Annotated in this window: 104 protein-coding genes, 1 tRNA gene and 1 pseudogene (1 of these 106 cut by a window edge); 71 read left to right on the top strand and 35 right to left on the bottom strand. The window is 62.9% G+C overall.

Annotated features, from left to right (window positions below; translation table 11 throughout):
* Positions 1–2,307, bottom strand: the 5' portion of a protein-coding gene (locus tag JNC62_RS11160; protein ID WP_374838730.1) for an ice nucleation-like protein. The gene continues 1,062 nt to the left of window position 1, outside the view; the window shows 2,307 of its 3,369 coding nt (coding positions 1–2,307); its start codon is at positions 2,305–2,307; its stop codon lies off the left edge, out of view.
* A 646-nt stretch (positions 2,308–2,953) separates the two neighbouring features.
* On the opposite strand from JNC62_RS11160, the gene JNC62_RS11165 reads away from it, so the two are divergent.
* From JNC62_RS11165 to JNC62_RS11260, 20 genes are all read left to right on the top strand, one after another.
* A complete protein-coding gene (locus tag JNC62_RS11165) occupies positions 2,954–3,925 on the top strand; it encodes a flagellin N-terminal helical domain-containing protein (protein WP_374838732.1) in 972 nt (323 codons plus the stop codon).
* 355 nt (positions 3,926–4,280) lie between these two features.
* Positions 4,281–4,934, top strand: a complete 654-nt coding sequence (locus tag JNC62_RS11170) for a hypothetical protein (RefSeq protein WP_374838734.1) — start codon at positions 4,281–4,283, stop codon at positions 4,932–4,934.
* On the top strand, positions 4,931–6,091 hold the full coding sequence (locus tag JNC62_RS11175) for a flagellar motor protein MotB (RefSeq protein WP_374838735.1): 1,161 nt from the start codon (positions 4,931–4,933) through the stop codon (positions 6,089–6,091). Before JNC62_RS11170 ends, JNC62_RS11175 begins: the two co-directional genes overlap by 4 nt.
* A gap of 4 nt (positions 6,092–6,095) precedes the next feature.
* Positions 6,096–7,406: a chemotaxis protein MotC gene (gene motC, locus JNC62_RS11180; RefSeq protein ID WP_374838737.1), complete on the top strand. Its 1,311-nt coding sequence runs from the start codon at positions 6,096–6,098 to the stop codon at positions 7,404–7,406.
* Positions 7,403–8,818, top strand: a complete 1,416-nt coding sequence (gene fliK, locus JNC62_RS11185; RefSeq protein ID WP_374838739.1) for a flagellar hook-length control protein FliK — start codon at positions 7,403–7,405, stop codon at positions 8,816–8,818. Before motC ends, fliK begins: the two co-directional genes overlap by 4 nt.
* Positions 8,757–9,320 (top strand): transglycosylase SLT domain-containing protein, encoded by a 564-nt coding sequence (locus tag JNC62_RS11190; RefSeq protein WP_374838927.1) that lies wholly within the window; start codon positions 8,757–8,759, stop codon positions 9,318–9,320. The genes fliK and JNC62_RS11190 overlap by 62 nt, the downstream gene beginning before the upstream one ends.
* 269 nt (positions 9,321–9,589) lie before the next feature.
* Positions 9,590–10,261, top strand: coding sequence for a transcriptional activator Rem (rem, locus tag JNC62_RS11195; RefSeq protein WP_374838741.1), 672 nt, complete (start codon positions 9,590–9,592; stop codon positions 10,259–10,261).
* A 115-nt stretch (positions 10,262–10,376) separates the two neighbouring features.
* Positions 10,377–11,936 (top strand): flagellar hook-basal body complex protein, encoded by a 1,560-nt coding sequence (locus tag JNC62_RS11200; RefSeq protein ID WP_374838743.1) that lies wholly within the window; start codon positions 10,377–10,379, stop codon positions 11,934–11,936.
* A 36-nt stretch (positions 11,937–11,972) separates the two neighbouring features.
* Positions 11,973–13,403: a flagellar hook-associated protein FlgK gene (gene flgK, locus JNC62_RS11205; protein WP_374838745.1), complete on the top strand. Its 1,431-nt coding sequence runs from the start codon at positions 11,973–11,975 to the stop codon at positions 13,401–13,403.
* Between the two features lie 4 nt (positions 13,404–13,407).
* Positions 13,408–14,475, top strand: a complete 1,068-nt coding sequence (locus JNC62_RS11210) for a flagellar hook-associated family protein (protein ID WP_374838747.1) — start codon at positions 13,408–13,410, stop codon at positions 14,473–14,475.
* Positions 14,476–14,510: 35 nt separating this feature from the next.
* Complete coding sequence (flaF, locus tag JNC62_RS11215) at positions 14,511–14,858, top strand: flagellar biosynthesis regulator FlaF (protein ID WP_374838749.1); 348 nt, start codon at positions 14,511–14,513, stop codon at positions 14,856–14,858.
* Positions 14,855–15,301: a flagellar biosynthesis repressor FlbT gene (gene flbT / locus JNC62_RS11220; RefSeq protein ID WP_374838751.1), complete on the top strand. Its 447-nt coding sequence runs from the start codon at positions 14,855–14,857 to the stop codon at positions 15,299–15,301. The genes flaF and flbT overlap by 4 nt, the downstream gene beginning before the upstream one ends.
* Positions 15,295–15,708 (top strand): flagellar hook assembly protein FlgD, encoded by a 414-nt coding sequence (gene flgD, locus JNC62_RS11225; protein WP_374838753.1) that lies wholly within the window; start codon positions 15,295–15,297, stop codon positions 15,706–15,708. Before flbT ends, flgD begins: the two co-directional genes overlap by 7 nt.
* Before the next feature lie 5 nt (positions 15,709–15,713).
* Complete coding sequence (gene fliQ / locus JNC62_RS11230) at positions 15,714–15,980, top strand: flagellar biosynthesis protein FliQ (protein WP_374838754.1); 267 nt, start codon at positions 15,714–15,716, stop codon at positions 15,978–15,980.
* 109 nt (positions 15,981–16,089) lie between these two features.
* A complete protein-coding gene (gene flhA, locus JNC62_RS11235) occupies positions 16,090–18,177 on the top strand; it encodes a flagellar biosynthesis protein FlhA (protein ID WP_374838756.1) in 2,088 nt (695 codons plus the stop codon).
* Positions 18,174–18,923, top strand: a complete 750-nt coding sequence (gene fliR / locus JNC62_RS11240) for a flagellar biosynthetic protein FliR (protein ID WP_374838758.1) — start codon at positions 18,174–18,176, stop codon at positions 18,921–18,923. The genes flhA and fliR overlap by 4 nt, the downstream gene beginning before the upstream one ends.
* A gap of 10 nt (positions 18,924–18,933) precedes the next feature.
* The gene (locus JNC62_RS11245; RefSeq protein ID WP_374838760.1) at positions 18,934–19,332 is read left to right on the top strand and encodes a hypothetical protein; all 399 of its coding nucleotides are present in this window, start codon (positions 18,934–18,936) and stop codon (positions 19,330–19,332) included.
* Between the two features lie 215 nt (positions 19,333–19,547).
* Positions 19,548–20,111 (top strand): rod-binding protein, encoded by a 564-nt coding sequence (locus JNC62_RS11250; RefSeq protein WP_374838762.1) that lies wholly within the window; start codon positions 19,548–19,550, stop codon positions 20,109–20,111.
* Between the two features lie 15 nt (positions 20,112–20,126).
* Positions 20,127–20,495 carry a hypothetical protein gene (locus JNC62_RS11255; RefSeq protein ID WP_374838764.1) on the top strand — a complete coding sequence of 123 codons (369 nt, stop codon included), beginning with the start codon at positions 20,127–20,129 and terminating at the stop codon, positions 20,493–20,495.
* On the top strand, positions 20,492–21,013 hold the full coding sequence (locus JNC62_RS11260; RefSeq protein ID WP_374838766.1) for a hypothetical protein: 522 nt from the start codon (positions 20,492–20,494) through the stop codon (positions 21,011–21,013). Before JNC62_RS11255 ends, JNC62_RS11260 begins: the two co-directional genes overlap by 4 nt.
* Positions 21,014–21,079: 66 nt before the next feature.
* Here JNC62_RS11260 and JNC62_RS11265 read toward each other — a convergent pair whose 3' ends face one another.
* Entirely contained in the window at positions 21,080–21,970 is an 891-nt protein-coding gene (locus JNC62_RS11265) for a WecB/TagA/CpsF family glycosyltransferase (protein WP_374838768.1), read from the bottom strand.
* 295 nt (positions 21,971–22,265) lie between these two features.
* Here JNC62_RS11265 and folD point away from each other — a divergent pair, with 295 nt between their 5' ends.
* Positions 22,266–23,165, top strand: a complete 900-nt coding sequence (gene folD / locus JNC62_RS11270; RefSeq protein ID WP_374838770.1) for a bifunctional methylenetetrahydrofolate dehydrogenase/methenyltetrahydrofolate cyclohydrolase FolD — start codon at positions 22,266–22,268, stop codon at positions 23,163–23,165.
* Positions 23,166–23,370: 205 nt separating this feature from the next.
* Positions 23,371–23,784: a hypothetical protein gene (locus tag JNC62_RS11275; protein WP_374838772.1), complete on the top strand. Its 414-nt coding sequence runs from the start codon at positions 23,371–23,373 to the stop codon at positions 23,782–23,784.
* Positions 23,785–23,808: 24 nt separating this feature from the next.
* Here JNC62_RS11275 and edd read toward each other — a convergent pair whose 3' ends face one another.
* The 5 genes from edd to JNC62_RS11300 all read right to left on the bottom strand — a co-directional run bounded on the left by edd (position 23,809) and on the right by JNC62_RS11300 (position 30,897).
* Entirely contained in the window at positions 23,809–25,629 is a 1,821-nt protein-coding gene (edd, locus tag JNC62_RS11280; protein ID WP_374838774.1) for a phosphogluconate dehydratase, read from the bottom strand.
* A 160-nt stretch (positions 25,630–25,789) separates the two neighbouring features.
* Positions 25,790–26,488: a 6-phosphogluconolactonase gene (pgl, locus tag JNC62_RS11285; RefSeq protein ID WP_374838776.1), complete on the bottom strand. Its 699-nt coding sequence runs from the start codon at positions 26,486–26,488 to the stop codon at positions 25,790–25,792.
* 8 nt (positions 26,489–26,496) lie between these two features.
* Positions 26,497–27,969: a glucose-6-phosphate dehydrogenase gene (zwf, locus tag JNC62_RS11290; protein WP_374838778.1), complete on the bottom strand. Its 1,473-nt coding sequence runs from the start codon at positions 27,967–27,969 to the stop codon at positions 26,497–26,499.
* 94 nt (positions 27,970–28,063) lie between these two features.
* Positions 28,064–29,350, bottom strand: a complete 1,287-nt coding sequence (locus JNC62_RS11295) for an NAD(P)/FAD-dependent oxidoreductase (protein WP_374838780.1) — start codon at positions 29,348–29,350, stop codon at positions 28,064–28,066.
* Between the two features lie 110 nt (positions 29,351–29,460).
* Positions 29,461–30,897 carry a glutamine synthetase family protein gene (locus JNC62_RS11300; RefSeq protein WP_374838782.1) on the bottom strand — a complete coding sequence of 479 codons (1,437 nt, stop codon included), beginning with the start codon at positions 30,895–30,897 and terminating at the stop codon, positions 29,461–29,463.
* Positions 30,898–31,082: 185 nt separating this feature from the next.
* Between JNC62_RS11300 and JNC62_RS11305 the strand changes: the two genes are divergently transcribed.
* Positions 31,083–32,261 carry a BaiN/RdsA family NAD(P)/FAD-dependent oxidoreductase gene (locus JNC62_RS11305; RefSeq protein WP_374838784.1) on the top strand — a complete coding sequence of 393 codons (1,179 nt, stop codon included), beginning with the start codon at positions 31,083–31,085 and terminating at the stop codon, positions 32,259–32,261.
* 219 nt (positions 32,262–32,480) lie between these two features.
* Positions 32,481–32,624, top strand: coding sequence for a hypothetical protein (locus JNC62_RS11310; protein WP_374838786.1), 144 nt, complete (start codon positions 32,481–32,483; stop codon positions 32,622–32,624).
* A 44-nt stretch (positions 32,625–32,668) separates the two neighbouring features.
* On the opposite strand, the gene JNC62_RS11315 is transcribed toward JNC62_RS11310, so the two are convergent.
* From JNC62_RS11315 to aceA, 3 genes are all read right to left on the bottom strand, one after another.
* Positions 32,669–33,745 (bottom strand): helix-turn-helix transcriptional regulator, encoded by a 1,077-nt coding sequence (locus JNC62_RS11315; protein WP_374838788.1) that lies wholly within the window; start codon positions 33,743–33,745, stop codon positions 32,669–32,671.
* Positions 33,746–33,918: 173 nt separating this feature from the next.
* Positions 33,919–34,158: an SMc00767 family acetate metabolism repressor gene (locus JNC62_RS11320; RefSeq protein WP_374838789.1), complete on the bottom strand. Its 240-nt coding sequence runs from the start codon at positions 34,156–34,158 to the stop codon at positions 33,919–33,921.
* Between the two features lie 127 nt (positions 34,159–34,285).
* Positions 34,286–35,575, bottom strand: a complete 1,290-nt coding sequence (gene aceA / locus JNC62_RS11325) for an isocitrate lyase (RefSeq protein WP_374838791.1) — start codon at positions 35,573–35,575, stop codon at positions 34,286–34,288.
* A gap of 241 nt (positions 35,576–35,816) precedes the next feature.
* On the opposite strand from aceA, the gene JNC62_RS11330 reads away from it, so the two are divergent.
* From JNC62_RS11330 to JNC62_RS11350, 5 genes are all read left to right on the top strand, one after another.
* Complete coding sequence (locus JNC62_RS11330; protein ID WP_374838793.1) at positions 35,817–37,232, top strand: helix-turn-helix domain-containing protein; 1,416 nt, start codon at positions 35,817–35,819, stop codon at positions 37,230–37,232.
* A 179-nt stretch (positions 37,233–37,411) separates the two neighbouring features.
* Complete coding sequence (locus JNC62_RS11335) at positions 37,412–38,518, top strand: polyamine ABC transporter substrate-binding protein (protein WP_374838795.1); 1,107 nt, start codon at positions 37,412–37,414, stop codon at positions 38,516–38,518.
* 93 nt (positions 38,519–38,611) lie between these two features.
* Positions 38,612–39,751: an ABC transporter ATP-binding protein gene (locus tag JNC62_RS11340; protein ID WP_374838796.1), complete on the top strand. Its 1,140-nt coding sequence runs from the start codon at positions 38,612–38,614 to the stop codon at positions 39,749–39,751.
* A gap of 3 nt (positions 39,752–39,754) precedes the next feature.
* Positions 39,755–40,666 (top strand): ABC transporter permease subunit, encoded by a 912-nt coding sequence (locus JNC62_RS11345; RefSeq protein WP_374838798.1) that lies wholly within the window; start codon positions 39,755–39,757, stop codon positions 40,664–40,666.
* Between the two features lie 2 nt (positions 40,667–40,668).
* On the top strand, positions 40,669–41,487 hold the full coding sequence (locus tag JNC62_RS11350) for an ABC transporter permease subunit (RefSeq protein ID WP_374838800.1): 819 nt from the start codon (positions 40,669–40,671) through the stop codon (positions 41,485–41,487).
* 147 nt (positions 41,488–41,634) lie between these two features.
* On the opposite strand, the gene JNC62_RS11355 is transcribed toward JNC62_RS11350, so the two are convergent.
* Positions 41,635–43,470 carry an AsmA family protein gene (locus tag JNC62_RS11355; RefSeq protein ID WP_374838802.1) on the bottom strand — a complete coding sequence of 612 codons (1,836 nt, stop codon included), beginning with the start codon at positions 43,468–43,470 and terminating at the stop codon, positions 41,635–41,637.
* A gap of 166 nt (positions 43,471–43,636) precedes the next feature.
* Between JNC62_RS11355 and JNC62_RS11360 the strand changes: the two genes are divergently transcribed.
* Positions 43,637–45,589 carry an acetoacetate--CoA ligase gene (locus JNC62_RS11360; RefSeq protein WP_374838804.1) on the top strand — a complete coding sequence of 651 codons (1,953 nt, stop codon included), beginning with the start codon at positions 43,637–43,639 and terminating at the stop codon, positions 45,587–45,589.
* Between the two features lie 275 nt (positions 45,590–45,864).
* On the opposite strand, the gene JNC62_RS11365 is transcribed toward JNC62_RS11360, so the two are convergent.
* A complete protein-coding gene (locus tag JNC62_RS11365; protein ID WP_374838928.1) occupies positions 45,865–47,439 on the bottom strand; it encodes an ABC transporter permease in 1,575 nt (524 codons plus the stop codon).
* A gap of 260 nt (positions 47,440–47,699) precedes the next feature.
* Entirely contained in the window at positions 47,700–51,287 is a 3,588-nt protein-coding gene (locus tag JNC62_RS11370; protein WP_374838806.1) for an ATP-binding protein, read from the bottom strand.
* Positions 51,288–51,522: 235 nt separating this feature from the next.
* Here JNC62_RS11370 and JNC62_RS11375 point away from each other — a divergent pair, with 235 nt between their 5' ends.
* From JNC62_RS11375 to JNC62_RS11410, 8 genes are all read left to right on the top strand, one after another.
* Positions 51,523–51,972 carry a phasin gene (locus JNC62_RS11375; protein WP_374838808.1) on the top strand — a complete coding sequence of 150 codons (450 nt, stop codon included), beginning with the start codon at positions 51,523–51,525 and terminating at the stop codon, positions 51,970–51,972.
* Positions 51,973–52,137: 165 nt separating this feature from the next.
* Positions 52,138–52,214 (top strand) — tRNA-His (locus JNC62_RS11380).
* Positions 52,215–52,572: 358 nt separating this feature from the next.
* The gene (locus tag JNC62_RS11385; RefSeq protein ID WP_374838809.1) at positions 52,573–53,199 is read left to right on the top strand and encodes a helix-turn-helix domain-containing protein; all 627 of its coding nucleotides are present in this window, start codon (positions 52,573–52,575) and stop codon (positions 53,197–53,199) included.
* A 186-nt stretch (positions 53,200–53,385) separates the two neighbouring features.
* Positions 53,386–55,050: a PAS domain S-box protein gene (locus tag JNC62_RS11390; protein WP_374838811.1), complete on the top strand. Its 1,665-nt coding sequence runs from the start codon at positions 53,386–53,388 to the stop codon at positions 55,048–55,050.
* Positions 55,051–55,083: 33 nt separating this feature from the next.
* A complete protein-coding gene (locus JNC62_RS11395) occupies positions 55,084–56,010 on the top strand; it encodes an ATP-binding protein (RefSeq protein ID WP_374838813.1) in 927 nt (308 codons plus the stop codon).
* 141 nt (positions 56,011–56,151) lie between these two features.
* Positions 56,152–57,246, top strand: coding sequence for a lysylphosphatidylglycerol synthase transmembrane domain-containing protein (locus JNC62_RS11400; RefSeq protein ID WP_374838815.1), 1,095 nt, complete (start codon positions 56,152–56,154; stop codon positions 57,244–57,246).
* Between the two features lie 202 nt (positions 57,247–57,448).
* Entirely contained in the window at positions 57,449–57,988 is a 540-nt protein-coding gene (locus tag JNC62_RS11405) for an Hsp20/alpha crystallin family protein (RefSeq protein WP_374838816.1), read from the top strand.
* A gap of 227 nt (positions 57,989–58,215) precedes the next feature.
* Positions 58,216–58,947 (top strand): response regulator, encoded by a 732-nt coding sequence (locus JNC62_RS11410; RefSeq protein ID WP_374838818.1) that lies wholly within the window; start codon positions 58,216–58,218, stop codon positions 58,945–58,947.
* A 103-nt stretch (positions 58,948–59,050) separates the two neighbouring features.
* Here the strand turns inward: JNC62_RS11410 and scpA are convergent, their stop codons facing one another.
* From scpA to JNC62_RS11435, 5 genes and pseudogenes are all read right to left on the bottom strand, one after another.
* The gene (gene scpA / locus JNC62_RS11415) at positions 59,051–61,189 is read right to left on the bottom strand and encodes a methylmalonyl-CoA mutase (RefSeq protein WP_374838820.1); all 2,139 of its coding nucleotides are present in this window, start codon (positions 61,187–61,189) and stop codon (positions 59,051–59,053) included.
* 146 nt (positions 61,190–61,335) lie between these two features.
* On the bottom strand, positions 61,336–61,575 hold the full coding sequence (locus JNC62_RS11420; protein WP_374838930.1) for a biotin/lipoyl-containing protein: 240 nt from the start codon (positions 61,573–61,575) through the stop codon (positions 61,336–61,338).
* A gap of 48 nt (positions 61,576–61,623) precedes the next feature.
* A pseudogene (locus JNC62_RS11425) lies at positions 61,624–63,345 on the bottom strand (acetyl-CoA carboxylase biotin carboxylase subunit); the annotation flags it as partial.
* A 2-nt stretch (positions 63,346–63,347) separates the two neighbouring features.
* Positions 63,348–63,725, bottom strand: a complete 378-nt coding sequence (locus JNC62_RS11430; RefSeq protein ID WP_374838822.1) for a hypothetical protein — start codon at positions 63,723–63,725, stop codon at positions 63,348–63,350.
* Positions 63,726–63,741: 16 nt separating this feature from the next.
* The gene (locus JNC62_RS11435) at positions 63,742–65,274 is read right to left on the bottom strand and encodes an acyl-CoA carboxylase subunit beta (RefSeq protein ID WP_374838824.1); all 1,533 of its coding nucleotides are present in this window, start codon (positions 65,272–65,274) and stop codon (positions 63,742–63,744) included.
* A 136-nt stretch (positions 65,275–65,410) separates the two neighbouring features.
* Here JNC62_RS11435 and JNC62_RS11440 point away from each other — a divergent pair, with 136 nt between their 5' ends.
* Positions 65,411–66,826 carry a helix-turn-helix domain-containing protein gene (locus JNC62_RS11440; RefSeq protein WP_374838826.1) on the top strand — a complete coding sequence of 472 codons (1,416 nt, stop codon included), beginning with the start codon at positions 65,411–65,413 and terminating at the stop codon, positions 66,824–66,826.
* Between the two features lie 97 nt (positions 66,827–66,923).
* On the opposite strand, the gene JNC62_RS11445 is transcribed toward JNC62_RS11440, so the two are convergent.
* Positions 66,924–67,367 carry a hypothetical protein gene (locus tag JNC62_RS11445; RefSeq protein WP_374838828.1) on the bottom strand — a complete coding sequence of 148 codons (444 nt, stop codon included), beginning with the start codon at positions 67,365–67,367 and terminating at the stop codon, positions 66,924–66,926.
* Between the two features lie 197 nt (positions 67,368–67,564).
* Between JNC62_RS11445 and JNC62_RS11450 the strand changes: the two genes are divergently transcribed.
* The gene (locus tag JNC62_RS11450; RefSeq protein WP_374838830.1) at positions 67,565–69,157 is read left to right on the top strand and encodes an MBL fold metallo-hydrolase; all 1,593 of its coding nucleotides are present in this window, start codon (positions 67,565–67,567) and stop codon (positions 69,155–69,157) included.
* 24 nt (positions 69,158–69,181) lie between these two features.
* Here the strand turns inward: JNC62_RS11450 and JNC62_RS11455 are convergent, their stop codons facing one another.
* The 6 genes from JNC62_RS11455 to JNC62_RS11480 form a co-directional block, all read right to left on the bottom strand.
* Entirely contained in the window at positions 69,182–69,631 is a 450-nt protein-coding gene (locus JNC62_RS11455; protein ID WP_374838832.1) for a pyridoxamine 5'-phosphate oxidase family protein, read from the bottom strand.
* Positions 69,632–69,675: 44 nt separating this feature from the next.
* On the bottom strand, positions 69,676–70,389 hold the full coding sequence (locus JNC62_RS11460; RefSeq protein WP_374838834.1) for an ABC transporter ATP-binding protein: 714 nt from the start codon (positions 70,387–70,389) through the stop codon (positions 69,676–69,678).
* Positions 70,382–71,608 carry an ABC transporter permease gene (locus tag JNC62_RS11465; protein WP_374838836.1) on the bottom strand — a complete coding sequence of 409 codons (1,227 nt, stop codon included), beginning with the start codon at positions 71,606–71,608 and terminating at the stop codon, positions 70,382–70,384. Before JNC62_RS11465 ends, JNC62_RS11460 begins: the two co-directional genes overlap by 8 nt.
* Complete coding sequence (locus JNC62_RS11470) at positions 71,605–72,780, bottom strand: efflux RND transporter periplasmic adaptor subunit (RefSeq protein WP_374838838.1); 1,176 nt, start codon at positions 72,778–72,780, stop codon at positions 71,605–71,607. Before JNC62_RS11470 ends, JNC62_RS11465 begins: the two co-directional genes overlap by 4 nt.
* A 122-nt stretch (positions 72,781–72,902) precedes the next feature.
* Complete coding sequence (locus tag JNC62_RS11475; RefSeq protein ID WP_374838840.1) at positions 72,903–73,379, bottom strand: host attachment protein; 477 nt, start codon at positions 73,377–73,379, stop codon at positions 72,903–72,905.
* Between the two features lie 36 nt (positions 73,380–73,415).
* A complete protein-coding gene (locus JNC62_RS11480) occupies positions 73,416–74,246 on the bottom strand; it encodes a universal stress protein (RefSeq protein WP_374838842.1) in 831 nt (276 codons plus the stop codon).
* Positions 74,247–74,527: 281 nt separating this feature from the next.
* On the opposite strand from JNC62_RS11480, the gene JNC62_RS11485 reads away from it, so the two are divergent.
* Positions 74,528–75,505 carry a ribose-phosphate diphosphokinase gene (locus JNC62_RS11485; RefSeq protein WP_374838844.1) on the top strand — a complete coding sequence of 326 codons (978 nt, stop codon included), beginning with the start codon at positions 74,528–74,530 and terminating at the stop codon, positions 75,503–75,505.
* On the opposite strand, the gene JNC62_RS11490 is transcribed toward JNC62_RS11485, so the two are convergent.
* Together JNC62_RS11490 and JNC62_RS11495 are read right to left on the bottom strand one after the other, a co-directional pair.
* Positions 75,450–76,406 carry a hypothetical protein gene (locus tag JNC62_RS11490; RefSeq protein ID WP_374838846.1) on the bottom strand — a complete coding sequence of 319 codons (957 nt, stop codon included), beginning with the start codon at positions 76,404–76,406 and terminating at the stop codon, positions 75,450–75,452. The two genes, JNC62_RS11485 and JNC62_RS11490, sit on opposite strands and share 56 nt — an antisense overlap.
* Positions 76,407–76,599: 193 nt before the next feature.
* A complete protein-coding gene (locus JNC62_RS11495) occupies positions 76,600–77,313 on the bottom strand; it encodes a CBS domain-containing protein (RefSeq protein WP_374838848.1) in 714 nt (237 codons plus the stop codon).
* 140 nt (positions 77,314–77,453) lie between these two features.
* On the opposite strand from JNC62_RS11495, the gene JNC62_RS11500 reads away from it, so the two are divergent.
* The 3 genes from JNC62_RS11500 to JNC62_RS11510 all read left to right on the top strand — a co-directional run bounded on the left by JNC62_RS11500 (position 77,454) and on the right by JNC62_RS11510 (position 79,110).
* Positions 77,454–77,666 (top strand): ChaB family protein, encoded by a 213-nt coding sequence (locus JNC62_RS11500; protein WP_374838850.1) that lies wholly within the window; start codon positions 77,454–77,456, stop codon positions 77,664–77,666.
* Positions 77,667–77,764: 98 nt separating this feature from the next.
* The gene (locus JNC62_RS11505; RefSeq protein WP_374838852.1) at positions 77,765–78,208 is read left to right on the top strand and encodes a DUF2267 domain-containing protein; all 444 of its coding nucleotides are present in this window, start codon (positions 77,765–77,767) and stop codon (positions 78,206–78,208) included.
* 62 nt (positions 78,209–78,270) lie between these two features.
* Positions 78,271–79,110: a universal stress protein gene (locus JNC62_RS11510; RefSeq protein ID WP_374838854.1), complete on the top strand. Its 840-nt coding sequence runs from the start codon at positions 78,271–78,273 to the stop codon at positions 79,108–79,110.
* Positions 79,111–79,168: 58 nt separating this feature from the next.
* On the opposite strand, the gene JNC62_RS11515 is transcribed toward JNC62_RS11510, so the two are convergent.
* Positions 79,169–80,050, bottom strand: coding sequence for a LysR family transcriptional regulator (locus JNC62_RS11515; RefSeq protein WP_374838856.1), 882 nt, complete (start codon positions 80,048–80,050; stop codon positions 79,169–79,171).
* Between the two features lie 120 nt (positions 80,051–80,170).
* Here JNC62_RS11515 and JNC62_RS11520 point away from each other — a divergent pair, with 120 nt between their 5' ends.
* Positions 80,171–81,667: a CoA-acylating methylmalonate-semialdehyde dehydrogenase gene (locus tag JNC62_RS11520; protein ID WP_374838858.1), complete on the top strand. Its 1,497-nt coding sequence runs from the start codon at positions 80,171–80,173 to the stop codon at positions 81,665–81,667.
* Between the two features lie 97 nt (positions 81,668–81,764).
* Here JNC62_RS11520 and JNC62_RS11525 read toward each other — a convergent pair whose 3' ends face one another.
* Positions 81,765–82,799, bottom strand: coding sequence for a Fe(3+) ABC transporter substrate-binding protein (locus tag JNC62_RS11525; RefSeq protein ID WP_374838860.1), 1,035 nt, complete (start codon positions 82,797–82,799; stop codon positions 81,765–81,767).
* Positions 82,800–82,968: 169 nt separating this feature from the next.
* Here JNC62_RS11525 and rirA point away from each other — a divergent pair, with 169 nt between their 5' ends.
* Positions 82,969–83,433: an iron-responsive transcriptional regulator RirA gene (gene rirA / locus JNC62_RS11530; protein ID WP_374838862.1), complete on the top strand. Its 465-nt coding sequence runs from the start codon at positions 82,969–82,971 to the stop codon at positions 83,431–83,433.
* Positions 83,434–83,514: 81 nt separating this feature from the next.
* Here rirA and JNC62_RS11535 read toward each other — a convergent pair whose 3' ends face one another.
* Together JNC62_RS11535 and JNC62_RS11540 are read right to left on the bottom strand one after the other, a co-directional pair.
* Positions 83,515–83,922, bottom strand: coding sequence for a response regulator (locus JNC62_RS11535; protein WP_374838864.1), 408 nt, complete (start codon positions 83,920–83,922; stop codon positions 83,515–83,517).
* A gap of 122 nt (positions 83,923–84,044) precedes the next feature.
* Positions 84,045–84,758, bottom strand: coding sequence for a helix-turn-helix transcriptional regulator (locus tag JNC62_RS11540; RefSeq protein WP_374838866.1), 714 nt, complete (start codon positions 84,756–84,758; stop codon positions 84,045–84,047).
* 514 nt (positions 84,759–85,272) lie between these two features.
* On the opposite strand from JNC62_RS11540, the gene JNC62_RS11545 reads away from it, so the two are divergent.
* The 7 genes from JNC62_RS11545 to JNC62_RS11575 all read left to right on the top strand — a co-directional run bounded on the left by JNC62_RS11545 (position 85,273) and on the right by JNC62_RS11575 (position 91,952).
* Positions 85,273–86,868, top strand: a complete 1,596-nt coding sequence (locus JNC62_RS11545) for an ABC transporter substrate-binding protein (RefSeq protein ID WP_374838868.1) — start codon at positions 85,273–85,275, stop codon at positions 86,866–86,868.
* Positions 86,869–86,962: 94 nt separating this feature from the next.
* Complete coding sequence (locus JNC62_RS11550) at positions 86,963–87,967, top strand: ABC transporter permease subunit (RefSeq protein ID WP_374838870.1); 1,005 nt, start codon at positions 86,963–86,965, stop codon at positions 87,965–87,967.
* An 11-nt stretch (positions 87,968–87,978) separates the two neighbouring features.
* Positions 87,979–88,896 carry an ABC transporter permease subunit gene (locus JNC62_RS11555; RefSeq protein WP_374838872.1) on the top strand — a complete coding sequence of 306 codons (918 nt, stop codon included), beginning with the start codon at positions 87,979–87,981 and terminating at the stop codon, positions 88,894–88,896.
* Positions 88,897–88,901: 5 nt separating this feature from the next.
* Positions 88,902–89,915, top strand: a complete 1,014-nt coding sequence (locus JNC62_RS11560) for an ABC transporter ATP-binding protein (protein ID WP_374838874.1) — start codon at positions 88,902–88,904, stop codon at positions 89,913–89,915.
* Positions 89,915–90,865 (top strand): peptide ABC transporter ATP-binding protein, encoded by a 951-nt coding sequence (locus JNC62_RS11565; protein WP_374838876.1) that lies wholly within the window; start codon positions 89,915–89,917, stop codon positions 90,863–90,865. Before JNC62_RS11560 ends, JNC62_RS11565 begins: the two co-directional genes overlap by 1 nt.
* Before the next feature lie 66 nt (positions 90,866–90,931).
* Positions 90,932–91,426: a gluconokinase gene (locus JNC62_RS11570; protein WP_374838878.1), complete on the top strand. Its 495-nt coding sequence runs from the start codon at positions 90,932–90,934 to the stop codon at positions 91,424–91,426.
* Between the two features lie 178 nt (positions 91,427–91,604).
* Entirely contained in the window at positions 91,605–91,952 is a 348-nt protein-coding gene (locus JNC62_RS11575; protein WP_374838880.1) for a RidA family protein, read from the top strand.
* Between the two features lie 63 nt (positions 91,953–92,015).
* Here the strand turns inward: JNC62_RS11575 and JNC62_RS11580 are convergent, their stop codons facing one another.
* Entirely contained in the window at positions 92,016–92,819 is an 804-nt protein-coding gene (locus JNC62_RS11580) for a response regulator (RefSeq protein ID WP_374838882.1), read from the bottom strand.
* A 149-nt stretch (positions 92,820–92,968) separates the two neighbouring features.
* Here JNC62_RS11580 and JNC62_RS11585 point away from each other — a divergent pair, with 149 nt between their 5' ends.
* Positions 92,969–93,157, top strand: coding sequence for a NepR family anti-sigma factor (locus JNC62_RS11585; protein WP_374838884.1), 189 nt, complete (start codon positions 92,969–92,971; stop codon positions 93,155–93,157).
* An 85-nt stretch (positions 93,158–93,242) separates the two neighbouring features.
* On the opposite strand, the gene JNC62_RS11590 is transcribed toward JNC62_RS11585, so the two are convergent.
* A complete protein-coding gene (locus JNC62_RS11590) occupies positions 93,243–93,503 on the bottom strand; it encodes a YMGG-like glycine zipper-containing protein (protein ID WP_374838886.1) in 261 nt (86 codons plus the stop codon).
* Positions 93,504–93,535: 32 nt separating this feature from the next.
* Positions 93,536–93,691: a DUF3309 family protein gene (locus tag JNC62_RS11595; RefSeq protein ID WP_374838888.1), complete on the bottom strand. Its 156-nt coding sequence runs from the start codon at positions 93,689–93,691 to the stop codon at positions 93,536–93,538.
* A 148-nt stretch (positions 93,692–93,839) separates the two neighbouring features.
* Here JNC62_RS11595 and JNC62_RS11600 point away from each other — a divergent pair, with 148 nt between their 5' ends.
* Entirely contained in the window at positions 93,840–94,037 is a 198-nt protein-coding gene (locus JNC62_RS11600; protein WP_374838890.1) for a CsbD family protein, read from the top strand.
* A 140-nt stretch (positions 94,038–94,177) separates the two neighbouring features.
* Positions 94,178–94,342, top strand: coding sequence for a DUF1328 domain-containing protein (locus JNC62_RS11605; protein WP_310410858.1), 165 nt, complete (start codon positions 94,178–94,180; stop codon positions 94,340–94,342).
* A gap of 40 nt (positions 94,343–94,382) precedes the next feature.
* Here JNC62_RS11605 and phnF read toward each other — a convergent pair whose 3' ends face one another.
* Complete coding sequence (gene phnF / locus JNC62_RS11610) at positions 94,383–95,114, bottom strand: phosphonate metabolism transcriptional regulator PhnF (protein ID WP_374838892.1); 732 nt, start codon at positions 95,112–95,114, stop codon at positions 94,383–94,385.
* A 94-nt stretch (positions 95,115–95,208) separates the two neighbouring features.
* On the opposite strand from phnF, the gene phnG reads away from it, so the two are divergent.
* From phnG to JNC62_RS11685, 15 genes are all read left to right on the top strand, one after another.
* Positions 95,209–95,682, top strand: coding sequence for a phosphonate C-P lyase system protein PhnG (gene phnG / locus JNC62_RS11615; RefSeq protein ID WP_374838894.1), 474 nt, complete (start codon positions 95,209–95,211; stop codon positions 95,680–95,682).
* On the top strand, positions 95,682–96,287 hold the full coding sequence (gene phnH / locus JNC62_RS11620; protein ID WP_374838896.1) for a phosphonate C-P lyase system protein PhnH: 606 nt from the start codon (positions 95,682–95,684) through the stop codon (positions 96,285–96,287). The genes phnG and phnH overlap by 1 nt, the downstream gene beginning before the upstream one ends.
* A gap of 3 nt (positions 96,288–96,290) precedes the next feature.
* The gene (locus JNC62_RS11625) at positions 96,291–97,397 is read left to right on the top strand and encodes a carbon-phosphorus lyase complex subunit (RefSeq protein ID WP_374838898.1); all 1,107 of its coding nucleotides are present in this window, start codon (positions 96,291–96,293) and stop codon (positions 97,395–97,397) included.
* Positions 97,394–98,281: an alpha-D-ribose 1-methylphosphonate 5-phosphate C-P-lyase PhnJ gene (locus JNC62_RS11630; RefSeq protein WP_374838900.1), complete on the top strand. Its 888-nt coding sequence runs from the start codon at positions 97,394–97,396 to the stop codon at positions 98,279–98,281. The genes JNC62_RS11625 and JNC62_RS11630 overlap by 4 nt, the downstream gene beginning before the upstream one ends.
* The gene (gene phnK, locus JNC62_RS11635) at positions 98,278–99,054 is read left to right on the top strand and encodes a phosphonate C-P lyase system protein PhnK (RefSeq protein ID WP_374838902.1); all 777 of its coding nucleotides are present in this window, start codon (positions 98,278–98,280) and stop codon (positions 99,052–99,054) included. The genes JNC62_RS11630 and phnK overlap by 4 nt, the downstream gene beginning before the upstream one ends.
* A gap of 60 nt (positions 99,055–99,114) precedes the next feature.
* Positions 99,115–99,822: a phosphonate C-P lyase system protein PhnL gene (gene phnL / locus JNC62_RS11640; RefSeq protein WP_374838904.1), complete on the top strand. Its 708-nt coding sequence runs from the start codon at positions 99,115–99,117 to the stop codon at positions 99,820–99,822.
* Positions 99,819–100,433 carry a DapH/DapD/GlmU-related protein gene (locus tag JNC62_RS11645; RefSeq protein ID WP_374838906.1) on the top strand — a complete coding sequence of 205 codons (615 nt, stop codon included), beginning with the start codon at positions 99,819–99,821 and terminating at the stop codon, positions 100,431–100,433. The genes phnL and JNC62_RS11645 overlap by 4 nt, the downstream gene beginning before the upstream one ends.
* Positions 100,434–100,564: 131 nt before the next feature.
* Positions 100,565–101,422: a phosphonate ABC transporter ATP-binding protein gene (gene phnC / locus JNC62_RS11650; RefSeq protein WP_374838908.1), complete on the top strand. Its 858-nt coding sequence runs from the start codon at positions 100,565–100,567 to the stop codon at positions 101,420–101,422.
* An 83-nt stretch (positions 101,423–101,505) separates the two neighbouring features.
* Complete coding sequence (phnD, locus tag JNC62_RS11655) at positions 101,506–102,411, top strand: phosphonate ABC transporter substrate-binding protein (RefSeq protein WP_374838910.1); 906 nt, start codon at positions 101,506–101,508, stop codon at positions 102,409–102,411.
* Between the two features lie 104 nt (positions 102,412–102,515).
* Positions 102,516–103,478 (top strand): phosphonate ABC transporter, permease protein PhnE, encoded by a 963-nt coding sequence (phnE, locus tag JNC62_RS11660; RefSeq protein WP_374838912.1) that lies wholly within the window; start codon positions 102,516–102,518, stop codon positions 103,476–103,478.
* A 10-nt stretch (positions 103,479–103,488) separates the two neighbouring features.
* Positions 103,489–105,003 (top strand): phosphonate ABC transporter, permease protein PhnE, encoded by a 1,515-nt coding sequence (phnE, locus tag JNC62_RS11665; protein WP_374838914.1) that lies wholly within the window; start codon positions 103,489–103,491, stop codon positions 105,001–105,003.
* Between the two features lie 119 nt (positions 105,004–105,122).
* Positions 105,123–105,830 (top strand): DUF1045 domain-containing protein, encoded by a 708-nt coding sequence (locus JNC62_RS11670; RefSeq protein ID WP_374838916.1) that lies wholly within the window; start codon positions 105,123–105,125, stop codon positions 105,828–105,830.
* Between the two features lies 1 nt (position 105,831).
* Positions 105,832–106,971, top strand: a complete 1,140-nt coding sequence (locus JNC62_RS11675) for an alpha-D-ribose 1-methylphosphonate 5-triphosphate diphosphatase (protein WP_374838917.1) — start codon at positions 105,832–105,834, stop codon at positions 106,969–106,971.
* 14 nt (positions 106,972–106,985) lie between these two features.
* On the top strand, positions 106,986–107,573 hold the full coding sequence (gene phnN / locus JNC62_RS11680) for a phosphonate metabolism protein/1,5-bisphosphokinase (PRPP-forming) PhnN (RefSeq protein WP_374838919.1): 588 nt from the start codon (positions 106,986–106,988) through the stop codon (positions 107,571–107,573).
* 85 nt (positions 107,574–107,658) lie between these two features.
* On the top strand, positions 107,659–108,165 hold the full coding sequence (locus JNC62_RS11685) for a TIGR00645 family protein (protein ID WP_374838921.1): 507 nt from the start codon (positions 107,659–107,661) through the stop codon (positions 108,163–108,165).
* Positions 108,166–108,452: the final 287 nt, after the last annotated feature.

Genomic DNA, 108,452 nt, shown 5'->3' on the forward strand with positions numbered 1-108,452 from the left:
GAGGTCCTGCATCTGGTCGGTCGTCAGGGTGACGATCTGCTTTGCCGTCAGAACGGCGACCTGGTCGGTAGCCAGCTTGGTGACATCAAGACCGGCGAGCTGCTTGGCAGTCAGGGCCATGATCTGGTCGCTCTTCAGAGCCTGGATCTGGGTGGAGTCCAGTTCGGCAATGTGCTGCGAGGACAGAGCCGCGAGCTGCTTTGCCGTCAGCGCCTTGATCTGATCGGAGTCGAGCTTCGTCAGCGCGTCAGAGGCGAGGCTTGCGATTGCCTTGTCGCCGATGGCGGCGATCTCGTCGGAGGAGAACAGCTTCAGCTCTTCGGCGTCGATGGTGCCGAGCGCGGCCGCTCCGAGCGCCTTGACCTGCGTGCTGGTCAGCGCCTTGACTTGGTCGCTGCTGAGAGCCTGCATCTGGTCGGTGGTCAGGGCGACGATCTGCCGTGCCGTGAGAACGGCAACCTGGTCGGTGCCCAGCTTGGTGACATCAAGACCGGACAGCTGCTTGGTGGTCAGCGCCATGATCTGGTCGCTCTTCAGAGCCTGGATCTGGGCGGACTGCAGTTCGGCGATGTGCTGCGAAGACAGAGCCGTGATCTGCTTTGCCGTCAGCGCCTTGATCTGATCGGAGTCGAGCTTCGTCAGGGCGTCCGAGGCGAGGCTTGCGATGGCCTTGTCGCTGATGGCGGCGATCTCGTCGGAGGAGAACAGCTTCAGCTCTTCGGCGTCGATGGTGCCGAGGGCAGCCGCGCCGAGCGCCTTGACCTGGGTGCTGGTCAGCGCCTTGATCTGGTCGCTGCTGAGGTCCTGCATCTGGTCGGTGGTCAGGGCGACGATCTGCTTTGCAGTCAGAACGGCGACCTGGTCGGTAGCCAGCTTGGTGACATCAAGACCGGACAGCTGCTTGGCGGTCAGGGCCATGATCTGGTCGCTCTTCAGAGCCTGGATCTGGGTGGAGTCCAGTTCGGCAATGTGCTGCGAGGACAGGGCTGCGAGCTGCTTTGCCGTCAGCGCCTTGATCTGATCGGAGTCGAGCTTCGTCAGGGCGTCGGAGGCGAGGCTTGCGATGGCCTTGTCGCTGATGGCGGCGATCTCGTCGGAGGAGAACAGCTTCAGTTCGTCGGCGTCGATGGTGCCGAAGGCGGCCGCTCCGAGCGCCTTGACCTGGGTGCTGGTCAGCGCCTTGATCTGGTCGCTGCTGAGGTCCTGCATCTGGTCGGTGGTCAGGGCGACGATCTGCTTTGCCGTCAGAACGGCGACCTGGTCGGTGCTCAGCTTGGTGACATCAAGACCGGACAGCTGCTTGGTGGTCAGCGCCATGATCTGGTCGCTCTTCAGAGCCTGGATCTGGGCGGACTGCAGTTCGGCGATGTGCTGCGAGGACAGAGCTCCGAGCTGCTTTGCCGTCAGCGCCTTGATCTGGTCGGAGTCGAGCTTCGTCAGGGCGTCCGAGGCGAGGCTTGCGATGGCCTTGTCGCTGATGGCGGCGATCTCGTCGGAGGAGAACAGCTTCAGCTCGTCGGCGTCGATGGTGCCGAGGGCGGCCGCGCCGAGCGCCTTGATCTGGGTGCTGGTCAGCGCCTTGATCTGGTCACTGCTGAGCGCCTGCATCTGGTCAGAGGTCAGGGCAACGATCTGCTTTGCCGTCAGGACGGCGACCTGGTCGGTGCTCAGTTTGGTGACGTCGAGGCCGGTCAGCTGCTTGGCAGTGAGGGCGACGATCTGCTCACTCTTCAGAGCCTGGAACTGGCTGCTGTCCAGGCCGGCAAGATGGCCGGAGGACAGGGCTGCAATCTGCTTGGCGTTGAAGGCCTTGATTTGGTTGGAGTCGAGACCCTCCAGGGCGTCTGTGGCGAGACCGCCGAGGGCTTTGACGCTGATCGCGGCGATTTCGTCGGTGCTGAAGAGCTTCAGTTCATCCGCATCGATGGTCATGAAGGCGTCGAAGCCGAGAGCTGCGATTTGCGAGCTGGTCAGCGCGCCGATCTGGGCGGTGCTGAGGTTGGCGACCTGGTCGGAGCCAAGCACGCTGACCTGCTTTGCGGTCAGGCCGGCGATTCGGCCCGAATCCACGGCAGCCAGCAAGGTCGGGTCCAGGCCCGCCAGAGCGGTGACCGACAGCGCGCCGAGCTGGTCGGAGCCCAGCGTCGCAATGTTCTGGGACGAGAAGGCATTGAGCTGCGAGGAACTGAAGGCAGCGAGCTGGGACTTGCTCAGCGCAGCCATGTCCTCGGTATTCAGCGCCTGGATCGCAGCGGTCGATAGGTTTCGGATCTGGGTAACGGTGAAATTCGTAACGATTGAAGTCATGGATGCGCCCTTGATGGTTGACTATCGGCCGACGCCTGGGTCATTGCGACCTGCGCTTGCTTCCGTGTTCGACATCCGTTCAGGCCCGGCATCGATTGCGCAATTCGGGCGTCCAGACGGACGATAACAATGATTTAATGGAACATGGCTCGAACGAGCCGGCGCATCGGAGGGCATCATGCTTCGGGAGCCGTAATCTCGGATCCGATTCCTACGCCAGTAGTCGCAAGAGCCCGCAAGGGTCCTACGACGACTGAAACTTGTAAGCAGCAAGTTCTAAGAATGCGTTAACGGGATGCAACACACCGTTGTAATATTCGGCACTTAGCCTGCGTGCCACGCGAGTCTGCCGGGTCGCCACGGCCTGCCGCTTCCGGCGGGTCCAGGAGGCGAAGACGAGATCCAAAGGCTGAAACCGGGGCTTTGGAGGCGAAACTGGCCGCGAGGACGGTAACCCTTTCTTCATATTTCTTGCTGAAGCGTTAATGCCGTTAACCATTTGTTAACCATTTGCTCGTTAAGCCTTCGTTAAGAATGATGGACTGTCGCCCAGGGCAAACGGTTGGTGACAGCGCGCATGACGCGGGACCGTCATTGCCGGTCCTTGACTCCGGCCTGCGACACACCCCCAGACAAGGCAACAACGATGGCCAGCATCTTGACCAACGCCGCCGCCATGGCGGCCCTGCAGACCCTGCGCGCGATCGACCGGGATCTCGAAACCACGCAGGCGCGCGTTTCCTCCGGTATGCGGGTCGAGACCGCAGCGGACAACGCGGCATACTGGTCGATTGCGACCACCATGCGCTCGGACAACCGCGCACTCTCCACCGTGCAGGATGCGCTCGGGCTAGGCGCGGCGAAGGTCGATACCGCCTACGCCGCCATGGAAAGCGCCATCGAGGTGGTCAAGGAGATCAAGGCGAAGCTCGTCGCCGCCTATGGCGTCACAGCCGACCGAACCAAGATCCAGGAAGAAATCGGCCAGTTGCAGGAGCAGCTCCGGAGCATTGCCGAGTCCGCATCATTTTCCGGCGAGAACTGGCTGCAGGAAGACATCAGCGACGGAGGCGCCCCGCCGGCTTCACTCACCGTCAAAAAGCAGGTCGTCGCATCTTTCATCCGCAATTCGTCGGGCACCGTCGCGGTGACGACCGTGGACTACCCGCTCAATGGCAGTACCGTTCTGTTCGATCTGAGCGGGGACAATCTCGGCATCCTCGACAAGGAGGCGGAGAACGGTGGAACGCCGCTTGGCTTCTCCGTCTCGACGCTGGACATCAACGATCTTGCCTCCGTCGCGGCAACCCTCGGGGTAGGCAAGACCGATATCGATGCCCTCGACGCCATGACGCAGTTCGTCGATACGCAGCTGGAAGCGATGACCAGCGCGGCCTCGAGCCTCGGATCGATCCAGAGCCGCATCAAGATGCAGGAAGACTTCGTTGCCGGTCTGATCGACGTCATCGACAAGGGCGTCGGCCGCCTTGTCGATGCCGACATGAACGAGGAATCGACGCGCCTGAAGGCGCTGCAGACCCAGCAACAGCTGGGCATCCAGTCGCTGTCGATCGCCAACACCAATTCGGAGAACATCCTGCAGCTCTTCCGTCAGTAAGCCTTCGACCGGACGCAGCGCTCCACCCTCAACGGTCCGCCGACCGGGGGGCGTGGGTGAGAACACCGGCGTGCCATGGCCATCGGCACACCGGCATGCTTGGGCCGCGCAATTTGCCCTGGCGCGGCCCAAGACCTTCATCCTCGCACAAGTTTGAACTCCTAGTCTTGCAAGCTGCGGTCAGGAAGATTGTGCGTCGTGCCGGTCAACACCGGCGAGACGATCAGGTCCGAGGAGACAGGGCGACAGTGTCGAAGTGTAAGAAGGTATCGATGCGCGAACGACGGCGAAATGACGTGCGATGCGTTCGCGCGGCATCGGAGCGGGCGGACGGCCACGCGACCGGAGCAACGTCATGAGCGCCCATCTTGCCAGATACCTGAAGGATTTCAGCACCCCGCGGCAGTCGCCATCGGCTTTCCTGCGTGACGGTGCGTTCGAACCGGCGAGCAGTGCGACCGATCAGGTTGTCTTCGAGGCTCCCGAGCCGGAGCCGCAGGTCGACATCGAAGCGGAGCGCGCTCAGGCGTTCGCCAGCGGTCGCGCCGAGGCGCAGGCCGAACTCGAAAGCCGCCACCAGGCCGAAATCGAGGCGTTGCGCAAAGCACACGCTGAGGAACTGGAGGCTCTGCGCGCCGGACACGAGCAGAAGGCCGCAGCCCTGGTCGCCGAACGCTTTGGGGAAATGGCCGATGCTGTCGCCGACCTTGTTGCCGGCCAGGCAGCGAATGTCCTGGCGCCAGTGCTTGATGAAGCGCTGTCACGCAAGGCCATCGCCGACATGGCGACGATGATCCGGGCCGCCCTTTCGGAGGGCGAGGGAATTGCCGTGACGGTCAAGGGGCCGTCGCATCTGTTTGAACAGTTGAAGTCGCATTTCGAGGGCGAGGTTCCAATGTTCCGGCATCAGCAGGCCGACGATCTCGATCTTGCGGTGGAATTTGACGAAACGGTCCTGGTCACCCGCATGACGGCCTGGGCTGATACGGTCCGTAAGGTGCTGGCATGAGCGACGGCGACAACAATCATCACGGCAAGAACGAAGTCATCATCATCAAACGTCACGTCAGCCAGGAAGGCGAGCACCACGGCTCCGCCTGGAAGATCGCCTACGCCGACTTCATGACCGCGATGATGGCCTTCTTCCTCGTGATGTGGTTGGTCAACGCCGCCAACGAAGAGACGAAGGCGTCCGTCGCGTCTTACTTCAATCCGATCAAGCTGACCGACGACAAGCCGGCCGACAAATCGCTGAAGAAGCCTGGAAAGCAGGCCGAGGGCGAGGATACGCAGGAGAAATCGAACAGCGAGGGCGAAAAGCCGTCGCAATCCAACGGCGCTGAGAAGGGCAAGGACCAGAGCACGACTGCGGGTGACGAAGCGCAGTACTCGCAGGCCGATTTTTTCGAGAATCCCTACTCCGTTCTGTCGGAGATCGCCCAGGAAGTCGGCCAGCAGGCGAATGTCAGCGCCAAGGGCGACGGCGGTGCGGCGGATTCGGGCCCGGCGACGGGCGCTGCCGGTGGCGAGGCCTATCGCGACCCGTTCGATCCCGATTTCTGGACCCAGCAGGTCGAAATCAGCCAGGCCACCAGTGCCGGCAGCGAGAACGTATCCAAGCCCGGTCCGAACAAGGAAGCCGACATCGCCGCCCAGAAGCCCGAAGACGGAGCGAAGAAGGACGACGAGGCTGCCGCGGCCAAGGAGGCCAGCGAAGCGGAGAAGCTGCGGAAGGAAATCGCCGAGAACATTGGCGCGCTTGGCAAGCTTGCGGACGGCCTGACCGTTACCCCGGCAGAAGGCGGCCTGCTCGTCAGCCTGACGGACCATTTGAATTCGGCAATGTTCAATGTCGGTTCGGCCCTTCCGAAGAAGGACCTCGTGATCGCCATGGAGAAGATCGGCAAGATCCTTGCGGATCGGAAAGGGGCGATCACCATTCGCGGCCACACCGATGCGCGCCCCTACAAGGGCAATGGCGACAACTGGCAGCTCTCCACGGCGCGCGCGCAGAGCGCCTACTATATGCTGGTGCGTGGCGGACTGGATGAGAAGCGCGTCAGCCAGGTGAGCGGCTTTGCCGATCGGCGGCCGAAGGTGCCCGAAGATCCGTTGGCAGACGCCAATCGCCGCATCGAAATCCTGATCCAGGCGACCGAGGGCTAGCACTATGCCGGCAAGGCTGCGGGTGGCATCAATGGGAATGGCGCTTGCTGCGGGTCTCGGGCTCGCAGCCTCGGCGCATGCGCAGGGGCAGGAGAATCTTGCGCCCTACAAGATGATCCGCTCCCTGCAATACGTGCAGGATTCGGTCGTTCTGGGCGATCATTCCGCCATGGAGATGCAACGCTTCCTGCTGTCGACGATCGACGAGCGGTTGCGCACGGCCGACTCCTCTCTCTTCAGAGACCCGCGCAATGTCGACGCGGCGCTCATCTATGCCATGAGCGGGGGGAACCCGGAAACGCTCGAACTTTTGACCAGACAGGACGTGGCCGGTCACTTCGATCCGCGCATCACCGATGCCGTCCGCAACTATCTCGACGGTCGCGGCGCGGCCAATACCAAAGCGTTGGCCGAGATATTTCCCGAATACAAGGGCCTTCAGATCGGGCCGTACCTGGCGCTGGTTTCGGCCAACTCCGTTCTGCGCAAGGACCCGAAGCTCGCGCTCAGCTATTTCGATTGGGCGCGGTTGACCGCGCCGGGCACGATCGTGGAGGAGGCCGCGCTGCGGCGATCAATCTACATCGCCGAACAGAACGGCATGGTTGCAAGGGGCGTCGCCTATTCCAGCCGCTATGCCCGACGCTTCCTGCATTCACCCTACGCCAGCCAGTTCGCAGACCTGTTCGTGAAGCTGGCTACCGACAATTTCGAGGACGTCGGCGAAGAGAACATCCAGGAAATCCTGTCTTTCATGGATACGCCGCGTCAGCGAGAGGTCTACCTGCGCATGGCGCGTCTTGCCGCGATCTCCGGCAAGGATCGTCTGGCGACAATGGCCGCGGACCGGGCGCAGGCCTTGTCCGGCGAGGGGGAGCAGGTGCCCAAGACACTTGCCGACCTTTACTCCGGACTTGCATCGATCTCGTCCGCCGACGTCAGCCAGGCGGTAGAGCGGCTGACCGCCATCCCCGATGCAGATCTCTCGGCAAAGGATCGTGCGCTCAAGGAGGCTGCGCGCGTCCTGGCGGAGGAGGTGCTGCGCCCGCCCGTGATGACCGACATGCCATCAACCGCAGCCGACACACCGACCGCAGAGGCCAGCGACGTTGACAGCGTGAGCCCAGATGTGACCGCGCCCGGGGCGCAAGCTTCACGCGCCGCTGCGGAGGAGCCGGGGGCAACGGAGAAACCTTCGCAGAACCAGACCAGCGAACAGGACGGCGCAAGCGATCCTGCGTTCGACAGCTACGTCGCGACGGGTCGTGAAAAACTGGACGAGATCGACAAACTCCTGGAGGGAGAGGGCAGTTGACCACTATCGACACCAGCGCACTGAACCAGGTCGCCCCCAAGCAGGGTCCGGGGAAGGACAAAGCGCAGACCGATGGCGACGGCAAGGGCCACGGCAAATTTGCGGACGCATTCGCAAACCTTGCGAACACGGTGGCAGGCTCCGGTGCGGCGAACCTCGAAGCGGTCGCAAACAGGGCGTCGGGCGTCGAGGCGGCTGCCGCCGACGGGGGGCGCTCGCCCAAGTCGATCGGGCAAAAACTGCCATCCTCACACCGCTCCGGCGGCTTTCCTGCATTGACCGATGCGTCAAGGTTGCTCGACGATGCCGCCGGCGCCGACGCAGCCGACGGGCAGGCACACCCGACCGAGGGCCTCGGCATCGGAGCACGTCGGATCGGTGCGCAATCGCGCGCGGACGGTGTCGACGACGCCGAACCTGCCGAGCCGACGACCCCCGAAAGCTCCGGAGAGGATGCGGAACTTGGCAGTTTGCTTTCGATGCTGGCCGGCGCAGCCTCTACCGAGGTCGATCCGTCCCACGGTGCGCAATCCAGCCCATCGCTCGGTGCCGCGGTGGCCGTCCTGACACAGCGCAATCACGGCGGAAAGGATGCAAATGGAGGCCGTTCGGACGACTTTGCAGGGCGGAATTCGGGCATGGTCATCAGCAGCAGTGCCGATGCGGGACCGGCAGCGGACGGTCTGGCCGACGCGAGTGGCCTTCCAGACGGACACTCCGATGCGGATCAGGTCTTCCGGCTGGTCCGTGCCGATGGCAGGGGCAAGGCGGTCGAAATTGCGATTTCCGGCAATGGCGAGGCTTCGGCAATGAAGGATCAGGGTGGCGCCAAGGTCGAGGCCGTCACCATCCTCGACTCACGCCGGTACCTCGGACTGGCACAGACAGGCAATTCGGCGGCGGTGACAGCGGCGATCGCGCAGGATCGCTCCTGGGCTGCCGCCCTGGCGGATACGGCCGACAAGGCACCCGATCCGACCGGAAAGGTCGTCAACACCTTGAAGATCCAGTTGCATCCGATCGATCTTGGCACCGTCACGGCGACACTTCGCCTGCAGGGCGACGCCCTTGTGGTCGATCTGAAGGTCGAGACCGGCAAGGCTTACCGGAATCTCAGCGAGGATCAGGATGCGATCGTGAAGGCGTTGCGCGGGCACGGTTTCAGCGTCGACCAGATCAGCGTTCAGCTCACGTCATCGTCCGATCGCAGCGGCGGAGCCGGGCAGGGGGATGCGCAGGCGCAGTTTTCCGGTCAGCAGCAGGCACGCGAGGGTGGCGGCGGTCGCCAGGGCGAAGGGGAGGCACGCTTTGCGAGCTCTATGGATCCAAACGAGGGGTCAGCACATGAGTATGGGCAAGCGGACGTTGTTGCCGCTGATCAGCTTCGCAGCGTTGGCGGCGTCTATCTGTAATGCCAATGCTTCCGCGGGGAGCTGTGAGCGCGAGATCCTGGCCGCGGCCTCGAAGTACCGCGTCCCTGCCGGAATACTGTACTCCGTCGGTCTGACGGAGACCGGCCGCAAAGGATCGCTGCAGCCCTATGCGCTGAATATCGAAGGCAAGGCGTATTTCGCAGCCGACCAGCGCGAGGCGCTCATGCGCTTCCAGCAGGCGCGGGCGAGCGGCGCCAAGCTGATCGATCTGGGGTGCATGCAGATCAATCACCATTTCCATGGCGCGGCGTTCTCCTCTCCGGCCGAAATGCTCGATCCACGTCGCAACGTCGAGTATGCCGCGCGGTTCTTGGCGGAACTGCACGCGCGGCACGAGACCTGGACGATGGCTGTCGCGCGCTACCATGCGGGCCCCAACAACGATCCGGCGCAGAAGCGATATGTCTGCCGCGTCATCGCCAACCTCGTGGCGACCGGCTATGGCAGCTGGACGGACAACGCCCGCGCCTTCTGTCAGTAATGCAATTATAAATTGAAAGGCGGACCAGCCTTGAATTATGGCGTCAATGCGCGCGCTTTGTGGCCGGCAAGCAATCGTTAATATCCTGTTAACCTTTTCCACCGGAAAATAGTCGCGCTCGTGCCGAGTGCCACTAGATGTAGATCAAATCAGTACAAAATGGTTAATCAATTATTAAAAAATTCAGATGATTTTATCTAGTTGCCGCTGAATCCGCCGATTCGTACCACTCTTCCAACGAGGTACCACACTGATTCGGAGGCGGACGAATGATCGTAGTGGTTGATGAGCGCGAGCTCGTTAAGGACGGCTATACTTCTTTATTTGGGCGCGAGGGCGTGCCCTCGACAGGCTTTGATCCGAAGGAATTCGGCGAGTGGGTCAGTTCGGCGGCAGACACCGATCTCGATGCGGTCGAGGCCTTCCTGATCGGGCAGGGCCAGCAGATGCTGGACCTGCCGCGGGCAATCCGTGACCGTTCCCAGGCGCCGGTCATCGCCGTCAGCGACAGCCCCTCGCTGGAAACGACGTTGGCCTTCTTCGACTGCGGTGTCGACGATGTCGTTCGCAAACCGGTCCATCCCCGTGAAATCCTGGCCCGCGCAGCGGCAATCCGGCGGCGGCTGAAAGCCATCGCGAACTACACCGACATCGGCCCGATCCGTGTTTTTTCGGACGGTCGCGATCCGGAGATCAACGGGGCGGTATTTCCGCTGCCGCGCCGCGAGCGCCGCATCCTCGAATACCTGGTCGCAAACCGGGGCCGACGCCTGTCCAAGACACAGATCTTCAACGCCATCTACGGGATCTTCGACGAGGACGTCGAGGAAAACGTCGTGGAAAGCCATATCAGCAAACTGCGCAAGAAACTGCGCAAGAAGCTCGGCTTCGATCCGATCGATTCGAAGCGGTTCCTCGGCTATTGCATCGACTGGAACTGATTTTGGCCGGGCCGGCTTCGGCCCGGTTCGTGATTTTCATCACGACGGGACAGACAGCCTCACGCAAGGCCCGCTCCCTACTCTCAGCGCATAATTCGAATTGCGAGGAATCAGAATGAGCCTCTACGGAACGATGAGAACCGGTGTGTCCGGCATGAACGCCCAGGCAAATCGCCTGAGCACGGTCGCCGACAACATCGCCAACGCCAACACCACGGGCTACAAGAAGGCCTCGACGCAGTTCTCCTCGCTGATCCTGCCCAGCACCGGCGGCGCCTACAACTCCGGCGGCGTCACCACGGACGTGCGCTACTCGATCTCGCAGCAGGGAACCTTCACCTACACGACCTCGGCCACCGACCTTGCCATCAACGGCCAGGGGTTCTTCATCGTCACCGGCGCCGACGGCGTCGAATACCTGACCCGTGCCGGTGCCTTCACCGTCATGGATGACGGCACGATGGTCAATTCGGCCGGCTTCAAGCTGATGGGTTACGAGTACTCCTCCACCGACGATCCGACGATCGTCGTCAACGGATTCGACGGGCTGAAGGAGATCAATCTTGCCTCCGGCTCGCTGACCGCGACGGGATCCACCGCCGGCGCCCTCGACGCCAACCTGCCGTCGAACGAGCCCGTCGGCTACAAGAAAACCACCTCGCTCGTCGCCTACGACAGTCAGGGCAACACGCGTCTGCTCGATTACATCTACACCAAGACGGCCGACAACACGTGGACGGTGGACGTCCAGTACAACGGCGTCTCGATCATGAACCAGCCGTTCCACGCCTCGACGAAATCGGCTGCGTCCGGCAATCTGGACCCGGCGGCCCTGGTCGGAGACGTCGTCACCAACACGGCGACCGCTTACGACAGCACGGGTGCCGCCCGGACGCTGACGTACAACTACACCAAGACGGCAACGGGCTGGGACGTCGAAGTCCTGGACGGGGTAACCTCCCTCGGTACCTCCAGCCTGACATTCGACGCGTCTGGAAAGTTGACGTCCGGCGGGGCGATGCTCACGGCGGCATCCGGTACGCTCGACCCGCTGAGGATCGATTTCAATGCGATCACCCAGGAACCCGGGGCGTCGTCTACGTCCGCGATGGTCGACGGCAACGCCACGGCCGCCGGCGGTCCGATCACGCTGACCTTCGATTCGAAGGGCAAGCTGTTCAATCCCGCCTCGCTGCGGACGCAGGGGCTGACGATCAACGGGGCGACGCTGGCGCCGCTGGACATCAGCATCGCCGGCAGCACACAGCTCAACTCCGACTTCAACGTCTCCAACGGCAAGATCAACGGCAACTCGGCCAGCAAGGTGATCGGCTACGAGATCAGCGCCGACGGCGTGGTCTCGCTGAAGTACAACAACGGCGAACTGGAGCCGAAGTACCGCATCGCCATGGCGAACGTTCAGAGCCCCGACAACCTCAAGCCGCTGCCCGGCAACATCTACTCGCAGAGCAACGACTCGGGCGTCATCGTCATGGGTTATGCCGGCAACAGCAGCTACGGCTCGATCCTCTCCGGCGCCCTGGAAGACTCCAACGTCGACATCGCCGAGGAGTTGACCAGCATGATCGAGGCGCAGCGGAACTACACCGCGAACTCGAAGGTCTTCCAGACCGGTTCCGAATTGATGGATGTTCTCGTCAACCTCAAGCGTTGACGGGATCGAATGGCACAATGACGGTAGGTTGATACGATGTCGCTTTCATCGGCAATTAAGATTGCCCAGTCCAGTTTTTCGAACACCGCGCTGCAAACCGCCGTGGCGTCGAAGAATGTTGCGAACGCAAGCAACGCCGCCTACAACCGCCGTGCCGCGATCCTCGCCTCGTCGGCCAACGGGGCGACGGTCGTACAGACCTTCCGTGCACAGAATGAGGCGCTGCAGAAGCAGAACCTGCTGAGCATTTCCAAGTCCGCCGCGCAGGATACGACGCTGGCCGGTCTTGAGCGCATGAAGACGATGCTTGGCGGGGACTACGAGCTGTCGACCGCCAACATGATGTCGGTCCTGCGCAACAATCTTCAGGCATTCGCGGACAAGCCGAGCGAGCGGTCCCTGGCGGAAACGGTGGTCGCCAACGCCATCGATGTCGCCAATTCGCTGAATTCGTCCAGCCAGGCCATCCAGAAGATGCGCGCGGAGGCGGATGCGGATATCGGGACCGCCGTCAACGAGCTCAATCGCCTGCTTGCCGAGTTCAAGACCTATAACGACCAGGTCAAGGCGGGTACGGCCGCCGGTGCCGACGTGAACGACGCGCTCGATCAGCGCGACAAGCTGCTGACGCAGATATCCGAGATCGTTGGGATCAGCACGCTGGTCCGCACCAACAACGACATGGCCCTTTATACCAGCGATGGAACAGTTCTGTTCGAGACGTATCCACGCTCGGTTACGTTCGCCCCGACGGCCACGTTCACGGCCGGGCTGACGGGCAATCAGGTCTACATCGAAGGTGTGGCGGTGCAGCCAGGCAAAGGTGGCAACACCAGCGCCCAGGGCACACTGGCCGCGCTGCTGCAACTGCGCGACGACATCGCCCCAACCTTCCAGACGCAGCTCGACGAGACGGCGCGCGGTCTCATTTCGATGTTCCAGGACGATGGCGCGCCTGGCCTGTTCACCTGGATGAACGGTGCCACGCAGTCGACCGTCGTTCCGGGTTCGCTCCAGCATGGACTGGCGGCTTCGATCATCGTCAATCCCGCATTGATTACGGCGAAGGGCGGCAACCCGCTGGCGCTTCGCGACGGCGTGAACCTGAACCAGAACGCCGCCAACGATGCGAGTTTCTCGATCCTGCTGGAGGGCTACGCCGCCGCCTTCGAGACGACCATGACGTTTGACGTCTCGACCGGCATCGACCCGACGGCGAACATCCTGAACTTCTCGACCGCTTCGATCGGCTGGGTGGAGCAGTTGCGCAGTGCGGCTGTCACGGCCAACAACGACAAGACCGCACTTCTGTCGCGGACCCAGGATGCTCTGAAGAGCGTGACCGCCGTCAGCCTCGACGAGGAACTGGCGCTGCTGCTCGATCTCGAACAGTCCTACAAGGCTTCGGCGAAGCTGGTCGCGGCAGTCGACGAGATGATGACCGCGCTCCTCCAGGCAGCAGGCTAAGCAGATGAAGACGTCGTTCGTATCCAACATGACCATGCAGAGCACGCTGCTTCGGACCATCGCCGAGGCGCAGACCGAGCTCATGCAGAAGCAGAAAGAGACGGTCACCGGCCGGCATGCCGACGTCGGCGCCGTTCTGGGCGCCAAGACCGCCCGTACGCTCAATCTCCACCGCGACCTGCAGCGCCTGGAGTCGCTGCTGAGCACGAATTCGCTGACGACGCAGCGTCTCAGTGCCTCGCAGCTGGCGCTGAAAGACATTTCGGAATCGGCAAAGCAGGTGCAGGAAACGCTGATCACGTTTGCCGGCACGGAGACGCAGACCCAGCTCGACCAGACCAAGGCGAGCTTCGCCGGTGCACTGACGCTCTTCACCAACGCGGCCAACACCTCCTTCAGCGGCGAGTACCTGTTTTCCGGCATCAACACCGACGTCATGCCGATGAACAACTACCTTGCCACTGGTTCGGCGGCGAAAGCCACATTCGATGGTATGTTCGCGCTCCACTTCGGCTTTCCACAGTCGGACACGGCTCAGGTCGCCAACATTACTGCTGCGGATATGGATGCCTTTATTGGAGTGGTGGAGGCGAGCTACATGGGCGCGCCCCCTCCGGGAAGCTGGAACACCGACTGGTCGAATGCGTCCAGCCAGAACATGACAAGCCGGATCAGCACGTCCGAGGTCGTCCAGAGTTCGACCAACGCCAATACCGACGGGATGCGCAAGTTCGCGCTCGGTGCGGTGATCGGCTATGAACTGTTGAACCTGAATCTCAGTGCGGCGGTCCGCAAAACGGTGGGCGACAAATCGCTGGAATACATCGGTTCCGCCATCACCGGCATCGACAGCGAGCGGACGACGCTTGGCGTTTCGGAGGCCCGTGTCAAGCAAGCGAACATATCGCTCGAAGCGCAAACCAAGATCATGACGACCAGCATCAACAATCTCGAGAAGGTCGATACCAACGAGACCGCAACCCGTATCACGACTCTCGAGAACCAGCTGTCGCTGGCCTACACGCTGACAGGCCGGCTGCAGAACATGAGCTTGGTCAATTACCTCCGATGATCGGAGGTGCGACGACAAACATGAGGGATGTCTGAATGTACCAGTTCTCATATGTTGAGATCATGGAGGATGGCGTCGAAACCTCCAAGAGCCGGGAGCGGCAGGTTCTCGATCGTTCGATCGAGCTCTTGCGGAAGGCGCAGGAAAGCGAACGTTACGGCAGGGACGCCATCGAGGCAGTCTATTTTACGCGGCGCGTCTGGATCCGCTTCGTCGAGGATCTCGGCAACCCCGAGAACCAGCTCGACCAGGAGCTGCGAGCCAATCTGATTTCAATAGCCCTCTGGATCTTGGGGGAAGTCGAACGCATCCGCAAACGCGAGTCGACCAACTTCCAGGGGATCATCGACATAACAACCATCATCAGGGATGGCATTAAATGAAAAGCACACTGCGGATCTCACTGAAGTCGGGCGAGCGCATCTTCGTGAACGGGGCGGTTCTGCGGGTCGACCGCAAGGTTGCGCTCGAGTTCCTGAACGATGTTACCTTCCTGTTGGAGAACCACGTCCTTCAGCCCGAGCAGGCGACGACGCCGCTGCGCCAGCTTTACTTCATCGCCCAGATGATCCTGATCAACCCGGAAGGCGCCGAGCAGTCGACGACAATCTTCCGCAAGTCGGTCATCATGCTGCTCAACTGCTTCAAGAACGAAGAAGTGCTGGCGGAACTGAAGCGCATCGACGGTCTGGTCACGCAGGGGCGCGCCTTTGAAGCGCTGAAGGCGATCCGCGCCCTCTATGCGATCGAGGACCGCATCCTCAACAACCACGAGATGACGCCGGCGACGGTGGAGCACATCCGCAAGGAGATCGCCATATGGTGACGCCCGTCGGAGCCGCCGGAACCGGCTACACGCCGACCGTTTCGGGCACGGAGTCGGGGTCGGACGCGTCCAAGGCCACGCTCAATTACGAGAGCTTCTTGAAGCTGCTCGTCGCGCAGTTGAAGAACCAGGATCCGACGGAGCCGATGGATCCGACACAGCAGATGGCCCAGCTCGCGACATTCTCACAGGTGGAGCAGACGATCAAGACAAACAAGAACCTGGAGAGCCTGCTGCAGCGCACGTCCCTTCAGGAGGCCAATGCCGTGATCGGGCGGACCGTGACCAGCGACGACGGCAAAATTTCCGGTGTCGTCAAGGAAGTCACGCTGTATACAGACGGTATCGTTGCGACGCTTGAGTCGGGCAAGAAGCTTGTCATCGGCCCCGGCGTGAAAGTGAGCTGACCGAAATGAATGAGGCCGACGCCCTCGATATCGCCCAAGCCGCCATTTGGACCGTCATCGTCGCGTCCGGACCTGCGGTGCTTGCGGCCATGGTCGTCGGCGTCAGCATTGCCTTCATCCAGGCCTTGACGCAGGTTCAGGAAGTGACCCTGACCTTCGTGCCGAAGATTCTCGCGGTCTTCGTCACCGTTGCGATTTCGGCGCCCTTCATCGGGGCGCAGATTTCCATCTTCAGCGACGTCATCTTTTCCCGGATCGAATCCGGCTTCTAGCGAACCTTACATTTCGTCCCCGCTGCCACCCTCGCGCAAGTTTCGCGCGATACCAATGCGGGCAGCATGGCAGCTCCTGCTGCGCCTCTCATGACGAGACGGGACGAACATGGCACAGGTACCAGTACTCTCCATCCCCAAAGTGAATCCGAGTGGTCGGGACATCGCGTTTGCGATGGGCATCGTCGCCATTCTGTCGATCCTGTTCCTGCCGATCCCGGCATTTTTGATCGATATGGGACTGGCGTTTTCGATCGCCTTCTCCGTGTTGATCCTGATGGTTTCGCTCTGGATCCAGCGGCCGCTCGACTTCTCGTCCTTTCCGACGATCCTGCTGATCGCGACAATGATCCGGCTGGCGCTCAACATTGCCACGACCCGCGTGATCCTCTCGCACGGCCACCAGGGTCACGACGCGGCCGGCAACGTCATCGCCGGCTTTGCCAACCTCGTCATGTCCGGCGATTTCGTGATCGGGCTGATCGTCTTTTTGATCCTGATCACGGTGAACTTCATCGTCATTACCAAGGGTGCGACCCGCATCGCCGAAGTCGGCGCCCGCTTCACCCTCGATGCCATCCCCGGCAAACAGATGTCGATCGACGCGGACCTGTCCGCCGGCCTGATCGATGAGAAACAGGCACAGCATCGCCGGCGCGAACTGGAGGACGAAAGCTCCTTCTTCGGCGCGATGGACGGTGCCTCCAAGTTCGTACGCGGCGATGCGATCGCGGGCCTTATCATCACGGCCATCAACATCTTCGGCGGGATCGTCATCGGCTATTTCCGCCACGGCATGGAGATCGGCGAGGCGGCCGACGTTTTCGTCAAGCTGTCGGTCGGCGACGGTGTCGTGTCGCAGATCCCCGCCCTGATCGTGTCGCTCGCGGCGGGCCTGCTGGTGTCGCGCGGAAGCGCACCGGGTTCGACGGACAAGGCCGTTATCGACCAACTGAGCGGCTATCCGCGCGCCTTGCTCGTTGCCGCCGGTCTGATGGTGCTTCTGGCCGTCATGCCGGGTCTGCCGTTCTTTCCGTTCGTGATCCTCGGCGGTGTCATGGCGCTCGGTGGCTGGATGATTCCGCGCCGGCAGGAAGAGGAGAACAGACTAAAGCGCGAGCAGGAGGCAAAAAACGCCCTGCAGGCGAAGGATGCCGACAAGGACTCGGTCAAGTCCGCGCTGAAGACCGCCGAGATCGAACTGCTGCTCGGCAAGCAGGTCTCCACGCGCCTGCTCGGGGCCCACCAGGAATTGGCGTTCCGCGTCGGAAAGATGCGCAAGAAGTTCGCCACGCAATACGGGTTCGTGGTTCCGGAGATCAAGGTCTCCGACGACATCTCGATTGCCGACAAATCGTATCACATCCGGATCCACGGCACGACCGTTGCCTCCAATATCGTGCGTGTCGGCGAGGTCCTGGTCGTGACCGGTGGTGGCCGCAAGCCGAGTGTTCCAGGCGACGATATCCGCGAACCGGCCTTCGGCATGCCAGCGGTTTCGGTTCTGGAGACCTTTGTCGAGGATCTCCGCCGCGAGGGCTTCCATCCGATCGACAACGTGTCGGTGGTGCTGACCCATCTTTCCGAGGTCATCCGCAACAATCTGCCCCAACTTCTGTCCTACAAGGACGTCAAGATCCTGATCGAGCGGCTCGATCCCGAATACCGCAAGCTGGCCGACGAGATCTGCTCGTCGCACATGTCCTATTCCGGCCTGCAGGCGGTGTTGAAGCTCCTGCTTGCCGAACGCGTGTCCATCCGCAACCTGCACCTCATCCTCGAAGCCGTTGCGGAACTGGCGCCGCACGTTCGCAAGACCGAGCAGATTGTCGAGCACGTCCGCATCCGCATGGCGCAGCAGATTTGCGGCGACCTGGCGGAGAACGGCGTCCTGCCGGTGCTGCGCCTCGGCAACCGCTGGGACATGGTGTTTCATCAAGCCCTCAAGCGCGATGCCAAGGGGGAAGTCGTGGAGTTCGACATCGACCCCCGCCTGCTGGAGGAATTCAGCGAGCAGGCCACGAAAGTTATCCGTGAATTCCTTGATCGCGGCACGCCGTTCGTACTGGTCACATCGCCCGAATCCCGGTCTTATGTGCGCATGATCATCGAGCGCCTGTTTGCCACATTGCCGGTCCTCTCGCACGTCGAGCTCGCCAAGGGCATCGAGATCAAGATTCTCGGCTCGATTTCATGATCACCGATCCGCAGGGCACGGTGCTGGCGCTGTTCGCCGCCTTCTGCCGTGTCGGCGGGTGTTTCATGCTGCTTCCGGGCTTCTCCTCGGCCCGCGTCGCCATGCAGATCCGGCTGTTCCTGGCGGTCGCCGTTTCGATGGCGGTCCTGCCGCTCCTCTGGGACTCGATCTATCCGAAGACCCAAGGGGCGACGCTCGCCTACGTTCAGGTGATCCTGTTCGAGACGCTGACCGGCGTCGTGATCGGACTAATAACCCGCTATTACGTGCTGGGCCTCCAGTTCGCCGGAACGTCACTGACGATGATGATCGGGTTCAACGCACCGCCGTCGCCCGACATCATCGAGGAGGCGGCGGAGAACCAGCTCACCAACCTCATCAGCTTCGCCGGGCTGATGGTGCTGTTCACGTTGAATTTTCACCACGTCGTCTTCCGGGCACTGGTCGATTCCTACACGACGATTCCGATGGGGGGCTTCAACCCGCAAAGTGCGCTTATCACGCTGACCGACACGCTGGCGCAGACCTTCAGCATCATGCTGCGGCTGGCCAGCCCGTTCATCATCTACGGGTTGCTGTTCAACGTCACCGTCGGTCTGATCAACAAGCTCGCGCCGCAAATGCCGATCTATTTCATCTCGCTGCCCTATATCATTCTGGGCGGTCTGTTCCTGCTCTATTTCGGCATTTCCTCGCTGCTGGAGATTTTTGCCAACGGCTTCATTCCGGTGTTCGAAGGCCGTTGAGGGAGGTGGCATGAAGAACCGTTCCGACAAACTCAAGCGCTTGGTCACGGTTCAGCGCCATCTCGAGCAGATGGCGGAAATGGATCTCGCGATGACCACGCAGCAACGGCAGGAAGTGGCCGATACGATGGATGCGGTCGCCGGTGCGATCAATTCGCTCAATCCGGTCCATCGCGGGTTCTCCGGCATCTATGCGGCGCAGATCGGCAAGCTGCGCCACAAGGACACGATGTTGGCCGGCGTGCAGCAGATGCACGAGATGCGGATCGTGCGCGAACGCACGAAAGGCGACCGCTTGGAAGAGCGCATGCACGAGGCGCGTGACCTCGAGGCGCGCGAGGCCGAGGACGATGCAATCTACGATCTCATCGACCAGCACGTCGCCTATGGCGACGACAACGGTCGTTAGGCGCTCATCGTCGGGGCGATCGCGTGACCAGCCTCCCGTAAGGTTGGGCGGCGATAGTCGAATCCAGGACGAAGGATGATATCCGCGAACGTTGGCGTGCATGCCGGAACGATGGCGTTCCGTTGGCTGTCAGTGGCGCGGTCTTCGCTGCGAACGGGTCGGCGGTCTGCTATGACGGCGGGTGCGGCTTCCTCACATCCGAGAGGCAAAGAGACGTGGCAATTTCACCCCCCAGCGATCTGGTGCTTGACGTTGTGCGAGCTGCCGACCCTGCATCGGTGCAGGAAGCGCAGGCGCAACTGCGATCGAACCGCGCAAGTTTCGAGGCGACCAGCCTCGCCGATGCCGGTGGCGGCTTCGGTGCCGCCGTCAGCATTCTGAACCGCAATTCCGCTGGATCCGCCATGCCCACAGCCGTGAGTGGCGGGGACAAGGCCATCCCGGAGACGTATCGCAAGTTCGAGGCCATGGTGCTGCAGAACTTCGTCAAGTCGATGCTGCCCGCCGACAGCGAAGAGATCTACGGCAAGGGTACCGCCGGCGAGATCTGGCGCGGCATGATGGCCGAGCAGATCGGCGACGTGATTTCCAAAGGCGGCGGCATCGGCATCGCCGAGAGCCTGATGAAGGACAACAAGAAGAAGGGTGTCACGGAAGATATCGCCGTGATCGACCCGAACGCCCAGCGCGTTTCCACCGCCATGGTTCAGGAGTTGCAGCGCAACACGTTCGCTGAGCTGACACCGGGTGAAACGAAGAACGACAAAAAGACATCCTGATCGGAGGAAACAACAATGGACATGGCAACGAACGATCTCCGTATCCGCACCGTACTGAACCGGCTTGAAAACATCGTCGACGCGGAAAACGCCGGCATCGGCGTCGATCCGGACTTCGATCTGCAGACTTCGAATGCGCACAAGAGCCGCTGCCTGTATGAGCTGGCCATGCTCTCGCGCGACGTCCAGGCAGACGAAATGCCGACGGCCTTCGGTCCGCAGCTGAAGGCCCTTAGGGAGAAGCTCGCTGTCAACGCGCAACGCGTGTCGGCCCACCTCGAGGCCGTTCGCGCCGTCGTGCAGCTTCTGAAGGATGCGGTGCGTGAGCAGGAAGAGGATGGCACCTACTCGCAGGAGCAGTTCCGTCTGGGGTACCAACTGTGATCAAGCTCGTCCTCACCGGCATCTGGATCTGCGCCATCACCTTGGCGTCGGTCTATTTCTCCATGCAGATGGCTGCCGCACCCAGGGTCGATGAGGAGGCTGCCGCGCGCGCGGCGGCATTGGAGCTTGTCAAGGGCGGTCAGGCGACCATCCCCGTGATCTCCGACGGCGCCGTCAAGGGATACTTTATCGCCCGCCTGTCCTACACCGCCAACACGGCGCTGGCGGCAAAACAGGTGGTTCCGCTAACCGAAGCAATCACCGACGAGCTCTATACGCTGCTCGTCGGGCAGAAAATGATCGATGTGGAGAAGCTGGACAGCTTCGACGTCGACAATTTCCGCGCAACGGTAAAGGACGGCCTGAACAAGCGCTTTGGCGAGGCGGTCATCGACCAGGTGATGATCGAGCAGATCGACTACATCGCCAAGGTCGAGGTGAATTCGAAGCCGGCGCGAAAGGGCACCAACATCGTCAAGGGCGATGCGGGCGCTGCCGCTCAGTCCCCCGCGGGCTGAGCCGGTCGAACAGGGGCTCGGTCAGCACGGGCCAGTCGCCGTCGATGGCCCGGCACCGCATTTGTGTCATGCGCTTTCGCCGCGTTGGCGGCCGACCAGGCTGCGAAGCTTGTAGCGGGCGACATGATGCAGGAACCGTGGGTATCCGACGATATAGCGATACCAGCCCAGCCGCGGCTCCTTGATCAGACGCAACAGCCACGCGAACCGGAGATGGTGCACGCGCTCCGGGGTTTTCGCCGTTTGGCGGGCGATTTCATCGAACAGGTTGCTGACGCTGATCACGAGCCGCGCGTGACCGGGTGTCACGTGCCGGTCGATCCATTTTTCCTGCACGGGGCTTCCCATGGAGACGAGCAGGATGTCGGGCGCCAATCTCCGCACCTTCTCGGTGACGGCCGCAGACTCGCCGGGTTCGAAGGAAGCGTCCGCGACAGCGTTGAACTCATGCCAGGGGGCGTGCTCCCGAAGCTTCTCGGTCGCCCGCAGCAGCACCGGCCACTCGGCGCCGACGAGCGCGACGCGCTTCGGTGCCTCCATATAGGTCAGCAGGGCAGGCACGAAATCGACGCCGTTGAGATTGGCCCGAAAGATGCGGCCGTGGATGACCTGCGATGCCACGTCGACGCCCTGGCCATCCGGAAAGACGACCTGCCGCGCGAGCGCGCCGCGGTATTGCGGATCACTCAGCATCAGGTTGGCGCAGTGGGCGTTCAGAAAGGCAATGGTCGTCTGTCCGATCGGCATGTCGGCCAGTCGCGCCGCGAATTCGAAGGCGTTGTCCCAGTCCAGGTCACAGACGGGCAGGCCCAGGATGTCGCGCTGCGACGCCTTGAGCGCGGTGGACGCTTGAAAGACCGGGCCGGGGTCTGCCAAAGGCGGGGTTTCCCTTCGGTTCAGGGCGGAGCGATTGACCGGATCGGCGGAGAGCCGGTCATCGGCGAAGAGATCGGTCATCGGCGCGTGTCCCTCAGGCTTCGCTCTGCGTCTATCAGCTTCGCCTCAAGGCAGACTTAAGTTGCTCGCTAAAGAGCGATGCTTCGCATTTACGAATCGTTTGCCATCACCTGAAATTCGCGCCGGGCCAATCGATATTGCAGTCCCGCTTGCCGGGCATTGGCGGCGCAATGCGCCACTTGGTCGCCGGTCGGCGCGCTTGCAGTATTCCTTTTTTGACAACATAGGACGCGGAGAGGCTATTGCCGGGGCTCGGAAGCCATTAGATTTCGCGCAGTTCGCGAGGGAGAAGAACGTGACCACCATTATCGATGGGAAGCAGGTTGCCGCTTCCGTGATTGACGCCGTCAAGGCTGCTGCCCGGAACCTCGAGCAGGAAGCCGGCGTCAAAACCGGCCTGGCGGTGGTTATCGTCGGGGACGACCCGGCAAGCCATGCCTATGTGTCCTCCAAGAGCCGGATGGCCAAGGAATGCGGCTTCGCCTCGATCCAGCATACGTTGCCCGAGGAGACCACCCAGGAAGAATTGGCCGCCCTGGTGCAGACGCTGAACGCCGACGAGACGGTGCATGGCATCCTCGTGCAGCTGCCGCTGCCGAAGCATCTGAATTCCGAGCCGATCATCCAGTCGATCCTGCCGGAGAAGGACGTCGACGGCCTGCATGTGGTCAATGCCGGTAAGCTTGCGACCGGGGATCTCGACGGTGGGCTGATCTCCTGTACGCCGGCAGGTTCAATGGTCCTGGTGCGCGGCGTCCACGGGGAAGACCTGTCCGGATTGAACGCCGTCGTCATCGGCCGCTCCAATCTGTTCGGCAAGCCGATGGGCGCGCTGCTGCTCAATGCCAACGCCACGGTGACGATGGCCCACTCGCGAACCAAGGATCTTGCTGCGGTGTGCCGCAACGCCGACATCCTTGTCGCCGCGGTCGGACGCCCGCAGATGGTCAAGGCAGACTGGGTCAAGCCGGGAGCCACGGTCATCGATGTCGGCATCAACCGCGTGCCGGCGCCGGACAAGGGCGAAGGCAAGTCGCGCCTGGTCGGTGATGTGGCCTACGAGGAATGCGCAAAGATCGCCGGCGCGATCACGCCGGTTCCTGGCGGCGTCGGCCCCATGACGATCGCCATGCTGATGGCCAACACCGCCATCGCCGCCTATCGCAAATCAGGGCGCAAGGCGCCGAAGTTCTGATCGCTGGCCGGTGCGCGGGCGGTCGGCCGCCTCGCGCCCCGACATGCCATGCGACCAGGAGCAGGCTCTGCCGTCTTTGACGGCGGCGGCGACTTTTAGTGCATGACGTTATGGACCAGATGACCGCCTTTTAGCGGCGTGCTCAACCTCATTTTAAAGGTTCCCAGCTAGTGTTTCACCGCAAGCAAGGCATGGGAATACCGCAATGAGCACGCCCTCTTCTCCTCAACGTTCGGTCTACCTGAACAAGGAAGAATCGTTCATGTACGATCGGGAAAAGACCTTCCCGATGGAGGATACCTGCAACGAGGCTCGGATCGAATTCACCGAGAATGGCGGCATGGTGAATCTTGCTTCGCGGCGCTGCCAGATCATCAGGCTCTCGCGCAGCGGTGCTTTGCTGAAGATCTCGACCCGATTCAAGCTGCCGAGGAACTTCTATCTCGACGTCGTCAGCGCCCGCGTCCCGATGATCGGCTGCCTGGCGCTGCGCGTCCACGCCAATGATACCGTCGAAGCCCGCTTCCTGCGGTTGCTTGCGGAAAAGGACATGAACCGCATCTTCGTCTACAGCACCCACCCGAACCATCGGGATCGGACGCTGGACATCTACGGCTGACGTCTCAGAGGCGGCGCCTTCAATTTAGGCAAACAGCACGCTTGCGCCGTGATCGGCAGGCCCCGCGATGGCGCGGAAAGCGGCGAAAAGCTCACGGCCCATGCCGAACTCGTTGCCGGCAAGGTCGGCTGACACCGGCGTTCTCGCGGCAAACTCGGCGGCATCAACCAGCACGTCGAACGTTCCGTTGATCGCGTCGACCCGGATGATGTCGCCCTCTCGGATGCGGGCGATCGGCCCGCCATCGGCGGCCTCGGGGGTGACATGGATCGCGGCCGGGACCTTGCCCGAGGCGCCCGACATGCGCCCGTCCGTCAAAAGCGCGACCTGCTGGCCGCGATCCTGCAGGATGCCGAGCACGGTGGTCAGCTTGTGCAGTTCCGGCATGCCGTTCGCCTTCGGCCCCTGGAAGCGGACAACGGCGACGAAGTCTCCCTCCAATTGCCCCGCCTTGAAGGCGGCGTTCAGCTCGGCCTGGTCGTGGAACACCTTCGCGGGTGCCTCGATCACATGACGCTCCGGCTTGACCGCGGAGATCTTGATGACGGCGCTGCCGAGGTTGCCCGAAAGCATCTTCAGTCCGCCGGTGTGCTGGAACGGATGTTCGACACTGGCGAGCACCTTTGGATCGTGGCTGACGACCGGTGCCGGCTCACGCCGCACCGTGCCGCCGTCCGAAAGCCGGGGCTCGATCGTGTAGGCGTGCAGGCCCTGGCCATAGACCGTGCGCACGTCGTCGTGCAGATAGCCGGCCTTCAACAGTTCCTTGATCAGGAAGCCCATCCCGCCGGCCGCATGAAAGTGGTTCACGTCGGCCAGTCCGTTCGGATAGACGCGAGCGAGCAGCGGCACGATGTCCGAGAGGTCGGAAATGTCCTTCCAGGTGAGGATGATGCCGGCCGCGCGCGCCATCGCGATCAGATGCATCGTGTGGTTGGTCGAGCCGCCGGTGGCATGCAGGCCGACCACGCCGTTGACGATCGAGCGCTCGTCAATCATCTCGCCGGCCGGCGTGAACTCGTTGCCCTGCGCGGTGATGGCGAGCGCGCGCTTTGCCGCTTCCTTCGTCAGCGCGTCGCGCAGCGGCGTGCCCGGATTGACGAAGGACGCGCCGGGCAGGTGAAAGCCCATGATCTCCATCAGCATCTGGTTGGAGTTGGCGGTGCCGTAGAAGGTGCAGGTGCCGGGCCCGTGATAGGATTTCGATTCCGCCTCCAGCAGTTCGTCGCGACCCACCTTGCCCTCGGCGAAGAGCTGGCGCACGCGCGCCTTTTCATCGTTCGGCAGCCCGGAGGTCATCGGCCCGGCGGGAACGAAGACCGCCGGCAGATGACCGAATGTCAGCGCCGCAATGGTGAGGCCGGGCACGATCTTGTCGCAGACGCCGAGATAGACGACGGCGTCGAACATGTTGTGCGACAGGCCCACGCCCGCCGCCATGGCGATCAGGTCGCGCGAGAACAGCGACAGTTCCATGCCCGGCTGGCCCTGCGTGACGCCGTCGCACATCGCCGGGACCCCGCCCGCCACCTGCGCCACGCCGCCGGCCTCGCGCGCCGCCTGCCGGATCAGCGCCGGATAGGTCTCGAACGGCTGATGGGCCGAGAGCATGTCGTTATAGGAAGTGATGATGCCGAGGTTGGGAACGTGATCGCCGGCAAGTGCCGTCTTTTCGCCGGGGGAGCAGGCCGCAAAACCATGCGCAAGGTTGCCGCAGGAGAGCACCGAGCGATGCACGCCCTGCGAGGCCGCAGCCCGCAACCGGTCGAGATACGGTTCGCGATGGGGCTTCGAGCGTTCGACGATGCGGGCGGTGATGGCTTCAATGCGGGAATCGGCGGACATGGGAGCGATCCTGATTTTTCTCTGAAGTGTTTACGCGGACCCTTGAGGGTCTGCCGAAACCTTGTGGCGGCCGCGGATTTGTCGCGGCCCGTCCTGACTCGATGACCGGCGGTCAGCGCCTCTGCTCCAGGCGGTGCGGGCGCTCCGACAGTCCGGCCGGCTATGGGGCCCAGAAGATGTCGACGGGCGTTGCCGCGCGCCGGAAGATCGCACGCACGGGCATCTCTGTCTCGTCACCTTCGCCAAGTGCTTTCTCCAGGGCCTCCTTCTTGGCCTGACCTTCGATGTGCAGCACCAGAAGGCGCGCGTCCTGAAGGCTGGAGAAGGTGAGCGTGAGACGGGTTTCGCCGGCACCTTCCGCCTCCATGGTGATCACGCCGCGGGGTGTCGCTGCAGACAGCGCTTCCGCCAGGTGATTTCCGCCCGGGAAGAACGACGCAGTGTGGCCGTCATTGCCCATGCCGAGGACCACCACGTCGAAAGGAACCGCGAGCCTGGCCAGTTCCTCGCCGGCCAGCCTGGCAGCATCCTCCGCGCTTTTCGCCGTGCGGTAGAGGGGCAGGAAACGTGCTTTGGCGGCAGCACCTTGCAACAGGTTTTCGGCCACCAGAAGATGATTGGAGCGAGGGTTTGCGGCCGGAACGAACCGCTCGTCCACCAGCGTGACGGTCACCCTCGGCCAGTCGATGTCCCTTGTCGAAAGCGCCTTGAAAAACTGCCTGGGCGTCGACCCGCCGGAGACCGCGATCGTAGCCTTGCCGCGTTCGGCAATCGCCGTCCGCAGCGCTGCGGCAACCGTATCCGCCAGCCCCTCGGCCAACCTGGCGGCATCGGCAAACTCATGAAACTTCGTCACCATGGCCCGCCTCAGCTTTCGTGCCATGTGCGGCCATCGCGCTCGATTAGGGCGATCGCCTGGCTTGGGCCCCACGTGCCGGCCGTGTAGCCCTGCGCCTGCTGGCCGGTCACGTCCCAAGCCTTCAGGATCGGGTCAATCCAGTGCCATGCCGCCTCGACCTCGTCGCGGCGCATGAACAGGGTCTGGTTGGAGCGGATGACGTCGAGCAGCAGCCGTTCATAGGCATCCGCATTGCGGGAATCGAAGGCCTGGGCGAAGGTCATGTCAAGGGGGACGCTGCGAAGTCGCATGCCGCCCGGTCCGGGGTCCTTGATCATCAGCCATTGCTTGACGCCTTCACCTGGCTGCAGACGAATGATGAGTTGGTTGGCCTCGATGCGGCCGGCGGCTGGCTCGAAGATCGAGTGTGGAATCGGCTTGAAGGTGATGACGATCTCGGAGACGCGGGTTGCCATGCGCTTGCCGGTGCGGATGTAGAAGGGCACGCCCGCCCAGCGCCAGTTGCCGATCTCGGCCTTGATGGCGACGAAGGTCTCGGTGTTGGAGACCCCGCCTTCCAGTTCCTCGAGATAGCCTTTCACCGGCCCCCCGGCCGAGGCGCCGGCGCGGTACTGGCCGCGCACCGTCAACCGTTCGACATTGTACTCGTCGATCGGTTTGAGCGCCCGCAGCACCTTCAGCTTCTCGTCGCGGACGGCTTCCGCGTCCATCGAGGAGGGGACTTCCATCGCCACCAGACAGACGAGCTGCAGGATGTGGTTCTGCACCATGTCGCGCAATGCGCCCGCCTTGTCGTAATAGCCGGCGCGGCTTTCAAGGCCGACGGATTCGGCCACCGTGATCTGCACGTGGTCGATATGGGCGGAGTTCCAGAGCGGCTCGTAGAGCGCATTGGCAAAACGCAGCACCATCAGGTTCTGCACCGTCTCCTTGCCGAGATAGTGATCGATGCGGAAGATCTGGTCTTCGCGAAACACCTTGCCGATCGTGTTGTTCAGTTCCGTGGCCGAGGCGAGGTCGCGACCGATAGGCTTCTCGACCACGATGCGGGTCTGCTTGGTGATCAGCTTGTGATCGCGGATCTTCTCGGCAATCTCGCCGAAGATCGCCGGAGCGACGGCGAGATAGAAGGCGCGCACGCGCTCCTTGCCCTCGTCGAGAATCTCCTTGAGCTTGTCCCAGCCCTGTTCCGATTTCGCGTCGACCGAAACGTAGAACAGGCGCTCGGTAAAGGCCTTGAGCTGTCCGTCGTCGAGCTCACCAGGCTTCAGGTGTTCGCGCAGCGCCTTGGTTGCGAATTCGCGGTACGCCTCGTCGGTCATCGCCGCCCGCGACGCACCGATGATGCGCGTCGGCTCGGAGAACTGGCCCGCAATCTGGCGATGGTACAGCGCCGGCAGGAGCTTGCGCTCCGCCAGGTCGCCGGTGCCGCCGAAGACGACATAGTCGAACGGCTCGACCGGAATGAATTGGCTGCTCATTGCAATTCTCGATTTGGTTCGCGTTTGGCGCCGTTATAATCTAATCGATTTAAAATAACCAGAGCGCGGCGCGACAAAATCGAGGCGGCGTGCTCTAAAGCTTGTCGCGCAGCGCGTACCAGGTCATTGCCAGGAAAAGCAGTGGCGAGCGGAATCGCGGCCCACCGGGGAAGGCTGGGATTTTCAACGACTTGATCATGTCGAACTCCGCGCTGCCGCCCGAAACCACTTCAGCATAAAGCTTGCCGCAATAGTTCGCCAGCATGACGCCGTGGCCGGAGTACCCCCCAATCGACGTGATGCCGGGCATGACCTCGCGGACATAGGGCTTGCGCGGCATGGTGATGCCGACCGAGCCGCCCCAGGCGTGCGGGATTTCAACCTTCGAAAGCTCCGGATAGATTTCGGTGATCTGGCGACGGATATGCCGGGTGATGTCGCTCGGATTGTCGGCAGTGTAGGCCTCGCGACCGCCGAACAGCAGGCGGCCGTCGCGGCTCTTGCGGAAGTAGCGCACGACGAAACGCGAGTCGGCGACGGCTTCGCCGCCGGGCAAGATCTTCGGAAATCTGTCCAGCACCGGCGTCGCGCCGATGAAGGAGCGGATCGGCATGACGTGGGTTGCCGTCTTTGGTTCGAGATTGCCGATATAGGCGTTGCAGGCGATCAGCGCCCTGTCCGCCGTGATCGTGCCGGTCGCCGTGGTGATGACCGCCTTGCCGCCGGCGCGATCGACCTTGAGGGCTGGTGTCCTTTCATGCAGGACGGCACCCGCAGCCTTGGCCGCCTTGCCGATGCCGACCAGCAGCTTCATTGGATGGATGTGGCCGGTGCCGGTATCCCGCACGCCGAAGATGTAGCGGGTCGAGCCTACTCGCTCCTGGGTTTCGGCCTTGTCCATGAAGGTCGAGTGCGTGTAGCCGTAGCGCGTCGCCGCGATCTCGGGATTGGCGCGGTAGTCCTTCTCGAGATTTTGTTTGTGGGACACATTCAGCTGGCCCGCCACGTACTCGATGTCGAGGTTTTCCGAGGCGGCAAAATCGTGAATGTACTGCTTGGCGTGTTCGGCAAGGTCGAATAGGCCTTTGGAGCGCTCGTAGCCAAGCTCTTCCTCCAGTTCCTCCGGCCAGGCGCGCTGGCCGGTGCCCAGTTGGCCGCCGTTGCGGCCGGACGCGCCGTCGCCGAGGCGGTGGGCCTCGATCAAAACGACGCGGATGCCCTTGCGGGCGAGATTGTAGGCGGCCTGCAGGCCGGTGAAGCCGCCGCCGATGATGGCGACGTCGGCCTCGCAGGAGCCGGACATCGGCGGGTATTCGGGGCGTTCGCCGACCGTCGCTTCATACCAGGAGACGCCAGGGGAAATCGGGCTTTGCCAGGACATCGGAAATTCTTTCGGTAGCAAAAGGTGGAGGAGCCGACGTGGCCGGAACGCCGACTGCCGAAGCCTCGAGTGCTACCGCTTTGGCGTTCCGGCGCAGCCGGAAACGGAGATCAGACGTTGAGCAGCAGGAACTCGCGTTCCCACGGGCTGATCACCTGCATGAAGGTCTCGAACTCGCCGCGCTTGACGCCGGCATAGAGCCCGATGAATTCCGGGTCCAGGACCTTCGCCAGTTCCGTATCGGATTCGAGCAGCGCAACGGCTTCCAGCAGGCCGCGGGGCAGATCGATCGATCCTTCGTTGGCCGCATCGTCGGTCGGCGGCGACGGCTCGGTGGCATTCATGATGCCCAGCAGACCACAACCGAGCGAGGCAGCCAGCGCCAGATACGGGTTGGCGTCGGAGCTGGGGAGCCGGTTTTCGACGCGACGGGCATTCGCGTCGGACACCGGGATGCGGAACGCGGTGGTCCGGTTGTCGTAGCCCCAGGCATTGTTGACCGGTGCCGACATTTCCGGGGTCAGCCGTCGATAGGAGTTCACGTAGGGCGCCATCATCACCAGCGTTTTCGGAACGTAGGTCTGCATTCCGCCGATGAAATGGAAGAACTCCTTCGAGGGCGAGCCATCCGGGTTGGAGAAGACGTTTCTGCCGGTCTTGATATCGACCACGGACTGGTGGATGTGCATCGCCGACCCGGCCTGGCCCTGCATCGGCTTGGCCATGAAGGTGGCGTAGATGCCGTGCTTGAGGGCTGCCTCGCGGATCGTGCGCTTGAACATGAACACCTGGTCGGCAAGCTCGATCGGGTCACCGTGGCGAAGGTTGATCTCCAGCTGCGCCGGGCCTTCCTCGTGGATCAGGGTGTCGATCTCCAGTCCCTGCTTCTCGGAGAAGTGGTAAATGTCGTCGATCAGCTCGTCGAACTCGTTGATGCCGGCGATCGAATAGCCCTGACCGCCGAGAATGGTGCGACCCGAGCGGCCCTTCGGCGGGTGCAGCGGATAGTCCGGATCGTCGTTCATGGCGACCAGATAGAACTCGATCTCCGGCGCCACGACGGGGCGCCAGCCGCGCTCCGCGTACATGTTCACCACGTTCTTCAAAACGTTGCGCGGGGCGTAGGTTACATTTTCGCCGGTCGACCCGACGACGTCACAGATCAATTGCGCCGTAGGATCGGTTTCCCAGGGCACGACGCTCAGCGTGGAAAGATCGGGCACGAGTTTGAGATCGCTGTCGCGCGGTTCATAGCGGAATTGTCCGGTCTCTTCCGGATACTCGCCCGAAATCGTGTGGCGGTATACGGCGGAGGGAAGGGCAAGCGACGTGTTCGAAGTGAACTTCGACGACGGCATCATCTTGCCGCGCGGTACCCCGGCAAGGTCCGGGGTAATGCACTCAATGTCTTCGATGCCGCGGAACTTGAGCCAGTCGACGGCCTCTCTCAACGTCTTGACGCCGCGCGGGGCGGTGAGGGCGGGAGGAATCTTGGAGGAGCGGCTGACTTTCTGAACTGTAGTGGCAACGGTCTTTTTTGAGGGCATGTTACACCGGGTTTGGTTTCGGATGCGCCATCATACGCGGAGTTGAAGCATTGGCTAGGGGGGCAAACCGCTGAAAAACAAGCCTGTATGCGCAAAATCGCATCGATCGGTGCGGAAGCGAAGGGCCAGATTGACTTTCATCAACAGGAGCGGAATGGAAGGCCAAACGAGAAAGATGCGACGTGATGGATAAAAGAGACGTGGTCATCATCGGTGCCGGTGCCGCCGGCATGATGTGCGCGATCGAGGCGGGCAAGCGCGGGCGGCGGGTGTTGGTCATCGACCACGCGAAGGCGCCGGGCGAGAAGATCCGCATCTCGGGAGGCGGGCGCTGCAACTTCACCAACATCAACGCCGGACCGAAGAACTTCCTGTCGCAGAACCCGCATTTCTGCAAGTCGGCGCTGGCCCGCTACACGCCGATGGACTTCCTCGCCATGGTGGAGCGCCACGGCATCGCCTGGCATGAGAAGACGCTCGGCCAACTCTTCTGCGATCACACGGCGAAGGACATCATCGCCATGCTCCTGACGGAGATGCGCGCGGCCAGGGCAGAACTGCGGCTGGCGACTGAGGTGTCTTCCGTCGAGCGGTCGCAAGCCGGTTTCCGGATCGTCACGAGCGGTGGTTCCGTTGAAACCACGTCGCTCGTGGTCGCCACCGGCGGCAAGTCGATCCCGAAAATGGGGGCGACCGGGTTTGCCTATCGCATCGCCGAGCAGTTCGGCTTGCGCATCGTCGAAACCCGGCCGGGGCTCGTGCCGCTGACGCTCGATCCGTCGACGCTGTCCGAACACGACGGCCTGCCCGGCGTCTCGGTCGAAGTGGTTGCCGGGCACGGGAGAGCCACGTTCCGGGAAGCGATGCTGTTTACCCATCGCGGACTGAGCGGGCCGGCAATCCTGCAGATCTCCTCGTTCTGGCGGGAGGGCGAGGACATAACGCTGCATCTCCAGCCCGGGCTGGATGTGATCGAGGTGCTTTCGGCGGCGCGCAAGGTCAACGGCAGGCAGGCGGTCCTGACCGTGCTCTGCGAGCACATGCCGCGCAAGCTGGCGCAGTTGCTTGTCAGGCAGGCGGGGATCGAGGGCACATTGGCGGAGCTGTCGATGCGCAAGGTCGAGGCCCTCGGGGAGCACATCCGCCGCTGGAAGGTCCGTCCGGCCGGATCCGAGGGCTACCGCACCGCCGAAGTCACGCTCGGTGGTGTCGATACCGACGATCTTGATTCCCGCAGCATGGCGGCGAAATCCGTTCCCGGTCTCTACGTCATCGGAGAGGCCGTCGACGTTACCGGCTGGCTCGGCGGCTACAATTTCCAATGGGCGTGGGCTTCGGGCTATGCCGCAGGCCAGGTCGCCTGATCAGTCATCGGCGAGGTTCAGGGCTGCCTGCGAAAGTAGGACTGGCATTGCGGCCATCCGGGCTTTACTCTTCGTTAGGAGTTACGGGCCGATCCTGTTGTCACAGTCGGCGTTTCGGCCGCCCCGATGATCGTTCTCGCGGGCTGGCAGGGACAACATGATGTGGGCCGGCTGGCCGGATTATCCGGGTGTCCCGTATCTCGTAAACGGAGTCACGCCATGCCTGCAGACCGCCGCCGTCCCGTCGCCCGTGCCATCGCGATCGCCGCCGCCGAAAACCATCGTCGCCGCGCCATCCGCCTCGCCTTCAATTGCGCTGCGGCTTCGATGCTGCTGGCGGTATTGGCCGTCGCGGTTATTTAGTCGGCGGCGATCCGCGCCCGGCGGTTCCCGGGCCGGCACGGACCTCATCGCATCAGCATCGCGACCAGAGCCGCCTGTGAGTTCACATGCAGTTTTGCATAGATGCTCTTCAGACGGGTGCGGATCGTTTCGTAGCTGACGCCGTCGGCGAGGGCCATTTCCTTCGGCGTAAGGCCCGACAGCAAGCCGGAGGCAATCCTGGCTTCTTTTCGGGTCAGCTTGAAGGTCTCCATCAGGCGTTCCTGACGAACGTCCGAACTGCCCGTGGTCATCGGCTCCACGATGACGGCCACGGTCGGCCCGTTTAGCAGCTCACGCATGGGATCGGATGTCATGCGGATCAGCGTCAGCCGATAGAGGATGTCGTCGCTGCCCTTGACCGTCATGACATGCGGCTCGGACTGGCCTGCGTCGCGCGAGACCAGTTGATCGAGTTTTTCCGTCGCCTGCGGCAATTGAAAGCCGAGGCGGCCGCTGGCCGCCAGGCGGATCGGTGCGCCGTTCGCAAGCATCTGCTTGGCGCTGTCGTTCAAGGAGCGGACCAGCCGATTTTCCGATACGTAGATCAGGCCGATCCCGACTGCGTCGAACAATTCCTGTCCGGCTTGGCCGGGCGCCAGCGTGACGTCGGCCTTGCGCACGAAATCGACCATCCGTCTGAGGTGCGGGGAGAGCGCCGTGTAAAGTTCGGCGGCGCGCCGGTTGACGGCGGTGTCGAGCGAGGAAGTGCAGGTGAGCAGAAACAAGGCGTGCGTTGGTTCGCGGATCATCGTGACGCCGACGGCGGTTTCGCAGTTGACCTGTCCTTTCAGCCAATCGTTGTAGAATTCGGTTCTGATCAGCTGATCGCGCGGCACAAGGTCCTCGCTGATCACCCCCTGACCCACAGGAACCTGCATGTTGTGGGGGAACCAGGGATTCACCGACGCAAAATGGTTCGAGAACTGATCGATTTCTGCGTCGCTGAATCCGGACGTAAAGAGCAGATGAGATGAGGTGCAATTGTGATAGTGCAGCGCCGTCTTGCCCCCGGGCAGGGTGGATGCAAGACGGTCTAGAAAGTCCTGCCAACTGCACTCGCCGAAAAGACAGCCGTAGACGAGGTCTGTCAATTCAGCCAAATCCGCCGTCTCACTTCGCAGCATCGCCCACCTGCCGTTACGTGAGGCGGACTATGGCACAACCATCGCGATAAGCAAGAGGGGCGCCAATGGTCGTCATGCGTGCAAAGGAAGAAGGCCGGTCGAGCCGGCCTTCCATTCCGATACAGTTGATGAAGATGTGCCGGCGGCTGTCAGCCCCTGCCTTGGGTGACGATGACCGGGATCAGCAGGTCGCCCCAATTGCCGCCACCGCCGTGGTGGCGGGCGGAGCGGACGAGTTCGACCGAGACGCCGGCATCGACCGCCTTCATGACGGCCTGGTTCAGGCGGTGGAGATCGTTTGCCACCATGCGGATCGCCGCCTGTTGGTCGGGCGTCATTGCCGAGGATTGCTCTTCGGCGCGTTCCTTGACGCGGGTCTGGACAGTCATGGCATTTCTCCTCTTACGGGGTTCTTGAACGGGAAGTTTTCTCCGCCCGCGGCACTGCCACGCAGCGGAGGCGTAGGCATGCCTCTCTCCCGCAGACGGGAGAGAGCAAGTTCGCGGCGTTTGCCGATCACTCCGCAGCCGGGCGGAACTGATCCGTCTCGGTCGATTCCTTCATCGCCGTGGTCGTCGACTGACCGCCGGAGATCGCCACCGAGACGGCATCGAAGTAACCGGTGCCGACTTCGCGCTGGTGTTTGGTTGCGGTGTAGCCGTTCGCTTCCGCGGCGAATTCAGCCTGCTGCAGCTCCGAATAGGCGGCCATCTGGCGATCCTTGTAGCCGCGCGCCAGCTCGAACATGCCGTAGTTCAGCTGATGGAAGCCGGCCAGCGTGATGAACTGGAACTTGTAGCCCATCGCCCCCAGTTCCTTCTGGTACTTGGCGATCGTTGCATCATCCAGGTTCTTCTTCCAGTTGAACGACGGCGAGCAGTTGTAAGCCAGCTTCTTGCCGGGATGGGCCTTGTGCACGGCCTCCGCGAACTTGCGGGCCTGCTCGAGGTCCGGCTTGGAGGTTTCCATCCAGATCAGGTCGCAATAGGGTGCGTAGGCGATCGCGCGGGCGATGCACGGTTCGATCCCGTTGCGCACCTGGTAGAAGCCCTCGACCGTGCGGCCGGCATCGTAGTCGACAAACGGCCGGTCGCGTTCATCGATGTCGGAGGTCAAAAGCTTGGCCGCTTCCGCATCGGTGCGCGCGATGATCAGCGTCGGCGTTCCCATCACGTCCGCAGCAAGGCGGGCAGCCGTCAGGTTGCGGATATGGGCCGCAGTCGGGATCAGCACCTTGCCGCCGAGATGGCCGCATTTCTTTTCCGACGCCAGCTGGTCCTCGAAATGCACGCCGGCAGCGCCGGCCTCGATGAAGGCCTTCATGATCTCGAAGGCGTTGAGGGGGCCGCCGAAGCCCGCTTCGGCGTCGGCGACGATCGGCGCGAACCATGTGTCGACCGAAAGCCCCTTGCCTTCCTGCGCCTCGATCTGGTCGGCGCGCTGCAGCGTGCGGTTGATGCGCTTGGCAAGCTCCGGTGCGGCATTGGCCGGGTAGAGCGACTGGTCCGGATACATCGCGGACGCGGTGTTCGCGTCGGCGGCAACCTGCCAGCCGGACAGATAGATCGCCTTCAGGCCGGCGCGGACCATCTGCATGGCCTGGTTGCCGGAAAGGGCGCCGAGCGCGTTGACGAAGTCTTCCTCGTGGATCAGCTTCCACAGACGGTTGGCGCCCATTTCCGCCAGCGTGTACTTGATCTGGACGGAGCCGCGCAGACGCTTCACATCGTCCGCCGCATAGGGCCGTTCGATGCCGTCGAAGCGGCCTTGCGGTGCGGTCGGGACGAGATTGTAAAAATCAGTCATTGTGGTCTGCCTCCATCGGATCTGTCATCGGGCTTTTACTCCCTCATTCGGAGTTTGCGCCGCGTTTTGATGTAGGAATGTTTACATCGCGACGCACAAATCCGCGAGGATTATCGGGAAAGCGCGACAGGGAAACGGGTTATCATGTGTTGCTCTTCACATGATCCTCGTGTAAATCTGTAAAGATAGTAAAAGCAACGCTGGGTGCGATTACCGCTGCGAATGTCAAGGGATTGACAAAATGGCCGAGAACAAGATCTTCGCGGGGCCGAAGGTCCGTCGCATCCGCAACACGCTTGGCCTCACCCAGACGGCAATGGCGCAGGCCCTTTCGATCTCGCCGTCCTACCTCAATCTGATCGAGCGCAACCAGCGCCCGTTGACGGTGCAGTTGCTGTTGCGGCTCGCCTCCGTCTACAAGGTCGACCTGGAGGACCTGCAGGGCGAGGCGAGCGGCATTGCGCGGCAGCTGCGGGAGGTCTTTGCTGATCCGCTGCTGGCCGGAGAACTGCCCGGCGACCAGGAACTGGTCGAGGTCGCCGATGCCGCACCGAATGTGGCCGGTGGTATCCTGAAGCTCTATCGGGCCTATCGCGAACAGGCGCTGCGGCTGTCCGATCTTGCCGAGTTGCTGTCTCGCGAAGGCCGTGCCACATCGCTTGCCGGCGCGCGCTTGCCCGTGGACGAGGTGCGCGAGAAGCTCGAGCAGCGTCCCAACTATTTCGACGGGATCGACGTGGCGGCGGAGCGCTTTCACGAGGCGCTGGCGCCCGCAGACGATCTTATGGGGGCGCTGAGGGCGTGGTTGAAAAGGGAGCACGGCGTGGTCGTGCGTCTCCTGCCGATCCATGCCATGCCGACGCTCCGCCGACGCTTCGACCGGCACTCCATGCGACTTTTCCTCTCCGAGCGTCTGTCCATGCATGACCAACTGCGGGAGGTCGCGATGGAGGCCGTTCAGATCGTCCTGCAGGACGAGATCACGGCGGAACTCGACCAACTGGGGCTGTCAGGCGGCGAGGCGCGCCGCATCGCTCGCTTCGAGCTGGCGCGCTATGCGGCGCACGCGCTGATGATGCCGTACGAGAGCTTTTGTAGTGCCGCGCAACGGGTGCGCTTCGACATCGATGCCCTTCGATCGCGCTTTTCCGTTTCCTATGAGCAGGCGGCAAACAGATTGACGATGCTGCAAAGACCCGGGCGGCCGGCAATCCCATTCTTCTTGCTGGAGATAGACAATGCCGGGCATCGTTTGCGCAGAGCCGGGGCGCAAGGCTTCCCGCAGGCCCGTTTCGGCGGCGGCTGCCCGAAACTGAATATCCATGCAGCCTTCGCCCAGCCCGGGCAAGTCATCGTTGATCGTGTGGAGATGCCGGATGGCGCGGCTTTCCTCCTCGTTTCCAGGACGCTCGAAGGTCCGCAGTCGGCTTTCGGCGAGCGGGTTCGCCGCACCGCGCTGTTGATCGGCTGCGACGCCGCCATGGCTGCCGAGACGGTGTACGGGGAGGCGGTCGGACAATGTGCTCCGATCCCGGTGGGAACCGCATGCCGCCTGTGCGAACGGCAGGGGTGTCTGGCGCGCGCTGAGCCGCCCGTGACGCGCCCGCTTGGGCTGGACGAGATGGTCGCGGGCCTCAGCCTTTTTGATTTTCAGTAAGATTCTGCTTGCATTCCGAGGCGGATGCGATTTCAAATATGATAGGAAAGGTCGAAATGTGATACCAATGTTGCGACGAATTCTTCACGTGAGAATGATGCTTGTCGCGCGTCGGAAAAAAAACATAATTGACAATCGACCGCCCCACGGGAACCGACAATTATTGAAAACTGGGAGCCATGTTTATGAAAAGACGTAATCTTTTGGCGACGGCCGCCGTTGCGGTAATATCTGGCGTTGCCGGCCTTCCAGCCATGGCGCAGGAACGGGTGGTGAATGTCTACAACTGGTCCGACTACATCGATGAGTCGATCCTGTCTGACTTCACCAAGGAGACGGGGATCAAGGTCGTCTACGACGTTTTCGACGCCAATGAAACGCTGGAGGCGAAGCTGCTCACAGGCGGGACCGGTTACGATGTCGTCGTGCCGACCAACACCTTCCTGCAGCGCCAGATTGCAGCCGGCGTCTATCAGAAGCTCGACAAGTCGAAGCTGCCGAACCTGAAGAACATGTGGGACATGATCAGCGAGCGCATGCAGACGTTTGATCCCGGCAATGAGTACTCGATCAACTACATGTGGGGCACCGTCGGCATCGGTTATAACAAGGCCAAGGTCAAGGAAGCCCTAGGCACCGACGAAATCGACAGCTGGAAGGTGATCTTCGATCCGGCAAATGCCGAGAAGCTCAAGGATTGCGGCATCAACATGCTCGATTCGCCGACCGACATCATCCCGGTCACGCTTGCCTATCTCGGCCTGAATCCCGACAGCCATGACCCGGCCGACGTCGCCAAGGCCGAAGAAGCGCTCGTGAAGATCCGGCCGTTCGTGCGCAAGTTCCATTCGTCCGAGTTCATCAACGGCCTTGCAAACGGCGACATCTGCATCGCGATCGGCTGGTCGGGCGATATCTTCCAGGGTCGCGACCGGGCTGCAGAAGCCGGCAATGGCGTCGAGGTGGGTTATGTCATCCCGAAGGAAGGCACGCAGATGTGGTTTGACCAGATGGCCATTCCGGCAGACGCGCCGCACGTCGAGGAAGCACACGAGTTCCTGAACTACATGATGCGTCCGGAAGTGATTGCCAAGGCCTCCACCTACATTCACTACGCCAATGGCAACAAGGCTTCGCAGGCCGTTCTCGATCCGGAAATCGTCAACGACCCGACGATCTATCCGAACGAAGCAACGCTGAAGAAGCTTTTCACCAACACGACGCTGGACGCCAAGACGCAGCGGCTGTTCACCCGAACCTGGACCAAGATCGTAACCGGTCAGTAACCGGCTCGAGCCCAATTGCCCGGAAGCGTCGCTCTCCGGGCTTTTTCATTTCGATCGCGAAAAAACTGCCAAGAAACGAGATGGGGACAGGCAATGAAGTCTCTCGGTAATATCCGTCGCGCTTTCACGCCGTGGACGGATCCGAATGAAAAGCCGTTCATAACGTTCCGCAATGTCACGAAGAAGTTCGGCGATTTCACTGCCGTCGACGATCTCACGCTGAACATCTACAACCGTGAGTTCTTTGCCCTGCTCGGAGCGTCCGGTTGTGGCAAGTCGACCCTTCTGCGTATGCTTGCGGGCTTTGAGCGGCCGACCTCGGGCGAGATCATCCTGGACGGCCAGGACATTGCCGCCATTCCGCCCTACAAGCGGCCGGTCAACATGATGTTCCAATCCTATGCGCTGTTTCCGCATATGACAGTGGAAAGCAACATCGCCTTCGGCCTCAGGCAGGACGGCATGCCCAAGCCCGAGATTGCCGCGCGCGTTGCGCAGATGCTGAAGCTGGTCAAGCTCGAACAGTTCGCGAAACGAAAGCCGCAACAACTGTCCGGCGGCCAGCGCCAGCGTGTGGCGCTGGCGCGATCGCTTGCCAAGCGACCGAAGGTTCTGCTGCTCGACGAGCCGCTCGGCGCGCTCGACAAGAAGCTGCGGGAAGAAACGCAGTTCGAGCTGATGGACCTGCAGCAGGAGCTTGGCCTCACCTTCGTCGTCGTCACGCACGACCAGGAGGAGGCGATGACCATGGCCGACCGGATCGCGGTGATGAGCCACGGCAAGGTCATCCAGGTGGCAACGCCGGCAGAAATCTATGAGGCGCCGAATTCGCGCTTCGTGGCGGACTTCATCGGTGACGTCAATATTCTGGAAGGCAAGGTCAAGAGCGTTGGAACTGGCAGGATCGAGATCGCCGGCGACGATTTCACCGTGCGCGCCCTGAGCGATGCAGCGCATTCGCCAGGCGCCAACGCCGCATTTGCCATCCGCCCCGAAAAGCTCAAGGTCAGCCGCTCGGCACCTACGGATCCGACCGTCAACGCCGCCGAAGGCGAGGTCTGGGACATCGGCTACCTTGGCGACATGACCGTGCTGCGCATCAAGCTGCCGAGCGGCAAGGTGCTGAAGACCTCGATGCTCAATGCGCAGCGCGAGGTGGAAAACCCGATCGGCTATGACGAGAAGGTCTGGGTCTCTTTCGCCGAGACCGCCGGCGTCATTCTGAGGGATTGAAGCATGACCAAGCTCGGATCTGCCATCTTCCGCCGCCTGGTCATCATCATTCCCTACGCCTGGCTGCTGTTCTTCTTCCTGGTCCCGTTCGCGATTGTTTTCCGGATCTCGCTGTCGACCACCGCGGTCGCCCAGCCTCCCTACGTGCCGGTCTTTTCGCTGGCCGACGGCCTCGCCGGCATCTGGGCGAGCCTCCAGCAGCTGAGCTTCGACAACTTCATCTGGCTGACGGAAGACGCGCTCTATATGAACGCCTACCTGTCGAGCCTGAAGATCGCAGTCATATCGACGTTCCTGACGCTGCTCATCGCCTATCCGATCGCCTATGGCATGGCGCAGGCCCCGCGCAGCTGGCGCCCGACGCTGCTGATGCTCGTCATCCTGCCGTTTTGGACCAGCTTCCTGATCCGCGTGTACGCCTGGATTGCGATCCTTAAACCGGAGGGGCTGCTCAACCAGTTCCTGCTGGCGACCGGCGTGATCGGTGAACCGCTGATCATCCTCAACACGAACACGGCCGTCTATATCGGCATCGTCTATTCCTATCTGCCCTTCATGGTTCTGCCGATCTACTCGGCCCTGGAGAAGATGGACCATTCGCTGATCGAGGCCGCGCAGGATCTCGGCTGCCCGCCCATCACCGCCTTCTGGAAGGTGACGTTCCCGCTGTCGCTTGCGGGCGTCGTGGCGGGCTGCATGCTCGTCTTCATCCCGGCCGTGGGCGAGTTCGTCATCCCCGACCTGCTTGGCGGCTCGCAGACGCTGATGATCGGCAAGACGCTGTGGACCGAGTTCAACGCCAACCGTGACTGGCCGGTTTCGGCGGCGGTGGCAACCGTGCTCCTGCTGATCCTCGTCGTTCCGATCGTCTTCTTCCAGAACGTCCAGGCCAAGACCGAAGAGCAGGAAAGATAAGCATGGCTAGGTGGTCCCGCTTCAACATTGCCTCTGTCGTCCTCGGCTTTGCCTTCCTGTATCTGCCGATCATTCTGCTCGTTGTCTATTCGTTCAACGAGTCGAAACTCGTCACCGTCTGGGCCGGATTCTCGACGAAGTGGTATGTGGCGCTATTCCAGAACCAGGGCCTTCTCGACGCGGCCTGGGTGACGATTCGCGTCAGCCTCATTTCCGCCACCGTCGCGACCGTGCTCGGCACGATGGCGGCGATCGCACTCGTTCGCTACACACGCTTCCGCGGACGGCTTCTCTTCTCGGGAATGGTGTACGCGCCGCTGGTCATGCCGGAGGTCATCACCGGTCTGTCGTTGCTGCTGCTGTTCGTTGCGATCGGCTTCGATCGTGGTTTCTGGACACTGACGCTCGCGCACATCACCTTCACGATGTGCTTCGTGGCCGTGGTCATACAGTCCCGCCTGCTGTCGTTCGATCGTTCGATCGAGGAGGCGGCGCTCGATCTGGGGGCGACACCCTTGCGGACCTTCTTCGAGGTGACGCTGCCGATCATCGCACCGGCCGTGTTCTCGGGTTGGGTGCTCGCCTTCACCCTGTCTCTCGACGACCTGGTGATATCGAGCTTTACGACGGGTCCGGGCGCGACGACGTTGCCGATGAAGATTTATAGCCAGGTACGCCTGGGCGTCACGCCGGAGATCAATGCCGCGTGTACGATCCTGATCGGCTTCGTAACGGTCGGCGTGATCATCGCATCGATCACGACGAAGCGCCGTGAACTGCAGCGTCAACGCGACGAGCAGGCGGCTTTCGCCGGGCGTTGAAGCAATTTCCCGCGTTGGGAACCGTCTTCAGGGCCGAGTAGGCGAAGCAAGAAACTGAAGAGCTGTCGCCCAAGCCTTCCAGCGGTCTTGGGCGACAGCTGACTGTGAAAGTGCAAGTGCCGCGCGGCGAGGCCGATGCACTTGCACTCAGTTTGCCGGGCTTTGCAACAGCAGCGCCATCGGCGAGATGACCGGCGTTGGCCACGCACCGCCGACGAGGAAGTTGATCGCCGGCTTGACGACCGCCGCGTCCGGCAGGGCGCGTTCGACGAGCGAACCTGCCAGCGCAACGTTGCCATTGCGGTATGGAACCGTTCCCGACACCGCGAGGATCTTCTCCGGCGTCTCGAAGGACGCCCTGGTCAATTCCACGATGCCGCCGTCCACGTGGCCCTCAACGGTTGCCGTCGTGAATTCGAACGAGCCGCCGGCCGCGTCCTTCATGTTGAAGCGGGTGTTGCCTTGAGCCATCTGCTCGAAGGCGGGCTGGTCGAAATCCGCAATGGCGCCCTGGTCGAAGCTGAGCTTGAAGGTGCCGGTCAGGTCGGCCTTGTCGAACGGCTGCAGCCGTTCGGTGAAGAGGTCGATTTCGGCGCTTCCGCGCCCTGTCGGAACCGGCCCGGAGAGACCGGCCAGGCTGATGATTTTTCCGAGATCGACGTTTCTGAGTGACAGCCGGGCCTCGCCGCCTTGGATCATCTCCTGACCGCTGACCGCGATCCGGCCGTTGATGCTTCCGCCCAGCAGCGTCCCTTCGCCGATGTCGAGCGACGCCTGACCGTCCGTGGCGCGGATACCGGCGGCGAGATCCGTCAGCATCAGCGGTTCCAACGCAGCCTCCCTCGAGGAAAGGCGCAAGTCCAGGTTGATCGCGTCCACCACTGCCGCAGCATCTGGCGACGGCTGTTTGTCGCCAATCGCAGACGGCGCATAGGCGGCGACCATGGACAGCAGGTCGATCCGGTCGAGCGCCAGCGTTCCTCCGATCCTCGGGGACGCCCGTGGTGGGAGGCTGATATCGAGCACCCCGGTTGCATTTGAATCCTGTATTGCCAGCAAGAGATTGGCGATGTGCGCCGTGTGGCCGCTGGTCTTGACCGTTCCCTCAAGGGTGACCTGCCCCAATTGTCGTGCGGGTGGGAAGTTCATCCCGCGCCATGCAAGGAGATTTCCGAACGACGGGGTTTCTAGCCTGATCCGCCCCGTGGCGAAGGCGTCGCGCGAGAGATTTGCCACCCCCTCGAAATCGAACCTGAGAAGATCGGAGACGAGGGAAGTGCGCACGGTTGCGTTCTGCCCGTCGAGCAGATCTGCGGGTTCGTCTGCGGTCAGCCTCCAACTGGCGACCTGGCCATTGACGATCCCTTGCAGCTCGATATCGAGATCGGAATGGATCGTCGGCCACTCTATCGTACCTTCGACGTTCGCAATGCTGTAGTGCGCGGCTCGTGTCAGGTCGTCGACGACGATCGTGGCGTCGCGCAAGGCGAGCGTGCCGAAGTCGGGCACCATGTCGGCGTCGCCCGGCCCCCGGCGCGGGCCGGCGGTCCCGGTGCCCGGGTGCCAGTTCAGTTTGCCGCTTTCGTCCCGGCGAAAATGAACGGTGGGCCGAAAGAGTTCGATATCGCCCAGGTCGGGTTTGCCGAACAGCGAGCCGACAAGGCTGAAGTCGACGGAGATACGTTCAGCGGTCAGAAGATCCGGGCCTTCGGTGCCATCCGTGTCGAGGCTGCGCAGCTGTGCGCGCGTGAAGCCCATCTGGGGATGAGGCCAGAAGGTGAAGCTGGGTGTGCCGGAGAAGCTCAAGCGGGCACCCGTCCAGGCGGCAAGCTTGGCTTCGATTTCACGCTCCACCCGATCCGCTGAGACAATGCTCGGGCCGACAAGACGCAACACCAGCGCAAATGCCGCCATTGCCAGGAACAGCCGCAGCAGGTTTTTTGGAAGGAGAGGGTTGAAGCGAATCATCTCATCGACTGTCAATTGTCCATCGGCGGGCGCGCGCCCGTCCGCCCTCGGGATAGGCGTTCAGTGGCAGGAAATCAAATGCGGATGGGGATGAAGATGCCGCTTATGCACGCGCTTGAGGCCTTGCCGGCTTTATATTGCGAGGCGACATGATACAGACGTCACTGGAGTGGAGGAAGCAATGATCCAGGAAAAGCCGCTTTGGGAGCCGTCGCGCGAGGTGCTGGAGAAGAGCCCGATGGCGCTCTTCATGAAGGCCTGCGGGGCGCGGGCCGGCCGCAAGTTTGACGGATACGACGCATTTCACGCATGGTCGGTCGAGGACCGTGCGGCATTCTGGTCGGCCGTCTGGGACGATTGCCATGTCATTGGCGACCGCGGCGAGCGTGCACTCGTCGGCGATGACCGTATGTTGGATGCCCGCTTCTTTCCCGATGCCACGTTGAACTTTGCGGAAAACCTGCTTCGCAACACCGGCCGTGACGACGCGCTGATTTTCCGCGGCGAGGACAAGGTCGCCTATCGCTGGAGCTGGGATGAGTTGCATGCCCAGGTGTCGCGGCTGCAGCAGGCCTTTGCTGCAATGGGGATCGGGGTCGGCGACCGCATTGCGGCGATGATGCCGAACATGCCCGAAACCATCGCCTGCATGCTGGCCGCCGCGTCGATTGGCGCCATCTGGTCCTCCTGCTCTCCTGATTTCGGCGAGCAGGGCGTTCTCGATCGCTTCGGCCAGATCGCGCCGAAGCTGTTCATCGCCTGCGACGGCTACTGGTACAATGGCAAGCTTCAGGATGTCGGCGCCAAGATCAAGGCTGTGTCCGCAAAGCTGGGCGCACCGGTTCTCGTCGTTCCCTATGCTGGCGATGCCGTCGCCGCCGCGGCCTCGGTGGAGAACGGCAAGACGCTCGCCGATTTCGTCGCCCCCTATGCCGCAGCGCCCGTAACCTTCCGCCGCCTGCCGTTCGGCCACCCGCTCTATATCCTCTTTTCGTCCGGGACGACGGGCGTGCCCAAATGCATCGTCCATTCCGCCGGCGGCACCCTGCTGCAGCACCTGAAGGAACACCGCTACCACTGTGGCCTGACGGACGGCGAACGGCTTTTCTACTTCACCACCTGCGGCTGGATGATGTGGAACTGGCTGGTTTCCGGGCTTGGCGTCGGCGCTACGCTCTGCCTGTTCGACGGCTCACCCTTCTATCCGGACGGCAACGTTCTGTTCGACTATGCCGCAGACGAAGGCTTTGCGGTGTTCGGGACGTCGGCGAAGTACATCGACGCCGTGCGCAAGGCGGGGCTGACGCCGCGCACCAGCCATGACCTCTCGAGATTGCGCCTCCTGACGTCGACCGGTTCCCCGCTGTCGCCGGAGGGCTTCAGCTTTGTCTACGAAGGCATCAAGCCGGACGTCCAGCTCGCGTCGATTTCCGGCGGAACGGACATCGTTTCCTGCTTCGTGCTCGGCGTGCCGCTGAAGCCGGTCTGGCGCGGCGAGATTCAGGGGCCGGGGCTTGGTCTTGCCGTCGACGTCTGGGACGAGAACGGACAGCCGGTGCGCCAGGAGAAGGGCGAACTCGTCTGCACCAGGGCCTTCCCCTCCATGCCCGTGATGTTCTGGAACGATCCGGACGGAGCGAAGTACCGCGCGGCCTATTTCGAGCGCTTCGACAATGTCTGGTGCCACGGTGACTTCGCCGAATGGACCGCCCACGGCGGCATCGTCATCCATGGGCGTTCCGATGCGACCCTGAACCCGGGCGGCGTTCGCATCGGTACGGCCGAAATCTACAACCAGGTCGAGCAGATGGAAGAGGTGCTCGAGGCCCTTTGCATCGGCCAGGACTGGGAAGACGATGTGCGTGTCGTCCTGTTCGTCAGGCTGGCGCCCGGCATCGCGCTCGATGAGGCGTTGGCGAAGGCGATCAAGACCCGCATCCGCACCGGCGCCTCGCCGCGCCACGTGCCGGCGAAGATCGTTGCGGTTGCCGACATACCGCGCACGAAATCGGGCAAGATCGTCGAACTCGCCGTGCGCGAGGTCGTTCACGGGCGTCCGGTCAAGAACAAGGAGGCGCTGGCCAATCCGGAGGCTCTGGAACTCTTCGCCAACCTTGCCGCGCTCAGGGAGTGAAGGATTCACGGGCCAGCAAGCCTCTGACGGCGTTAACGATTTAGAGCTGGCCGGATTAACCAACTTCAACAAGATGTGAACGCAGCCGGCGGCTTGCAGGTTGGGAAGTAAGGATTTGTTAAGGCCCGGACGGCCATGGTCAACCTGACTTGAGCGCGTCCAATGTGAGGACGATTTCGGCGGCCCGGCCGCCCTCATGGCATGACGTCGTATCCTGACGCTTTAGTTGGACAGCATCTGATTGTTGCGGGCGGCCGAAAGGTCGCCCTCTTTTTTCAACCGCCTTTGTTCAGCGATCGCGACACCAGGAAGACCGGCACCAGGCCGGCGGCAACGATAATGATGGCCGCAACCGACGCATCCTCCACCTTGGCCCGCGACGCATCCTCGTAGACGAGTGTCGCAAGCGTATTGAAGTTGAAGGGGCGCAGCATGATCGTCGCCGACAGTTCCTTCATCGATTCGATGAAGACGAGCAGCGCCGCCGTCAGCGTCGCCGGCCGCATCATCGGCAGCAGAACGGTTCGCAATGTCTGGGCGCTTGTTCGTCCCAGGGTGCGCGCAGCCATGTCGAGGTGCGGCGACAGCTTGTGAAAGCCCGCATCGATCGTACCCTCGGCCATGGTGAGGAACCGAACGGTGCAGGCGTAGATGATGGCAAAGCCGCTGCCGGAAAGAAGCAGCCCCGTCGAGAAGCCGAACCAGTCACGCGTCAGGCCGGCGATACCGTTGTCGAGCCGGGCGAGCGGGATCAGTACGCCCATCGCCAGCACGGTTCCAGGAACGCCATAGCCAAATGAGGAGAGGCGTCCGGCGACCGTGGTGAACGGAGATCGGGCCGCGCGCGTCGCATAGGCGAGCAGGAAGGCGAGCAGGACCGCGACGCAGGCCGTCGAGAACGAGATCAACACGCTGTTCCAGAGCGCCGACAAAAGGCGCAGGGAGAGAAACTGGTCCAACCGCTTCAGCGCATAGGAGCCGAGCACGAGCACGGGTATGGCAAAGCCGAAGAGCGGCGGAAGCAGGCACGCCACCGTTGCGGCCCATCGCTTCCAGCCCCTCAAGGGGAGACGGACCTGGTCGGCGACCGCCGCCGTCGTCTTGCTGCTGGTGAAGCGTTGCCTGCGACGGGCGGCGCGCTCGACGAAGAGCAGGGCGACAACGAAGAGGAGCATGACGCAGGCGATCTGCGCCGCGCCAGCCAGGCTGCCGCGGTTGAGCCAGGTGTCGAAGATCGAGAAGGTGAGCGTCTGCACGCCGAGGTATTCGACCGCACCGATGTCGTTGAGGGTTTCCATCGCGACCAGCGTCAGGCCGACCATGATCGCCGGTCGTGCCATCGGGATCTGCACCTTGGTGAAGACCGCAAGCGGACCGGCCCCGAGCGTGCGCGCCACGTCGGCGGCGGCGCGTCCCTGCATCAGAAACATCGCCCGCGCGGCCAGGTAGATGTAGGGGTAAAGCACGCTGCCCAACACCAGCACGGCGCCGCCTGTCGTGCGGATTTCCGGAAACCAGTAGTCCCGGCGGGTCGTGAAGCCGAAGACGGCTCGCAATGCCGTCTGTACCGGACCGGTGTAGTCGAGGAATTCGCCGAAGGCGTAGGCCGAGAGATAGGAGGGAATGGCCAGCGGCAGAACGAGCAGCACCGAAAGCAACCGGCGCAGCGGAAATTCGCAGCTCGCCGTCAGCCAGGCAGTGATCACGCCAGTGATCGCCGTCGCGGCAGCAACGCCGGCAAGCAGCAGCAGCGTTCGCAGCGTCGCGCGCGGCAGGACGTTGTGGAACAGATGCGGCCAGTCACTTCCCGATCCGCTGGCCGCGATCAGAACGATCGCGATGATCGGCATGAGCACGATGAGGGAAGTGAAGAGGGCGGCGCCGACCAGTGTGCGATGTGCATTTGCACCTGGTCTGTTGCGATCGCTTCCAAGGGTGAGACGAGCAAATACTTGCAACGCTATTCTTCCTCGCGGCCTTTCTGCATGGACCATCCAGTCGCGCAGAGGTGGCTCGCCTGCGGCATCGTTGACCCCGGGGCGCTGCCTTGCTGGCGTTTCCTATAGAGGGTCGACTTGCCCCGTGCGTATTCCGAAGTAGCGCAATTGTTTCAAACTGCCAACACGCGCGGCGAGGGAAAGGTAACTTCGACGAGCGTGCCTTCGTTGGGGCTGGAACTGATGGCGAAGTTCGCACGGTTGGCGTCGACCATGGCCTTGGTCAGCGGCAGGCCGAGGCCGGTGCCGTCGCCGCGCTTGCGAGCGCCCGTCGTCACCTGCCGGAACGGCTTCATGGCCTGCTCCAGCTCGCTCCGCGTCATGCCGACGCCGGTATCGCGGATGCGCAGCACGACGCTGCCGTTGGCCTCGTAGGACGTCGACACGACGATCTGGCCTCCGGACGGCGTGAAGCGAATGGCGTTCGACAGGATGTTGAGGGCGATCTGCTTGATCGAGCGCAGGTCGGCCACGACCGGGGGCACGGCTGTCGACAGCGACGTGCGAATGATCACGCGCTGGCTGTTCGCCTGCGGCTGCACCAGCGAGACTGCTTCCGAAATGGTTTCGTTCAGGCCGACGGCGGTGAAGTCGAGCTCCATCTCGCCGGCCTCGATCTTGGAGATATCCAGCAGGTCGTTGACGATGTCGAGCACATATCGGCCGGACCGGCCGATATCGTTGGCGTATTCGATGTAGCGCGGGTGGCCGATCGGACCGAAACGCTCGTTCGCCATCATGTCGGAGAAGCCGATGATCGCGTTCAGGGGCGTGCGGATCTCGTGGCTGACCCGGGCCAGAAAATCGCTCTTGTGGGCGTTGGCGGTTTCAGCCGCCCGCTTGGCGTTGCGCAGCTCTTCCTCGGTGCGCTTCCATTGCGTGATGTCGCGAATGACGGCGCAGTAGCCGCTTTTCGAGGAAAGCCGCCCCATCGTCATGAACAGCGGAATGAAGCCGCCGGAGGATTCGCGGCCGATCACCTCACGCCCGTCGTTCAGCACGCTTGCCACCCCGTGGCCGGAAAGGCCCGCGAGATAGTCGAGCACCGCCCGTTGGCTCTCGTGCGCGAACAGCGCGGCGAAAGGCTTTTCGCGGATTTCCTCCTCGTCGTAGTTGAAGAGCGCACTGGCCGAACGGTTGATCGAGCGAATTTCGCCCTCATGGCCGACAATGACGACTCCATCTGTCGCGGTTTCAAGGATCGAGCGCAGCTCGGTTGCCTCGTCGCGCAGCGCCTCCAGTTCCTCCTGATCGATCATCTGGGCCGTCAATTCCGGCGTCTCGGTTGTGACAGCGTGCCCGGTGGCCGCCGCAGTCGCCGTCGGCATAATGGCCATCATCAATGCCGTGCCGCTCTCCCAGCGCACGGATTGCAGCCGGGCATTGACGGTCACGGTGCTCTCGCCGTCGGCGTGACGGAGCAACATCGTTCCGGAATGTTGCCGCTCGTTGGAGTCCGGCTGGTCGAGCAGAACGTCCAGGCCGCCTGCCTGCTCCAGCTCGGCCAACGATCCGAAGCCGGTGAGGCCAAGGAACTCCGGGTTCGCGTGGATCAGCCTGTCGCCGGCATGTATCAGCAGTGCGACAGGGAGAGCGTCGACGATTGCGACGGTCAGGCCATCCTCCATCGCGGTGCGCGGCGGCGCTATGGAGACGCTTTTTGTGGACAGATCATTCGCGTGCTCACCGACCTCGAGGCCCGGTATCTCATCCTGGTCGTCAACGGGAACACCAGTCGGTGCGGGAGATGCAGCATCGCTGTTGCGCCCGGTGGTGCGCGTGTCTGGCGCTTCTTCGGCTCCGTATGTGGTGGGCGTGGCCGGCTGCAGATCGGTTTGACCGGCGACCGGCATGTCCTCCGGCTTGCGCTTGCCGAAGGATTCCCCGAGCTGCCGGGCGATCTCCCGAAACGCTGCCTGCTCGCCACTTGAAAGACCACCGGCGCGGCCGCGCCGGCCCTCCAACTGGACAATCTTGTCCGATTGTTGCTGTGCTGGCGCTTCTACCAGCCGCAGCGCCGGCCGCTCGCCTCGAAACTCATCCTCCGGCTCAGCCGATACAGCGCCGGCCGCCCACCCCGTCGATGGCTCCTGCGTGTCGGCAGGTTCTTCTTCGAGCTCCTCCGCCAGCAGCTCGTCCAGCACGGATGGTGCAGGTGCAGGTGGTCGATCATCATCGTCCGGTTCTGCGAATGCCGGCAAAACCGCGCTGTCGGCTGGCGTTTCCGCCGGCTTGACGACCGCGAGCTCGGCTTCGACCGCCTGTGCCGTCGCCTCGGCGGCGCCCGACAGCTCGAGGCCGCGCGCATGTGGATCCGCGACGGCATCCGTGATCCGCACGATGCCGAAGCCGCGGAAACCATCGAATTCACGATCGCGCGAATAGGTCGGAAGCGCTGCGAGATCGACCGGCACCACCATGCTCGTGCCTTCGACCGGCCACTGAATGGTCTTGCCCGACCAGGTGTCGCGACGGCGCAGCAATTCGGCAATGGTGCCGTCCGTGTCGAAGTCGAAACGGCGCGCGACGTCGACAAAAGCTTGACCGACCACATCGGCGGAACGGGGGCCGACCGCCTGGGCAAACTCGCCGGAGATTTCGCTGAACTTGCCTTCGGCATCGATCTTCCAGACGAAGCGAGCAGGGCGGGCCGCGGGATTGAAGATGAACGGCGCTGCCTCTGGCACTGCCGGTTCAGGCGGCTGAGCCGGCGTCACGTCGAGCTTGTGATCCGCTGCAACGATCTCGGCATCGCTGTCTGCCGCCGCCCGTCTGGCTTCTGCTTGTGCGCTGTTGGAAGTCTCCGCCTCAACCTCGCGGCGGCCGGATTGCGCATCGCTTGCCGGCGGCTCTGATCGCATGGCGGTGGCGCCGATCGTCGGCGTCTCCTGGTCGCGCTGGGAAACCTCAGGCGCGGCCTCAACCGGGACGGTCTCGGTCGGGACTGTCTCGGCCGCGCGCGCGGATGCGCCGTCGCCGCTGCCCCATGAGGTCGACGGGGCTGAGGCGGCCGCATCCTGGTCCGCGTCGAGGTGTCCGAGAATCGTCTCAACCGCAAACAAGAGGTTGAGCTCGGGCGCGAGCGAAACGCGGCCGAGCGCTGCCGGCAGCAGCCCCTTGCCCGTGGGAACCGGTCGCTTCACCAGCCCGTCGCCCTCGCGGCGCGCGGCCTCGATCATCCGTCGGCGCGCGTCCTCGCTGATGCCGAGCGCTTCAAAGCCGGGAGAGGCGGCGACGATGGCGCCATCGCCATCGAGAACCGCCATATGGGTGTCGGGATCATCGAAGCCGGCAAGCATGGATGCGGCGCGAGCGGCCGCTGGCTCGTCCTTCGACGCGACCGGCGTGCTGAACAGGATCGCGTCTTGCCGACCCGCGAGCGCGATGCGTTCGACATGGGCATTGACAGGCAGGCCGCGAAAGCCGGAGCCGATGCGAAGCAGCAGGTTTCGACCAAGGCCCCGATGGGGAAGCTGACGCGCGGCAGCCGCAAGCTGGCGAAAGACGACGTCGGTGGGCACCGATGCATCGAGAAAATCATAGATTGAAGCATAGCCGAACAGGGCAGCACCACGCCCGTTCGCCCACAGCACGTTCTTCATGTCGACTGAAAACAGCACCACCGCTTCGCCACGGGCAAACGGCAGGCGCACCCGCTCGTGCACGGCGACATCGATAAAGGGGTACTGATGAGCGGACATCGGCAGCCTGTCATGGGTTCCCGGCGGCGGCTTCCACCGCACGCTTAATGCTTTATTAATAACGACCCGGTTTCGGCCGGTCCAGCGCCGCCCCCCATGCCCCCTGCTCTTTTGGCGGGCAGGGTTAACATTGTGCATCGCACAAATATGTTGCAATGCACAAAAAATCTTGCTATAGACCTCCCATCACGCAATTCGGTACCTCGTGACGAGGGCCACATCAAGGATGATTGAAATGGCTGCCAAGAAGACCGATGACGTATTTTCCATTGCCGCTTTCGACCCGGCTAAACTATCCGAGAGCTTCCGCGAGTTCGCTGAAAAGGGTGCGTCGCAATCTAAGGACGCCTACGCCAAGCTGAAGACCGCTGCAGAAGACGCAACGAAGGTCGTCGAGGCGACGTTCGAGAATGCCCAGGCCGGGACCGCAGAACTCGGCCGTACCGCCATCGAGGCGCTGCGCACCAATGCGGAAAGCTCGCTTTCGCACATGGAAGCGCTGCTCGGCGTGAAGTCCGTCTCCGAATTGTTCGAGCTCCAGACGGCGTTCCTGCGCAAGCAGGCCGAGGTCGTCGTCGAGCAGGCCAAGAGCATGCAGGAAGCCACCAGGAAGGTTGCCGAAAAGGTCGCCGAGCCGGGCAAGACGGCCGCCGAAAAGGCACTGAAGACCTTCAAGGCCGCCTGACCATCGTCGTTCATCTACCCTGCGTGCCGTTCGATCCGAGCGGGCCAGGACCAAAAAGGGCTGGACGCATCGTCCGGCCCTTTTTAATATGGAACGACCAACAAGGGGCTTGCAATCAGGGCGGCGTGCCCGTATGTGAGCCCCCAAGCGCGAAGCGCTTACAGTGCGGTTGTAGCTCAGTTGGTTAGAGCGCAGGTTTGTGGCACCTGAGGTCGTAGGTTCGATTCCCACCAACCGTACCATTCTCCTTCAAGGAAAATCAGCTGTTTGCAGGGCCTAGAGAAGCCCAAACCCTTCCAGAGTACCGTCTTTGCCGACACGCCATGCTGATCCGACGGGTCGTGGCTCATGTGCGCAGGTCATTTCGCGAGCCTGGCGAAGTGCGAGGTCTTGTTACAGACCGTTACAATTTTGCGAACACTTTGACGGACGGGTCATGCAAAGATTGCATGACGGTGGTGTATTCGGTTCCGTCATGCAGTGGGGAACGGAGCGATGAGCCATCACGCGGTCGCCGGGTATTCGATGCGCCTCACCCAAGGCGTCCCATTTGATTGTCAGCCGTCGCGGACCCTTTCGTCGCTCTTCCGTGAGAGACCGGTGGAAAAGTTCGCTGCGGGCGGCGCGATCTTCTGGGAAGGGGATCCGGCCAAACACATCTTCGAGGTCGTTGAAGGCACGCTGCGCGCGTTTCGGATTCTTGGCGACGGCCGGCGCGTCATCATGGGGTTTCTGCGCAAGGGGGACGTGCTCGGGGTCTCGGTCAGGGATCGATACCTCTACACGGTCGAGGCCATTACGCCCGTGGAACTGCGCCGCTTCGCCCGGCATCACTTCGAAGGCGAGAGCGCGCGCGACCCGCACCTGAAAGAGCAGCTCTTTTCCAGGCTTTGCGACGAGATGGCCGCTGCCCAGGACCAGATGGCCTTGATCTCGCGCCGGAGCGCCGATGAAAAGGTGGCCGGTTTCCTGCTGCTGATGGCGCGCACCCAAGGCCAGCACCCCTACATGGTGCTCGATTTGCCGATGACGCGGCTCGACATCGCCGACTATCTCAACATGACGATCGAAACCGTTTCGCGAACGATCACCAAGCTGGCCGGGAGCGGCGTCATCGCCACCGTCGGGCGCCACTCCATTGCCCTGCTCAAAGTGGACGCACTGGTCGCCTTGGCTGAAGGGGGAAGCAGCGCGACCGCACGATCCGTGAGGCACGCCAGAGCTTGAAGAACGAGACGGAGTTGCCGGTGGCATACCGGTCCCCTGGGTGACGGAATGCATATCCGGTCGGCGAACTCGCCCGTCCCGGGCACGCCGCCTTGCCATCGGATCTGTTTCAGAGATGTGCTTGGGTGGTACGTGATCTACTGCGATAGTGTTGCCGTGGTTGCCACCGGGCGTGGGATGTCGCAGATGAAGCAAGTGCCGCCAGAACCTGCTGCCGCCGGGACTTTCCGTTCGTATGCCGCACGTCTCGTTTCCCGCTCTGGACAGGAACGACCGGCCGCCACGTTTCTCTTCCTCTTCGCGGCCGCTCTCGTTTTGCCGCTTCTACTGTTGGCCTCTATTGTCGGCTGGACCTATGTCCAGGGCGAACGGACACGTACGGTGGAACGCGCGCAGTCCCGGGCGCGGGAGCTTTCGGTAGCAATCGACCACGAATTGAACCGGCCGCGACGTGCGCTGGAGGTGCTGGCCACCTCCGAGGTTTTGCGGCGCGGAGACCTGCAGGCGTTTCAGCCTACCGCATCTGCCATTGCGGACGCGCTAGCCATGACGATCGCAGTGCGCGCTGCCGGCGGACAAACCTTGCTCAGCACGGCTTTTCCCTCGGGAACAACGCCGCCCCAAGCGAAACCGGACGTCCTCGCATTCGATGCGCAGGTGATCCGGGAGAAGAAACCCGCCGTCACGAACGCGATCGCAGGGTCCGTGGGGAAGGGCCTGGTCGTCGAGGTGATCGTGCCGGTCTTGCGGGACGGCGCCGTCGTCTATCTGCTCGCGGCCGACCTGCCGGTCGAAAGCCTTCAGGCGGTGCTCGTGCGAGCGAACCTGGACGAGGGCTGGCTTGCAACCGTTCTGGACGCGAACGATACGATCGTGGCACGTTCGGCGGATCCGGAAGGTTTCATAGGCAAGAAAGCGCCTGAGGAGTGGCGGAAGCAGGCAACCGCAACCGGCGGCGCGGGGTGGAGCCTCGGTCTGCAGGACAACCAGGTCGTCGTCGCCTATGAACGCTCGTCCGCCCCCCGCTGGTTGACCGTGGTAAGTGTTCCGCCCGCGCTCATCAACGCGCCTCTGTGGCGCGCGCTTGCTTTTCCTCTCGCTGCCGGGATCCTGCTTCTTTTGGCCGCCGCGGCTCTCGCCGCCTGGGCCGGCGCGCATCTCATGCGGGCGGTAAAGGCGCTGCAGATCGCGGGGTTGGAGCTTGAGGAACCTGGACGCGTCTCGCCCGTGGCCACGCCGGTGCGCGAAATCAATGACGTCGGGCGTGTTCTTGCCAGGGCTGCTACCGCAGCGCAGCGGCGCGAAGCGCTTTTGCGCTCGATCCTGGCGACCGTACCAAGCGCAATGGTCGTTATCGACAGTCGCGGCAGGGTGCAGCTGTTTAGCGCCACGGCGGAGAAACTGTTTGGCTTCAAGGCCGACGAGGTTGTCGGCGAGAACATCCGCATGCTGATGCCCGAGCCGGATCGCAGCGCCCACGATGGCTACATCGAGCACTATCTCATGTCGGGCGAACGACGGATTCTGGGGACGGGACGCGTCGTTGTCGCTCAGCGCAAGGATGGCAGCAAGTTCCCCGTCGAGCTTTATGTCGGCGAGGCGAAGGTGGACGCAGAAAGGCTCTTTATCGGTTTCCTGCGGGACCAGACCGAGAAGTATCGCGTTGAACAGCAATTGCGGCAGACGCAAAAGATGGAGGCGATCGGGAAGCTGACGGGTGGCGTCGCCCATGATTTCAACAATCTGCTGACCGTCATCACCGGCAATCTTGAAATGCTCGGGGCCAAGGTTGACGATCGCTACCAGGCGCTTATCCGCGAGGCGCAGGAAGAGGCCGAGGTTGCCGCTTAACTCACCTCGAGCCTGCTTGCCTTTGGCCGGCGCATGCCACTGGATTCGCAGCTGGCCGACATTGGCGATTTGATTTCGGTAACAAGCGAACTCTTGCGCCGAACCCTCGGCGAGACGATCGTCGTCCGCACGAGCATCAGAAGCGGCTGTCGGGCGGTTGTCGACGCCGCGCAGCTGAAGAACGCGATCCTGAATCTGGCGATCAACGCCCGCGATGCCATGCCGAACGGTGGAACGCTGTCTCTCGAAGTGACGATGGCGGAGCTTGATAAGGACTACGCGCTTGGCCATCCGGAAGTTCGCCCGGGGCGTTATGTCCTGATCACAGTCACGGATACCGGGACGGGCATGACGAGGCATGTCAGGGAACATGCCTTCGAGCCATTTTTCACCACGAAGCCGCAGGGATCCGGCACCGGCCTGGGCCTGAGCTCGGTCTATGGGTTCGTGAAGCAGTCCGGCGGACACGTCGCCCTTTACAGCGAGGCGACGCAGGGAACCACTGTCCGGATCTACCTGCCGCTGGTCGCAGAAGAGAGCGACCGGCCGCAGGCCGATGCGGCCGAGCCGGGCCTGCCAAAGGGCAACGGCCAACTCGTGCTTGCGGTGGAAGACGACGAGGGCGTGCGGCGCGTGACCGTGTCGAGGCTGATGCAACTTGGCTACAACGTCGTGGAAGCGGCGAGCGGTCCGGAGGCGCTCGCCGTTTTGCAACGCACGCCCGACGTCGGGCTTGTCATTACGGACATGGTGATGCCGGGCGGCATGACTGGTGCCGATCTGGCCGCTGCAACACGTGAACGGTTCCCCAACCTTCCCGTGCTTTTTACCTCAGGCTATGCCGGACCGGAGATTTCGGAGCATACCAATCTGCGGCTCGGCGACTGGCTGCGCAAACCCTACACGCTCGCCGAAATGGCCATGGCACTCCATCGGATGTTCAACCGTTCCGCTTGTTGACCCGAATGGCCCGGCCCCGAATGCCGCGTTACCGGGCAGGCGCTTTTTACGGCATAGTAATGAATGAACTTTTCCGCTCTGGGGGGCATTCCCGCAGATCCATGGACATCGAGCGACGCCATTGTCAGGGGAAGTGCGGCCATGAGTGATGCAAGCTCGCAGCAGGGCCGCAAGGACAACGACACGCGCGCCAGCGCTCCAGAAGCCGTGTCCGAATTGCCCCACGTCAAAATCGCCGAAATCGGCATGATCACCGGTTGGCTCTCCGGCCTCCTGGTGCTCGGTGTCTTCATCAGCTTCATGCTTCATTTTGGCGATGTCACGGTTTTCTTGACGACATTGAGATCCGTCGACCCGGTGTGGCTTGCCGCGATGCTTGCATGCCAGGGCGCAACCTATTCCTGCGCCGCAGCGGTGTGGTTCAGGGTCCTTTCACGTGCAAAGTTCAGGCTGGCGTTCTCAAGCCTCTTCAGGCTCGCGATCGTCCAACTATTCGCAAATCAGGCACTCCCTTCAGGTGGTTTGAGTGGCACCGCAATGGTCGCTCGCGGCTTGGCGCGGCATGGGGTGGTCGCTTCGCTGGTTACGACGGCCGTCCTGGTGGAGTGGTTTTCGTACTACGCGAGCTACCTGACGGTTACCCTTCTGGCGTTCGTGAAACTCGTGAACAGCGGGGATGCCGGCGTAGCCTGGATTCCGCTTGCGACCGCCTTTGTGGTGGTTCTCATCGCCTTGGTGGCTGCCGCCTTTTTGTTGATACGACGGCAGGGGCGGATTGTTCCGAAATTCGCACTGGGGTGGCAGGCGGCCGCGAAACTGGCGGCGCTTCTCAGCAGTGCGCGGACCGATATGCTGCGCAACGGAAGCCTCCTCCTCGAAGCGACAGTGCTGCAAGCCTGCATCTTCCTGCTGGATACGGCGACGCTGTGGGTCGCCGCGCGCTCGATCGGTCTCGAGATCGACCCTGCAAGCGCCTTCGTCAGCTTTGTCCTGGCCTCCGTGGTGGCCACGCTTTCTCCGATCCCGCTGGGGCTCGGCACCTTCGAAGCGACATGCACCGGCCTTCTCCACGTCATGGGCAGCAGCATAGAGGCCAGTCTCGCCGCCACGCTCATCCTGCGCGGCTTCACGCTCTGGTTGCCGATGCTGCCGGGGCTCTGGTTGATGCGGAGGGAAATGAAGGTAGCGGCGTCCTCGATACCGGGGAAAGCGGGCCGAGACACGACCGCGACATAGTCCTCGTGGGCGAGCGGTTCGGGTCGTAGCGTGGCAGGCGACGCAAAGGATGCGGCCGCGGTCGCGGTTTGACCGGCGTCAATGTCCGGGTCTGCAAAAAGAGGTCAGATTTCTCCCTGTCAGGTATGTGACTTCCGAGCCTTGAGATTTGCACGGAAGGAGCCCGTGAACGGCAACGCATAATTGAGAAGGAGTTCATGTCATGAACGAGACCGCTTCGAAAATGCCTGTCCAGAAGGAAAACAAGCCGGCCGTGCAAAGGGAGGGCTTCTGGTCGCCGATGGACCATCTGCGTAACGAGATCGAAAGCCTGTTCGATGACTTTCGCTTCCCGACGCGGCACTTCCCGTTTCGCCGGTCGCGACTTGCTCTCGATACGCCGTGGATGAGATCGCAATCTTGGCCAGTCGCGCCGGCGGTCGACTTCGTCGAGCGTGAAAAGGACTACGAAATCTCGGCTGAGTTGCCCGGCCTGGACGAGAAAGATGTCGAGGTGAAGCTGGCGAACGGAATCTTGACCATCAAGGGCGAAAAACAGGAGCAAAAGGAAGAGCGCGAAAAGGACTACTATCTGTCCGAGCGCCTCTACGGTTCGTTCCAGCGCACCTTCCAGATGCCCGATGGCGTTGACGCTGCGAAAATCGAGGCGACCTTCGCCAATGGCGTGCTGAAAGTGACGCTGCCGAAAACCAAGGAGGCGCAACAGAGCGAGACGAAGATCGCCGTGAAGAAAACGGCCTGATCAGCGACCTCTAAAGCCAGTGCGCACCGTCCCTTTGGCGGTGCGCCTCCGCATCATCCACTCTTGCTTGGCAGGACGTCGTTTCGGCGCTTCTGATCGCGTGACCACCTCACCCCGCGATGCGGCTGGCCACACGGCTCAAAACCGTTTGAACGGCGTGAGAAGGCGCGAGCATGATGTTTAATGCTATACTGCTGCACAAAGCGTGAGCAGTATAGAGGTGCGCGGTGTCCCAATTCGTGCCCGAACACATACTCGTCGTTGATGACGATCCGCGGATAAGGCAGATGCTGGCCCGATACTTCGAGGAAGAGGGTTATCGCGTGAGCGTTGCCGGAGACGGTCAGGCGATGCACGACCACCTGCGCAAAAGCCCCGCAGACGTCATCCTGCTCGATCTGGTCCTGCCCCGCGAAGACGGCCTGGCACTGATGCGCGACCTGCGGGTGCACTCGGACGTTCCCATCCTCATGCTGACGGGGCGCAATGACCTCATCGACCGTGTTATCGGGCTCGAGATGGGTGCCGACGACTACATCACCAAACCCTTTCATCTCCGCGAGGTCCTGGCACGCGTGAGGACGGCACTTCGGCGCCGGCGGCCAACCGCTGCCGGCGCCGAACAACCGATGACTGAAATCTACTGCTTCGACGGCCTTCGCCTCGACGCCGCACGTCGCCAATTGCTGTCGCGTGATGGGACGCTGATCGAACTGACGAGCGGAGAGTTCGATATGCTATGTGTGCTTGTCAGGCATGCAGGCAGAGTCCTGTCCCGCGAGATGCTGATGGATCTGACGCGGGGGCGCGCTCTGGAAGCCTTTGACAGAACCATCGATGCGCAGATTGCCCGGCTGCGCCGCAAGATCGAGGCCGATCCGGGCCATCCAACCATCATCAAATCCGTCAGAGGCGTGGGCTACGTGTTCACTGCAAAAATCGTGCGAATGGATGACTGATATTCGCAGCACCGCAAGCGGGAAAAAGGGTTCGCGCCGCAGAGGCGGCGCGGCTGGACCGCGGAAGTCCGGAGGCAGAAAGCGGTCGCGGTGGGCCGCTCGGTCAAATATTGCGCCGGCGGCCTTCCAGCAGGTCGAGAACGGAGTTCGCCGCCTCGATGACGTTGGTGCCGGGGCCGAAGACGGCGGCGACGCCGTGGTCTTCCAGGAACCGGTAGTCCTGCCGCGGGATGACGCCGCCGCAGACGACGATGACCTCGCCGCCGCCCTTCTTTTTCAGGTCGTCGACCAGTTGCGGCAGCAGCGTCTTGTGGCCGGCGGCCAGTGAAGAAACGCCGATGACGTTGACCTCCTCGGATAGCGCCAGGTCGACGGCCTCCTCCGGCGTCTGGAACAGCGGCCCGGCGAGCACGTCGAAGCCGATGTCGCCGAAGGCGGACGCGATCACCTTGGCGCCGCGGTCGTGGCCGTCTTGGCCGAGCTTGGCGACCATGATCTTCGGCTTGTGGCCGAGCTTGTCGGAAATGCCTGAGATGCGTGATTTCAGGACCTCCAGCTCCGGCTCGTCGCGATAGGCCTCGCCATAGACGTCCCGGATTACCTTCGGCGTCGCGGCGTGATCGCCGAAGGCCTCGCGCATCGCATCGGAAATCTCGCCGACGGTGGCCCGCGCCCGCGCCGCCTCCACGGCTGCCTCCAGCAGGTTGCCCTTGCCGCTGCGGGCGACCTCGGCCAGGACCGCGAGGGTCTCGCGCGCCCTGGCGCCGTCGCGCCGGCGCTTCGTCTCCTCGATGCGCCTGATCTGGGCGGCGCGGACGGCGGAATTGTCGATCTCCAGGATGTCGATCGGCTGCTCGTCCTCGAGACGGTACTTGTTGACGCCGACGATCACCTCGTCGCCCTTGTCGATTGCCGCCTGCCGCCGCGCCGCCGCCTCCTCGATCATCCGCTTCGGCAGGCCCTCGTTGACCGCCTTGGTCATGCCGCCGAGTTTTTCGACCTCCTCGATCAGCGCCCAGGCCTGCTTGGCAAGCTCGTCGGTCAGGCTCTCGACATAATAGGAGCCGGCGAGCGGATCGACGACCTTGGTCACGCCCGTCTCGTGCTGCAGGATCAGCTGGGTGTTCCGGGCGATGCGGGCGGAAAACTCCGTCGGCAGCGCGATCGCCTCGTCGAAGGAGTTGGTGTGCAGCGACTGTGTGCCACCAAGGGCCGCCGACATCGCCTCGAAGGCGGTGCGGATGATGTTGTTGTAGGGATCCTGCTCCTGCAGCGACACGCCCGAGGTCTGGCAGTGGGTGCGCAGCATCAGCGATGAGGCCTTCTTCGGCTCGAACTCCTGCATGATGCGGGTCCAGAGCAGCCGCGCCGCGCGCAATTTCGCCGCCTCCATGAAGAAGTTCATGCCGATGGCGAAGAAGAAGGAGAGGCGGCCGGCGAAATCGTCGACGTTCAGCCCCTTGGCAAGCGCCGCGCGCACATATTCGCGCCCGTCGGCCAGCGTGAAGGCCAGTTCCTGCACCAGCGTCGCGCCGGCCTCCTGCATGTGATAGCCGGAGATCGAGATCGAATTGAACTTCGGCATCTCCTTCGCCGTGTACGCGATGATGTCGGCGACGATCCGCATCGAAGGCTCGGGCGGGTAGATGTAGGTATTGCGGACCATGAACTCTTTCAGAATGTCGTTCTGGATGGTCCCGGAGAGCTCGGCGCGGGAAACGCCCTGTTCCTCGCCGGCGACGATGAAGCTGGCGAGGATCGGGATGACCGCGCCGTTCATCGTCATGGAGACCGACATCTCGTTCAGCGGGATGCCGTCGAAGAGGATCTTCATGTCCTCGACCGAATCGATCGCCACGCCCGCCTTGCCGACGTCGCCGACGACGCGCGGATGGTCGCTGTCATAGCCGCGATGGGTGGCGAGGTCGAAGGCGACCGACAGGCCCTTCTGCCCGGCGGCGAGGTTCTTGCGGTAGAACGCGTTCGATTCCTCGGCGGTCGAGAAGCCGGCATACTGCCGGATTGTCCAGGGTCGGCCGGCATACATGGTCGCGCGCGGCCCGCGCACGAACGGCGCCATGCCGGGCAGTGAGGCGAGGTGATCGATGCCCTTCAGATCTTCGGCCGTATAGAGCGGCTTGACGTCGATGCCCTCCGGCGTGTGCCAGGTCAGCGTCTCCGGCGAGGCCTTCAGCTCCTTCTCGGCCAGCGCTTCCCAGTCCTTGATGGTCTTATCGGTCATCGTTCTGCTCCGATTTCAGTTCCTGCGGGGCAATCGCGGGGCATGTCGAGGTTGCGTCGGTCCCTCGTCCGCCTGCCGGAATCCTCTCCCGCTTGCGAGGAGAGGGCCAAGGTGAGGGGCAACCTGCCAACAGCAGTCTACACCCTCTATTCGAACTCCATGATGATCTCGTCGACGGCGAGGCTGGCGCCGACCGAGACCGGCACCCGCTTGACCACCGCCTTCTTCTCGGCGCGCAGGATGTTCTCCATCTTCATCGCCTCGACGGTGGCAAGCGCCTGTCCCGCCTCGACCGTGTCGCCTTCGGAGACCGCGATCGCCGTGATCAAGCCCGGCATCGGGCAGAGCAGCATCTTCGAGGTGTCCGGCGGCAGCTTCACCGGCATCAGCTTAGCAAGCTCGGCGACGCGCGGTTCGCGCACGCGGGCGATCACGTCGATGCCCTGCCAGCGCAGCCGCAGCGCATGGCCGGTCTTACTGACCTTCACGCCCATCGGCAGATCATTGAAGAAGAAGGTCGCATGCGTCTGGCCCGGCAGCCAGTCGCTCCTGATCGCCACCGTCTCGCCGTCGGAAAACGTGATCCGCGAGGCATCGCCTTCCTGCGCCAGCGTCACGTCGACGCTGTCACGCCCGAAGGCGACGACCCAATCCGCGCCGATGCGGCGACGATGGTTGCCGATGGTTCCGGAAATCTTCGTCGCGCGCCGCTGCAGGCGGTCGTTGATCAGCGCCGCCACCGCCGCGATCTTCCGCGCCGCCGCCGCGTCCGGCTCCACGCCGTGGAAGCCGTCCGGAAATTCCTCGGCGATGAAGGCGGTCGTCAGATGCCCTTCGCGGAACCGCGCGTTGCCCATTACCGCCGACAGGAAGGGCAGGTTGTGGCCGATACCCTCGACCTCGAAGTCGTCCAGCGCCCGGCCCATCGCGTCGATGGCGGCGGTCCGGTCTGGGCCCCAGGTGCAGAGCTTGGCGACCATCGGGTCGTAATACATCGAGATCTCGCCGCCCTCGTAGACGCCGGTATCGTTGCGCACGATCGTGCCGTCATCATGCCTGCCCTCCGCCGGCGGGCGATAACGCGTCAGCCGGCCGATCGAGGGCAGGAAGTTGCGGTAGGGATCCTCGGCGTAGAGCCGGCTCTCGATCGCCCAGCCGGTGAGCTTCACATCCTTCTGGCCGAAGGCGAGCTTCTCGCCGGCGGCGACCCGGATCATCTGCTCGACGAGGTCGATGCCGGTGATCAGTTCTGTCACCGGGTGCTCGACCTGCAGGCGGGTGTTCATCTCGAGGAAATAGAAGTTGCGGTCGCCGTCGACGATGAATTCGACGGTGCCGGCCGAATGGTAGCCGACCGCCCTGGCCAGCGCGACCGCCTGTTCGCCCATGGCGTGGCGCGTCGCTTCGTCGAGGAAGGGCGAGGGGGCCTCCTCAATCACCTTCTGGTTTCGCCGCTGGATCGAGCATTCGCGCTCGCCGAGATAGAGCGTCGTGCCGTGCTTGTCGCCGAGCACCTGGATCTCGATGTGGCGAGGCTGGGTGACGAATTTCTCGATGAAGATGCGGTCGTCGCCAAACGAGCTCTTCGCCTCGTTCTTCGAGGACTGGAAGCCCTCGCGCGCCTCCTGGTCGTTCCAGGCTATCCGCATGCCCTTGCCGCCGCCGCCGCCGGCCGACGCCTTGATCATCACCGGATAACCGATGGCGGAGGCGATCTTCACCGCCTCCTCGGCGTCCTCGATCAGGCCCATGTGGCCGGGCACCGTGTTGACGCCGGCTTCGGCTGCGATCTTCTTGGAGGTGATCTTGTCACCCATCGCCTGGATCGCGCCGACCGGCGGGCCAATGAAGGCGATGCCTTCCTTCTCCAGCGCTTCGGCAAAGGCGGCGTTCTCCGACAGGAAGCCGTAGCCGGGGTGGACGGCGTCGGCGCCGGTCTGGCGGATCGCCTCGAGGATCCTGTCGATGACGATGTAGGACTGGCTGGACGGCGCCGGGCCGATATGCACCGCCTCGTCCGCCATCTGCACGTGCAGCGCGTCACGGTCGGCGTCCGAATAGACGGCAACGTTGGGGATGCCGAGCTTCCTTGCCGTCTTGATGACGCGGCAGGCGATCTCGCCTCGGTTGGCAATCAGGATTTTCTTGAACGGCAAGGCTAGATCTCCATCACGTCTTCAAACGATTCCGGGAAGGAGGCCCGCGCCACCTTCTCGTCAATGACCAGCAATGCCTGGTAGGAGGTCGGGTCGAAGTCCTTTTCCGCCGCCACCACCTCGCGGCCGAAGAGCAGGTTGAGCCGGGCCGCATCGAGATTGCCGCGCTCGAACGGTTCCGCACCGAAGTGATGCCAGAGCGCATGCAGGAAGGCTGCATCGATCCTGTGCTCGGCCGAGCCAGGCCGCGCGCGACGAGGCAGGGCCTTGATCGGTGTGACGCCTTTCGGGTTGGCGCGGCGGATGGTGAACTGCACACCGGTCCCCGGCATGCCGGAAGGGAAACCGCGGTGCTTTGTCATGTCGGGAAGATTGGCCATGGGGTCTGGTCTTCCCTTACAACGGTATCGTGTCGTGCTTGCGCCAGCGGGTATCGACCTGCTTGTTGCGCAGCGCCGCAAAGGCCCGGGTAATGCGCTTGCGCGACGAATGCGGCATGATCACCTCGTCGATGAAGCCGCGCTCGGCGGCGACGAAGGGATTGGCGAAGCGCTCCTCGTATTCGGCGGTGCGGGCGGCGATCTTTTCAGGATTGCCGAGCTCCGAGCGGTAGAGGATCTCGGTCGCGCCCTTGGCGCCCATCACGGCGATCTCGGCGGTCGGCCAGGCATAGTTGACGTCGGCGCCGATATGCTTCGAGGCCATCACGTCATAGGCGCCGCCATAGGCCTTGCGGGTGATCAGCGTCACCATCGGCACGGTCGCCTGGCTGTAGGCGAACAGCAGCTTGGCGCCGTGCTTGATGACGCCGCCATACTCCTGCGCGGTGCCCGGCAGGAAGCCCGGCACGTCGACCAGCGTCAAAAGCGGGATGTTGAAGGCGTCGCAGAAGCGCACGAACCTGGCTGCCTTGCGGGAACTGTCGATGTCGAGGCAGCCGGCCAGCACCATTGGCTGGTTGGCGACGACGCCGACCGTCTGGCCTTCCAGGCGGATGAAGCCGGTGATGATGTTCCTGGCGAAATTCTCCTGCAGCTCGAAAAAGTCGCCCTCGTCGGCGATCGCCAGGATCAGCTCCTTCATGTCGTAGGGCTTGTTGGAGCTGTCGGGGATCAGCGAATCGAGCCGGGCCTCCAGGCGTGCCGGATCGTCGTGGAACGGTCGCACCGGCGGCTTCTCGCGATTGTTGAGCGGCAGGAAGTCGAACAAGAGCCGCACGTGCTCCAGCGTCTCGATGTCGTTCTCGTAGGCCGCGTCGGCGACGGAGGACTTCTTCGTGTGCGTGCCGGCGCCGCCAAGCTCCTCGGCGGTGACGATCTCGTTCGTCACCGTCTTCACCACGTCCGGGCCGGTGACGAACATGTAGGACGAGTCGCGCACCATGAAGATGAAGTCGGTCATCGCCGGCGAATAGACCGCACCGCCGGCGCAGGGTCCCATGATGACGGAGATCTGCGGGATGACACCGGAGGCTTCGGCGTTGCGGCGGAAAACCTCCGCATAGCCGGCGAGCGAGGCGACGCCTTCCTGGATGCGCGCGCCGCCACTGTCGTTCAGCCCGATCACCGGGGCGCCGTTACGCACGGCCATATCCATGATCTTGCAGATTTTTTGCGCATGCGTTTCGGACAGCGAGCCGCCGAGCACAGTGAAATCCTGGGAGAAGACATAGACCTGGCGGCCGTTGATCGTGCCCCAGCCGGTGACGACGCCGTCGCCGGCAATCTTCTGCTCGGCCATGCCGAAGTCCACCGCCCGGTGGGTGACATACATGTCATACTCTTCGAACGAGCCAGGATCGAGCAGCACTTCGAGGCGTTCGCGCGCCGTCAGTTTGCCCTTGCCGTGCTGGGCGTCGATGCGCTTCTGGCCGCCGCCGAGATAGGCCTCGTCGCGGCGGGCCTGTAACTGTTCGAGTATGGGGCGCATTTTCACTCCCTTGAAACCTGTATCCGGGCGCCATTATGCCGTTCTTTCGCGCTTGAAAACAGTTGAAGATGTGCAAATGTAGAATTATGAAAAAGCAAATCTGAAAATGCAAATTTGCAAACACCCCTGAGCAAGCATGGCGATCGGCAAACTCTTCATCGGGCGCAAGGTGCGCGACCTGCGGCTGGCGAGCGGCATGACGCAGAGTCAGTTCGCCGAGCGCATCGGCATCTCCACCAGCTATCTCAACCAGATCGAGAACAACCAGCGCCCGGTTTCCGCCGCCGTGCTGCTGGCGCTGGCCGACAAGTTTCGCCTCAATATCGCGGAACTCTCCGTCGGGGAGAATGACCGGCTGCTGTCCGCGCTCTCCGAGGCGCTGACCGATCCCCTGTTCGAGACGTATTCGCCGAGCCTGCAGGAGCTGAAGCTCGTCACCCAGAACGCGCCCGGCCTGGCGCATGCGCTGATCGCCTGCCACGAGGCCTATCGCCGCAACAGCGAGCGGCTGGCAAGTTTTGATGCCACGCTCGGGCGCGCCGGCGGTCCGGCCGAGACGACGCCGTACGAGGAGGTGCGAGACTTCTTCCATTTCGTCGACAACTATATCCACGAGATCGACGGGATCGCCGAACGGTTGGCCGGCGAGCTCGGCATCGGCGGCGGCGACAACCAGTCGGCATTGACGGAGCATCTGGAGAAGCATTTTGGCGTGCGGGTGGCGCGGGGTGCGGCCGGCGACGACGCAATCCGCCGGTATGACCCGGACGCGCGCGTGCTGACGATCAATCCCTATGCCACGGCGCCGACGCGCGATTTTCAGCTGGCGCTGCAGATCGCCCAATTGCAGGCTTCGCGAGAGATCGATGCAGTGGCGCAAGCGGCGGGTTTCCGTTCGGAGGAGGCGCTGGAGATCTGCCGCATGGGGCTGCAGAACTACTTCGCCGGCGCCCTGCTGCTGCCGTACGGCACGTTCCTGGAGGCAGCGCAAGCGCTACGGCACGATCTGGAGCTGCTCGCCGCCCGCTTCGGCGCTTCGATCGAGCAGGTCTGTCATCGTCTCAGCACGCTGCAGCGGCCCGGCCGCAAGGGCGTGCCGATCTTCTTTGCCCGCATCGACCGCGCCGGCAACATCACCAAGCGCCACAGCGCGGCAAAATTCCAGTTCGCCCGCTTCGGTGCCGCCTGTCCGCTGTGGAACGCGCACGAGGCCTTCGAGCGGCCCGGCCGCATCCTGCGCCAGCTCGCCGAGACGCCGGACGGCGTGCGCTATCTCTGTCTGGCCACCCATGCCTCGAAGGGCAGCGGCGGCTTTCGGGCGGCAAGGCCGGAATACGCGCTCGCGCTCGGCTGCGAGATTTCCTATGCGCCTGCTTTCGTCTATGCCGACAACATGGACCTGGAAAACGCCGAGGCGTTCGATCCGATCGGCATCTCCTGCCGGATCTGCGAGCGCGCCAACTGCGCCAGCCGCGCCGTTCCGCCCTTCAAGCGCCGCCTGCACGTCGACCATCACCTGCGGCGGATCGTTCCCTACGGGCTGGAGGGCTGACGGGGCAGGGGAGGACCGAGCGAGCTGTGCTCCGGGGATGGCACCAAACGCCCGGCACGGACCGACCCGATCGGTCTGGCAAGAACGAGCCATTCGCCTATCGGACGGCGATAAGGAGACCGCGCTTGCTTTCGCCCTGCCCGCGGCCGGGCAAACCAGACCAGGAGGCGGGCTCGGGGCTGGCGACGCGAACGAAACCGCAGTGCTTTTCGCGCGCCGTCGCCATCACGAAACCGAGAAGCGCGTCGCAGACGCCGGGCGTGTCGGCGGCGCTGACAACGACAAAGACCGGGACGTCGAGAACGCGGCCATAGAGTTCGCTGATCCTGGCACGCAGGATGCCGACCGCGGTGACATAGCCGAGCGGATTCTCCACCGTCACGACGGTCTCGCAGTTTGGATCTTGCACCTTTGCGATGGCGGAGGAACAGAATTCACGCCACTCCTCCAGGTCGACATCGTAGCCGACAGCCTCGATCAGGCAGTAGGCGCGATCGACCTGATCGTAGCGGATCGAACCGACCGAATACGCGGCGCCCATGGGTTTCCTCCGGTCCACCTTCGATCGCCCGGAAGCAGCCGATAACCGCAACGATCTTCCATGCCCGCACAACGCGTGTCATTGATGCCCGTCAAGACAGATCGGACGCATTGTGCGTGGATTGACGCGGGTCAAATCCCGTCGGACAAAAGCGTGCATTCTTCGAGTTGCCATCTCCGCACAGTGGAACCGCGCAAATGACCGATGAACCCATAATCCGCTTCCACGGTGCCGCCGGAACAGTCACGGGTTCTTGCCAGCTCGTTGAATTCGGTGGCAGCAAGATCCTTGTCGACTGCGGACTTTTCCAGGGCTCGAAGACGGAGAAGGAGCTGAACTACCGGCGCTTTCCATTCGAGCCCAACCAGATCGACGCCGTCATCCTCACGCATGCGCATATCGATCATTCGGGCTTGCTGCCGAAGCTGGCCAGACTCGGCTATGAGGGCCCGATCTTCGCGACACCGGCAACGGTCGACCTTTGCACGGTCATGCTGCCGGATTCCGCTCACATCCAGGAGAGCGAGGTCGAGCAGCTCAATCGCCGCAACCTGCATCGCGGCCGGCATCCGGTGACGCCGATATACACGGCGCGCGATGCCGCCGCGGCCATCACCCTGCTCCGACCGGTGCAGCTTGGTGCCTGGCAGCAGGCGGTCGAGGGGATCCGCTTCCGGTTCTGGAACGCCGGACACCTCCTTGGTTCGGCGTCAATCGAGATGGAGATCGGCGATCCGGTGTCGCCGCTTCGGGTTCTGTTTTCGGGGGATATCGGTCCGCGCCACAAGTTGTTGCAGTTCGATGCAACGGCGCCGACGGGTTGGGACTATGTCGTCTGCGAGAGCACTTATGGCGACGTCGAGCGCGAAGCCGTGACCGACGATCAGCGGCGCGGCATATTGCGGGCCGAGGTCAAGGCGGCAACCCATCCGAACGGTGCCCTGATCATCCCCTCCTTCGCCGTGGAGCGCACGCAGGAGCTGCTGACCGATCTCGTCCACCTCATGGAGACGGGCGCGATCGAGAAATCGCCCATCATCATCGACTCGCCCCTGGCAACGCGTGCCAGCGAGATATTCCAGAAACATGCGCGCGAGCTCGAAAACGGGGATCTGTTGGCGAGGGCCCTGCGGGCAAGAAACGTGCGTTTCACGGAGACGACCGAACAGTCCAAGGCAATCGACAACATCAGGGGCTTTCATATCGTCATCGCGGCGAGCGGAATGTGCGAAGCCGGTCGCATCCGGCATCGCTTGAAAAACTGGCTCTGGCGGGACGAGGGAACCGTGCTGCTCGTCGGTTATCAGGCTGCCGGCACGCTGGGGCGCATTCTCGAAGACGGCGCCTCGGCGGTTCGCATCCAGGGCGAGGACATCCGCGTGCGGGCGCGCATCCGGAAGCTGGACATCTATAGCGGCCACGCCGACGCGGCGGAACTGGCCGGATGGGTGCAGGCCCGCCAGCCGATCAGGAATGGTGTGTTCCTCGTCCACGGAGAGGAAGATGCGCTTGCGGGTCTCACGCAACGGCTTTCCGCGTTCCTGCCGGAGGATCGGCTGATTAAGCCGCGTCTGGATGCTGCCTATCGTTTGGGGTTGCAGGGAGCGCTCGCGATTTCCGAGGCGCCGCCGCCGCGCATTGATCCTTCCCGGACCGGACGGCGGGATTGGCACAACGAATTCCAGTCGCTTGTCCTCGACTTGCAGGACGAACTGGCCAAGGCCGCCGACGACAAGGCCCGGGGCGTTGTCATCCGCAAGTTGCGACGTGCCTTGCTTGAAGACGCATGAGGCGGGCTGAGGTTCTGCGCGGTCTCATTCACCCGATTCAGCTGCCATTCTGCCCGTGACCTCGTGCACTTCGATAAAGAAGAACACGGGCTTTCCGTCAGCGGCGTGCGGCCGCGGCTGGTATCCACCAGGTTCCCACCAATTCGTTCGACTTTGCAGAAGTGACCATGCCCGCATGTGGCCGTCGTGATGGCCTTTGATGTCCGGCACTTCGTGGTAATGCCCGTTTGCGACAACGCTCTTCCAGTGATGGGCATCTTCAACCCTGTCAGCTTGAACGCACACTTCCGGGTTTTGACGCATCCAGAGAATTTTCTGCCCGAGCATTGAGAAGCTGTAGATTCGATGCCCTGCCAAAACATATTGAATCGGAACGACATAGGCCTTTCCGGCATGGGTGCATGCAAGCCGAGCCACGTGTTCCTGTGCCAGCAACGCGAAGCACTGATCAGGGGTCATCTCTTGAACGAACATTATACTCACCTCATTCCCGGAGCCGCCAATGTTGGCCGTAATTGTCACTGAGGAGCGTTTTTTGCAGTGCGGTCCTCGTCGCGGGTAACCCTCCCGTCGACCAGTTCGATCAGTCGCGAGCAGCGACTGGCGAGATCGTGATTGTGGGTGACGATCAGAAAGGTCGTTCCATGATTGCGGTTGAACCTTTGCATCAGGTCGAAGACGTCGTTGGCCGTGCCCGTGTCGAGATTGCCGGTCGGCTCGTCCGCCAGGATCAAGGGCGGGTTCATTGCCAGCGCTCTGGCGATGGCAACGCGCTGCTGCTGTCCTCCCGATATGTTCGTGACGTAGCTGTCCTGCCACCTGGACAGGCCAACCCACTCCAGAAGCTCGTCCGCACGCCTCTCCATATCGAAGCTCGGCCTGCCACGATCGACAAGCATCGGCATCATCACGTTTTCACGTGCGGTGAAGGCGGAGATCAGATGATGGTACTGAAACACGAAGCCGATGGCGTGGCCGCGCAGCTTGGTCAACTCCTGCTCCGACAGCGCTGCGGTCGATTGCCCGTTGATGAAAAGCCCGCCCGAAGAGGGGCGGTCCAGCAGCCCGATGATGTTGAGCAACGTGCTTTTTCCCGAGCCCGAGGGGCCCATCAGCGCCGAGAATTCGCCGCGCCGCACCGCCAGGTCGATGCCGTGCAGCACCTCCGTCTCGGTGCGGGCGCCGACATTGAACGATTTGCGAATGCCGTCGAGCAGGAGAAGATCAGCCACGAATCGCCTCCACCGGGTCGAGTTTGGCCGCGCGAAGGGCCGGCACCGTGCCGGCAAATACACCTGTCAATGTAGCAAGCAGTGAAGCCCAGACAAAGAGGCTGGGCCTGACGATCAGCGGAAAGAATTCCTGACCGTTGGGCTGGCGCGCGTAATGATGCCACATCAGGAGAGCGGCGGCCCCGAGGATCGAGCCCAGCAGCGAGCCGATAAAGCCGAGCACCCCGCCCTGGATGAGGAATATCCGCAGCACCTGTCCGCGCGAACTTCCCATGGCCCGGAGGATGCCGATGTCCTTGGAGCGCTGCAGGACGGATACGACGAGAACGGCCGCGATGCCAAACGCCACCGAAAGACCGACCAGCGAGCGGATGAGCAGGCTGGACAGGGTCTGGGCCTTGATTGCGGTGAAGAATTGAATGTTTGTCCGGATCCAGCTCTGGGCTTTGATCGGCAGCGCGGCTTCGATGTCTTGTGCGACGTCCTCCGCGGCGTAGACGTTGCTGACCGTCATGTCGATGTCGGTTACGCCACCGATCAGATTGAGCAAGCTCTGAGCCGTGCGCAACGCCACATAGGTGTTGCGCTCGTTCGCTCCCTTGTTGCCGACGTCGAAGATGCCTCTGATCGTCAGCGTGCGTACGACGCTATTGGCGGCGTTAACGTTGAGCCTGTCTCCGATCCCCGCCCCGAGGTCGTTGGCAAGATCGATGCCGACAAGAATATCGTCGACGCCAAGGATGGGCGTGCCGGCAATGATATAGTCCGGCACGCGCACGATGCGGAAATAATCGGCCGGCTCCATTCCAAGAACATTGATGCTCTTGCTGGCATTCCCGCGCACTGCGAGCGCCGATCCGGAAACGGAAGGCGTCGCCACGACCACGTCCGGTCGTGCGCGCATCTCGATGAGGATCGCCTGCCATTGGTCGAGGGCACGATTTCGTTGTGTAGCGCTCTGGATGGTTGCCAGCTCGATGTCGGGGCCATCGAGGCGCAGCGGTCGGGCGACTTCGTCTGGAGGCTGCAGTTGAATTTGCGGTTGCGACGTGAGGACCCGGTTGGTGTAATTGGTTTGAACGCTGGTCAGCATCGCCGCCATGAAGATGATGACGCCCACGCCGACGGCGATTCCGCTAACGATGAAGGCGGTCTGCATCCAGCCTTCCGCCAGGAAGCGAAGCGCGGCGATCCATCCGAAGGTCAGCCAGTGTTTCATGGCTGCACCGCACGGATGCGCTGTCCGGCCCGGACACCCGCGCCTGTCGGTACGACCAGATCGGCATCCGACAGCCCGCTCAGGATCTCGATCCGATCGCCGGCGCGCAGACCGACCGTGACCGCTTGTTCCCAGACTCGTCCGTCACGGACAACCAGAACCCACGGGGCAGCAGACGCAGGATCGTGGACGACCTTTGCAGGCACGATCAGGGTCGACTGCCGGCGGTCGACGGCAATGTCGACCGATACCGTCATGTCCTGCCGGAGGTAAGGCGGCGGATCGTCGACCGTGAGTTTCACCTCCAGGGAGGCTCGGGCGATATCGACCGAGGGATTGATATAGGTCAGCGTCGCCGTGAAGCGATCGTCGGGGTATGCATCGGCCGACGCCAGCGCGGTTTGTCCAAGCCGGATGAGGCCGAGGTTCTTTTCGTCGATTTGCAGCACGAGTTGGATGTCTCCTGTCGGCGCAAGGACAAGCAGCGGTGTTCCTGGCTGTACCACCGCCCCCCGCTCGACCGAGCGGGTGATCAGGACGCCATCGCGGGGTGAGGCAATGGTGGCGTGGGCAAGTCGGGCCTGCGCGCTTGCAAGGCTTGCCCTAGCCTGGTCGAGCCCGGTCCGCGCCAGCTCGTAGTCGCTCCCCCCTTCGCTCAGCGCATAGACCTGCAGTTCTGCGGAGCGCGCCTGCGTCTGCGCCACGTTCAGGTTCTTGGTCGCGTCCTCATACGCGGCCCTGCTGCCGGCTCCGGACGTCATCAATCGATCCGCGCGCCTGAAACTGGTTTCTGCAACCGCCAGATTTGCCTGTGCCTGTTTCAACGATTCCTGTGCCGCCGGCAGCGAGTACTCCTGCAACTGGCGCATTCGAGCCTCCGCCTGGGCGACCGCGCTCCTGGCCTCCGTCACGGCGGCATTCAACTCGACGGGGTCAAGCTCGACAAGCGGTTGGCCCTGCTTGACGGTCTGGCCCTCGTCCACCAGCACGTCCTTGACGGTACCGGTAATCTGGCTGCCGATGTTCACCCTGAAGGGTGTTTCCACGTGGCCGCTGACCACCACGGTGCGCACGAGATTCCCGCGGATGACGGGGTAGACCGCGACCTCGGGCCCGATGAGAAGACGAAGTGTTCCCCATATCGCCGCGGCGGCGAGCAAGATTGTCGCCACGATCGACCAACGATGGGTCCAGATCGAACGTGCGCCTGCATATTTCCCCGGACGATGGGCTTTGCCGGTCTTAAACCCAGTCCCGATCTCCACGATAGTATCCCGCTGACGGACGACTTCACCTATTGCCGTTCGGCAAGATAACTTTCGATCTGGGAAATTGGAAACTTCAACAGGTCCTTTGCCACTTCTGCGATAACAGTGCTGCGCAACGAAGGATCCAGGTGCTTGCGCAGCATACCGAGAACACGCGGCGGGGCGACGAGAATGATACCGTCGACTTCGTGTCCGGCAACGGCTGCCTTGAACCGTTCGGCGACGTGCGAAACAAAGCCTTCCTCGGCTTGATCGTGCCAGTCCGTTTCCTGCATGGAGCTTCGCGATCCGCCCTCCGACTGATAGACACGGCCCGGACGATCTGTACCAAGCTCTCTTGTCGGTGCATGAGGTTCAAGTTCGGTGTCGACCACCACGAGATTGAGCTGATCGATGTTGCCCTCGTTGCGCAGCACGAGCGCCTTGGCGCCGTCGCACAGCAGAAGCCAGCCATTGTGCGGAATTCTTGTTTTCAGCATGATGCTCGCCTTTCTCAAAGCCACGTCGCGCCTGGTAAATCCGGCGGACCGGCCAGCCGCTCAATGCGCCATCAGAACGGGGAAGCTGGTTTCGTCCAGCATCGCTCGTGTGGTGCCGCCGAACATGAATTCTCGCAATCGGGAATGCCCATAGGCTCCCATGACGATCAGGTCGGCCCCGATTTCCAGGGCGTGCTTTTGCAGCACCGCGGCAACCGAGCGGCCAGTACTCGGCAGGATGTCGACCGTCACCCGGATACCATGTCGTGCGAGATAGACGGCGACATCTGCGCCCGGCTCGTCTCCGCTTGCCCTCGGCACGGAAGCCGGATCGACCATAGCGACATGAACCGAGCCCGCCGCTTTCATGATCTCCAACGCGTCGCGAACGGCCCGCGCCGCCTGTGGACGCGAATCCCAGGCGAGCAGAACGGTCTTCGGCTTCAAGGTCGCCGTCTTGCCGGGCGCACAGAACAGAAGTGGCCGCCCTGCCTGGAACAACCCGCCAGCGACGATCTGGCGTTTCAGATCCTCGTCTTCGCAGGCCGCGGGGCCGACGACAATCAAGTCGGCATAGAGGGCGCGCTCGCCGATGTCATAGCCCACTCCGGCGAAATCCGAGAAAATGCTTTCAACGTCGAACGACAGACCGATGGACGCCAGCCGGTTTCGAAGCTGCTCGACTTTCTCAGTGAGCTCTTGCCGGCATCGGTCCCGGTGCTCTAGCCATGCAGGTGCCAGGGTCTCGTAACGCCCGGTGGGGGGAGGCGCCATCGCCACGAGGAAGACACTGAGATGAGCACCGACCTCACTGCACAGGTCGGTGGCGACCTGCACGTCGCGATCGCCTTGTGACATGCCAACCACGCTGAGAATGGTCCTGAATGACATTGCCTCCTCCCAGTTGGCGACAAGATTGTCGGCCTGTCGGCCTGTCGGTACCGGTGTCGGCGAACCGCATATGCTTTTCAGGACGTTCACCGGCAACGTCTCGTGCGCGACCTTGTTACCGTATCCCTCCCGGGCTTCCGCTACAATGGAACATGGTCGCTGGCTCCGCTTTGACGGGCATCAAATTTACGCCATTTGTCGAATGTGCCGCAGCATCCTGCCAGCCGGCTGCGTTGAGTGGCGTCATAGACCTCTCCACGGATTCTGGTTAATCTAAAATAATGCGCTTCTTTGCTTTGGGCGAAACGAAGATCCTTGGGCAGGCCGTATCGCATGCAAGCGGCATTTCGCTCGATTTGCATGAGGAGCGCGACTTTGCGGGCGGTGAACACAAGAGCCGGCCGCTTGTGAGCGTGCGCGGTAGCGATGTCTATGTGCTGCACAGCCTGGCCGGCAGGGATCGGTGCTCGGCCAACGACAAGCTCTGCAAGCTTCTGTTCTTCATCGCGGCCTGCCGCGAAAATGGCGCCGCGCGGATCACGGCGGTCGTGCCCTATCTGGCCTACTCGCGAAAGGACAGGCAGACCAAGGCGCGCGATCCGGTTACCACACGCTATGTCGCCCAACTGTTCGAGGCGGTCGGTACCGATACCGTCGTGACGCTCGATGTCCACAACATCGCGGCTTTCCAGAATGCGTTTCGATGCCGCTCGGTTCACCTTGATTCAAGACAATTGTTTGCCGGCGTCATGATGCAAAAGGCTGCCGGCAGGCCCGTGGTGGTGTTTTCACCGGACGGAGGTGGGATCAAACGGGCCCAACTGCTCAGGGAGACCCTGGAAAGCGTTTCGGGAACCGCGATCGGCTTCGGGTTCGCCGAGAAGCGACGCAGCCGCGGCGTTGTTTCCGGAAGCCTTTTTGCCGGAGATGTGGACAATTCCGCTGTCTTCATCGTTGACGACATGATCAGCACGGGCGGAACGATGACGAGGTCTGCGCAAGCCTGCCGCGAACGCGGAGCGGCGGTCGTTTATGCCATCGCCACGCATGGTCTGTTCGACCCGGGCGTGGAGGCCATGTTGGCCGATCCGGCGATCGACGGCACCATTGTCACGGATTCGGTTGCGCCGTTTTCCGTGCCTCAGGAAACGCTCAACGCCAGCGTCGAGGTCGTGTCCGTCGCTCCGCTTATCGGCGAAGCGATCAAACGGCTGCATTCGGGCGGATCGATTTCGGAGCTTTTGCGCGTCGAAGACTAGCGCATTCCCGCGCCGCGATCGCGAGGTAGGCGAGCGCCATCGGCCGCCACTTCTCGGGGTGGCGCACCGGACGTTCCAGCAGATGGGCAAGACATAACCTCGCGCGCAGCAGGCATCGGAACCCGCCGTAAAGTCCAAGCAGCGCCTCCTCGGGACGATTGCCGATACGCCGTCCAAGGGCATCGAGCAGAACGGTCCGTACCCCGTCCGCGCCCAGGATGGAGCATTCCAGACCCAGGTAGTTCACTTCGTCATACGGCTCGAGCATTCTCATCGCTCGATTGAACTCGAGGCAGTCGATAATCTGCGGAGGTGCCACCAAGCATACGTGCTCCGGCCTCAGGTCGCCATGGCCTTCCACCACTTGCCCGGCTGCCACGCGGGCTTCGATCGCCTGACGCATGTCTGCGAGGCCGTTGTCGACATCGTCGAGCAGCTCGACAACGCCCGCTTGACCGAGACCAAATTCGGCGCGCGACAGGATCGAGCGGTTCATGCGCTGCTCGCGTACGAGGAGCGCGGGATAAATCGAGCCGGCGACGGGCTGAGACGGGCAGGTTGCGTAGAAATCGGCAAGCTTGCTGGCAACCTCGAGCAGTTCGCCATTTCCAAGGCGCTTATCCCGGATGCGCACATCCAGCATGTCCTCTTCCGGCAGCCTGCGCATGACGACGAGCCATTCGACGATGCGGCCCGGCGGCTCGAAGCCCAGATGTCCGGTGCTGCGACGGTAAAGCGGGATCACCGAACGATAGGTTTCTGCTGCCAGCCGGCGGTTGAGACGAAGCTCCTCCTCGCAGAAGAACTTTCGCCTGGCCAACGTGCCGAAGTCGAGAAATGGATAGCGAACCGGCTTCTTCAGCTTCAGGACGCGATCCTTCCCCAGAAAGACCCACGACATGTGGGTCTCCTTCACTTCGATCCCACGCGGCTCGTCGGCATAGGAGGCGGGATCGGCGAGATACCGGATCTTTTCGGCCAGCGTTGTGATGACGGAGGCTCCTTGACAGTTTTCGGCTACGGCCAGCTGCCTGCGCAAATTTGCCCGATTGAGCCGGATCAGGGCTGAAACCCGCGACAGGAGGCTCCAACGATCATTGCTGCGTCGCTTCGATCAGAACGGGTAACCTCATTGGCGACGGCAGCTCGCCCGCGACCACGCGCAGGCGGTTCGTCACGCCCTTGACGCCCGCGACGCTGGCTGCGGCTGCGCCGGCCGCTTCGCGTTTTGCCTCGTCCGTGACCTGTCCCCAAAGGAAGGCTTGGCCGTCCGTCACCGCGACGTCGATCAGTTCGCGTTCAAGGCTGACATCCTCGCAGAGCCGTTCCAGGATAGCGCGACGCAACGCGCGGTCGCCGGTCGCGGTCTCATCGGGCGCGTAGGACGCGACCGCTCGCAGGAGATCCTGCCGGCTGACGATGCCGACGACGGTCTCACCGCGCATCACCGGAACCCGGTTCACGTCGTTGGCCACCATGATCGCGGCGATGCGGTCTGTCGGCGTCGTCTCGTTGACCGTAACGACGTGGCGGCTCATCACGTCGCTGACGCGCCAGCTATGACGCTTGACGTAGTCGTCGGTAGGTGGCGCGGCGGTCGGTTGGTCTCTGCCAAACCAGAACGATGGGCTGAGCTCTGCCCGTTGCAGCAGGTCGCCCTCGGTCAACATACCGACCAGCCGATGCTCCGAATCGCAGACCGGAAGGCCGCTGATCCGATTGGCCAGCATGATCCGGGCGGCATCCCCGACGCTGTGGTCCGGGGTGATCGAAATCACCCTCGACGTCATGATGTCCTTCGCCTTCATCACGCGCCTCCGTTGCCAGGGACAAGCTTGCTTGATGGTCGCGCAACGCGCGCGGGGCGGCATTGATGCGGATCAAGGACGGGATGCCCATATGGCGGAGAATGGGCGGATCATTTCCGTGTCGGGCGCGGGAGCATGGCATGCCTTACGCAGAAAATGCCGACCTTCCGCCATCGGTGCGGCAATCCTTGCCGGAACACGCGCAGGACATCTATCGCGAGGCGTTCAATCACGCCTTCGCTGCCCATGCCGGCGATCCACGGCAGGAAGAGGCGGCCCACCGGATCGCCTGGGGCGCGGTAAAGCGCTCTTATGTCAAAACGGACGAGGGCTGGGTCGCGCGCGGCGATTGAAGCGTATTCGAAGAGAAGGCTTTGCGCCGCCATTGATCGGCATCAATCCGATGCGGGCCTACATGCGCTAGACTTCCATTGCATGATGGAGGATGGCCATGAACGAGACACATGTCGCGGCGCTGGATCATACCATCCAGCAGACCAATCGCTGGCTGAAGGCGCTTGTCAACGATTACAATTTCAGTGACCGGCACCAGGCCTACAATGCCCTCAGGGCAGTCCTCCATGCGTTGCGCGACCGCCTGACGCTCGAGCAGGCGGCCCATCTCGGCGCACAGTTTCCAATCCTGGTGCGGGGGATCTATTACGAGGGCTGGCACCTCGGCTCGCGATCAGCGCCGGAGCGGCAGGTGGACGAGTTCGCCGCCCGCGTAGCCCAGGATCTGCCGCCGCAATTCCCGCGCGATCCGGTCAGCGTCACCAAGGCGGTATTCGACCTGCTCTGGAGGGAACTCGATCCGGGGGAGACTGCCAAAATCATCGATGAGCTTCCCGTACCGCTGCGGACGCTGTGGCCGGAAGCGGCACGCCGCAATTGAAACATGCTGCACGGGGCGCGCCTTCCCGCGGATGAAGGCGGCACATTGGAGGGAACATGGCGATGAACTGGAAGACTGTTCTGTTTGTGACTGCGCCGGGCGAAGGCGATGCGGACCTGAAGACCGCCATCGCCCTGTGCGATTCCTCTGGCGCCCACCTGTCGGTACTGGTCATCGCCATCGCGGCGCCGCCGCCGATCGGCGAATACGCCGCCGTCGTTTCGGAAGCATGGAACGAGGAGCGTCAGCTAGACATGAAGGCCCTGTCGGAGAGGGTGGCGCAGGTATCGTCCATCCTCGGCGCCTCGCAGGTTTCCCATGACGTCACGTCGACCTATTGCGAACTTGCATTGGCCGACAACGAGGTCGGCACCCATGCGAGATATGCCGACCTTCTGCTGGTCGGCGCCGGCCTGACGGACGAGCGCCGGGTTCGGACGAGTGTGCTGGAGGGTGGCCTGTTCCGTTCGCCGGCGCCGGTTCTGCTCGCGCCGTCCGACACGCCGGTCCGTCTCGATCCCAAGGTGGTCGTTCTGGCCTGGAACTCCAGCCTGGAAGCCTCGCGCGCCGCGAGGCACGCGATCGATCTGTTGAAAGCGGCGGAAGAGGTCCATGTGACCCTTGTCGACCCCGAGGCGTCAGAGAGTGCAAACGGGGAGGAGCCCGGCGCGGATATTGCTACCTTTCTTGCCAGGCACGGCATCAATGTCACGGTGGATCGCTTGTCCAGCGGGCAACGGCCGGTCGCCACGGTACTGAAGCACCATGCTGCAGACATCGCGGCTGATTTGATCGTCATGGGCGCCTATGGCCATTCCCGGCTGCGTGAATGGATCTTCAGCGGCGTGACCAAGGAGATATTGAAGGAGCCGCCGGCCGTGCCGGTGCTTATCGCCCATTGAAGCTTCGGGGGCACCTCCCTGCGGCGGACCTTGGCGGCGCCCACATCGTCGCCTGACGTCAAATGAACATGCCCTGCTCCTGCTCCACCAGTTCCTGCACGAAGGCGGTGACGGTGCGGACGCGGGCAAGGTCGCGGGCGCTTTCGTGGTAGGTGGTCCAGTAGGCGCGGCGGATCGTCGTCTCCGGCAGGATCCGCACCAGCTCCGGGTCGAGCCGTGCGATGTAGTTGTGCAGGATGCCGATGCCGGCCCCGGAACGCACCGCTTCCGTCTGCCCCGTGGCGCTGGAAATTTCGAAGGATGCGTTCCAGCTGCGCATCACCTCGCCGGTGAAGTCGAGCGAGGCGGTGAAGATGAGGTCCTCGACGTAGCCGATGCGCCGATGATGCTTGAGCGCGTCGACGTCCTCAGGCTCGCCGTGCGCGGCGATGTAGGAACGGCTGGAATAGAGGCCGAGCGTGTAGTCGGTCAGCTTGGAGGACACCAGCCGGCCCTGTTCGGGGCGCTCCAGCGTGATCGCGATATCGGCCTCGCGCTGGGAGAGCGAGAACGAACGCGGCACCGGCACGAGCTGGATCTTCAGCTCGGGATGACGCGCGATCAGCCGGCCGAGGCGCGGGGCGAGGAAGGAGACGCCGAAGCCGTCCGGGGCGCCGATGCGCACCGTGCCGGCGACCGCCGCGTCGATGCGGCCGATCTTGGCCTGGGCGGATAACATCTCCGTTTCCATCCGCTCGGCTGCATGGAAAAAAACCTCGCCCTCGGCCGTCAGGTCGCAGCCATTGGTGCGGCGCACCAGCAGACGTGTCTTCATCTCCGCTTCCAGCGCGCTGACGCGACGGCTGAGCGTGGCGTGGTTGACGCCGAGCCGGCGCGAGGCCGCGAGCAACTGCCCGGTGCGCGCCACAGCGAGAAACATGCGAACGTCGTCCCAGTTCATTCCTTCGCCTTCGTCATCCTGCTGGACTATAATTTCTGCACAACGGTTGCTTACCGGAAGCGATTGAGTTGAGCAAATTGTAGTGCGATCATGCCCGCCATAACATCTGGAGGATACACCATGCGTGAGATCGGACATTTCATCGGCGGCAAGCACGTGGCCGGCAAGAGCGGCCGCACGGCCGACGTCTACAATCCGGCGACCGGCGAAGTGCAGGCCAAGGTGGCGCTGGCAAGCGAGGCCGAACTCGCCGCCGCCGTCGAGGTCGCCAAGGCCGCACAGCCGGCCTGGGCCGCCACCAACCCGCAGCGCCGCGCCCGCGTGTTCATGAAGTTCGTCCAGCTCCTGAACGACAACATGAACGAACTCGCCGAGATGCTCTCCAAGGAGCATGGGAAGACGATCGAGGATTCCAAGGGTGACATTATCCGCGGGCTTGAGGTCTGCGAGTTCGTCATCGGCATTCCGCATCTGTCCAAGAGCGAGTTCACCGAAGGCGCCGGCCCGAACATCGACATGTATTCGATCCGCCAGCCGGTCGGCATCGGTGCGGGCATCACCCCGTTCAACTTCCCCGCCATGATCCCGATGTGGATGTTCGCCCCGGCGATCGCCTGCGGCAACGCCTTCATCCTGAAGCCGTCCGAGCGCGATCCGTCCGTGCCGATGCGCCTGGCCGAACTGATGATCGAAGCCGGCCTGCCGGCGGGCATCCTCAACGTCGTCAACGGTGACAAGGGCGCGGTCGATGCGATCCTCACGCATCCGGATATCGGCGCGGTTTCCTTCGTCGGCTCCACGCCGATCGCCCGCTACGTCTATGGCACCGCGGCGATGAACGGCAAGCGCGCCCAGTGCTTCGGCGGCGCCAAGAACCACATGATCATCATGCCCGATGCCGACCTCGACCAGGCCGCCAACGCCCTGATCGGCGCCGGCTACGGCTCGGCCGGCGAGCGCTGCATGGCGATCTCGGTCGCCGTCCCCGTCGGCGAGGAGACCGCCAACCGCCTGATCGACAAGCTGGTGCCGATGGTCGAGAGCCTGCGCATCGGCCCGTATTCCGACGAGAAGGCCGATCTCGGCCCGGTCGTCACCAAGGAAGCCCAGGCCCGCATCAAGGGTCTGATCGACAGCGGCGTCGAGCAGGGCGCCAAGCTGCTGGTCGACGGCCGTAACTTCAAGCTGCAGGGCTACGAGGACGGCTACTTCGTCGGCGGCTGCCTGTTCGACCACGTCACCCCGGACATGGACATCTACAAGACCGAGATTTTCGGGCCGGTGCTGTCGGTCGTGCGTGCGAAGAACTACGAGGAAGCGCTTTCGTTGCCGATGAAGCACGAATACGGCAACGGTGTCGCGATCTACACCCGCGACGGCGACGCCGCCCGCGACTTCACCTCGCGCATCAACATCGGCATGGTCGGCGTCAACGTTCCGATCCCGGTTCCGCTCGCCTACCACTCCTTCGGCGGCTGGAAGGCCTCGTCCTTTGGCGACCTCAACCAGCACGGCACGGATTCGATCAAGTTCTGGACCCGCACCAAGACGGTCACGAGCCGCTGGCCGTCGGGCATCAAGGACGGCGCCGAGTTCGTCATCCCGACGATGAAGTAAGGCGGGCAATCCTGCCGGGCAGGGGCAGAAAAGTTCCTGCCCAAATGAAAACGGCGGCCCGTGAGGCCGCCGTTGTCGTTTGTAGCGCTGTCGGAAATTACATCTTCGGCCCGTCGTTGAAGCCGACCTTGTCGACCAGTTCGGAGGCCTTCTTGCGATTGGCGGCGATGTCGGCGAGCGGCAGCGTGTCCGGTTTGATCGCACCGAACGACTTCACGACATCGGAGGGCTCCTTGCCGGGCATGACCGGATACTCAAAGACCTGCTCTGCATAGATCTGCTGGGCTTCGCCGGAAGCGAGGAAGTCGATCAGCTTCTGCGCATTCTCCTTGTTCGGCGCGTACTTGGCCATCGCCACGCCGGAAACGTTGACGTGGGTGCCGCGGTCATTGGCGTTCGGGAACAGGACCTTGATGGCGTTCGCCCATTCCTTCTGTTCCGGTTCCTTCTCGTTCGTCAGCATCAGGCCGACGTAGTAGGTGTTGCCGAGCGCCAGGTCGCATTCGCCGGCGAAGATCGCCTTGGCCTGGTCGCGGTCGCCACCGTCGGGCTTGCGCGCGAGATTGTTCTTCAGCCCGGTCAGCCACTTTTCGGTCTCGGCCTCGCCATGGTGGGCGATCATCGAGGCGAACAGGCCGATATTGTAGGAGTGCTGGCCATCGCGGGTGCAGATCTTGCCCTTCCACTTCGGGTCGGCCAATTCCTCGTAGGTGATGTCGTTCTGGGCGACGCGCTCCTTCGAGGCGTAGACGACGCGGCCGCGGGTGGTCAGGCCAACCCAGGCGCCGTCGGGGTCGCGATACTGGGCCGGAATGTCGCTGTCGATCACCGCGCTCTTGATCGGCTGCGTGATGCCGGCGTCCTTGGCCTCGGTGAGGCGGCTGATGTCGACGGTGAGGATGACGTCTGCGGGAGAATTCTCGCCTTCCGCCTGGATACGCTCGACGAGGCCCTTGTCGAGGAACAGCACGTTGGTGGTGATACCGGTCTCTGCCGTGAAGCGATCGAGCAACGGCTGGATCAGGTCCGGCTGACGATAGGAATAGATGTTGACCTCGCCATCCGCCAGCGCGGGAACGGCGGTGCTGGCGGCAAGCGACAGTGCGATTGCGAGCTTTCTGAGGTGGGCCAAGGGTCTGTTCTCCGTATACTTAACTGTCCGGCTCATCTTTTAAGCCGACTTTTTCGACAGTCAACAGCCTCCGGCAGAAAAATATGAATGTAATTTTCCGGTTTTTGGAATTGTTCCAAACTATGATACAGCCTATATGTAGGACCACAGATCGAATTCGGAGCTAGAGATGCGCCTGACGAAACAGACGAACTATGCCGTGCGGCTGTTGATGTACTGCGCCGCGAACGGAGAGAGGCTGAGCCGCATCCCGGAGATTGCCAAGGCATATGGGGTCTCCGAGCTCTTCCTGTTCAAGATCCTGCAGCCGCTGACGCGGGCGGGGCTGGTCGAGACCGTGCGGGGCCGCAACGGCGGCGTGCGGTTGCCCCGGGCCGCTTCCGAAATCACCCTCTTCGACGTCGTGCGGGTGACCGAGGATTCCTTCGCTATGGCGGAGTGTTTCGAGGCGGGCGAAATCGAGTGTCCGCTCGTCGACAGCTGCGGGCTGAACGCGGCGCTGCGCAAGGCGCTCAACGCTTTCTTCGAGGTGCTCCAGCAGTACACGATCGACGACCTCGTCAAGGCCCGTCCTCAGATCAGCTTTTTGCTCGGCATCGAAAACGCGCCCGTCGCGCGCCAGCCGGCAGCCTAAGTCATACACCCACCGCGATAAATCGGCGCCTGGTTACGCCCGAAGGGTTCGTCGGTCAGAGGTGGCGGCCGCGAGATTGACCTAGCTGCCCGATCCGTTTTCCCATTCGACGAACTCCTGGATGATGAAGCTGATCGCGGTGGAATCGAGTTCGGACTTGTCGAGCCTGAAGTCGACCCCGTAGTCCTCGATCGCTTGAAAACAGGGGTCGGCGATCGAAGACGAGATTACGCCGATCGGGCCGATATAGCCGTTCTGGCGCAGTTCCGGCACCGTCTCGCGGAAGTCGACTTGCGGCTGAAGTCGGTTGTCCACCAGGATCATGTCGAGAGGCGGCTCGCCGCTGCGTATGAACTCCAGGGCCGCTTCGATCGTCTCCACGTAGTGGAGCTTGATCTCTACGTTTACCACCTTGCGCATCAACGCCCGGATGATGACGTTTTCCGCCGGATCGTCATCCACAAGCAGAATATTCACTGTGACGGTCATGGCGGTCCCGGGCTGATCATGAGTTCAGGAATTTACTCTGGTTCAGGCGCTGACGTTTCACAATCCCTCCGGCGGCGGATACGGTCGTTAACGCAACGTTAACCAAGGAAATCGGCCACCCCTTACAGGATGATCTGTTCGCGAATTGCCTTCGCCACCATTTGGGTGCGATTGACCACGTCCAGCTTTTTCAGGATTGTCGCCGTGTGCGAGTTCACGGTGTGCTCCGAGACGGATACGATGAGGGCGATCTCGCTGGCCGTCTTGCCGTAGGAGATCCACCGCAGGATCTCGGTTTCGCGCGGGGTCAAGCCCATCCCGGCCTTGGTGGAAAGGACAATCCGGTAGAAGTAGTCGAAAATGCAGCTGGTCTCGTAGCAGAGTTGCATGTGCTGCTGCCGGCCGATGTCCTCGCTGTCGCCCAGATAGAGGACCGCATAGCGCGCGCCCGTGGGCGCATGGACTGGCACGCACACCGCCTGGTCAAACCCGAGTTGGCCGAGCAGATCGTTCTGCACGCCCTCGGGACCGGAAACTTTGGCACGCCAAACCGTCGAGATCACGGAGCTGTGCAAGCTTCGGAAAACGTCCGAATCGCTGAAGCGGTGGCGCTGGTCATAGGTTTCGGCAAGTCCGGACGGCAGATCGTGCAGCACCAGCTTGCTGGAAAGGTTGCAGTTTTCCTGTTCGGCGGACAGTTGCAGCACGCCGAAATGCTCGAAGCCGAAGCGCAGAGCGGTACCGTGAAACAATCGAAAGAAATCGACGCGATTGAGAGCCTTCTCCAAATCGCCTTCGAGGTCGTACCTGCGATGATGCTGCGAAAGTGCGGCCACTGGGCTCCCCGACCATCGAGCGATGAAAAGAGTCTAGCGCCCCGAGCGCGGGGAGCAAGAGGCAATCCAGCATCCCTCGTCCGCATTTACCGTATGCGAGCGCTTTTCGGTGGGAACCTTTTACAAGGGATCGGAGACGCGTTCGACCCTGGAAGAGCTGCATCCCTGTCGCGGTACGCCCTGCCGCCAACACGGCGCGCCAGGATGCAGCTCTCCTGCCTCGGGCCATGCGTCTGGCACGGAAATCACCAAGAGGGCTATCCTTCAACGTCAGGATTGACAGCCCGTTTGACGTGATTTCGCGATTCTCCCCGCGGCCGTCGAGATACGTGAGAAAGTCATAAAAATGCCACCTGAGGGCAATTATTCCCTAGTGTTCTCCATTTGGATAAATTTATTCGCGGACTTATTGCATTCCTGCGGCAAATATCGTTCCATCCGCGCAAGGCCGGGGCCCCTGACAGCACCCGCGTCCGGACACGAGAGAACAAAAAGCAAACCTGGGAAGCTCGCTATGAAAAAGCTGACTACTCTCCTCGCGGCGACCGCGCTCGCCTCCATGATGGGCTCGGCCGCCTGGTCGAAGACGCTGGTTTACTGCTCGGAAGGTTCGCCGGAAGGCTTCGACCCCGGCATGTACACCGCCGGAACCACCTTCGACGCGTCCTCGCGCACCGTTTACAGCCGTCTGGTCGAGTTCAAGCACGGCGGTACCGAAATCGAACCGGGTCTGGCCGAAAGCTGGACCGTTTCCGACGACGGCACGGTCTACACCTTCAAGCTGCGCCCGGGCGTCAAGTTCCAGACCACCGATTTCTTCACCCCGACCCGCGAACTGAACGCCGACGACGTGATCTTCTCGTTCGAGCGTCAGTACAAGGAAGACAACAAGTGGAACAAGTATGTCGCGGGTGCGTCCTGGGAATACTTCGCCGGCATGGGCTTCCCGGAACTGATCAAGTCGATCGAGAAGGTTGACGACCTGACCGTCAAGTTCACGCTCAACCGCCCGGAAGCACCGTTCCTCGCCAACCTCGGCATGGACTTCGCTTCGATCGTGTCGAAGGAATACGCCGACAAGCTCGAAGCCGACGGCAAGATGGAGCTGATGAACCAGCAGCCGCTGGGTACCGGCCCCTTCACCTTCGTCGCCTACCAGCCCGACGCTGCGATCCGCTACAAGGCCAATCCGGATTACTACGCCGGCAAGCAGAAGATCGACGACCTCGTGTTTGCGATCACGACCGACGCCGCCGTTCGCGCGCAGAAGCTGAAGGCCGGCGAGTGCCACATCATGCCGTACCCGAATGCCGCGGACGTTGAAGGCCTCAAGGCCGATCCGAACCTGACGGTCATGGAGCAGGCCGGACTGAACGTCTCCTACCTGGCCTACAACACGCTGGTCGCTCCGTTCGACAAGGTCGAAGTGCGCAAGGCGCTCAACATGGCCGTCAACAAGCAGGCCATCGTCGATGCGGTCTTCCAGGGCGCGGCCACCGTTGCCAAGAACCCGATCCCGCCGACCATGTGGTCGTACAATGACGCCATCGAGGACGACAAGTACGATCCGGAAGCCGCCAAGAAGATGCTGGCCGACGCCGGCGTCTCCGGCCTGAAGATGAAGATCTGGGCCATGCCGGTTGCCCGCCCGTACATGCTCAACGCGCGCCGCGCCGCCGAGCTGATGCAGGCGGACCTGGCAAAGGTCGGCGTCGAGGTCGAGATCGTCTCCTACGAGTGGGCCGAATACCTGAAGCTCTCCTCCGACAAGGCCCGCGACGGCGCGGTCATCCTCGGCTGGACGGGTGACAACGGCGATCCGGACAACTTCATGGATACGCTGCTTGGTTGCGATGCTGTGGGCGGTAACAACCGTGCGCAGTGGTGCAACCAGGAATTCGACGACCTGATGACGAAGGCAAAGGTCACCTCCGACGTCGCAGAGCGTACGAAGTACTACGAAGAAGCCCAGGTCATCTTCAAGAGGGAAGCACCCTGGAACACGCTCGACCACTCGCTCGTCGTCGTCCCGATGAGCAAGAAGGTTTCGGGCTTCATGATGGACCCGCTCGGCATTCACCGTTTTGACGGTGTCGACATCGCCGAGTAAAATGACAAACAGAACAGCACGCCCTTAAGAGCGTGTATGGCCGGCGGTCCGAGGATATTCGGGCCGCCGGTTTTCCAATAAGGGATTGGCTCCCATGCTACGATTTATCTTCGGCCGTCTGGCCGTTCTGATACCCACCTTCATCGGGGTATCGATCATCGCTTTCTCCTTCATCCGGCTCCTTCCCGGCGACCCGGTCATGCTGATGTCCGGCGAGCGCGTGATGTCGCCCGAGCGTCACGCCGAGCTGATGAACCAGCTCGGTCTCGACCGGCCGCTCTACATCCAGTATTTCGATTATCTGGGTGGCCTGCTGACGGGCGATTTCGGCAGCTCGATCGTCACCAAGCGTCCGGTTCTGGAAGACTTCCTGCAACTGTTCCCGGCAACGCTGGAATTGTCGCTGTGCGCCATCATCCTGGCGATCTGTCTCGGGATCCCGGCCGGCGTGCTGGCCGCGGTGAAGCGCGGGTCGTGGCTCGATCAGACCATCATGGGTGCCGCCCTCGTCGGCTATTCGATGCCGATCTTCTGGTGGGGCCTGCTGCTCATCATTTTCTTTTCCGGCTATCTCGGCTGGACCCCGGTCTCGGGACGCATCTCGCTGATGTATTTCTTCCCGCCGGTGACAGGCTTCATGCTGATCGACAGCCTGCTGTCGGGCCAATCCGGCGCCTTCAAATCGGCTGTCACCTACCTGATCCTGCCCACGGTCGTTCTCGCCACGATCCCGCTTGCGGTGATTGCGCGCCAGACCCGTTCGGCGATGCTCGAGGTGCTCGGCGAGGACTACGTGCGCACGGCCCGGTCGAAGGGCCTGTCTCCGTTCCGGGTCGTCGGCGTGCACGCGCTGCGTAACGCGATGATCCCGGTCATCACGACGATCGGCCTGCAGGTGGGCGTGCTGCTGGCCGGCGCCATCCTCACCGAGACGATCTTCTCCTGGCCGGGCATCGGCAAGTGGATGGTCGATTCGGTGTTCAAGCGTGACTATGCCGTGGTGCAGGGCGGATTGATGCTGATTGCCGGCGTGATCATGCTGGTCAACCTGCTCGTCGACCTCACCTACGGGTTCATCAACCCGCGGATCCGGCACTAGGAGGTGGCGCAATGACTGCAATCGAAAGCAAAGCCGCCGCAACGGCGGTGGAAAAAAAGGCCACCCACCCCTCCGCTCTGTCGGAATTCTGGTTTTACTTCTCCCGCAACAAGGGCGCGGTGATCGGCCTCGTCATCTTCCTGGCGATCCTGTTCCTGGCGATCTTCGCGCCGTGGGTTGCCCCCCACAGCCCGAGCATCCAGAACCGCGAAATGCTGCTCCTGCCGCCGGCATGGCAAACGGGCGGAAATTGGGGACATGTCCTCGGGACCGATGCCGTCGGCCGCGACATCCTCTCGCGCCTGATCTACGGCGCACGCTTCTCGCTCTTCATCGGCCTCGTCGTGGTGACGCTGTCGGTGATCTCGGGCGTGCTGATCGGCCTGGTGGCGGGCTATTTCCGCGGCAAGGTCGATACCATCATCATGCGCGTCATGGACATCATTCTGGCGTTCCCGTCGCTGCTGCTGGCGCTCGTACTGGTGGCCGTGCTGGGGCCGGGCCTGCTGAACGCGATGATCGCGATTTCGCTTGTCAACCAGCCGCATTTTGTCCGTCTGACACGCGCCTCTGTGATGACCGAGCGCAACAAGGACTATGTGGTCGGCTCGCAGGTGGCAGGTGCCGGCACGCTGCGGCTGATGTTCAAGACGATCCTGCCGAACTGTCTGGCGCCGTTGATCGTTCAGGCGACGCTGGCCTTCTCGGCGGCGATCCTGGACGCCGCAGCGCTCGGCTTCCTCGGCATGGGCGCCCAGCCGCCGACGCCGGAATGGGGCACGATGTTGGCCGAGGCGCGTGAATTCATCCAGCGCGCCTGGTGGGTCGTGACCTTCCCCGGCCTTGCCATCCTCATCACCGTGCTTGCCATCAACCTGATGGGCGACGGCCTGCGCGATGCCCTCGACCCCAAGCTGAAGAGGTCGTGATCGCCATGTCCCTTCTCGAAATCAAGAACCTCACCGTCGAATTCGAGACGTCCACCGGCCTGTTCCGGGCCGTGGACGGCGTCTCGCTCTCCTGCGACAAGGGTGAAATTCTCTCGATCGTCGGCGAGTCCGGCTCGGGCAAGTCCGTTTCCATGCTGGCGGTCATGGGGCTGCTGCCGTGGACAGCGAAGATCACCGCAGACCGCATGGCCTTCGATGGCAAGGACCTGCTGAAGATGTCGGACCGCGAGCGGCGCAAGATCATCGGCAAGGATATTGCGATGATCTTCCAGGAGCCGATGTCGAGCCTCAACCCGTGCTTCACGGTCGGCTTCCAGCTCGGCGAGACCCTGCGTATCCACATGGGGCTGAACCGGGCCGAACGGCGCCAGCGCTCGATCGAACTCCTGCGCCTCGTCGGCATCCCGGCGCCGGAGGATCGCCTGTCGAACTTCCCGCACCAGATGTCGGGCGGCATGAGCCAGCGCGTGATGATCGCCATGGCGCTGGCCTGCAATCCGAAGCTTCTCATCGCCGACGAGCCCACGACAGCGCTCGACGTGACGATCCAGGCGCAGATCCTCGATCTGCTGGTGCGCCTGCAGAAGGAACACGACATGGCGCTGGTGTTGATCACGCACGACATGGGCGTGGTAGCGGAAACCGCCGAGCGCGTGCAGGTGCAGTATGCCGGCCAGAAAGTGGAAGAGCAGCCGGTCAAGGATCTGTTCCGTGATCCGCATCATCCCTATACGGCCGCACTGCTGTCGTCGCTGCCGGAGCGCGCCACCGTCGGCGGCCGCCTGCCGTCGATCCGGGGCGTGGTCCCTGGCCAGCACGACCGGCCGACGGGCTGCCTGTTCTCGCCGCGCTGTTCGTTTGCCACGGAGCAGTGCAACAAGTCGGTAACGCTGCAGCCGCCAGCGCTTGGCAATGCGCTGTGCAATTATCCGCTCGTGGGCGGGATTCCGCAAAACCATCCCGGCAAGACGGCCGAACTGGTCGAGGAGCGTGCCTGATGAGCCAGCCTGTCATTCAGGGAAAGGACCTTTCCCGCTTCTATGCCGTCAAGCGCGGCATGTTCAAACCGGAAGCGACCGTCAAGGCGCTGAACGGCGTCACCTTTGAACTGCACTCCGGCAAGACGCTCGCCGTCGTCGGCGAATCGGGCTGTGGGAAGTCCACGCTCGCCCGCCTCGTCACGATGATCGAGGACCCGACCGCCGGCACGCTGCTGATCGACGGCAAGGCGGCCCGTGTCGGCGACAAGTCGTTGCGCAGCCTCGTGCAGATCGTGTTCCAGAACCCTTACGGCTCGCTCAATCCGCGCCAGAAGGTCGGTACGATTCTCGAGGAGCCGCTCGTCATCAACACCAAGGACGATGCGGCCACCAGGCGCCGCAAGGTCGAGGAGATGATGACCAGGGTCGGATTGCGGCCGGAACACTATGACCGCTATCCGCACATGTTCTCCGGTGGCCAGCGCCAGCGCATCGCCATTGCCCGCGCGCTGATGCTGCGGCCGAAGGTGCTGGTGCTCGATGAGCCGGTTTCGGCGCTCGACCTGTCGATCCAGGCGCAGGTGCTGAACCTGCTGATGGATCTGCAGAAGGAGATGGGGCTCGCCTATCTCTTCATCTCGCACGGCCTGTCCGTCGTTCGCCACATTGCCGACGAGGTGATGGTGATGTACCTCGGCCGGCCCGTCGAGACCGGAACGGCGGAGAGCGTCTTCGCTCATCCAACGCACCCCTACACGGCGGCTCTTCTGTCGGCGACCCCGGTGGCCAATCCGGAAGGCAAGCGCGAACGGATCCAGCTTCAAGGCGAGTTGCCCTCGCCGCTGAAGCCGCCGACCGGCTGCCCGTTCAACCCGCGCTGCTGGCGGGCGACCGACGAGTGCCGGCAGGCGATGCCGCCGGTTGAAGGGGACACGCACCACAGCTACGCCTGCTACCATCCGCTCTGAGCGATGACCGCGGGAACCCGGCATCCAGGCGACGAGGCGGCAAGGCCGCGTCGCCTGATTGTTGTCATGGGCGTCAGCGGATCGGGGAAGACCTCGATCGCCAGGGCCCTGGCGGACCGGCTGTCGCTCCGCTTCCTCGAAGGCGACCAACTGCACCCGGCGGCCAATGTGGAAAAAATGTCGAGGGGCATACCCCTGACCGACGCGGACCGCTGGCCCTGGCTCGCACGCATCGGTGATGACCTCCATGCGGCAGCCGCAGCCGGGGAGGGGATCGTCGTGTCCTGTTCGGCGCTCAAACGTGCCTATCGCGACCGGCTTCGGGCCGCCGCCGGTGGCGATCTCAATTTTGTCTTCCTCGACGGCAGCCGCGATGTGCTGCTTGCCCGCCTGCAGGCGCGGCGAAACCACTTCATGCCTGCGGACCTGCTCGATAGCCAATTGGCCACGCTAGAGGACCCGAAGGGCGAGTGCGGTGTGGTCTCGGTCGACATCGATGCGCCCGTTGAGGTCGTCGTCGACAACAGTTTGAAGAAGCTGTCCGCAGTTTGGCATGCTTGAGAGTATACAGCGGTAGGGCGCATCGTTCCGCGCGGCACCTTCCACAATCCGGACTGGCAAAGCGCTCTGTGCAATCGTATAGACGTACGCCGCACCAGATGCCCGCTGGCGGGTGGTTGCTGCGTCCGCTTGGATGCCGGCCACAGGGCTTGACCAGATAACCACAGGAATGAACCCAATGACCATTACTCGCATTGAAACCGGCGCGCGCATGAGCCAGGCCGTCATTCACAACGGCACCGTCTATCTCGCGGGCCAGGTTGGCGAAGCCGGCGCGGACGTCGCCACCCAGACGAAGCAGGTGCTGGAGCAGATCGACCGCCTGCTGGCGCTTGCCGGCACCGACAAGACGAAGATCCTCTCCGCCCAGGTCTGGATGGCCGACATGGCCGACTTCCAGAAGATGAACGCCGTTTGGGACGCCTGGGTCGCCCCGGGCCATGCCCCGGCGCGCGCGACGGGTGAAGCCAAGCTGGCAACGCCGGACTATCTCGTCGAGATCATTGTCACGGCCGCCCTGGCCTGAAGCTGATCCAAGCAAAAGCGGGCGGGCCTCCACAATAGGCCCGCCTTTTACACTGTGCGGCGGTCAGGCGCTCTTCACCAGCTCCGCCTGCTTGCCGAAAAAGAGCGCCTGGCTGATCAGCGCCTTGACCATTTCCGCATTGAACGGCTTGGTCACCAGAAAGGCCGGCTCCGGGCGTTCTCCGGTCAAAAGCCGCTCCGGAAACGCGGTGATGAAGATCACCGGGATGCTGCTGCTCTGGAGCATATCGTTGACGGCGTCGATGCCCGAGCTGCCATCGGCAAGCTGGATGTCCGCCAGCACCATGCCCGGCGGCGAGCGCCGGAAGAGTTCGTTCGCCTCGCTGCGGGTTCGGGCGACGCCGGTGATCCGGTGACCAAGGCTGGTCACCAGGTCCTCTAGGTCCATGGCGATGAGTGGCTCGTCCTCGATGATCAAGATGTCCGTCGCGACCTGTTTGGAGATCTCCATGGCGGCCTGGTCCAGGAGCTCCCTTACCTGCGCCTCGCTCAGGTCGAGGATGTCGGCGCATTCGGCAATCTCGAATCCTTCCACGGCTGCAAGCAGGAAGGCTTTGCGCGCGAGGGGCGCGACATGGTGGAGATTGGCCGCCGCCCGCTGTTCCCATCCGAATGGTGATAGGGAAGCCTCGGGGAGTGTCACCTGGACCGAATCAAACAGCGCGCAGTAGAGCCTGAACAGGCTGATCCGGTCGTCCTTCCGCACCGGGAAAAGGGAAATATCAGCGATCAAAGCCTCAAGCATCGCGGCCACATATGCGTCACCGGAGGTTTGGGAACCCGTTACCGCGCGGGAAAAACGCCGCAACAACGGCAGGTGGGGTGCGATTCGGGTGGATAGCGACATGAACTTCTCCCTCAACACGTTCCGAATCCGGATGGTTTCCTGTAGATTCAGGCGACGACAACGACTGTGGCGCGAACGCGAACTCTATTGGATAGACCGGGTCTGCGGCAAAACAAGGATGCTGTAGCGGCGGCAAGGAGCCCATGGCCATGAACAAGCCGGCTGTCAGCCAAAGCAAGCGCGCTCGGAACCGGGCCATGCTGGATACCGACAGCGTGGTTGGCCGAAGGCTGAAGTCCTACTACGACGCGATCGAAGCGGAACCGCTTCCGCAAGAGTTGCTCGATCTTCTCGAGAAGCTGGACGAGGCGGAGCGGCAAGCCAAGACGCCGCGATGAACCTTGTCGTGCACGCAAGCACAGGATGAAACCGCACAAGACGAGACGCGCCGATGGCGCGCCTCGTCTTTCGCGTGGACCTTGCTTATCGGCACGGGGCTTCATAGCGACGCCCGTAGCGGTCGCGATAGATGCATCGACCCGGCTCGCTTGCGTTGCCGATCAGAGCGCCGATGGCACCGCCGGCCACGGCTCCGACGGCAGCACCGCCGACCTTGTTCGTTACGGCGCCGCCGATGATGGCGCCCGATGCTGCGCCGATCGCCGCACCCTTTTCCGTTTGGGTGCAGGATGTGGCCGCAAGTGCCGACAGGGCGATAGTCGCTGCAACGATGAGCTGTTTCATTCAGTTACCCTTTCAAGTGCAATAGACAACGGTCAGATGCGTCCCATCAGGACCAGAATAAGCAGAATGACGATGAGAAGTCCAAGCCCTCCCGATGGCCCGTATCCCCAGTTCGTGCTGTGGCTCCAACGCGGCAGGGCGCCGATCAGGAGCAGGATCAGGATGATGAGCAGAATCGTGCCAAGCATCGGTGCCTCCGCGAAACGGCGTTCCACCTTCGCTTAACGCGCGTGTGCCGGTGTTGTTCCATCGGCACGAACGCCTGCTTTCGGAACGATCCGCATCGCGGCACGTTCTTCCCCGGCATAACCGCAGCATACAAAGGAAGGATAGGTCATGAACTGGGACATCATCGAAGGCAAATGGATGGAGTACAAGGGCAAGGCCAAGGCGCAATGGGGCAAGTTGACAGACGATGACCTTGACGTGATCAACGGTCGCCGCGTCGAACTCGCCGGCAAGATCCAGCAGCGATACGGAATTGCCAAGGAAGAGGCCGAGCGTCAGATCGACGAATGGCAAGGTCGCCACTGAGGTTCAGTGATCGTTCAAGCGCCGTCCCGACATGGATCGCGGCGGCGCTTGTCTTACTGCAATGCGATCCCCCGTTTTGATCGGGAACTTTCCACGAGACTCATCGTTTTTGGTTTCGATGACAAAAGAGGAGTTCCGCAATGCTTTATTACGCGCTTGTATTTCTCGTCATTGCACTTATTGCCGGCGTCCTTGGGTTCGGCGGCATTGCAGGTGCATCGGCGGGCATCGCCCAGATCTTGTTTTTCGTCTTCCTGGCGCTGCTCGTGATTTCGCTGCTCTTCGGATGGTCAAGACGAGTGTGATGCGGCGGACAGCAAGGGGCGGCCAGCGTGGCCGCTCCTTTCACGTTTCGACGAAGAACCTGACCCGGTCCGCCGCGAAGCGTGACCGGGAGTACTGGATCGGCCGGCCGTCTGTGTCGGCATTGACCGACGTGGTCACCAGCAGGATGGCTCCTGGAGAGAGTTTCAGCAGCCGAAGGTCGATGCCTTCGGCATGGCTCGCGGAGATCTCGGTCGAGCACCTGACATAGTCGTCTATCCCCAGTTCGGCGAGCGCCCTGGTTATCGAGCCGGTGCGCGCATAGACGTCGCCGATCATCGAAAACCGATCGGCAGGGAAGTAGCTGGTCGCAGCGGAGATCGGCTTTCCGTCGGCAATTCCCACGGTTTCGAGGCGGACGCAGCCAATTCCGGTCGCCAGATTCAGCGCCTTGGCGACGATCGGCGAGGCCGGTTCGATCGTCTGGTGCACGAGCCGCCCCTCCAACTCTTTCGCCTGGCCGCCGAGACCTTGCGAAAAACGCGTCCGGCGCGAGATCGGAAATGTCAGGCGGTCACGCCGCTCGATCAGCGTCCCGACCCCCTGCACGGAACGCACCATGCCCTCATCGGCAAGCGACGCCAGCGCGCTGCGCACCGTGTGGCGATTGACGCCGAACGTTTCCGCAAGCGTTGCTTCCGACGGCATCATGCCGGTGTCGTCGTAGTCCCCATTGTTGATCGCAAGCCGCATGCCGTCGGCGATCTGTCGCCACAGGGCCACGCCGGAACGGCGCTCGATCGTTTTCCTCATACCGTCACAAGCCTGTCACGTTGGTTGACTATCACCAAACCATAGGATGTCTGGTTGTCTAGATCAATAGACAACCAAGCGATTGGAGACGAAAATGGCAGCACTGCGAAAACAGCCGTCGCCCGGCCCGGAGCCGGATGCGCGCAAGCGGGCGATGGGCCTCCTCGCCAAGGCGACGCGCGCCGAACTGGAGAAGGCCTGGGAGGCGCTGGACGCCAAGCCTGCGGTTGCTCCGGTGCGCGGCCCCGAGACCGGGCTCGTCATGGTGCGCGGCCGGATCGGCGGCGGCGGAGCGCCGTTCAATCTGGGTGAGGTGACGGCGACGCGCGCCAGCGTGCGCCTCGAGGACGGCGTCGTCGGGCACGGCCAGACCCTCGGAAGCGATGGCGAAAAGGCGCGCCTGGCCGCCGTGTTCGACGCGCTTCTTCAGGGTTCCGAGCACGAAGCGACTGTCCGGCGCCTGCTTGACGAGGTTGCCGCCCGAATCGAGGCGGATGACGCGAAAAAGGCCCGCGAGACCGCCGCCACCCGTGTCGACTTCTTCACCATGGTTCGCGGAGACGACTAATGACCGATACCCAGATCTTTTCCGGTGGGTTCCCCGAGCCGGTGTTTGCGGCTCAGGCCGTCTTTCGCGTCGTCATGAACTGCATGGCTCGCCCAGGCACGATCGGCGGGATCGCCGCGAACGCGAACCCGCCCGAGCCGCTGACCTGTGCGGCCGGCGCGGTTGCGCTGACGCTTTGCGATCACGACACGTTCGTCTGGCTGACGCCGCAGCTCGCCAAGTCGAAGCTGCCGGGTTGGCTGGCGTTCCACACCGGCGCGACAGTGACGGCCGAGAAGCAGGATGCCAGCTTCGCCTTCATCGAGAAGGGGGGCGTGGTGCCGGGCTTCGGCGTGTTCTCGCAAGGGACGCAAGAGTATCCGGACCGCTCGACGACCCTGGTGATCGAGATCGACAGTTTCGAGGGCGGCAGGCCGCTGGTCCTCACCGGGCCGGGAATTCGGGACGAGATGCGATTTGCGCCGAAGGGGCTGCCGGAAGCGTTCCTGTCGCTGGCGCAGGCCAATCGGGCGCTTTTCCCCCGCGGTGTGGACCTGATCCTCTTGGCCGGCGACGACATCGTCTGCCTGCCGCGCACCACAGTCATTCGAAACGGAGAGGCCTGAGCCATGTATGTTGCCGTCAAGGGTGGCGAGGCCGCCATTGCCAACGCCCATCGCCTTCTAGCCGATCGCCGACGCGGCGACCGCAACCTGCCGTCCATCACCATCGAGCAGATCGTCGCCCAGCTCGGCCTCGGCGTCGACCGCGTGATGGCGGAGGCTTCGCTTTACGATCGCGCCCTCGCGGCACTCGCCATCCGGCAAGCCCGCGGCGACATGATCGAGGCGATCTTCATCCTGCGCGCCTATCGCACCACGCTGCCGCGGTTCGGCTATTCGGTGCCGGTCGAGACTGCGGAAATGGTCGTCGAGCGCCGCGTGTCGGCAACCTACAAGGACCTGCCGGGCGGCCAGCTGCTCGGGCCGACCTTCGACTACACGCACCGCCTGCTGGACCCCTCACTTCTGACAGACGAGGCGGTCGAGGCGCCGCTGGAGCGCGATGAGCCGGGCGAGCCGATCATGCGCGTCTCCGATATCCTCGCCGCTGAGGGACTCGTCGAGGATGACGGCAGCCTGCCGGACGGCCATGTCGCAGGCGACCTGACGCGCGAGCCGCTGGAGTTCCCGATGGCGCGGGACCTGCGCCTGCAGGCGCTCGCCCGTGGCGACGAAGGCTTCTTGCTGGCGCTCGGTTACTCCACCCAGCGTGGCTATGCCCGCACCCACCCCTTCGTCGGGGAAGTGCGCATCGGCGAGGTAGAAGTGGAGCTGGACATGCCGGAGCTCGGCTTCTCCGTCTCGCTCGGACGCATCCAGGTGACCGAGTGCCAGATGATCGCCCAGTTCAAGGGGTCGGCGAAAAACCCGCCGCAATTCACCCGCGGCTACGGTCTTGTCTTCGGGCAGGGCGAGCGCAAGGCCATGGCCATGTCGCTCGTCGACCGGGCGCTGCGGGCCGAAGAATTCGGCGAGGACGTCGTCGCGCCGGCGCAGGACGAGGAATTCGTCATTTCGCACTCGGACAATGTGCAGGCGACCGGCTTCGTCGAGCACCTGAAACTCCCCCATTACGTGGATTTCCAGGCCGAGCTCGACCTCGTTCGCCGCATGCGGCGCGAATACGAAGCCGCGCAGAACTTGGGCAACGATCTTGCGGAGGCCGCAGAATGACGACGGCAGAACTGGCGACCTACAATTTCGCCTATCTCGATGAACAGACGAAGCGCATGATCCGCCGCGCCATCCTGAAGGCGATCGCCATTCCCGGCTATCAGGTACCCTTCGCCTCCCGCGAAATGCCGATGCCTTATGGTTGGGGCACCGGCGGCGTGCAGGTGACGGCGGCGATCCTCGGTCCGGACGATGTGCTGAAGGTGATCGACCAGGGGGCGGACGACACCACCAATGCCGTCTCCATCCGCGCCTTCTTCCAGAAGGTGGCCAACGTGGCGGTCACGACGAAGACCCGCGAGGCGACGATCATCCAGACGCGTCACCGCATCCCCGAGGAGAAGCTGACGGCCGGCCAGACGCTGGTCTACCAGGTGCCGATCCCCGAACCCTTGCGCTTCCTCGAGCCGCGCGAGACCGAGACGCGCAAGATGCATGCACTCGAGGAATACGGGCTGATGCACGTCAAGCTCTACGAGGACATCGCCAAGAACGGCCATATCGCCACGACCTATGCCTATCCGGTGAAGGTGGAGGGCCGCTACGTCATGGACCCGTCGCCGACGCCGAAGTTCGACAATCCGAAAATGCACATGGCAGAAGCGCTCCAGCTCTTCGGTGCGGGGCGGGAGAAGCGGATCTATGCTGTGCCGCCGTTCACCGACGTCGTCAGCCTCGACTTCGAGGATCATCCGTTCGAAATCCAGAAGTTTGATCGTCCCTGCGCGCTCTGCGGCGCGGAGAACGTCTATCTCGACGAGGTCGTGCTCGATGACAAGGGCGGGCGGATGTTCGTCTGCTCGGACACCGATCACTGCGAAGACCGCCGCGACCACGGCCATTGCGGCACCATGCTCGCCTACGACAAGGAAGCTGCACGATGAGCGATGAACCCCTTCTCAAAGTCCGCGACATCTCGAAATTCTACGGCGCGCGCATCGGCTGCCGCAACGTCTCCTTCGAGCTCTGGCCGGGCGAGGTGCTGGCGATCGTCGGCGAATCCGGCTCGGGCAAGACGACGCTGCTCAATTGCCTAGCCACCCGCCTCTTGGCGACATCCGGCACGATCGAGTATCGGATGCGCGATGGGCAGATGCGTGACCTCGCCCACATGGGCGAGGCCGAACGCCGCTTCCTGATGCGCACCGACTGGGGCTTCGTCCACCAGAACCCGGCCGACGGCCTGCGCATGACGGTCTCCGCCGGCGCCAATGTCGGCGAGCGGTTGATGGCGGTTGGTGAGCGCCACTATGGCAACATCCGCGAGACCGCCGGCGACTGGCTGCGGCGCGTCGAGATCGGTGTCGACCGCATCGACGATCAGCCGCGCGCCTTCTCCGGCGGCATGCGCCAGCGGCTGCAGATCGCCCGCAACCTCGTCACCTCGCCCCGCCTCGTCTTCATGGACGAGCCCACCGGCGGTCTCGACGTTTCGGTGCAGGCGCGTTTGCTCGACCTGGTCCGCGGTCTCGTTCACGATCTCGAGCTGTCGGCAATCATCGTCACCCACGACCTCGCCGTCGCCCGCCTCCTGTCGCACCGGATGATGGTGATGAAGGATGGTCAGGTGATCGAACAGGGTCTGACCGACCGCGTTCTCGACGACCCGCGCGAGGCTTACACCCAGCTTCTCGTCTCCTCCATCCTGCAGGTTTGACCTGACCGCGGCGCGCCGGCTCAGGCTCGGCTGCGCCCGGTCCAGCAAAAGGACATCACCATGGCGACCCCACTCGTCGTATCCGAAGTCGCAAAGAGCTTCACCATGCACCTTCGAGACGGCATCCGCCTGCCGGTCGTTTCGGACGTCAGTTTTTCCGTCAAGGCCGGTGAATGCGTCGTTCTCGGCGGTCCGTCCGGCATCGGCAAGAGCTCGCTTTTGAAGATGGTCTACGGCAATTACGGCGTCGACGGCGGACAGATCCTCATCGAGCACGAAGGCAAGGTGATCGACCTCGCCAGCGCCGATCCTCGCAGCGTCCTTGCCGTTCGCCGCGTGACCCTTGGCTATGTCAGCCAGTTCCTGCGCGTCGTGCCGCGCGTCGCCGCGATCGACGTCGTGGCCGAGCCTCTTCTCGCCGGCGGCGAGAATCCGGAGGTCGCGCGCGAAAGGGCTGAGGAGATGCTCTCCCGGCTGAACCTGCCGCGTGAACTCTGGCAGCTGCCGCCCGCCACCTTCTCCGGCGGTGAGCAGCAGCGCGTCAACATCGCCCGCGGCTTCATCACCAACCACCGTATCCTTCTGCTGGACGAACCGACGGCCTCGCTCGACGCAAAGAACCGCGAGATCGTCGTCGGGATGATCGCGGAGAAGAAGCGGGCAGGGGTGGCACTTCTCGGCATCTTCCACGATGACGACGTGCGCACGGAGGTGGCCGACCGGATCATAGACGTTTCTGCTTTCTCGCCCAGAAAGGCCGCCGCATGACAAAGCTTTCCGAAAGTCCGCTGATCGACCCGACCGCAAAGGTCACCGACTGCACGCTCGGCCGTTACACCGAGATTTCCGTGCGATCCCGCATCAGCGAGACCGAACTCGGCGACTATTCCTACATCATGGAGGATTGCTCGGTCTGGTGCGCCACGATCGGCAAGTTTGCCAACATCGCCTCGTCGGTGCGGATCAACGCCACCAACCATCCGACGTGGCGCGCGACGCTGCACCACTTCACCTACCGCGCTGCCGACTACTGGCCGGATGCCGACAAGGAGGCCGATTTCTTCGCCTGGCGGCGGGCGCATCGCGTGACGATCGGACATGACGTCTGGATCGGCCACGGCGCGACGATCCTGCCGGGGGTCACGGTCGGCAACGGCGCCGTCATCGGCTCCGGGGCCGTCGTCACCAAGGACGTCGCACCCTACACCATCGTCGGCGGGGTGCCGGCGAAACTGATCCGCGAGCGTTTTCCCAGGCAACTTGTCGAGCGTTTCGAGCGGCTTGCCTGGTGGGACTGGGACCATGCCAGGTTGCGGTCCGCACTTGATGACTTCCGCGCGCTCGACGCGGAAAGCTTCCTCGACCGCTACGAGGCCTGAACAAGCGCAAAGCCCGGGAAACCCGGGCTTTGTGGATTGTTGTCAAACCAACATGAAACTGACATCCGGCCGTCATTGAGTATCGTTAAAGTCCCTACAACATCAATGATTTAACCCTTGAGAGGGATGCCATGTTTCGCCTGATGAACGTCACGCGCCGGTTTGGCGGGCACGCCGCGGTCAACGCGGTCAACATCGACATTCCCCAGGGCCAGATGGTGGGCGTCATCGGTCGCTCGGGTGCTGGCAAGTCTACCTTGCTTCGCATGATCAACCGGCTGGTGGAGCCGACCGAGGGCTCAATCCGCTTTGGCGATGTCGAGGTCTCCGCGTTGCGCGGGGCGGCCCTGCGCAACTGGCAGCGCGACTGCGCGATGATCTTCCAGCAGTTCAACCTGGTGCCGCGCCTCGATGTGCTGACCAACGTGCTGCTCGGCCGTCTCAACCATCGCTCGACGGCGCTCAGCATCCTCAACATGTTCACCCGCGAGGAGCGCATCATGGCGATCGCCGCCCTCGAGCGCCTCGGCATCGAGCAGACGGCACTGCAGATGGCGGGCACGCTGTCCGGCGGCCAGCAGCAACGCGTGGCGATTGCGCGTGCGCTGATGCAGCAGCCGAAGATGATCCTTGCCGACGAGCCGATCGCCTCCCTCGATCCGCTCAACGCCAAGGTCGTGATGGATGCGCTGCGCGACATCAACGAGCGCGAGGGCATCACCGTCATCACCAATCTCCACACGCTCGACACCGCCCGCAACTATTGCGAGCGCATTATCGGCATGTCCGCCGGCAAGGTCGTCTTCGACGGCGCGCCGCGGGAGCTCGACGCCGATGCGGTGCGGTCGATCTATGGCGCGGGTGCCGATGGTTCGGAGATCGATGAAACCATGACATCGACGAGCATTCGTCGCCCGTCTGGCCCGCTCGTGCAGGACAACATCAAGGAATCCGCCAGCGTGAAACCGCTGGCACTGGCCGGCATCTGAGGCGCGGCCAGGATCGAGGGGCCCACGTCAAGGGTCAAAGCCATTCTCAAAGCCGGCGTGGCCGGTCAAACAGGAGAGAAATCATGCTGAAGAAAGCTCTTTTCGGCGCCGTCGCCCTTCTGGCGCTCGTCGGCCACGCCCAGGCGGAAGACCTGAAGGAATTCCGCGTCGGCATCATCGGCGGCGAGAACGAAGCCGATCGCCTGCGCAACTACCAGTGCCTCGGTGACAAGCTGAAGGCCGATTTCGGTTTCGAGAAGGTCTCCTTCTTCCCGGCCGCCGACTATGACGGCGTCATCCCGGGCCTGCTCGGCGGCACCCTCGACTATGCCGAACTCGGCGCCTCCGGCTTCGCCAAGATCTACCTCGCCGACCCCAAGGCCGTCGAGCCGATCCTGACGACGGTCCAGACGGACGGTTCCACCGGCTACTACTCGATCATGGTTGCCCGCAAGGACAGCGGCATCACCAAGCTGGAAGACCTGAAGGGCAAGAAGCTCGGTTTCGCCGATCCGGATTCCACCTCCGGCTACCTCGTCCCGCTCGTGACGCTGCCGGAATCGATCGGCGCGCCCGTCAAGGAATTCTTCGGCGAGACCGGTTTCGGCGGCGGCCATGAAAACCTCGTCCTCGAAGTGCTGAAGGGCAACTTCGACGCCGGCACGACCTTCGGCTCGGGCGTCGGCGAATGGAAGGACGGCTACACCTCCGGCAACCTGCACAAGATGGTGGAGAAGGGCGTTCTCGACATGAACGATCTCGTCGAGATCTGGAAGTCGCCACTGATCCCGAATGGTCCGGTGGTCATCCGCTCTTCGATGGCCGACGACATGAAGGCGAAGTTCAAGCAGTTCATGCTTGACCTGCCGAAGACGGATGCGGCCTGCTTCTCGGCCATCCAGGGCGGCGACTTCACCTCCTTCATCGAGGTCAACGCCGACTTCTACAAGCCGATCATCGACGCGCGCAAGGCGACGATCGGCGGCTGATCCGACTTCGAAATTCTGACAGGCGTCGGCCGGTTTTGCTGGCTGACGCCATTTTTGAATGACGCCTCTTTCATCGGAGTAGAGGCGCAGACGCGGAAAGCGCCATGGCCCTTAACACCCTTCCGAAAGAGTTCAGCGAAAGCGGCGCGCTCATCGAACGCCACTGGCAGGAACTCGCCGCCAAGCGCCGGCTCTATTCCTGGATCGGCTTTGGAATTCTCCTGTTCGCGCTGGGCGGTTCGCTGTGGTTTGCCAATGAAACCAATGCCGGCAAGTTCTTCGACCGGCTCCCGTATCTCTTCGATTTCGTCGGCGGCATGATCCCGCGCGACGGCTTCGAGGTGTTCCGCGCCCTGTTCGACCTGCCGTCTCCCTATGACGACGGCAGCTTCAAGTACAATTATCCGGAGGGTCGGCTCTACCTGACGGAGGGGTTCTATATCCCCGAATATTTCTACAAGATGCTGGAGACGCTCAATATCGCGATCTTCTCCACCATCCTCGGCGCCAGCCTCGGCTTCATCCTCTGCTTTCTTGCGGCGCGCACTCTGATGCCGAACCGCTTCGTGCGCGGTGTCGTTCGTCGTCTGATGGAGATTCTGCGCGCCTTTCCGGAGGTGGTGCTGGCAGGCTTCTTCCTTGCGATCTTCTCGCTCGGTCCGCTGCCGGCCGTGATCGCGGTGTCGATCCATACGGTCGGCGCGCTGGGCAAACTCTTCTTCGAGGTGGTCGAAAATGCCGACATGAAGGCGGAGGAGGGGCTTCGCGCCGCTGGCGGCAACTGGATCGAGCGGGTCTGGTTCGGGATCGTCCCGCAGGTCATGCCGAATTTCATCAGCTACTTCCTGCTGCGCCTCGAGATCAACGTGCGCGCCTCCACCATCATCGGCGCCGTCGGCGGCGGCGGCATCGGCGAATTGCTGCGCCTCTCGATCGGCCAGAACCACCAGGCCAAGACGCTGGCGATCATCCTTCTGCTGTTCTGCACGATCGTCGCCGTCGATCAATTGTCTGCCTGGGCAAGACGCCGTCTCGTCGGCGACCAGGCCTTCCAACTCGCACAGTAAGGACCGAACGATGGCCAAGCTTCACATGTCCGAGATGGAACAGATCGCCGCGCGGCATCCCGAGATTTTCGCCCGTTCCGTCTGGTCTCGTTTCCGCATGCCGCTGGTTGTGCTGGCCGCCGTGCTCTATGGCGTCTATTGCTGGTGGTTCTTCGCGGTCGGTACGGTGCTCCACAACGCCAATTGGTCGCTCGCCGGCACCTATCTCGCCGACTGGGTCTCCTACGAAGTGCGCCCGGAGTTCCGCATGGCACCCGACGGAACCATGCAGATCCGCTACCCACGCTATTCGCCGCTCGGCGACAACCCCAATCCCGACTGGCTGACGGCGACGCGTGAAACGGTGACGCGCACCGTCGAACTGCCGGCGGCCGCGGCGTCGACGCAGCCTGCCGTGAAGAAAGCCGCGACAAGCTTCATGGCGCCGGGTGCGGCCCTCGGCGGCTCGTCCGGCACCACCGCCCCTACCAGTGAGGCGAAGGTCGAGACGCGGACCGAGGAGGTGGTGACCCATGCCGAGGTTCTGATGGGACGCTCGACCCGGATCGAAGTCCTTCCTGGCCGGGCGGTCATACAGCACGGCAACGAGACCCTGCGCATAACCATGGACGGCAAAAGCGTCTCGGCCGACAGCAATCCGCTGCCGCAGTGGGCCACCCAGAAGCGCCCCGGCGAGAAGATCGTCGTCTCCTTCGGCTTTGCGGGCTGGGCCGAGATCGAGGCGGACGAGGTCAGCATCCGCAAGCGCTTCCTGGGCTGGGCCAATTTCATCTTCGACACCCAGTCGCCCTTCTTCGGCAAATCGGCGGCCGACGTGTTCTCCCTGATCGCCTGGGGCGAGCGCATCGATCCGTCCCGCTCGAACCTGTCGCTCGCCTGGAACAACATCCTTTACAACAGCGAATGGCAGCACCTCGACGTCTGGACCAAGCTGTTGCAGACGGTCGTGATGGCGTTCGTGGGCACGGTGCTGGCGACGCTCGTTGCCTTCCCGCTTGCCTTCCTCGCCGCGCGCAACATCACCCGCAACTGGATCTCGAACCAACTGACCAAGCGCCTGTTCGATTTCCTCCGCTCGGTCGACATGCTGATCTGGGCGCTGTTCTTCACCCGCGCCTTCGGCCCCGGACCGCTCGCCGGCATGTCGGCGATCTTCTTCACCGATACCGGCACGCTCGGAAAGCTCTACTCCGAGGCACTGGAAAACATCGACGACAAGCAGCGCGAGGGGGTCAAATCCGTCGGCGCACCCAATATTGCCGTTCAGCGCTTTGGTGTGGTACCGCAGGTGCTCCCGGTCTTCGCTTCCCAGGCGCTTTACTTCTGGGAATCGAATACGCGATCGGCGACCATCATCGGTGCCGTGGGCGCCGGCGGCATCGGCCTGAAGCTCTGGGAAGCGATGGCCACCAATTCGGACTGGGAGAACGTCGCCTACATGGTGGTTCTCATCCTGATCATTGTCTTCGTCTTCGACGGCATTTCAAATGGGTTGCGCTCCCGACTGATGGGCCGCACCCGTTGAGAGGAATGGAAATCGCCGGAGGTCATGGCATGATGCCGACGCACCAATCCCCGTTGCGCCTGCACCGCGCGCATCCATCTCCGCGAACCGCGACCCGGAATTGAACAGGAAGATCGAATTTGCGTTACGCCCTCTATTTCACCCCTGCCGCCAGCGATGAACTTGCGCATGCCGCCGCCCGCTGGCTCGGACGCGACGCATTCAGCGGCGCGACCGTTACACAGCCGACGGTTCCCGGATTTGCACCGGCGGCGCTGGCAGCCCTGACAGCCGATCCGCGCCGCTACGGTTTCCACGCCACCCTGAAGGCGCCGTTCGCGCTGGCGGAGGGCCGCACGGAAGCAGAACTCGTCGCCGAGCTGGCACGCTTTTCCGGCGAGACCGCGGCCTTCGACATTCCCGAGGTGGTCGTCGGACGGCTGGGATCCTTCTTCGCCCTCGTCCCTGGTGCGGACTGCGAGCCGCTGCAGGCGTTTGCCGGCGAGGTCGTCCGCCGTTTCGATCGGTTTCGCGCGCCGCTCTCTTCCGCCGATATCGCCCGGCGCAAGCCCGACGAACTTTCGAGCGAGGAGCGTCAAAACCTCGTCCAGTGGGGTTATCCCTACGTCTTCGATACCTTCCGCTTCCACATGACGCTGACCGGACGGGTGCCCGAGGCGGATACCCCGGCCATGGAGCAGGCGCTCGCACGCCATTTTGCCGATTTCGACGGTCAGCCGCTTTCCATCACGGGCCTCGCCCTTTTCTGCGAGCCTTCCCGTGGCGCCGACTTCACCGTACACTCGCTGTTCTCGCTTGGCGGAACGGCCAACCGAAAGATTGCCTGACATGTCGACCGAACTGATCCTCACCAATGCCCGCATCGTACTGGAGGACGATGTCATCCACGGCGCGGTGCTGATTCGCGACGGCCTCATTGCCGACATTTCCGACACGCCGTCCGCGACGGGAGAGGACATGGACGGGGACTACCTGCTTCCCGGCCTCGTCGAACTGCACACCGACCATCTGGAATCCCATTACTCGCCACGCCCCGGCGTGCGCTGGGACAAGACGGCGGCGATTCAGGCCCACGATGCCCAGGTCGTCACCTCCGGCATCACCACCGTCTTCGATTGCCTGCGCATGGGCTCCGACGAGGACGGCGGCTTCGAAAAGGGCGAGATGCGGGCCATGGCCGACGCGCTCGCCCAGGCGGAACGGGATGATCGCCTTCGCGCCGAGCACCTGATTCACCTGCGCTGCGAGGTTTCGACCGAGAACGTGCTCGAGCATTTCGAGGAGTTCGAGGACGACCCGAAGGTGCGGCTCGTTTCGCTGATGGACCATGCGCCGGGGCAACGGCAGTTCCAGAGCATGGATCAGTACACGCTCTACTACAAGACCAAGCGCGGCCTGTCGGACGAGGCGTTCGCCGAGTTCTGCGAGCGGCAGCAGGCGCTCTCCGCGCGCTACGCCAAGCCGCATCGGGATGCGATCGCCGCGCGCTGCGCCGCGCGCGCCATCACCATTGCAAGCCACGACGATGCGACGCTCGAGCATGTCGAGGAGTTGCTTGGCTACGGCACCCGGCTCGCCGAGTTCCCGACCAGCCTGCACGCGGCCAAAGCCTCGCACGGCGCCGGCATGAGCGTGCTGATGGGTGCCCCCAACATCGTCCGCGGCAAGTCGCATTCCGGCAACATCGCCGCGCGCGATCTCGCCGACATCGGTGTCCTCGACGTGCTTTCCTCCGACTACGTCCCGTTCAGCCTCATGCACGCGCCCTTCATCCTTGCTGACGAGATCGAAGCGATCAGCCTGCCCCAGGCGGTCGCAATGGTCTCGGCGACACCGGCCCGAACGGTCGGCCTTCAGGATCGCGGCCGGATCGCGGCCGGCCTTCGCGGCGACCTTGTGCGTGTACGCCGTCCGAATGGCGTCCCGGTGGTCCGTTCCGTCTGGCGGCAGGGCCGGCGGGTGGCATGACCGGGTCTGCGTCAATGCTCACAGTTGATGCACAACCGGCCGGCCTTGCCGAAGACGGGATGGCGATCGTCGTTGTCGGTCCCAGCGGAGCCGGCAAGGACAGCGTGATGGACTATGCCGCCCGGCACTTCGCCGAAAACGCCAGGATCGTCTTTGCCCGGCGCGTCATCACCCGGCCGGCGGATGCCGGCAGCGAGGCCCACATCGGCGTCGATGCGGCCACGTTTTCGCGTATGAAACAGGAAGGGGCCTTCTGCGTCTCTTGGGAGGCGCACGGGCTCTGCTACGGGATCAGGCGGGAAATGCTGGACGCGGTGGGGCAGGGGGCCGTCGTGATCGTCAACGGCAGCCGTCAGGCCTTGCCCGATTTCGTGTCGACCTTTCCGCGACTGAAGATCGTCACGATCACCGCCCACGCCGAAGTGCGGGCCGAGCGGCTGGCAAAGCGCGGCCGGGAAGGTGCCGGCGCGATTGCCGCCCGCCTCGATCGCCAACCGCGCCCGCCGGCTGCCGGTCTCGACACCGTCACGATCGATAACAGCGGCCCGCTCGATGTTGCCGGCACTGCGTTCGTTTCGCTGCTGACGTCAGCCCTGAATTGATCGCGCGATCGGCGCTTGCCCGAAAAGGGGCCGCTGGTTAATCAAGGCGCGAGTAACAGTCGATTCTGATGGAGCGTCATCCCCCATGAAATCCCTCGAAATCCTGGTCGAACGGATCATCCTTTCAAGCCGCTGGATCCTTGTAGCCTTCTATCTCGGACTGGTCGCCGCGCTTGCCGTCTATGCCGTCTCGTTCGCCTACAAGTTCCTCAAGGTGGCAAAGAACGTCTTTGCGCTGGACGACGCCGAGATGATCCTCGCCATGCTGGGTCTGATCGACGCGGCGCTGGTGGCGAGCCTGATCCTGATGGTGATGATCTCCGGCTACGAAAACTTCGTCAGCCGCTTCGACAACGCCGAGAGCGATGTCTCCTTCCTCGGCAAGCTCGATTCCGGCAGCCTGAAGATCAAGGTTGCCTCCTCGATCGTGGCGATCTCGTCGATCCACCTGCTGCAGGTGTTCCTGAATGCCCAGCAGTACACCACCACCCAGCTGATGTGGCTGACCTTCATGCATCTCGCCTTCGTCATATCGGCGCTGCTGCTCGGCTATCTCGAGAAGATCATGGCCCAGCTCAAGATCAAGGCCTGAGACGGAGGCCAACCAACATCGTTGCGAAGCGAAGTGGCGCCGCGGGTTTCCGCCGGCGCCTTTTTCATGCGCCGGCGAGGCGCTCGCGACCAGCAGGGGAGGGGGAAAATCGGCCACAATCGTCCTGTGAAGATTCTTCCATCCCGAAAGCGCTGGGAACTCAGGGTTTCCGCCGGGGCGGGTGAGAATTTTCGCAAAACCGTCATTTTTGCTGTTGACTTGGTTTGGTGTTGGGCCTAGAAACCGCCTCACCAACGAGGGCGGCGGCGCTGCTAGCGACTGACGAA

Source organism: Mycoplana ramosa, from assembly GCF_041930185.1.
Classification (GTDB): Bacteria; Pseudomonadota; Alphaproteobacteria; order Rhizobiales; family Rhizobiaceae; genus Mycoplana; species Mycoplana ramosa.

Bases quoted from the DNA above. Each gene is read 5' to 3' on its own strand.
- JNC62_RS11165 (WP_374838732.1), top strand. From the start codon at position 2,954: ATGGCCAGCATCTTGACCAACGCCGCCGCCATGGCGGCCCTGCAGACC.
- JNC62_RS11170 (WP_374838734.1), top strand. From the start codon at position 4,281: ATGAGCGCCCATCTTGCCAGATACCTGAAGGATTTCAGCACCCCGCGG.
- JNC62_RS11175 (WP_374838735.1), top strand. From the start codon at position 4,931: ATGAGCGACGGCGACAACAATCATCACGGCAAGAACGAAGTCATCATC.
- motC (WP_374838737.1), top strand. From the start codon at position 6,096: ATGCCGGCAAGGCTGCGGGTGGCATCAATGGGAATGGCGCTTGCTGCG.
- JNC62_RS11190 (WP_374838927.1), top strand. From the start codon at position 8,757: ATGGGCAAGCGGACGTTGTTGCCGCTGATCAGCTTCGCAGCGTTGGCG.
- rem (WP_374838741.1), top strand. From the start codon at position 9,590: ATGATCGTAGTGGTTGATGAGCGCGAGCTCGTTAAGGACGGCTATACT.
- JNC62_RS11200 (WP_374838743.1), top strand. From the start codon at position 10,377: ATGAGCCTCTACGGAACGATGAGAACCGGTGTGTCCGGCATGAACGCC.
- flgK (WP_374838745.1), top strand. From the start codon at position 11,973: ATGTCGCTTTCATCGGCAATTAAGATTGCCCAGTCCAGTTTTTCGAAC.
- JNC62_RS11210 (WP_374838747.1), top strand. From the start codon at position 13,408: ATGAAGACGTCGTTCGTATCCAACATGACCATGCAGAGCACGCTGCTT.
- flaF (WP_374838749.1), top strand. From the start codon at position 14,511: ATGTACCAGTTCTCATATGTTGAGATCATGGAGGATGGCGTCGAAACC.
- flbT (WP_374838751.1), top strand. From the start codon at position 14,855: ATGAAAAGCACACTGCGGATCTCACTGAAGTCGGGCGAGCGCATCTTC.
- flgD (WP_374838753.1), top strand. From the start codon at position 15,295: ATGGTGACGCCCGTCGGAGCCGCCGGAACCGGCTACACGCCGACCGTT.
- fliQ (WP_374838754.1), top strand. From the start codon at position 15,714: ATGAATGAGGCCGACGCCCTCGATATCGCCCAAGCCGCCATTTGGACC.
- flhA (WP_374838756.1), top strand. From the start codon at position 16,090: ATGGCACAGGTACCAGTACTCTCCATCCCCAAAGTGAATCCGAGTGGT.
- fliR (WP_374838758.1), top strand. From the start codon at position 18,174: ATGATCACCGATCCGCAGGGCACGGTGCTGGCGCTGTTCGCCGCCTTC.
- JNC62_RS11245 (WP_374838760.1), top strand. From the start codon at position 18,934: ATGAAGAACCGTTCCGACAAACTCAAGCGCTTGGTCACGGTTCAGCGC.
- JNC62_RS11255 (WP_374838764.1), top strand. From the start codon at position 20,127: ATGGACATGGCAACGAACGATCTCCGTATCCGCACCGTACTGAACCGG.
- JNC62_RS11265 (WP_374838768.1), bottom strand. From the start codon at position 21,970: ATGACCGATCTCTTCGCCGATGACCGGCTCTCCGCCGATCCGGTCAAT.
- JNC62_RS11275 (WP_374838772.1), top strand. From the start codon at position 23,371: ATGAGCACGCCCTCTTCTCCTCAACGTTCGGTCTACCTGAACAAGGAA.
- edd (WP_374838774.1), bottom strand. From the start codon at position 25,629: ATGTCCGCCGATTCCCGCATTGAAGCCATCACCGCCCGCATCGTCGAA.
- pgl (WP_374838776.1), bottom strand. From the start codon at position 26,488: ATGGTGACGAAGTTTCATGAGTTTGCCGATGCCGCCAGGTTGGCCGAG.
- zwf (WP_374838778.1), bottom strand. From the start codon at position 27,969: ATGAGCAGCCAATTCATTCCGGTCGAGCCGTTCGACTATGTCGTCTTC.
- JNC62_RS11295 (WP_374838780.1), bottom strand. From the start codon at position 29,350: ATGTCCTGGCAAAGCCCGATTTCCCCTGGCGTCTCCTGGTATGAAGCG.
- JNC62_RS11300 (WP_374838782.1), bottom strand. From the start codon at position 30,897: ATGCCCTCAAAAAAGACCGTTGCCACTACAGTTCAGAAAGTCAGCCGC.
- JNC62_RS11305 (WP_374838784.1), top strand. From the start codon at position 31,083: ATGGATAAAAGAGACGTGGTCATCATCGGTGCCGGTGCCGCCGGCATG.
- JNC62_RS11310 (WP_374838786.1), top strand. From the start codon at position 32,481: ATGCCTGCAGACCGCCGCCGTCCCGTCGCCCGTGCCATCGCGATCGCC.
- JNC62_RS11320 (WP_374838789.1), bottom strand. From the start codon at position 34,158: ATGACTGTCCAGACCCGCGTCAAGGAACGCGCCGAAGAGCAATCCTCG.
- aceA (WP_374838791.1), bottom strand. From the start codon at position 35,575: ATGACTGATTTTTACAATCTCGTCCCGACCGCACCGCAAGGCCGCTTC.
- JNC62_RS11330 (WP_374838793.1), top strand. From the start codon at position 35,817: ATGGCCGAGAACAAGATCTTCGCGGGGCCGAAGGTCCGTCGCATCCGC.
- JNC62_RS11335 (WP_374838795.1), top strand. From the start codon at position 37,412: ATGTTTATGAAAAGACGTAATCTTTTGGCGACGGCCGCCGTTGCGGTA.
- JNC62_RS11340 (WP_374838796.1), top strand. From the start codon at position 38,612: ATGAAGTCTCTCGGTAATATCCGTCGCGCTTTCACGCCGTGGACGGAT.
- JNC62_RS11345 (WP_374838798.1), top strand. From the start codon at position 39,755: ATGACCAAGCTCGGATCTGCCATCTTCCGCCGCCTGGTCATCATCATT.
- JNC62_RS11350 (WP_374838800.1), top strand. From the start codon at position 40,669: ATGGCTAGGTGGTCCCGCTTCAACATTGCCTCTGTCGTCCTCGGCTTT.
- JNC62_RS11360 (WP_374838804.1), top strand. From the start codon at position 43,637: ATGATCCAGGAAAAGCCGCTTTGGGAGCCGTCGCGCGAGGTGCTGGAG.
- JNC62_RS11365 (WP_374838928.1), bottom strand. From the start codon at position 47,439: ATGCCGATCATCGCGATCGTTCTGATCGCGGCCAGCGGATCGGGAAGT.
- JNC62_RS11370 (WP_374838806.1), bottom strand. From the start codon at position 51,287: ATGTCCGCTCATCAGTACCCCTTTATCGATGTCGCCGTGCACGAGCGG.
- JNC62_RS11375 (WP_374838808.1), top strand. From the start codon at position 51,523: ATGGCTGCCAAGAAGACCGATGACGTATTTTCCATTGCCGCTTTCGAC.
- JNC62_RS11390 (WP_374838811.1), top strand. From the start codon at position 53,386: ATGAAGCAAGTGCCGCCAGAACCTGCTGCCGCCGGGACTTTCCGTTCG.
- JNC62_RS11395 (WP_374838813.1), top strand. From the start codon at position 55,084: ATGCCACTGGATTCGCAGCTGGCCGACATTGGCGATTTGATTTCGGTA.
- JNC62_RS11400 (WP_374838815.1), top strand. From the start codon at position 56,152: ATGAGTGATGCAAGCTCGCAGCAGGGCCGCAAGGACAACGACACGCGC.
- JNC62_RS11405 (WP_374838816.1), top strand. From the start codon at position 57,449: ATGAACGAGACCGCTTCGAAAATGCCTGTCCAGAAGGAAAACAAGCCG.
- scpA (WP_374838820.1), bottom strand. From the start codon at position 61,189: ATGACCGATAAGACCATCAAGGACTGGGAAGCGCTGGCCGAGAAGGAG.
- JNC62_RS11420 (WP_374838930.1), bottom strand. From the start codon at position 61,575: ATGCCGGTGAAGCTGCCGCCGGACACCTCGAAGATGCTGCTCTGCCCG.
- JNC62_RS11430 (WP_374838822.1), bottom strand. From the start codon at position 63,725: ATGGCCAATCTTCCCGACATGACAAAGCACCGCGGTTTCCCTTCCGGC.
- JNC62_RS11435 (WP_374838824.1), bottom strand. From the start codon at position 65,274: ATGCGCCCCATACTCGAACAGTTACAGGCCCGCCGCGACGAGGCCTAT.
- JNC62_RS11440 (WP_374838826.1), top strand. From the start codon at position 65,411: ATGGCGATCGGCAAACTCTTCATCGGGCGCAAGGTGCGCGACCTGCGG.
- JNC62_RS11445 (WP_374838828.1), bottom strand. From the start codon at position 67,367: ATGGGCGCCGCGTATTCGGTCGGTTCGATCCGCTACGATCAGGTCGAT.
- JNC62_RS11450 (WP_374838830.1), top strand. From the start codon at position 67,565: ATGACCGATGAACCCATAATCCGCTTCCACGGTGCCGCCGGAACAGTC.
- JNC62_RS11455 (WP_374838832.1), bottom strand. From the start codon at position 69,631: ATGTTCGTTCAAGAGATGACCCCTGATCAGTGCTTCGCGTTGCTGGCA.
- JNC62_RS11465 (WP_374838836.1), bottom strand. From the start codon at position 71,608: ATGAAACACTGGCTGACCTTCGGATGGATCGCCGCGCTTCGCTTCCTG.
- JNC62_RS11480 (WP_374838842.1), bottom strand. From the start codon at position 74,246: ATGTCATTCAGGACCATTCTCAGCGTGGTTGGCATGTCACAAGGCGAT.
- JNC62_RS11485 (WP_374838844.1), top strand. From the start codon at position 74,528: ATGCGCTTCTTTGCTTTGGGCGAAACGAAGATCCTTGGGCAGGCCGTA.
- JNC62_RS11490 (WP_374838846.1), bottom strand. From the start codon at position 76,406: ATGTCGTGGGTCTTTCTGGGGAAGGATCGCGTCCTGAAGCTGAAGAAG.
- JNC62_RS11495 (WP_374838848.1), bottom strand. From the start codon at position 77,313: ATGAAGGCGAAGGACATCATGACGTCGAGGGTGATTTCGATCACCCCG.
- JNC62_RS11500 (WP_374838850.1), top strand. From the start codon at position 77,454: ATGCCTTACGCAGAAAATGCCGACCTTCCGCCATCGGTGCGGCAATCC.
- JNC62_RS11505 (WP_374838852.1), top strand. From the start codon at position 77,765: ATGAACGAGACACATGTCGCGGCGCTGGATCATACCATCCAGCAGACC.
- JNC62_RS11510 (WP_374838854.1), top strand. From the start codon at position 78,271: ATGAACTGGAAGACTGTTCTGTTTGTGACTGCGCCGGGCGAAGGCGAT.
- JNC62_RS11515 (WP_374838856.1), bottom strand. From the start codon at position 80,050: ATGAACTGGGACGACGTTCGCATGTTTCTCGCTGTGGCGCGCACCGGG.
- JNC62_RS11520 (WP_374838858.1), top strand. From the start codon at position 80,171: ATGCGTGAGATCGGACATTTCATCGGCGGCAAGCACGTGGCCGGCAAG.
- rirA (WP_374838862.1), top strand. From the start codon at position 82,969: ATGCGCCTGACGAAACAGACGAACTATGCCGTGCGGCTGTTGATGTAC.
- JNC62_RS11535 (WP_374838864.1), bottom strand. From the start codon at position 83,922: ATGACCGTCACAGTGAATATTCTGCTTGTGGATGACGATCCGGCGGAA.
- JNC62_RS11545 (WP_374838868.1), top strand. From the start codon at position 85,273: ATGAAAAAGCTGACTACTCTCCTCGCGGCGACCGCGCTCGCCTCCATG.
- JNC62_RS11550 (WP_374838870.1), top strand. From the start codon at position 86,963: ATGCTACGATTTATCTTCGGCCGTCTGGCCGTTCTGATACCCACCTTC.
- JNC62_RS11555 (WP_374838872.1), top strand. From the start codon at position 87,979: ATGACTGCAATCGAAAGCAAAGCCGCCGCAACGGCGGTGGAAAAAAAG.
- JNC62_RS11560 (WP_374838874.1), top strand. From the start codon at position 88,902: ATGTCCCTTCTCGAAATCAAGAACCTCACCGTCGAATTCGAGACGTCC.
- JNC62_RS11565 (WP_374838876.1), top strand. From the start codon at position 89,915: ATGAGCCAGCCTGTCATTCAGGGAAAGGACCTTTCCCGCTTCTATGCC.
- JNC62_RS11570 (WP_374838878.1), top strand. From the start codon at position 90,932: ATGGGCGTCAGCGGATCGGGGAAGACCTCGATCGCCAGGGCCCTGGCG.
- JNC62_RS11575 (WP_374838880.1), top strand. From the start codon at position 91,605: ATGACCATTACTCGCATTGAAACCGGCGCGCGCATGAGCCAGGCCGTC.
- JNC62_RS11580 (WP_374838882.1), bottom strand. From the start codon at position 92,819: ATGTCGCTATCCACCCGAATCGCACCCCACCTGCCGTTGTTGCGGCGT.
- JNC62_RS11585 (WP_374838884.1), top strand. From the start codon at position 92,969: ATGAACAAGCCGGCTGTCAGCCAAAGCAAGCGCGCTCGGAACCGGGCC.
- JNC62_RS11590 (WP_374838886.1), bottom strand. From the start codon at position 93,503: ATGAAACAGCTCATCGTTGCAGCGACTATCGCCCTGTCGGCACTTGCG.
- JNC62_RS11595 (WP_374838888.1), bottom strand. From the start codon at position 93,691: ATGCTTGGCACGATTCTGCTCATCATCCTGATCCTGCTCCTGATCGGC.
- JNC62_RS11600 (WP_374838890.1), top strand. From the start codon at position 93,840: ATGAACTGGGACATCATCGAAGGCAAATGGATGGAGTACAAGGGCAAG.
- JNC62_RS11605 (WP_310410858.1), top strand. From the start codon at position 94,178: ATGCTTTATTACGCGCTTGTATTTCTCGTCATTGCACTTATTGCCGGC.
- phnF (WP_374838892.1), bottom strand. From the start codon at position 95,114: ATGAGGAAAACGATCGAGCGCCGTTCCGGCGTGGCCCTGTGGCGACAG.
- phnG (WP_374838894.1), top strand. From the start codon at position 95,209: ATGGCAGCACTGCGAAAACAGCCGTCGCCCGGCCCGGAGCCGGATGCG.
- phnH (WP_374838896.1), top strand. From the start codon at position 95,682: ATGACCGATACCCAGATCTTTTCCGGTGGGTTCCCCGAGCCGGTGTTT.
- JNC62_RS11625 (WP_374838898.1), top strand. From the start codon at position 96,291: ATGTATGTTGCCGTCAAGGGTGGCGAGGCCGCCATTGCCAACGCCCAT.
- JNC62_RS11630 (WP_374838900.1), top strand. From the start codon at position 97,394: ATGACGACGGCAGAACTGGCGACCTACAATTTCGCCTATCTCGATGAA.
- phnK (WP_374838902.1), top strand. From the start codon at position 98,278: ATGAGCGATGAACCCCTTCTCAAAGTCCGCGACATCTCGAAATTCTAC.
- phnL (WP_374838904.1), top strand. From the start codon at position 99,115: ATGGCGACCCCACTCGTCGTATCCGAAGTCGCAAAGAGCTTCACCATG.
- JNC62_RS11645 (WP_374838906.1), top strand. From the start codon at position 99,819: ATGACAAAGCTTTCCGAAAGTCCGCTGATCGACCCGACCGCAAAGGTC.
- phnC (WP_374838908.1), top strand. From the start codon at position 100,565: ATGTTTCGCCTGATGAACGTCACGCGCCGGTTTGGCGGGCACGCCGCG.
- phnD (WP_374838910.1), top strand. From the start codon at position 101,506: ATGCTGAAGAAAGCTCTTTTCGGCGCCGTCGCCCTTCTGGCGCTCGTC.
- phnE (WP_374838912.1), top strand. From the start codon at position 102,516: ATGGCCCTTAACACCCTTCCGAAAGAGTTCAGCGAAAGCGGCGCGCTC.
- phnE (WP_374838914.1), top strand. From the start codon at position 103,489: ATGGCCAAGCTTCACATGTCCGAGATGGAACAGATCGCCGCGCGGCAT.
- JNC62_RS11675 (WP_374838917.1), top strand. From the start codon at position 105,832: ATGTCGACCGAACTGATCCTCACCAATGCCCGCATCGTACTGGAGGAC.
- phnN (WP_374838919.1), top strand. From the start codon at position 106,986: ATGCTCACAGTTGATGCACAACCGGCCGGCCTTGCCGAAGACGGGATG.
- JNC62_RS11685 (WP_374838921.1), top strand. From the start codon at position 107,659: ATGAAATCCCTCGAAATCCTGGTCGAACGGATCATCCTTTCAAGCCGC.